The sequence below is a fragment of the Burkholderia sp. PR2 genome, from assembly GCF_052372875.1.
GTDB lineage: Bacteria > Pseudomonadota > Gammaproteobacteria > Burkholderiales > Burkholderiaceae > Burkholderia > Burkholderia diffusa.
The window spans coordinates 57672-173014 of record NZ_JBQRWH010000001.1 but is presented as its reverse complement, the minus strand read 5'-3'; the positions used below and the strand labels follow the sequence as shown (position 1 = coordinate 173014).

The window sequence follows — 115343 nt, the reverse complement described above, 5'->3', positions numbered from 1 at the left end:
TGTGACGTATGACCGGACGTGCCGGGTGGATCCCGTCTGTCGCGGACCGGGCGCGTCGCGCCCGGTGACGGCTTACGCCAGTCTGCATGCGGCTGACGCGCCGACGTTGCCGGTCGGGCCCGCGCCCGCACCCGTCCAGGCAATGCATCCGGCCGAGCGCGCGGCAGTCGACGCCGATCGGCTCGCCGCCGCCAATGTCGACACCGACGCCGATCGGTCGAGCAAGGCCGCTCAACCCGGCAATGCGGGCACGCCCCGACACGCGGCAGGACGCCCGATGACGACGCTCGCGCGGCACGCGCCGCCGGTTCACGGACCGGACACCGCGCGCGGCAGCGGCATTCGCGTCGCCGACTGGAAAGGCGGTGCCACCGCGACGCGACGCGGGCACGCGATACGCCGCGTGACCCTGCATACGCGTCATGGTCGGCGCGCGATGGCGAGCGGGGCCGAAACGGCGATGATCTATCGCGGGCATTGAGCGCGCGGCGCACGGCGACCGCAGCCACGCCCACAACGAAAAACGGGCGGCACCGTCTCCGGTGCCGCCCGCTTCATGCCCGTCGTTCGTGCGTCAGGCCGCCAGCAAGCCGTGCGGATCGATCACGAATTTGCGCGGCGCGCCGCCGTCGAACTTCTTGTAGCCTTCCGGCGCCTGGTCGAGCGAGATCACTTCGACGTTGACGATCTTCGCGATCGGCAGACGGTCGAACAGGATTGCCTGCATCAGGTTGCGGTTGTACTTGAGCACCGGCGTCTGGCCCGTGAAGAACGAGTGCGACTTCGCCCAGCCGAGGCCGAAGCGGATGCTCAGGCTGCCGTGCTGCGCGGCCTTGTCCTTCGCGCCCGGATCGTCCGTCACGTACAGGCCCGGGATGCCGATCGCGCCGGCCGGCCGCGTGATTTCCATCAGCGAGTTCAGCACCGTCGCGGGCGCTTCCTCGGAATGGCCCGACGAACCGTGGCCGTGCGCCTCGAAGCCGACGCAGTCGACCGCGCAATCGATCTCCGGCACGCCGAGGATCTGCTCGATCTGCTCGCCGAGCGACGCGTCCTTCGACAGGTCGACCGTCTCGAAGCCCATCGCCCGCGCGTGCGCGAGGCGTTCCGCGTTCATGTCGCCGACGATCGTCACCGCCGCGCCGAGCAGGCGCGCCGACGCGGCCGCCGCCATGCCGACCGGGCCCGCACCCGCAATGTAGACCGTCGAGCCCGGCTTCACGCCCGCGCTCACCGCGCCGTGATAGCCGGTCGGAAGAATGTCGGAGAGGCAGGTCAGATCGCGAATCTTCGCCATCGCCTGGTCGCGGTCGGGGAATTTCAGCAGGTTGAAGTCCGCGTACGGCACGAGCACGTACTCGGCCTGGCCGCCGATCCAGCCGCCCATGTCGACGTAGCCGTAAGCACCGCCGGCACGCGACGGGTTCACGTTCAGGCATACACCCGTATGCGTGTCCTTGCACATCGCGCAGCGGCCGCATGCGACGTTGAACGGCACCGACACGAGATCACCGATCTTCAGCGTCTCGACGTCCGGGCCCACCTCGACCACTTCGCCCGTGATCTCGTGACCGAGCACGAGGCCGACCGGAGCGGTCGTGCGGCCGCGCACCATGTGCTGGTCGGAGCCGCAGATGTTCGTGCTCACCACTTTCAGGATGACACCGTGGCCGATCGCGCGGCCGGTCGGATCGACCATTTTCGGATAATCGATCTTCTGCACTTCGACCTTGCCCGGCCCAAGATAGACGACACCTCGATTGCTGCTCATCGTATTGTCTCCATGTCTCGTTGATGGCGCTGCCGCGCGCCGACGGATGCGGCGCTACGCAACGTGCTGTTCGAGAGTAGTCCCGGAGGTGGGGGCCCCGATGTCTCAAACGCGACATGCGTTTGAACGGTGCCGACATCCATGGCGGAAACACGAAAGTCGGGTCAGGAAAGACGGCCGGAGAGCGCGATCGTGCAAGGCACGGAACGCGTGAGCGCGCGACCCGGCCGATCGGCGCGAGCGGCCCGCCCGTCGGTCGGGCGCGCGTTACCCGCCCTGATTCTCGCGAACGATCGCGGCGGCCGCCGCTTCCGCGTCGCTCGCCACCCCGTCGTGCACGCGCGTACTGACGGCCGGCGTCGGCGGCTCGCTGTCGAGCGCATGGCCGTCGCGGTTGCGCGTATCGACCGTCGCCCGCATCGACAGCCCGACCCGCAGCGGATGCGCGGCCAGATCGCGGGGATCGATCGCGATCACGACCGGCACGCGTTGCACGACCTTGATCCAGTTGCCGGCCGCGTTCTGCGAGGGCAGCATCGAGAACGCGCTGCCGGTGCCGGCCGAGAAGCCCTGCACGCGGCCGCGATAGGTCACGCGCGAGCCGTAGAGATCCGACACGATCTCGACCGGCTGCCCGATGCGCATGTGGCGGATCTGCCCTTCCTTGAAATTTGCCTCGATCCACAACTGACTGAGCTGCACGATCGACATCAGCGGCACGCCGGGCCCGACCTGCTGGCCGACCTGCACCGAACGTTGACCGATCGTGCCGTCGACCGGCGCGACGATCGTCGTGCGCTTCAGGTTCCGGTACGCGAGCTTGAACTGCGCGGCCGCCTGCACGACGGCCGGGCTTTCGTCGACGGGCAACCGGGTGCCGAGCGCGCGCGCCGCATCGAGCTGCGCCTGTGCGGCCGCGAGATTGGCCTGCGCACCGGCGACCGCCGCGCGCGCGCGCGCCAGCTCCTCCGGCGCGACGATCTCGACCGACGCGCCCGAGCGCGCGGCGAGCGCGCGCTGCGCGAGCGACAGGTCGGCCTGGCGCGCGGTCACGGCTTCGACGTACATCGTGTTCGAGATCTTCGCGTTCGCGACCTGCCGCACGGCCTGCACGAGTTGCGCCTTCGCCTGTGCGAACGCGACGGACGCCTCGGTGTCGTCGAGCCGCACCAGCGTCTGCCCGGCACGCACGGCCTGCGTATCGGCGACCAGCACGTCGGTCACGGTGCCCGGAATCTGCGCCGCGACCTGCACGATGCTGCCCGCGACGTACGCGTCGTCGGTGTCTTCGTAATAGCGGTCATGCAACAGCCAGAACGCGATCCAGACGAGCGCGGCCAGCAGCACGACCGCGAAGAACAGCGTGAAGCGCTTGCGGCGCGTCGCCCGGCGCGCGTCGAGTGCGGGATCGTTCAGGGCAGCCGGCTGCGCGGCGGTATGAAGGTTGTCGTGGTGCATCAGTCGCTTTGCGTAACGATCAGGCGGTCATGCTGGAACAAGGGGATCGGCGGCACGGCCGACGGGCCCGGCGCTGGATTCACTGCCGCCGTGCGCGCGGAAACGGGGGCGCCGCGAGGCGTCGCGCCGCCGGCCGGCGTGCGGGCTGCGTCGTCGCGTCGTGCAGCCGCCGCATTCGATGCTGCGACGACCTGCGGGACGGCCACGCTCCGCGCACGCGCATCGGCCGACGGACCCGCCACCGACTGGCTGGTGGTCGCGGTGGCGGTCGGTGCGGTCGTTGCGGTCGCAGCCGCCACGACGGGCGCTGCGGATGTGGCGATCGAAGCACCGCGCTTCGCCGCCCCGCCGCGCGCCCGATGCACGGTCGGCGCCTGCGCGACCGTCGCGCCCGCGTCGAACCCGCCGCCCAGCGCACCGATCAACCCGACACGCAGCGTCCGCTGCCGGCCGAGCAACGCGATCATCTGTGCGCGCTCGTCGATCAACGTGAGATCCGCGACATCGACGTCCTTCTGCATCAGCACGCCGCGCCGATGACGGTCAGTCGCAATCTCCACGATCTTTTGCGCGGCCGCGACCGCGTCCTGCTGCTGCGCGACGAGCGTCTGCGACGTACGCAGAGACGTGACGATCTGCGCGACCTGACCGAGCGCGTCGTCGACGGTCTTGTTGTACAGGCCGATCGCGACGTCGGCCTGCGCGACGTCCGCGCCGAGCTTCGCCTTCAGCCGGCCGCGATCGAACACCGGCAGCGAGATCGCCGGGCCGACGGAGCCGCCAAGCGCGTCGCGCGAGAACAGCGACGCGGGCGTCAGCGCAAACACGCCGCCGAGCGCGACGAGATTCACGTCCGGATAGAACTGCGCGCGTGTCGAATCGGCATTCGCGAACGCGGCCTCGACACGCAGCCGCGCGGCGACGATGTCGGGCCGTCGGCCCAGCAGATCGGCCGGCAGCCGCGCGGGCAGCGCGCCGCCGGCCAATGCGCCGACGCGCGGCCGCTGCAGCGCGAGCCCGCGCTCCGGGCCGCGGCCCGACAGCACACCGAGCTGCAGTTGCGCGAGCTTGATCTGCTCGTCGTTCAGCGCGATCTGCGCGAGCAACTTGCTGCGCTTGATCGATGCGTCGCTCGCGTCGTACGCGTTGTCGAGCCCGCGCGCAGTACGCTCGCGCAGCACGGTCGTCACGCGCTGACTGACCTTCAGCTTCTGCTGCAGCAGATCCTGCGTCGCGTACGCCTGGTCGAGCTGGCAGTACACGGTGACGATCGCGACCGCCAGCGTGAGCCGCACCTGCTCCGCCTCGACCCGCGCCGCTTCACGCAGCGACATCAGGCTCTTCGTCGCCGCGCGGTTCTTGCCCCACAGGTCGAGCTGGTAGTTGAGCCCGACGAACACCGACGACGGCGATACGTTCGGATCGCCAAATATCTCGACCGGCACGCGATAGCCGCCGACCGACACGTTGGCGACGTCGTCGCCCGGCTTCGGCATCCGCGCGCGGCTGACCGTTGCGCCGGCCGTGCCCGTCAGCCCCGTCAATGAATCGAACTGCTGAAGCTGCGCCTGCGCGATCCGCAATCGCGCCTGAGCAACCTGCAGGTCGGGATTGTTTTGCGATGCCTCGGCGACCAGCGCGTCGAGCTGCGGATCCTGAAGTTGCTTCACCCAGTCGGGTGCGGGCCACGCACCGTTCACGCCGGGGCCGGCCGTGTGCGCGAGCGCATCGTCGGCCGGCGCGCGCAACGACAGCGACGGCAGGAAGCCCGTCGGCACACATCCGCCCAATGCCATCGCCGCCGCCGCGGCTCCGATCAACGCACCGCCCTTCACGCCACGCGCCAGCGCTGCCGTATTTTCTTTCACACGCCGCATCGTTTCCCTCATCCCTGCTGGACGCGCTGCGCACGCGCGGCCAGACGCGGCCGCGTGCGTTCGAGCGGACCGAGCCGGCCGAACAGGCCGTCCGCGATACCGAACAGGATGCCGGCGAGCTTGTCGCGCTTGTCGCGCTCGACGAGCGCGATCTGCACGACCTGCCACACGGTCAGCAGGTTCGGCACGATCGCCACGGGAAAGCGCAGCCCGTACTGCATCCCGAGCTGCACCGCATTGCGTGCGCTGTAGTAGCGCCGTTGCCACGAGTGATTCATCGACGTCATTTCGAAAGGGCCGAACGCGTGACGCTGCTTCGCGCCGATCCGGTGCGGCAGCACCAGCGACGGCACGACGTACAGCGGCACGTTGCGCGCGAGCGCGCGGAAGCTGTATTCGGTATCGACGTGATCGATGAACAGCGTCTCGTCGAAGCGGCCGAGCACGTCGAACGCGGCGCGCGACACGACGCAGCCCGACGAGATCAGGAACGCACAGCGCTGCAATTGCGCATCGGGATCGACGCGCAGCCGGCGTAACGCGATCCCGTTGGTCGCCAGCTCGGGCAGGAAGCTGCGCGCGTTCTCGTCGAAGATGCGCGGGCCGGCAAGGAATGCGCGCCCCGCGAGCCCCGCGCAGGCGTCGCGCATCGTCGAAAAGTAACCGGCCGGCACCGACGAATCCTGGTCGAACAGCGCGACCGCATCGACGTTGTCGCGAAACAGCGCCGCGAGCCCCGCGTTGTACGCGCCCGCGACTCCGCCGCGATTGCCGTGATGCAGCAGCGCGATGCCGTCGCGCGCGCACAGTTCGCTTGCGCGCGGATCGGGCTGCGGCGTGTTGTCGACGACGAGCAGCGCGTCGCACGCGTGCCGCCACGTGCCGAGCGCCGCGAGCTGCGCGTCGGTCGGGTGATACAGGATCACGAGTGCGCCGAGTGTCGTCATGCCGCTCTCCTCAATGTCCGAACGAAGCTGCCGCGCCGCGCTTCGGCCGCGTGAGCCACATCATCGCGGCGAGCACGAGGCAGGTCATGCTCGCCATCCAGAACATGTCGCCCGTCGCCATCATGTACGCCTGCTGCATCACGACCTGGTGCAGCGTGGATAGCTCGCGCACGCCGTCCACGCCCATCGCGTTCAGCGTGTGCACGAAGCGCTGCGTGTTCGCCGACGCGTGCGTGACCGATTGCGACACGACGTCGTAGTGATAGGTCGCACGGTTGTCCCACAGCGTCACGCTCATTGCGGTGCCGAACGCGGCCGACAGCGTGCGCAGGAAGTTCGACAGGCTCGACGCCGCCGCGAGCCGGTCGTCCGGAATGCGCGACAACGTCGCGGCGGTCAGCGGAATGAAGAAACACGGCAGCCCGATCCCCTGGATCAGCCCGGGCGCGGCGATCTGCGCGAACGTCATCTTCAGCGTGAAGTGCGCATCCCATGCGAGCACGGCCGCGAACACGAGGAAGCCGAAGGTCGCGAGCACGCGCGCGTCGAAACGGTGCGCGTGCAGGCCGACGAGAATCGAGAACACGAGCGCGAGCACGCCGAGCGACGCGGTGGCGAGCCCCGCGTGGAATGCGTTGTAGCCCATCACCGCCTGCATCCACAGCGGGAACACGACACCCACCACCGAGAAGCTCATCATCCCGAGCGAGATGATCAGCACGCAGAACGAGAACGTGCGATCGCGAAACAGGCTCAGGTCCACGACCGGATGGGCCTCGCCCGCCTCCCAGATCAGCAGCGACACGATCGCGAGCCCCGCGACCACCGCGAGCGTGACGATCAGCGGCGAATCGAACCAGCCCTTGTCGTGGCCGAGATCGAGCATCGCCTGCAGCGAACCGACGCCGATCACGAGCAGCACGATGCCCGGCACGTCGATCGGGCCGGCCTCACCACGCTGCGCGTCGGGGCGCAGCATCGCGGTGCAGACCGCGAACGAGAACAGCCCGATCGGCAAATTGATCAGGAAAATCCACGGCCACGAGAAGCTGTCGACGATCCAGCCGCCGACCACCGGCCCGAAGATCGGCGCGAGCAGCACCGTCATCGCCCATAGCGCGAGCGCGACGGTGCGCCTGTCCGGCGGGAACGTGCGCAGCAGGATCGTCTGCGACAGCGGCACCATCGGCCCCGAGCACAGCCCCTGCAGCGCGCGGCAGACCACCAGCACATGCAGGTCGCGCGCGAGGCCGCACAGCAGCGACGTCAGCGTGAACAGCAGCACCGCGCCGACGAACAACCGCAGCTCGCCGACGCGCCGCGCGAGCCAGCCGGTCAGCGGCACCGCGATCGCGGCCGCGACCGAATACGAGCTGATCACCCACGTACCCTGGCTGTTCGAGACGCCGAGACTGCCCGAGATCGCGGGCACCGCGACGTTGGTGACGGTCGAGTCGAGCACTTCGATGAAGGTCGCAAGCGACAGCGCGAACGTCAGCAGCGCGAGCCGGGCGCCGCGCACCGGCGGCGCAACGGGTGCGGGTTCGCTCGCGTCGAAGGCGGCGGGCGTGTCCTGAAGCGGCGATGCCGTGCTCATGCGCCCGCCAACGCGACAACGGGCGGCGAGATCGCGCGTCCGCGGCTCGGCACGAAGCGCTCGATGTAATCGGCAGCCGTTTCGCAGCCGTCCGGCGCCGCGTTGATCAGCGCACGCGTGCGTTCCGCATGCAAGGACAATTCGGGTTCATCCAGCACGCGCGCGAGCGCCGCACCGAGACGCACGCCGTCGACCGCACCGTCGACGCGCAGGCCGGCGCCGCTTGCCGCGACGCGCTGCGCGTTGTCGAACTGGTCGTGCGCGAACGGTGTCACGACCTGCGGAATTCCGGCTTCGAACGCGAGCGCCGCCGTGCCGATCCCGCCGTGATGCACGAGCGCGCGGCAACGCGGCAGCAGCGTGCGCATCGGCACGAAGCGGCGCACGAGCAGCCGATCGCCGTCCGGCGCCGCATCGTGCGGGCTCAGCAGGATCCCGCGCGCGCCGGTCGCGCGCAGCGCATCCGCCACCGCGCGCGCATACGCCGCATGATCGACGCGTGTCGAACCGGCCGTGAACACGACCGGGGGTTCACCGGCCGCGAGATACGCATCGAGTGCCACATCTTCGTCGGGTGTCGCAATATCGTTGAACAACGGGAAACCGCTTTGCAGGTGATTCGACGGCCAGTCCGGCTGCGGCGGCGCGAACCAGCCGGGAAACAGGCACAGCACGCCGTCGGTCGAATGCAGCCAGCGGCCCAGCACGCGCCGCGCGGGCGCGAGCCCGAGCTCGCGGCGCACCGCGTTGAGCGCGGGGCCGCAGGTGCGATCGAGCACCTGGCGCTCGATCAGCGTCATCAGCGCCGCCTTCACCGGCAGCGGCCAGCGTGCGGGAATCGTCAGGCGCGGGTGCGTCGGCGGCGCATGGGCGGACAGCAGCGTCGACGGCGACACCTGCACCGATACGTACGGCGTGCCGTGCAGTTCCTGCATGAAGCGTGCGGAGAACGCCCACAGCGTGCCGACGAGTACCGTATCGCCATCAGCCAGTGCGCGCAGCGCGTCGTAGTGCGGGCGCAGCGTCGGCGCGATCACCTGCCACAGCGTGCGAAACGACGTGCGCGAATCCCACAGCGCGGGGTTCGCCATCGCGGCCTCGTATTCGGCCGCGGTGCCGATCGGCACGAACGCGAACCCGCAACGGCGCACGATCGTCTCGAACGGCGCGTGCGTGCAAAACACGACGTCGTGGCCGCGCAGCGCGAGCGCCCGCGCGACGCCGAGCAGCGGATGCACGTCGCCCGCCGACCCGATCGCGGTCACGATCACCTTCGCCATCGCGCGCCTCGCGGGGTCAATAGAAGCCGGGGATCAGCGCCGCGACCTCGCGGCGGTATTGCGCGTACGCCGGCCCGAAATACCCGGTCAGCCAGCTTTCCTCGACACGTACCTTGTACGCGAGCGACGCGAACACGAGCGCGACGCCAAGCGCGCCGCGCCACTCGCCGCCGATCAGCGCGGCGCCGACGAGCGCGATCAGGCAGCCCGTATAGATCGGGTGACGCACGAGCGCGTACGGCCCGGTGCGGACGAGTTCGTGGTCTTCCTTCAGCGTGACCGACACGCTCCAGTTCGTGCCGAGATGCAGCCGCGCCCATACGGAGAACAGCAGCCCCGCGACGAGCACCGCGAGCCCGCATTGCGCCTGCAGGCCGAAGCGCTGCCAGTCGGGCACGAGTGCCTGCCACGACGGATCGGGCAGGATGATCAGCGCGCCGCCGACGATCAGCGGAATCGACTGCAGCGTGCGCGAGCGCGACGCCTCCTTGCGCACGGTCGTCTTCACGGCCTGCGACGTCGCGATCCAGTAGGCGAGCCACGCGGCCCAGGGAACGACGATGGCGATGGTCTGAACGATATTCACGGCTGGCCTGCCTCGTGTGAAAGAAAATTCGGATGCGCCCGGTGTGCCCGGTGCGCGACGTGCTGCGTCATGACGACAGCGCCGGCATCGGCGCGGACACGCATGCGTGTGCGGCGCCGAGCGCGAGGCCCGCGGCGACGGGCGGCGTGTCGCAGAAGAAGTCGAGCAGCGCCGCGCGCGTGGTTTCGCGCTGCGCGCGGCCTTCGATGTCGAGGAAATGGCCGGCGTCGGGAATCGTCGCGAAGCGCGCGCGCGGCACGTGCGTGGCGAGCTGGCGGACATCGGCCGGCGTCGTGTATTCGTCGCGCTCGCCGTTCAGGAACAGCAACTCGCAGCCGATGTTGGAAAACTCGCTCAGGTAGCGCTCCGGCTGCAGCGACAGGATCTGGTCGACGTGGAACGCGACCTGGTCCTGCTCGTCGCGCGGCAAGCGCGTCAGATAGCGGTAGTTGTAGAGCTTCATGATGCGCGGCAGGTAGCGGCCGACCGTATCGTTCAGCAGCTGCGCGGCCTTCAGGTTCTCGCCGGCCGCGATGTGGTCGCGGGCGCGCGTCACGTAGTCGACCATCGCGTCGTTCAGGAACGGCGAGAACGAGCAGATCGCCGCGCGCCGCACGCTCGGGCAGCCGCGCGCGAGCGCGAACAGCGACGCGACACCGCCCCACGACACCGATACGAGGAACGCCGGCGCGAAGCGTTCGACCAGATGCTGGAGAATTGCGGCCTCGTCGTCCTTGGTCAGAATGAAGCAGCCGGGGTTGTGCTGGCGCGACTGCCCCGCATACGGCAGGTCGAAGCAGATCGTGTTCATCCGCTCGCCGAGATACTGGACGGTCTGCCCGAACGATGCGGTCGTCGCGAGCGCGCCGTTGACGAGCATCGCCGTGTCGAACGACGGATCGAACACGTTCCGTTCGACGTAGACCTTCAGACCATTCGGTAGCGGGACCACGTGTTTTTCGGTCGGCATCGTCGTTCTCCGGTGGATGCGGCGTCTCGGCGTCGCGGCATGCTGCAGGTGCGCAATGGCGGGCGCCGGCCCTGTCGCGGTCGTTGGCCGCGCCCATTGCCGACGCACCGCGGGAAAAACCCGCGGCGCCGATTCATTCCTTTTGGTTCGGCGCCATACTAATACGGGCAATATTACTTACTCAAGTCATTCCAACGATCCCCTCTACTCCGCCCGGAAATACGCCAGATTCAAATATATTTTGCATTTTTTATGGTAGACGGACACGGTCCCGAGTTGACCGCAATCGTTTGCTGTCGAGCCGACAAGCAATCGACAATCCAAACTATTTCCTTTAATTTCAATGCCATATGAAGTTTCAATCGATTGATTGAAACGAATTCCAGGAAACTACCAACGACGGAATCCGAGACTCGAATTTTCGAATTTCCGAAAATCTCACATAGCTCGACATTCTTTCGGCGTGTAATAAATCGATTCAATTAACTTTCGCAACCATTGCGTCGTCTTTTCGGAAATCGTTTTAAACAAACTTCAAGTTATTTAACCTTCTTTCAACGCGTTTTTCCGCACCTGCACAATCGCGGCGGCTGCGTCTGCTCGCCCAACCGATCGCTCGATTCACCGTCGGACCCTGTTTTTTTGTTGATTGAACGGTCAATAAAAAACCGATAAGCTGTCGACTTCCAGGAACGGCCCGTCCGGGCGAAGGGGATCGCAATGCCGAAGGTCGGAATGCGGGAGATTCGTCGCGCGCAGTTGATCGACGCGACGCTGCGCTCGATCGACGAGGCCGGCCTCCCCGGCACGACGCTCGCATCGGTCGCGCAGCGCGCGAACATCTCGACGGGTATCGTCAGCCATTACTTCGGCGACAAGGACGGCCTGCTCGAAGCCACGATGCGGCACGTGCTGCGCGATCTGTGGGCGGCCACCACGCGCCGCCGCGTCGCGGCACGCAAGGACCCGCGGTCCCGGCTGCGCGCGATCGTCGCCGCGAACTTCGACGACACGCAGGTCAGCGCACCCGTGATGAAGACCTGGCTCGCGTTCTGGTCGCAGAGCATGCACGACGCGATGCTCAAGCGCCTGCAGCACGTCAACACGCGGCGCCTCCATTCGAACCTGTGCGCGGAATTCGCCAAGGCGTTGCCGCGCGCGAAGGCACGGGAAGCCGCCAGCGGCCTCGCCGCGCTGATCGACGGCCTGTGGCTGCGCGGTGCGCTCGCCGGCGGCCCGATCGACACACGGGCTGCACTGAAGCTCGCCCACAATTACATCGACCTGCTCCTCGCGTCAGACTGACGCGTCACGCAGTCGCCCTCAAGGAGATCCTCATGTCCGTATACGGTTTGCAGCGCCTCTACATCGGCGGCGGTTACGTCGACGCCACCAGCGGCAAGACTTTCGACACCTTCGACCCCGCCACCGGCGAACTGCTCGCACAGGTGCAGCAGGCAAGCGCGGCCGACGTCGACCGCGCGGTCGCATCGGCACAGGAAGGCCAGCGCGAGTGGGCCGCGATGACCGCGATGCAGCGCTCGCGCATCCTGCGCCGCGCGGTCGACCTGCTGCGCGAACGCAACGACGAACTCGCGGCGATCGAGACGCGCGACACCGGCAAGCCGATCGGCGAGACGCTCGCGGTCGACATCGTCACGGGCGCGGACGTGATCGAATACTACGCGGGCCTCGCGACCGCGATCGAGGGGCTGCAGGTGCCGCTGCGCGCCGAGTCGTTCGTGTATACGCGCCGCGAACCGCTCGGCGTGTGCGCGGGCATCGGTGCATGGAACTACCCGATCCAGATCGCGTGCTGGAAGACGGCGCCCGCGCTCGCGGCCGGCAACGCGATGGTGTTCAAGCCGAGCGAAGTCACGCCGCTCACCGCGCTGAAGCTCGCGGAAATCTATACGGAAGCCGGCGTGCCGGCCGGCGTGTTCAACGTCGTGCAGGGTGACGGTTCGGTCGGTGCGCTGCTGACGGGCCATCCGGACATCGCGAAGGTGTCGTTCACCGGCGGCGTCGAGACCGGCAAGAAAGTGATGTCGCTCGCCGGCGCATCGTCGCTGAAGGAAGTGACGATGGAGCTCGGCGGCAAGTCGCCGCTGATCGTGTTCGAGGATGCCGACCTCGACCGCGCCGCCGACATCGCGGTCACCGCCAACTTCTTCAGCTCGGGCCAGGTCTGCACCAACGGCACGCGCGTGTTCGTGCACGGCTCGGTCAAGGACACGTTCACGCAGAAGGTGCTTGAACGCGTGAAGCGCATTCGCGTCGGCAAGCCGACCGATGCCGACACCAACTTCGGCCCGCTCGTGTCGGCCGCGCAGCTCGACAAGGTGCTCGGCTTCATCGAGAGCGGCAAGGCCGAAGGCGCGAAGCTGCTCGCGGGCGGCACGCGCCTGACCGACGGCCACTTCGGCAGCGGCCAGTACGTCGCGCCGACCGTGTTCGGCGACTGCCACGACGACATGAAGATCGTCCGCGAGGAAATCTTCGGGCCGGTGATGAGCATCCTCGATTTCGCATCGGAAGACGAAGTGATTGCCCGCGCGAACGACACGCACTACGGCCTCGCGGCCGGTGTCGTGACCGAGAACCTGTCGCGCGCGCATCGCACGATCCACCGCCTCGAAGCCGGCATCTGCTGGATCAACACGTGGGGCGAATCGCCGGCCGAGATGCCGGTTGGCGGATACAAGCAATCCGGTGTCGGACGCGAGAACGGCATCACGACGCTCGAGCACTACACTCGAATCAAGTCGGTGCAGGTCGAGCTCGGCCGCTACAACCCGGTGTTTTAAGGATCACGAAAGGAGACTGACCGTCATGACGACACGCGAATACGACTACATCATCTGCGGCGCCGGTTCCGCGGGCAACGTGCTCGCGACGCGCCTGACGGAAGATCCGAACGTCACGGTGCTGCTGCTCGAAGCGGGCGGCCCCGACTACCGCTTCGACTTCCGTACGCAGATGCCGGCGGCACTCGCCTATCCGCTGCAGGGCCGTCGCTACAACTGGGCCTACGAGACCGACCCCGAGCCGCACATGGACAACCGCCGGATGGAATGCGGCCGCGGCAAGGGGCTCGGCGGCTCGTCGCTGATCAACGGGATGTGCTACATCCGCGGCAACGCGCTCGACTACGACAACTGGTCGACGCACAAGGGGCTCGAGAACTGGACGTATCTCGACTGCCTGCCGTACTTCAAGAAGGCCGAGACACGCGACGTCGGCCCGAACGACTATCACGGCGGCGACGGCCCCGTGTCGGTCACGACCAGCAAGCCGGGCGTGAACCCGCTGTTCGAGGCGATGGTCGATGCGGGCGTGCAGGCCGGCTATCCGCGCACCGACGACCTGAACGGCTATCAGCAGGAAGGCTTCGGCCCGATGGACCGCACCGTCACGCCGAAGGGCCGCCGCGCGAGCACCGCGCGCGGCTATCTCGACCAGGCGAAGGTGCGGCCGAACCTCGAGATCGTCACGCACGCGCTCGCCGACCGCATCCTGTTCGACGGCAAGCGCGCATCGGGCGTCACGTACCTGCGCGGCAGCGAGCGCGCGACCGCGCATGCGCGCCGCGAAGTGCTCGTGTGCAGCGGCGCGATCGCGTCGCCGCAGCTGCTGCAGCGCTCGGGCGTCGGCCCCGGCGCGTGGCTGAAGGAACTCGACATCCCCGTCGTGCTCGATCTGCCCGGCGTCGGCCAGAACCTGCAGGATCACCTGGAGATGTACATCCAGTACGAGTGCAAGGAGCCGGTGTCGCTGTATCCGGCGCTCAAGTGGTGGAACCAGCCGAAGATCGGTCTCGAATGGATGCTGAACGGCACCGGCCTCGGCGCGACCAACCACTTCGAGGCGGGCGGCTTCATCCGCACGCGCGACGACGATCCGTGGCCGAACATCCAGTATCACTTCCTGCCCGTCGCGATCAACTACAACGGCTCGAACGCGATCGAGATGCACGGCTTCCAGGCGCACGTCGGCTCGATGCGTTCGCCGAGCCGCGGCCGCGTGAAACTGCGCTCGCGCGATCCGAACGATCATCCGAGCATCCTGTTCAACTACATGGCCGAATCGCTCGACTGGCGCGAGTTCCGCGATGCGATCCGCGCGACACGCGAGATCATGCGGCAGCCCGCGCTCGACCGCTATCGCGGCCGCGAGCTGAACCCGGGCGCCGACTGCAAGAGCGACAAGGAACTCGACGCGTTCGTGCGGGCCCGCGCGGAAACCGCGTTCCATCCGTCGTGCTCGTGCAAGATGGGTTACGACGACATGGCCGTGGTCGACGAGGAAGGCCGCGTGCACGGGCTCGAAGGGCTGCGTGTGGTCGATGCGTCGATCATGCCGATCATCACGACCGGCAACCTGAACGCGCCGACGATCATGATCGCGGAGAAGATCGCCGACAAGATCCGCGGCCGCACGCCGCTGGCACGCGTGGACGTGCCTTACTTCGTCGCGAACGGCGCGATGGCGCGCAATATCGCGAAGGCGGTGCGACAGCCGGAAACGGCGTAACCGCGCGAGCGCCCTCCCCGGGGCGCAGCAGCAACGCACACGGCTCGCCGCGTTCTCGCCGCGAGCCGTTTTTCATTTCATCGGGCGCTCTCGCCGCCCGTACTGAAGCGCTTGATCGCAGCCACCCTCGGCCGCACGCGTTTCGCGCGCACGATCGGATTCGATCGCGACGTCAGGCTCATCGCGCCGCTCAGACGCTCGAACGCGACATCCTCCTTCATCCCGAAGCGACCGACCGCCGGCCACGCGAGCACTTCATCGAGCCACGCCTGCCACGCGTCGCCATGAAAACGCCGCGCGAACTCGCGCACCATGCCCGGCGCCGCGATCACGATGCCCGCCAGCAGGTAATACGCCCAGAAACTGCCCGCACCGACGAGCCGGTCGAGTCGGCACACGAACACCGCCGCGAGCAGGCCGTCGACCGACGCGAGATCGGCACGTCGTTCGCGAATCGCGCGCGCGACGAGATTGTGCCGACCACCATACGCGGCAAAGGAAGCCCCTTTTCCGGCAGCCAGCTCCGCGCAGAACATCGCGAGCGCGGCCATCTCGTCGATGCGGGCGGCATCGTCGCGCGGCCCGCAGATGCGCAGCACGATCGCGTCGATGATCGCGCCGGGCCGCGCGGACGGGTCCACGCACGCGGCCACGACTGCCGCCCGTCGTTCTCTCAGGTTCTTCGCGGGCTGTGCTTCGCCGCTCGCGGGTTGTTTTCGGCCGTCATGCCCGTCGGCGCCGTCGACACCGCCAGGTTCGACGCCGCCGGCAATGCGCTCCAGCGCGGCCCAGCCGTCGGCGGGATCGTCGAAGGCCCACGCATCGACGACACCGTGCGCTGCTTCGAATACTGCGCGCGATCCCGGGCAGCATCGTTCCGCGTGCGCAAGTTGCCGCGTATTCGGCACGTGGATGCACGCGCCGAGCGGCTCGGTCGCGTCGCACGCGCAACCGCCGCCGTCCATTGCCGTCCACGGTGCGAGTTCGTGGAGGACGGCAAGCGCTTCGTGCGGCAGCGTCACGCCCGTGCGCACGCTGGCCGTACGCGACGACCGCGCGGTCGTTGCGCCAGCGTCGTCCGTCGCCACGCAAGCCGCTTCGTTCAGATATTCGATCAGGTACTGCAGCCACGCGGCCGTGCGCAGCCGGTCGGGCGTCGCAGCGCGGGCATCGCCATACTTCGCTGGGTCGGTGAGCATGGGTGGTCCGGAATGGTTCTGGCAAATCGAAATGATTGTTCTATGTCCGTCGACGCAGGCGGCACGGTGCGTCGCGCCGGCCCCCCGCGTGGCCGCCCGCAACGGATCGCGAAGCAGGCGGCCAGCCGGTCGTCACGCGGAACCACGCGACGACGCGAATGCATCGCGAAACCGGCACGCCCGCCGCGCATCGTTGCACGGCCCTCGTCCCTGGCGGGCGCCCGGTTCCGATCGCGCGACGCTTACTGCACGTGGAACTTCGGCGACGTGGCGACCGTGCCGCTGACCGTGCAGTCCGGTGTCAACACCGCGTTGTTGAACGTCAGTGACGAGTTCGGATCGCTCCACGTCGTCACGACCTTGCTCGGCCCGCAGGCGCCGAGCAGCGAAACGGTCACCTTCGCGTTGTTGATCGACAGCTGCGTCGTACTGTCGGCCTGGCCCGTCCACGGCGATGCGCTGGTCGCGCTGCCGCTGATCAGGCCGCACGTCGCGGCGCCCGTAAACGTCGTCGACGTTATGTTGACGATGCCCGTCGAGGAGATCGTGCCGTTGAACGTCGCGTTGCAGGTTGCGTTGATCGACCCCTTGGCCAGGACAGTGAGGCCCGTCGCGGAGAACGGCTCCCCGTTCGGGTTCATGGCCTGCCCGTCGGCGCGCGAGACGGTCACGGCGAAAGCAGGCGCGGCCGAAACCGCGGTGAATGCCACTGCAGCAACAAGCGATACGATTTTGCGAATGCTCATTTGAACTGCCCCCTCTCTCTTCACAAATGGCGGCATGCCGCCAGGAACGCGACGCCCCGGCCGGATCGGATCGGCCGCTCGGTCGCAGGAAACCGCCGGCGTACGCAATGCACGCCGGACGGCTCAGAACTTGTAGGAAATCCCGACGAAGGTGATCAGCGGATCGGCCTTCAGCCGCGTGCGCGTGGTCGCGAGCGTCGAACCGTCAGCGGCCTTGATCACAAGCGACGAGTAGGTCTTCAGCGGCATGTAGGTCAGCGTCGCCGTCAGCCCCCAGTGCTTGTCGATCGCATAGCTCGCGCCGACGTTGTAGACCGGCGTGAACGACGACGACGCCTTGCCCTCCACCGACGTCGGCCCCGGCTTGCCGGCACCGGCCGCGAGCACGCTGCCGAGGTTCTCGTTGATGTCCTTCGCGAAGTTGCCGTTCAGTTCGATGTTGCTGAACCAGCTGTAGGCCACGCCGATCCCGACGAACGGGCGGAACTTCGCTGTCGGTGCATTGAAGTAGTACTGCAGAATGATCGTCGGGCTCCATTGCCGCGCATTCTTCACGGCCGGCTGGTTCGACGGATTGTCCATGTTGACGCTGCCGAGCGACCCGGCCGGGCCCGGCGGCCGGATCACGCCGTGCCCGGTCAGCGTGAACTCGGGTGGCACACCGAGCACCGACGTCACCGCGATATGGTCGGTGAAGAAGTGCGTGAGCGTGAGGCCGACCGTGTCGGCGTTGTTGACCGTCAGGCTGGTGCCCGGCGACGTGAACGACCCGGGCAGCCGCAGCGGCCCGTTGATCGGCATGCTCGCGAGATTCGTCGTCAGTCCGTTGGTCGAATCCTGCGGCATGATGTGCAGCCACCCCAGCGTCGCGACATTGTCGCCCGCCTGTTGGGCCGATGCGAACGTCGACACGCCTGCGACGACACTCGCGACAATCAGCTTCTTCATGAAGTCTCCCCCTCATTCCATCCGGGCGCCGCGCAGCCATGTGCGACGCCGCCGTGTCTCCATCCGCGTGTGATCACTGCACGAACGCGCCGACCGTGAAGTACGGATTGCTCGTATCGGCCATGTCGAGGAACCCGAACACGCCGCCCGTGAACACGAACTTGCCGGTCGCCGGCCCGGACGCCGCGTCCGCGTGCACGGTCGTCACGACACCCGGCACCTTCTGCGTGTAGTCGAGGTTCAGCGCACGCGTGAGCGCGGCCTGGGACGCGTTGAACGGATCGAGCAGCGTCGCCTGCGCACCGACGAGCGCGGTCGCGCGGTAGTTGAACGCGCTGTCGACGCCCGTGTACTCGCCGTTCTCCGAGCCTTGGGTGATGGCCGTCTGCGGGCTCAGGAACGAGATGCCCGATTCGTCGTCCGCGCTCGGCGGCCCCTGCGTGAGGTCCGCGTTCGCGGCACCCGTGCGGATGAAGACCGGCACGAGCTGATTGCGCAGCTTGCCGACGATCAGGATTCCCTTGCCGCTCTTCGCCGGATCGAGTGCGGCGAGCGTCGGCGGAATCTGCGGCTGGTAGTTCAACGACTGGAGCGCCGGTGCGTCCGGGCGCAGCGTGAACGGCTGGTTCACGGTCGCGCTCGATGCGAGCGGCTGCCCGCCGTTCTTCTTGCCGAAGTTGTCGGTCTCGACGTAGCTGCCGTCCGCGTTGATCGTCACCTGCTGGTCGAGCGCCACCGGCTGGAAGTTCTGCGACGGCACCTGGTGGTAGCCGAGCTGGTTGTACGTGCCCGCGATCTTCGTCAGGTCGGTTTCGAGCGACGAGAAGCTGATGAACGGGTAGTACGGGAACGTCGTCTTCGGAATCTTGCCCACGCCGATCACACCGTCGAACTGGATCGTCGCGCCCGGAATCGCACCACCCAGCACGCCCTCACCGAGGAACAGGCGCGCCGGCCGGCTCGGGTCGAGGCTCGCGTTCTGCATCCGGAACGTGCACTGGTTCAGCTTCACGGTCGGCAGGCCCGTTTCGTCGGCCAGCGTGCCGTCGACAACGTTGGCCGGCGCCGTGTCGCGCGTCGGCTGCACCGTGCCGGTGGCCGTCGGCACCGGCGATGCGAGGTAGGTCATCCGGTACGTCATCTTCGTCGTGTCGAGCTGCACCTTCACGAGTTCGCCCGAGCCGGAGCCGCCGATGAACACAGTGTTGTAGTCGATCGTCTGCGGACACAGCCTGACCACCGGCGCGGGCGGCGGGTCGCCGTCGCCGCCGCAGGCGACCAGCACGGGCGCGAGCGACGCCGCGGCCATCCAATTCTTCACATTCATAGGAATCCTCTAGAATTTCGATTCGCCGGCGGCGACGCGTGCGCCGCCGGTGTTCCGTGTTCAGTCCGCCGTTACTGGACGAACGCGCCGACCGTGAAGAACGGGTTGACCTTGTTGTTGTTGACGATCATCGCGTAGATGTTCCCGGCCGTCACGAGCCAGCCGGTGTCGCCCTTGCTGAAGATCGCCACGTTGCCGTTCGCCCCCTTCGCGTTGAAGTCCTGCGACGCCGTGACCTTGATCTTGCCGGGCGTGGCCTGCGTGTAGTCGAGCGCGAACTGCGACGTGACCGACGACGTCTGCGGGTCGATGAACGCCGCGGTGGCGCCCTGGAACAGCGTCGACGTGTAGTTCGCGGCCATTGTCGATACGGCGGTACCGTCGTTGCAACTGCCGGCCTGCGCCAGGAAGAAGGTGCCGTCGAAGGTGCCGGGCAGATCCGGATGCGGGACGTTGTTGTTGAAGCTCGGCCCCGCCGTCGCGATCGCGAACGTCGCGGTGCTGGGTGCCACGACACCGCACGCGGATGCGCTCGTTGCGCCGATGAAACCGCCCTTCAACGAATTGGCGGAGACGGCCGTCGTCCGCGACAGCATCGAAATCCCCACCTCGGCATCGGCGACCGACGCCAGCAGGTTGCTCGCGTCGATATGCGTATAGCCCACGCGAATCACGACCGGCACCAGAACGCCGTTCAGCTTGCCGACGATCATGATGCCCTTCGCCTGACTCGGCGCGACGATGACGATTGCCGATCCCTGCCCCGCGAACGGATAGATGAGGGTGCCGCCCGCGTTCGCCACCGCATGGCTCACGAACACGTTGTCGGACGAGCCGTCTGCGTTCTTGCGCAGCGCCCACGGCGTTCCGGTGGTCTGGCACGAGTAATCGCTGCCTGCCGTGATGGTGCACGAGCCGTCGGCATTGAACGTCTGGTTCCAGTTGACGACGTCGGGTTGCCAGCCGACCGCCCCCGTGCTGCTCTGCGCGCTGCCGCCGACCGGCGACAGGTGGATGCCGAGTTCGTTGTAGTTGCCCGCGACCTTCGAGAAGTCGGTTTCGGTATCGGTGAAGCCGATGAACGGATAGAAATCGAAGGTGCGCGACGGCACGGTGCCGAGCACGATGCCCGGGAACGGCTCGAGACCGGCGAACGCGATCGTCGCGCCCGGAATCCCGCCGCCAACCACCCCGTTGCCGACGAACAGCATCGGCGGATCCGCGCGATTGATCGTCACCGCATACGCGCCGTCGCTCGTCGCGCCGCTGTCGAGCACGAACGCACAGCGGTTCTGCTCGGCGGTCGGCAGATTGGTCGGATGATGGAATGCACCGCTGATCGTCAGGCCCGCGCGCGTGTTGTTGACCTGCCCCGCCGAGGTCGGCACCGACGATTCGATGAACTGCATCTGGTAGGTGAGCTTCGTCGTGTCGAACTTCACCTTCACGTATTCGCCGCTGCCGGCGCCGCCCGTGTAGGTCGTCGTGTAGTCGAGCGAATCCGGACACAGCTTCGTCACGACGGGCGGCGTCGTTTCCGCGCCGCTCGGCCCGCATGCGCTGCCTGAGCACTGCGGCACGTTGATCGGGCCCGGATCGTCGCCGCCGCCGCAACCGGCAACGAACGGCAGCGCCAGCACGGCGCACGACAGGATCGCCTTACGCCAATCAGGAATGCAAAGCATCAACCCCTCCTTTTGAGGTACGACAGGTCTCGTCCGGACGGGCTGCGTGGCCCACCGGTTGGTATCGCGCCGACGCGACGATGCGCGGCACATGACGATGCGCACGATGTGCGCCGCGTTGCCGGTCACGCAAATGCGATCAGGATCGACGTGGCAGGCAAGCGCAATCCGGCGCCACCGTCATGCGGCAAGGCGCCATCGGGGAAATCGAAATGGAATGGGGTGCGTCGCTACCGCGGCAACGCGATGCGATGACGCAGGCAGCGCGCAATGCGCGGCGCGCCCGCATCCGGCGAAAAGCAGGGAAACGGCAGTGCGGCAAGGCCCTCGGATAGGCATGTCATGTATTGGTCTCCGTACGTACGCTTGATTCGTTATCGTGATGCGTCGTTTGTCGAGACTATGATCGGACGATCCGCACAAGTAAATGGATGCAGAGTTCCAAACGTGCCGAACCGCGCGATCCTCGGTGCGAGCAGGGTGTTTGACAGTTTTTCAAACAGCCTTCAATTTATTTGCTCAGACAAATACCCGGGCTGTATAACGCGCGTTTGAATGTCGGTGGTCGACCTCGCGCAAGGCCCGGCGTGCGGACCTCCGGCGGCCCGCGCGCATGCCGCGGCGCAACCTCACACGTCGATGATCGCGAGCGTGCCGTGACTGCCCGGCAGCACCGCGTGGCGCAAGCCGGCGGCAGCAAGGTACATCTGCCCGGCTTCGACGACGACCGTCTCCGCGTCGACCTCGAGCATCAGCCTGCCGTCGAGCACCAGCAGCCCTTCGTCGTAGTCGTGCACTTCCGCTTCGTACGGCTGTGCGTCCATGCGCAGCACCTTGATCCGTGCCGGCCCGACTTCGCCGACGATCGTGGATTTCCATGCAACGGCCTGCGCGGCCGCGACGGACTTGAAATCGATCAAGGACATGTGCTTCGCTCCGGGACGTGAGAGGAATGCATTATCGCGAGCGCGCCGCATACCGTCCCGGTACGGCCCGACGGCGTTCGAGCGGCACAGTCGGCCTGGTGCCCGCCCCGCTGCCGCGCGCAAGCGTGATCGCCATCCCGTTGCCCGAAAACCACGCGCATTGTTCGCCCGATTCGAATAAAGCGCCGCTTTATTGAATGACGCACACACATTTTCCGCAAATCCGACACCGGCATCGCATGACCTTTGCGTCGAAATGCATTTCCATCTTCCGATTGCTAATATGGCGGTCCTGCGATCCCGCACCACAACGCCGTTCGACATGACGCCCGTTCGCCATGCCGCACCCGACACCGGCCGCTTCGCAGCGGCGGCACCGGGCACGCGCGGCGCGCAGCGTCGGACCGACCGGCCGTGCCATCCGTGAGCATGCAACCGATCCTTTCCGTCTCCGACCTCTCCAAGACTTACGCGTCCGGCTTCCAGGCGCTGAAGCACGTGACCCTCGACATCCGCCCGGGCGAGATCTTCGCGCTGCTCGGACCGAACGGCGCAGGCAAGACCACGCTGATCGGCTCGATCTGCGGCATCGTCACGCCGACCGAAGGCCGCGTGACGGTCGGCGGGCACGACATCCGCGATCAATACCGCGCCGCCCGCGAAATGATCGGCCTCGTGCCGCAGGAGCTGACGACCGACGCGTTCGAAACCGTCTGGGCGACCGTGTCGTTCAGCCGCGGCCTGTTCGGCAAGGCCCCCGATCCCGCTTACATCGAGAAAACGCTGAAGGCGCTGTCGCTGTGGGACAAGCGCGACAACAAGCTGATGACGCTGTCGGGCGGCATGAAGCGCCGCGTGATGATCGCGAAGGCGCTGTCGCACGAGCCCCGCATCCTGTTCCTCGACGAGCCGACGGCCGGCGTCGACGTCGAGCTGCGCCGCGACATGTGGAAGCTGGTCGACTCGCTGCGCGAAAGCGGCGTGACGATCCTGCTGACCACGCACTACATCGAGGAAGCCGAGGAAATGGCCGACCGGATCGGCATCATCCTCGGCGGCGAGCTCGTGCTCGTCGAAGAGAAGCGCGAGCTGATGCGCAAGCTCGGCAAGAAACAGCTGACGGTGCAGCTCGAGCATCCGCTCGCGACCGTGCCGGGCGAACTCGCCGCGTTCGGGCTCGAACGCGCGGACGACGGCACCGCGCTCGTCTACACGTACGACTCGCAGCGCGACGACGCGAGCATCGCGAAGCTGATCAACGCCCTCGGCTCGGCCGGCATCGGCTTTCGCGACCTGCACACGACGCAGAGCTCGCTCGAGGACATTTTCGTCAGCCTGATCGACAACCGCCGCAACGGCACACAAGGGGCCTGACGCACATGGCGAACTGGAATCTTCACGGCATCCGCGCGATCTACCGCGCCGAAATGGCCCGCACGCGCCGCACGCTGATGCAAAGCATCATCGCGCCGGTGATCTCGACGTCGCTGTATTTCGTCGTGTTCGGCTCCGCGATCGGCTCGCGCATCAGCGACGTGAACGGGATCGGCTACGGGTCGTTCATCGTCCCGGGCCTCGTGATGCTGTCGCTGCTGTCGCAGAGCATCTCGAACGCATCGTTCGGCATCTATTTCCCGCGCTTCACGGGCACGATCTACGAGATATTGTCCGCGCCCGTATCGTATTGGGAGATCGTGATCGCGTATGTGGGTGCGGCCGCGTCGAAGTCGTTGCTGCTCGGGTTGATCATCCTCGCGACGGCAGGCCTGTTCGTGCCGCTGCACATCCTGCATCCGTTCTGGATGGTGCTGTTCCTCGTGCTGACGTCGATCACCTTCAGCCTGTTCGGCTTCGTGATCGGCATCTGGGCCGACAGCTTCGAGAAGCTGCAGCTCGTGCCGCTCCTGATCATCACGCCGCTCACGTTCCTCGGCGGCAGCTTCTATTCGGTCGACATGCTGCCGCCCGCGTGGCGCATCGTCACGCTGTTCAACCCGATCGTCTATCTGATCAGCGGCTTCCGCTGGTCGTTCTACGGGCTGGCCGACGTGCACGTGGGGATCAGCCTCGCGGCCACCTCGCTGTTCCTCGCGATCCTGCTCGCGATCGTCGCGTGGATGTTCCGCACCGGCTACAAGCTGAAGAACTGACGCGCCGCGGGTTGCCCCGGTTCGCGGATCCGGGGCGGCGCTGCTAGACTGGATCGGAAGATCGACTGCCGCCGTCTGCCGCACCGCAACCCGCGGTGCGCGGGCGGCGCGGCTCCCGCCCCCTTCCCTGCGCGAGGATCCCCGATGAGCGCCTCCCGAATCGACGCCGTCCGCGACGGCCTGTTTCGCGCCACGTCCTACGTCGACACGCTGAACCTGAGCTTCAGTCAGTTCTTCGTACGATCGTCGCACGGTGACGTGCTGTGCGTCGAAACGGGCACGCGTTCCAACTTCACGCAACTGAGTGCGGCGCTCGACACCGTCGGCATCGCGCCGTCGATGGTCAGCAACGTGATCGTCCCGCACTTCGAGGCCGACGAAATGGGCGCGCTGCCCGACTTCCTCGCGGCCAATCCGGCGCTCGTCGCGTACGGACATCCGATGTGTACATGGGGGCTTGCCGACGTGTTCGGCGTACGCGCGATTCCGTTGAAGGACGGCGAGCCGACGACGCTCTCGGGCATTGACGTCGTGCCGGTCTTCACGAAGCACGTGCATCAGTGGGACGCGCTCGTCGTGTATCTGCCGGCGTACAAGGCACTGCTGTCGTCGGACATCCTGATGCGCTTCGGCAGGGAGGAGACCGACGACCCGCTGCCGACAATCCTCGACGCGATCACGCGCTCGGACTACCTCCCGTCGCTCGCGCACCTGGCGAGCGCGCTGCGCCGCATCCAGGCGCTCGACCTCGACATCATCCTGCCGATGCACGGCCCGGCGATCACGCATGACATCGCGCGCGTGATCGCCGGTGTGATTGCATATTGCGAGGCGGCCGCGGCGTAACGCACGCGCTGCCGTGTGCGGCCGCCCGTCGTACGTCGCCGGTCAGGCGCCGGTCACGACGAATTCCGCAGCGGCCTTGCTCTGGATCGCGGCCATCACTGCGAGTTCGCGCTTGCTGCGCGGCTCGCCGGATACGACGCCCGTCGCATGCTTGGCCTTCGCGCCGAGCGGGAAGAATACGAACGACGCGCCGGCCGGCGCTTCCGGCTCGGCACGCAGGCGTTTGTTCAGAATCTTCAGGTACTTTTTCTTCGAGACTTCCTTCGTTGCCATGGCGCCCTCCACATGAACGTAATGCTGACCAGCATACCAGTTTTGACCGGGGGCTCCGGCGCGTCGCCGCACGATCGTCCCGTGCTGGAATCGACCGGGTTGCGCGACTCGCCACGCCGGGCCGCGGCCGGTGCCGGTGCCGTCCGCCTCCGGTTTCACGCGGGCGAATCCTCCACTCCGCGCGCCTCGTCCGTTACGCGATGCTGCCCACGGCTGCCACCTCCCCGTCACCGGTCATCAGAATTGTTTGCGCGCGATGTCGATTCGCGCGCATGTCATGCGTCGTAGTGTCGTAACCGATCGTTTTGCCGTCCGCACGGCAGGCCGATTGCGGATGTTCCCTTTCCCGTTCAAGGAGTAGCGACAATGCGCGTCATGGTGATCGTCAAGGCAACGGCCTTTTCCGAATCGGGCACCATGCCCGATACCGAACTGCTGGCCGCAATGGGCCAGTACAACGAGGCACTCGTGAAGGCCGGCGTGATGCTGGCCGGCGAAGGGCTGCACCCGAGTTCGCGCGGCAAGCGCGTGCACTTCTCCGGCAAGGACCGGACCGTCATCGACGGCCCGTTCGCCGAAACCAAGGAACTGATCGCCGGCTACTGGCTGTGGCAGGTGAATTCGATGGAAGAAGCCGTCGAATGGGTCAAGCGCTGCCCGAATCCGATGCCCACCGAATCGGACATCGAGATCCGCCAGGTCTTCTCGCCCGAGGATTTCGGTGAGGCGTTCACACCGGAGCTGCAGGAACAGGAAGCACGGCTGCGCGCGGAGATGGAAGGCAAGCGGGACGCATAAGGCTGCCCCGGCCGGGGCGCAGCAGCGCAATCGAAGCGGGTGCCCCGGCCGAATCCTCTGCATAAACGGATTGACGGCGCCTAGCCGTGTAACGTAGCATTTTGATACGTTACACGGCTAGGCCTTGTCGTCATGCATTCCCGTTTTGACCGTTTTCGCGCGACGCCACTCGGCGCGCAGCTCGAAGCCCTGATTACGCAGCCCGCGCGCTATCTCGAATTCGCGGCGCTGTCGCGCGTCGGCGTCGCGGCGATCGGCGCGATCCAGCACGAGATCGCGCACAAATTCCCCGAAATCGAAGCCGATACGACCGCCCGGCAGTTCTGCGGCGCGATGGTCGCCGACGTGATGCGCCGCCACGGGCACGACGTCGTGCAGGCGCGCGGCCGGATCGGCGGCGCGCTGTTCAGCTACGGCGCGGTATTCAGCGCGTTTCCGCTGGTGCTGCCGTTCGCCGACGTCGTCGCCGCGCTGGCCACGATGCCAGACCGGGTCGCCGCGTATGCCGCTCGCGTTCCCGCCGCGCTGGCCACGCGCCGCCCCGCCGGCACGGGCTTCTCGCTCGTCGAACATGCGTGCCACCTGCGCGACCTTGACGCGGTGTTCGCCGAACGCATCGATGTCGTGCGCACGCACGAACTGCCGGTGATCGCGTCCGTCGACGGGACCGCGCTCGCCGCGCAGCGCGACTACCTCGCACAGCCGCTCGACGGCGCGCTCGCCGCATTCCGCGCCGGCCGCGGCGCGCTGTGCGCGTCGGCCGCGGCGCTGCAACCGTCCGAACGCCAGCGCTGCGGGCTGCGCGACGGCATCCGCCGGATGTCGCTCGACGAACTCGTGCGCGAGCTGCTCGACCACGATCGCACGCACGCGCTCGAACTCGACGAACTGCTCGCCGAATTCGAATTGCCGCCCCTTCCGTTGCCGAACGCCCAATGAGCCAGCCCGCTCCGCCCGTCGTCTTCGTTCACGGTTTCATCGGCACATTCGACGTGCCCGGATGGCCAGGCCCGCATCTCGCCCCCGACCTGCTCGGTTACGGCATCCATCGCGACGCGCCGTCCGACGCGATCACGCTCGCCGCGCAAGTCGAGCATGTCCGGCAGGCAATCGACACGCACTTAGGCACGCAGCCGGTCGATATCGTCGGTCACTCCGTCGGCGGCGCGATCGCGATGCTGTTCGCCCACGCGCATCCAGCGCGCGTGCGCCGGATCGTCAACGTCGAAGGCAACTTCACGCTCGACGATGCGTTCTGGTCGGCGTCGGTCGGCCGCATGTCGGCCGCGCAAGCCGACGCGATGCTCGACGGCTTGCGCGGCGATCCGTTCGGCTGGCTGCGCGGCTCGATCGACGATCCGTCGCCACGCCAGCTCGACGACGCGCGCCGCTGGCTCGCGCATCAGCCGGCGTCGACGCTGCGCGCGACGGGACGCTCGGTCGTCGCGACGACGGGCGACCCCGATTATCTGCAGGCGCTCGCAGAAGTATTCGAGCGCCATCCGGTGTGGCTCGTCGCGGGCGAACGCTCGCGTGCGGGCTGGCGCGTGCCGGACTGGGCGCTCGTGCGCTGTGCAGGCTTCGAAACGATCGCCGGTTGCGGGCACCTGATGCCGGCCGAGCAGCCTGGCGCGTTCCTGGAGGCGCTCGCACGCTGCCTCGGCTGACGCGAACGGCCCCGGCCGCGCGCCCGCCACCTGACAATCCGTAGGTTTCGCCGAAATATGGCTGAAAGGGACGGTTGCTAGAGTCGCCGAACAGGGTTTTCCCGATGCGAGGGCTCCATGAATCTGGTACGCGCGTTCTGGCTACTACTGCTGCTCGCCGCCGCGGGCCCGGCCCTCGCCTATCAGGCGCGGGTCGTCGCGATTCCGAGTGCCGCGATGAACCAGACGCTGAAGGCGACCGTCGTGCTGCCCGACGACTACGCACGCCTGCGCCACGGCCCGGAACGCGGCGTCGAGCGCTTTCCGGTCGTCTACCTGTTGCACGGCTCCGGCGGCGACCACACCGACTGGACCGCGAACACGCACATCGCGGCACTGGCCGATCGCTACCGCGTGATCCTCGTGATGCCCGACGGCGGACACGAAAGCTGGTACATCGACAGTCCGTTCGACTCGGGCAGCCGCTACGAAACCTTCGTCGGCGACGAAGTCGTGTCGTATGTCGACATGCACTTCAGAACGATCGCAACCAAGGGCGCGCGCGCCATCACCGGGCTCAGCATGGGCGGCTTCGGCGCGCTGCGCATCGCGCTCGACCGGTCCGACACGTTCGGCGCGGTCGGCAGCATCAGCGGCGCGGTCGATCCGCGCTGCTGCGAGGACGAACCGGGCATCGACCACGTATTCGGCGACCCGGGCCGCCATCCGTCATTCTGGAACCGCAACGCGATCGTCGAAAACGCGCGCGCATTCGTCCGCGCACATCTGGACCTGACGATCGACTGCGGCCGCGACGACTCGTTCGTCGGCTCGAACCGCACGCTGCATCAACGACTCGTCGCGCTCGGCGTGCCGCACGACTATGCGGAGCGTCCGGGCGGACATACATGGGACTACTGGGCACACGCGATCCGCTACCAGATGCAGTTCTTCGCGACGTCGTTCCAGCACGGCGGCTACGCGTAGCATCCGGCAGGCGCGACACGGGCGTGTCGCATTTCGCACTCAGTCATACGCGGAAGTGAAGGTAGAAGCCGCGAATCGAGTTCAGTTGCCGTGCGCCGCGTCGGCCCCCACCACGCGATCGAAGAACTCCTGCGCACGCGCCAGTTCGTCGAGCGCGCGATCGAGGCGCGACATCGCACGTGCATATTCGGCCGACGAGACGTCGTCGTCGCTTTCGCCGCGCACCGCGCGAAACGCCTGATCGACGTTGCGCGTCGCTTCGACGAAGCGTTGCGCCGCTTGAGCTTCCCGCGAACAGATGTGGATCGACATCGACACGTCTCCCTCAGGATTGCAGTGTGAAGCAAGCCGACGCCCAGCGTGCGTGGTGCGCATGTCAGCGGCGTGAACGACGGCGAGCAGCCTGTCGGCGCACGAGCCACCGCGCAGCACGCTTCGTGGCGATTGTCTCGCGACGCTTGCCGATCTGCCACGGCGAATTTGCAACACATTCTTGCGCGCGCCGCGATGGCGGCCACACGCATGCGTGTCATTGCACGCGCATCAGCAGTCCTGCTTCACGTCACGCACCGCACCTGCGCTGCGCGAATGTCATGCGCGCCCGATGCGCGGATGCGCGAGACCGCCGAACGCGGCCGCTTCGCCGGGCGACAGATCGAACAGATCGCCGGTGAGCCCGCTCGGATGCTCGGCCGTGGGCCGGCTGCGCAGTCGCGCGACATGCGTGGGCGCGACGTAGGCGGCCGCCGTTTCGATCGGCGGCACGTCGAACAGGTCGCGCGTGACGCCACGCACGGCATCCGTCGGCGAACGGCCGCGCAAGCGCGCGACCAGTTCGACGAAGCGATCGAAATCGCCGGCGCGCGTCGCCTTGTTCACCTCGGCGAGATCGCGCGCCTTCAGCACGCACGGCTGCGCGAGTCGCACGAAATACGGTGCTTCGAGTTCGACCGACAGCGCAAGCGGATAGCTCTTGCCGGTTTGCTCCTTCGCGCGCCCGATGCAATCGACCACGGCCGCGCCCTGCGCGACGCCGAGCGGCTTGCCCGTGCTCACGCTGCGCAGGTGGTCGGGGAACACGCGCAGTTGCGTGCCGACCGTCAGTGCGGTGGACGATGCGCAGACGAGTGCGTAGTGCTGTTCGCGGCGCCGGCCCGACGGCAGCGTCGAGCGGCTCGCGATGAAGGTGTGCGCCGGCAGCGGCCGCACCTGGCCGCTTGCGTCGATCCATGCATTCCACAGCAGCGCGTCCTCGCGCCTGCGCTCGCCGGGCCGCGTGCGCGACGCGACCGGCGAAAACAGTGCGAGCAGCGAACCCGTGCGATGCGCGGCGACTTGCGCGCTGCTGCCAAGCGGCTGGTTGATCCCCCACAGAAAACGCCCGCCCCCGAGCCGGCGCTCCCATTCCTTGCGGAGCACGACGGTCGGCAGTTCCTCGCCGGACTCGGTACCGATCTTCGTCCAGCAGAACGTGGGAGGGAGGTGTTTCAGTGTCATCAACTTTCTCGGGATACAGCCTCGCTGGTGACAGCAAGCCCATTCAACAACCGTAACTGTATAGGTATAATGCATCGCATGGAAGCCCCGGACCATGATTTTCCTGTACAAGACCTGTTGCGCCGTCTGATGGCGGACACGCGCTCGTCCAGCGAAATTGCAAGGCTTTCCGGCGTCAGCCAGCCGACCGTGTCGCGCCTTCGGCTGTCGAACGGGCATCGGCTGCGACGCAGCGCGCCATTCAATAAGCTATGCAGTTTCTACGGCGTCGATACCGGCCCGGCGCGCCGCCGGTACAACGACCTGCTGCGCGACGCGATCGTCGACGCGTGGGACGGCTCCGACGAGCACGGGCGGGCGCTGCTGGTCGTGATTCAGGGGTTGAAGGATCTGCAGGCGAAGGCCGACGACGGCTGACCCTCACAGGCGTTCATGGATGGATGCAAGACTGAAAGCATCCGGCGAGCGGGCGATGGCGAACACGATTCGTCATCGCCCGTTTTGCATCGGACGACGCGGCGCGAAGCGGCGGCAGACGCGCCGCCAGCACACCACGCGCCCCGCATCGACGACGTCTCAAATATTTTTTACTCACAGTTAAAAAAGTTTGACACGCCGTTTTCACTGAGATAACTTTTGCGCAAGCTTCCGGAAAGCAAACGCGAACCGGCAAGCCATCACGATGCGTGGCGCGGCCGAAACCGCCAATCCGTTTCATTCCGTCGCCGCACGCGCATCGCGTCGTGTTTTTCCGCAGCGCAGCACCGCAGCTCGCAACATCCCCGTTTCATCGAATGATGTCGTTCCGCCTCACCTGGAAGGACGCGCGGCATGCGCACATTTACTTTGCAGTCCTGCATGACATGCAGGCCGAAGCCACGGCTTTCCGGCCGGCGCATGTCGCCTGCGATGTCCCGATGGTGCGGTTTCCTTTTCGTTGCATGCAGTAATCGGCCCGGCCCGCAGGGGGCGTATCGCGGAACGGTCGTATCCACACAATCAAAAGAACGAGGTCGGCAATGCAATTTCATTTCAGAGGGTCGCGCCGCGCATGGCTACCCGCGCTCGTTGCAGCCGCGACGCTCGCCGCGTGCGGCGGAGATGACGGCGGCAGCGTGGCGGGCGTGTCCGCGCTCGCACAAGGTCAAGGGCAAAACCAGGATCAGCAGGGTGACAATGCACAAGGGCGCGTGTCGCCGTCCGGCGTCCCGTACGCGAATCCGGCCAGCGGCGGGCGCTACAAGCCGGTGATCACCAACGGTCAGGTACAGCCGTCGCTATCCGGCGGCACGATCGAGGAAAACGCGTGGGTCGACACGCCCGTCGACTCCGACGGCGACGGCACGCGCGACCGCATTCACGTGCGCATCGTGCGTCCGTCGGAAACCGCCAGCGGCGCACGCACGCCGGTCATCGTGCTCGCAAGCCCGTACTATGCGGGGCTCGCCGACAGCCCGAACCACGACGTCGACGTCGAACTCGACGGCACCCCGCATCCGGCCGCCACGGCGGCCGCGGCAGCCACCGGCGCCTCGGCGCGCATCATGGCCGCGGTGCCGCAGACGCGCATGCTGCAGCAGCTCGAGGCGGCCGCGGCCGGCCGTTCGTGGATCGAGGGCTACTTCATTCCGCGCGGCTTCACGATCGTCTATGCGGATTCGCTCGGCACCGCCGGTTCCGACGGCTGCCCGACGATCCTCACGCGCGACGAATCCGTCGCGATGGCGTCGGTGATCCGCTGGCTCGGCCGCGATGCCGCCGCGAAGGATGCGAGCGGCAAGCCGATCGTCGCGAACTGGTCGACGGGCCACGTCGGCATGTACGGCGTGTCGTACGACGGCACGCTGCCGAAGATGGTCGCAAGCCTGCGCACGCGCGGGCTCGACGCGATCGTGCCGATCGCCGGCCTGTCGAACATGTACGGCTACTACCGCTCGGGCGGGCTCGTGCGCGCGCCGGAGGGCTATCAGGGCGAGGACGTCGACGTCTATATCAAGGCACTCCTGACGAACGCGCATCCGGAGCGCTGCACGCACCTGATCGACGAGGCGTTGCAGCAGGAAGACCGCAAGACGGGTGACTATTCGCCGTTCTGGGCCGCGCGCGACATTCCGACCGCGCACGCGGTCGCGCCGGCACTCGTCGCACAGGGGCTGACCGACGACAACGTTCGCGTCGACCAGTCGACGTCATGGTATCTGGCGATGCGGCGCCAGGGCGTGCCGACGCAACTGTGGCTGCATCGCCTGAAGCACACCGACCCGACCCGCGTGCCGGCGATGGCCGATGCGTGGACTGCCGAGGTGAACCGCTGGTTCACGCGCTACCTGATCGGCGTCGACAACGGCGTCGAACGCGATCCGCGCGCGGTGGTCGAGCAGGCCGACGGCACGCTGCTGAAGGAAGCCGACTGGGCCGCGCGGCACGCCACGCCGGTCGCGTACTTCGCGGGCGGTGACGGCACAGGCACCGGCACGCTGTTGCGGCTGCCGAGCGGCGGTCCGCTCGCGGGCTTCACCGACGATGCGTCGATCCCCGCGCTCACGCTGGCGAACGCCGCGACCGGCGAGCATCGCAGCCGCTTCGAGACGGCGCCGTTCGCGGCTGCGACGCGCCTGTCCGGCACCGCGACCGCACGCGTGCGGCTGACCTTCACCGGCGTCGCGAACGTGACGGCACTGCTGGTCGACCGCGCACCGGATGGGTCGGCCACGATCGTCACGCGGGCATGGACCGATCCGCGCAATCGCGTGTCGGACTGGTTCTCGCAGCCCGTACTCCCGGGGATGCCGTATGACCTGAAGCTGACGTTCATGCCGCGCGACTACATGCTCGCAGCGGGTCACAAGCTCGGCCTCGTCGTGCTGTCGAGCGACAACGAGGCGACACTGCGGCCGACGCCGGGCACGGGTCTCGCGCTCGATCCGGCAGGCACGTCCGTGACGGTGCCGCTGGTTTCGTCCTGAGCCGGCGCGGTCTGGCACGACTGACCGCCACGCGCATGCGATCGGGCGCGATCGCATGCGCATGACGCCGAGTGACACGCATCGAAGGCGCCGCGCGACGATGCTTCACCGTCGCACGGCGCCGTTCTTCGTCGGCCACGCGATCGCGTCAGCCATGCGACGCCCCGCACGACGAAAGGCTCGCTCGACGGCGAGGCCGGCGAGCACGCCGTAGCAGCCGTCGAGTGCGCCAGCGTTGGTCACGGTGTCGATGTGCGAGCCCATCATCAGCGGCCGCTCGCTGCCGTCGCCGGAGGCGGAACGCAACGTGCCCAAAATGTTGCCGATCCGATCGACCTGAACGTCGAGGTCAAGCTCACGCATCCATTCGACGACGAGCTCGCGCCCGGCCCGCTCGTCGTCCGTCAGCGCGATGCGCGTCCGGCCGATAGCCGGACTTGACGGAGTGAAATGCCATTTCAGCAGGATCGATGTTTCGACGCTGAATTCGCGGCCACGACGCAAGGTTCTCTCGTCCTGGCGGGCCGGTTCATCTTCGTGCCGGTGCGTCCTTCATCCCTTCCGCACGCGGCGGCGGCGCCGCTCACACCGGCGTCAGCACCGGCTCCCCCGCGAAATGCCGCGCGGCGTTGTCGAGAAACTGCTGGACCGAACGATCGAGCGCCTCCGGCGACCAGCCGCCCATGTGCGGCGTCAGCACGATATTGTCGAGCGCCGTGAGCGCGCGCGGCGGCTCCGGCTCGCCTTCGTACACGTCGAGCCCGGCGCCCGAGATGCGCCGTTCGCGCAGCGCATCTGCCAACGCAGCGGTATCGACAACGCTGCCGCGCGACACGTTGACGAGAAACCCGCCCGGGCCGAGCGCGTCGAGCACCGTGCGGTCGATCAGATGATGCGTGCCCGCGCCGCCCGGCGTCGCGACGATCAGGAAATCGGCCCATTGCGCGAGCGCCTCGACACGATCGAAATAGCGATACGGAACATCCTTCGCGGAACGATTGTGATACCCGATCTCGATGTCGAAGCCGGCCGCGCGCCGCGCACACTTCTCGCCGATCTTGCCGAGCCCGACGATACCGAGCTTCTTGCCCGACACGTTCGGCGGCATCGGCAGCGCGTCGCGCCATACGCCGGCGCGGGTGTTCGCGTCGAGTTGCACGACGTTGCGCACGGCCGCCAGCAGCAGCGCGAACGCATGATCGGCGACACAATCGTCGTTGGTGCCCGCGCCCGTCACCACGGTGATGCCGCGCGCCTTCGCATGCGCGACATCGATGTGCTCGTAGCCCGCGCCGAGCGCGCTGACGAACGTGAGCTGCGGCATACGATCGATTTCGGCGGCAGTCAGGCCCGTGCTGCCGTTGGTCAACACCGCGCGGATCGTGCTGCCGTGTTCGGCGATCGCGCGCTCGCGTTCATCGGCGAGCGGTGCATGATGGACGTCGTATGACGCGGAGATCTGGCGGTGCGCGTCGCCGCGCAGCGCGATAAGGACCAGCAGCTCAGGCTTCATGTCAGCAAATGTCCGCAGGCGGGGGAATGCGTTCCAGTTTAACAACGGCGCGTGACGCGCGCGGGTTATCCCCACGCGCGCTGTGGACGTGCCGCCGCACATGGTTTGCCAAAGCCGACTCAGTCAAGTAACTTTCGGCGTACGTCCCCGTTCTGGAGAATGGCCCCGATGAAGCTCGCCCTGCCCGCCCGAATCCTGGGCCTCGCGTTCGCCGCCGCTGTCGTGGCACCCGGCGCGCACGCCGACACGCCCGTCGTGGTGTCGTCGAAGATCGACACCGAAGGCAACCTGCTCGGCAACGTCATCGCACAGGTGCTGAAGTCCCATGGCATCCCCGTCACCGAAAAGATCGCGCTCGGCACGACGCCGATCGTGCGCAAGGCGCTCACGAGCGGCGAGATCGACATCTACCCCGAATACACGGGCAACGCGGCGTTCTTCTTCAACAAGGCCGACGATCCCCTCTGGAAGAACGCAAGCCAGGGCTACGACACCGCGAAGAAGCTCGACTATGCCGCCAACCATCTCGTCTGGCTCGCGCCGGCGCCCGCGAACAACACGTGGGGCGTCGCCGTGCTCGCGCCGGTCGCGCAAGCGCAGCACCTGAAGACTTTCTCGGATTTCGGCAAGTGGATCGCGGGCGGCGGCAAGCTGAAGCTCGCGGCGTCGGCCGAATTCGTGAACAGCGCGTCCGCGCTGCCGTCGTTCGAGAAGGCCTACGGCTTCAAGCTGAAACCGGATCAGCTCGTCGTGCTGTCGGGCGGCGACACGGCCGCGACGATCAAGGCCGCCGCGAACCAGACCGACGGCGTGAACGCGGCGATGGTGTACGGCACCGACGGCGGGATCGCATCGAGCGGCCTCGTCGTGCTCGACGACGACAAGCACGTGCAGCCCGTCTATGCGCCGACGCCGGTGATTCGCGAAGTCGTGCTCAAAGCACATCCGCAAATCGCCGAGTACCTGAAGCCGGTGTTCGAAAGCCTCGACCTGAAGACGCTGCAAATGCTGAACGCGCGCATCCAGATCAACGGCGAGCCGGCCGCCGGCGTGGCAAAGAGCTACCTGAAGTCGAAAGGCTTCGTCAAGTGACGGGTCGCGCGGTGGCGTCCGCGCGACGCATCGCGCTGGATAAAGTCGGCATCCTGATCGGTGTCCTGACGATCGTCGCGGTGTTCGGCATGCCGTTCATGGTGCTTCGGCCGAACCGGATCGCGGCCGGCACGGGGCTGTCGGCGTTCGCCGCGCTGCCCGCGATGCAGGGGGCCGCGCTCGCCGCGTTGTGGGTCGTCGGCGCGTTATGGGCGATGACGGCGAGCCGCCCCGCATGGCGGCTCGCGGCGGGCTGTACATGGCTCGCGACGCTCGCCTACGCGGTCGGCGCCGCGGCGACGCACGTCGTCGCACCCGACGACGTGCTCGCGCGCGTGTCGCCCGCGGCAGGCGTCTGGCTGTTGCTGTTCGCCTGGGCGGTGCTGGTCGCCGACGCACTCGCGCGGCTCGCATTCGGCCCGTGGCGCCGCCTCGTCGCACTCGTCGTCGCTATCGCGGCGATATCGGTACCGCTTGCGACCGGCTGGTGGGACGGCCTGTCCGTGATGCGCGAATACGCGGTGCGCAGCGACGACTTCTGGCGCGAAGCAATCCGGCACGTGTCGCTCGCGGGCGGATCGGTCGCGGCCGCGCTTGTCGCGGGCCTGCCGCTCGGCATCGCGTGTGCGCGGGTCGCACCGGTGCGCACCGTCGTGATGCCGGTGCTCAATATCGTGCAGACGATCCCGAGTATCGCGATGTACGGGCTGATGATGGCACCGCTCGGCCTGCTCGCCGCGCACGTGCCGCTCGCGGCCGCGCTCGGCATCCGCGGGATCGGCGTCGCGCCGGCCGTGCTCGCGCTGTTTCTCTACTCGCTGCTGCCGATCGCGTCGAGCGTCGTGGTCGGGCTCGAGCAGGTGCCGCCGCATGTGACCGAAGCGGCTCGCGCGATGGGCATGACGCGCGCGCAGCGGCTGCTGCGCGTCGATCTCGTGCTCGCATTGCCGGTGATTCTGAGCGGCGTGCGCATCGTGCTCGCGCAGAACATCGGGCTGACCGCGGTCGCCGCGCTGATCGGCGGCGGCGGTTTCGGTACCTTCATCTTCCAGGGGATCGGGCAATCGGCCGCCGATCTCGTACTGCTCGGCGCGATCCCGACGATCGCGCTCGCACTGGCGGCCGCCGTCGTGTTCGAAGCCGCGACCACGCTTGCGAAGGGACGTACCGCATGATCGAGATCGAACGCATCGGCAAACGCTTCGGCGACGTCGTCGCCGTCGACGACGTCTCGCTGACGATGAAGCAAGGCACGATCACCGCGCTCGTCGGCGCATCGGGCAGCGGCAAGTCGACGCTGCTGCGGATGATCAACCGGCTGATCGCGCCGACCGCCGGCACGATTCGCATCGACGGCGTCGACACCGCGAGCGTGCCGCCCGAGCAGTTGCGGCGGCGCATTGGCTACGTGATCCAGGGGCACGGCCTGTTTCCGCACTGGAGCGTCGCGCGCAACATCGCGACCGTGCCGCGCATGCTCGGCTGGCCGGCCGAGCGCATCGACGCGCGCGTGCGCGAACTGCTCGACCTGTTTCATCTTGCTCCGTCCGAGTTCGCGGACAAGCTGCCGCATGAACTGTCGGGCGGCCAGCAGCAGCGCGTCGGCGTCGCGCGTGCGCTCGCGGCCGAGCCCGCGATGCTGCTGATGGACGAGCCGTTCGGCGCGCTCGATCCGATCATCCGCAACAAGGCGCAGGACGACCTGTACGCGCTGCAGCGCCGCCTCGGCATCACGGTCGTGATCGTCACGCACGATATCGAGGAAGCGCTGAAGCTCGGCGACACGATCGCGGTGATGGACGGCGGACGGCTGCTGCAGGTTGCGCCGCCGGCCGAGATTCTCGGCAAGCCGGCCGCGGGTGTCGTCGAGCAGCTCGTCGCCGGCGTCGACCGGCCGCTGCGCCTGCTCGCGCTGACGCCGATCGACGCGGTGGCCGAACCCGGCCATGCCGACGGCGAACCGATCGCCGCGACGCGCACGCTGCGCGACGCGGTGTCCGAGCTGCTGTGGCGCGGAGCGGACGCATTGCCGGTCGACGACGGCAACGGGCACGCTGCGCGCCGCATCACCCTCGATGCGATCCGCGCGCATGCGAGGAAGCCCGCATGACGATGAAGCCCGCGCGTTCGACCCTGCCGCGGCGGTTTCCTGCGTATGTCGCGCGTGCGGCCGCCCTTGTGCTGCTGCTCGTGCTGCTGCTGCGCCCCGCATGGCTGCAGGGCGTGTTCGCGCCGTTCGCGGACAACGGCGCGCCGGTCATCTACGATCGTGCGAGCCTGCTCGATCTCACGCTCGCGCATCTCGGCACCGTCGCGCTGTCGAGCCTGATCGGCACGCTGGTCGCGGTCGCGGCCGGCATCGCGGTCACGCGTCCGGCCGGCGCGGATTTCCTGCCGGTCGCGCGCAGCGTCGTCGACATCGGCCAGACCTTTCCGCCGGTGGCAGTGCTTGCGCTCGCGGTGCCGGCCGTTGGCTTCGGGCTGAAACCCGTGCTGATCGCGCTCGTGTTGTACGGTCTCCTGCCGATTTTCGAGAGCACGATCGCGGGGCTCGAAGACGTGCCGCGCGACGTCGTCGACGCCGCGCGCGGGATGGGGATGAGCGGCTGGCAGCAATTGGTGTCGGTCGAGCTGCCGCTCGCGTTTCCGGTGATCGTGAACGGGATCCGGCTCGCGGTCGTGATCAATCTCGGCACCGCGACGATCGGGTCGACGGTCGCCGCGCGCGGGCTCGGCGATGTGATCATCGCAGGCCTGCAGACATCGAACACGGCGTTCGTGCTGCAGGGCGGCGTGATCGTCGGGCTGCTCGCGGTGCTGGTCAGTGATGCGATCGGCGCGCTTGCACGGGCGGCAAGCGCGCGGCGGGCGTAGCACGCATCCGCGATCGCGATACGCATATGAAATGGGGGACGCGAGAGAAAATCCGGCCGTTCTTCATCCGGACTCCGATACGTATTCGTGCAACGATCGCGTCTGTGCGAGGCACCCGCCGACAAAAGCCTACATCGCGCTTTCATTCGAGCCCGCGCTCGCACACGCCAGATGATTGGCCGATATACTATGCGCCTCCCATTTCCCCGCACTTCACCATGCGACGACGGTTTCTCTGGCTGATCGTGTTTTCGCTCGGCATCGCGCACCAGGCCTCGGCGCAGCAGGCGCCCGCATTGCCCGCCTCCGCGCCCGAAGCCGCCGCATCCGCGCCGACCGAGGCCTCCGTCCCGCTCGCGAACGATCAGCCCAACGAAGCAAACCGTCGCATCACGTCCTACCTGACGAAGAAATTCGGCGTCGCGAGAGAGCGCGCCGCGAAACTCGCCGATATCGTGAACATGACTGCGACGAAATATTCGCTGCCTCCGGCACTCGTTTACGCCATTATCTCGATCGAATCGCGCTTCCAGGAAAAGGCGCGCGGCCAGCGTGGCGCGACCGGACTGATGCAGGTCGTGCCTTCCGCGCACCGCGGCATGCTGCGCAACGTGAAAGACCTGACCGAGCCGAATGCGAACGTCGAAGCCGGCTCGAAGATTCTGTCGGGCTATGTGCGGGCGGCCGGCGGCAACGTGCAGGCCGGGTTGAAAAGCTACGGCGGATCGAATGCGTATGCGGCGAAGGTGATGCAGCGGGTCGACACGTTCCGCTTCGTGCTCGAACCCGAAGACGGCGCGAAAGGCGCGAACGATACGAACGCGCGCATGATGCCGGTCAGCGATCTGTCGACCGCGGCGCCCGCCGCGAACCGCAACGCGAAGTAAGCGCACCTCACGCTACGCACCGCGCGTACCTGCGTATCCGCCAGCGGCGGGACGCACGACGGCACGTACCGCCGCTCACTCGCGTGCGAAATGCGCGCGCAGAAATTCGATGAAATGCTGCGTTTTCGCGGGCAGCAAACGCGTTTCGGTCATCGCATAGATGGGCACCGGGGTGCCCTCCCATTCCGGTAGCACGCGGCGCAGCCGGCCGGCGACCACGTCGTCGGCCACCACTTCCTCCGGCAACTGGATGATCCCCGCGTCGTGCACGGCCAGTTGCCGGTTCATGCCGACGCTGTTGACGACGAACCGCCCGCCCACCGGCACGTCGACCGTGCGCTCGCCGCGACGCAGCGTCCACGCGGTGACGCGTTGCACGCTCAGACACTGATGGCGTGTCAGGTCGCCTGGTTCGAGCGGCTCGCCCGAACGTTCGAGATAGCGTGGCGACGCATACAGGTTGCCGCGCAACGTCGCGAGCCGCCGCGCGACGAGCTGCGAATCCGCGGATTCGCCGATGCGGATCGCGACGTCGAACGGCTCGCTCACCAGGTCGACGCGCCGCGACGTCAGCTCGAAATCGAACGTCAGCTTCGGATACCGTTCCGCGAATTCGACGACCAGCGGCGTCAGGTAGATCACCGCGAAATCGACCGGAAACGACGCGCGCAGCACCCCGGACGGTTCGGCCAGCAGCCCGCCGAGCTGCTCGTGCGCGAGCCGCGCCTCGTCGACGATGCGCTTGCAGCGCTCGAAGTACAGCTGCCCGGCCTCCGTGAGCTCGATCCGGCGCGTCGTGCGATGCAGCAATCGCAGGCCGATCGCCTTTTCCAGCGCGCCGATCCGCCGCGACAACGTCGAATTCGGCATCCCCAGCGTCTGGGCGGCACTACGAAAGCCGTGCGCCTTCACGACCTCCACGAACAGCGCCATGTCGTTCAGCAGTTCCATGCCGACTGCTCCATCAATGGATCAATGATCTCCACGATACCCGGTTTATCTCGAAAAGGAAGCAATGGATGATGCTGACGTGGAGGCGAGGCCGGCGCAACGCGCGCGGCCGCCGCCCGATGCGGCATCGCCCCGGTGGCGCATCCCGAACTTCGATGAGGAAAACACGATGAAACAACTGTTCGTTCCGGCCCCGACCGATCAGGACACGCCGCAACTGTTCACCCCGGTGCGCGTCGGCCGGTACACGCTCGACAACCGCCTCGTGATGGCGCCGATGACGCGCAGCCGCGCCGCGTTCGACGGTACGCCCGGCGCGTGGGCCGCCGAGTACTACGCGCAGCGCGCGGGCCTCGGGCTGATCGTCACCGAGGGCACGCAACCGTCGGCCGACGGCCAGGGCTACCTGACGACGCCGGGTATTTATACCGACGCACACGTCGCCGGCTGGAAGAGGATCAGCGACGACGTGCATGCGCGCGGCGGCCGCCTGTTCATCCAGCTGATGCACGTGGGCCGCATGTCGCATCCCGACAACACGCCGCACCACCGGCAAGGCGTTGCGCCGTCGGCGATCGCGCCGGGCGTGCCGATGTTCACGGCGACGGGCATGCAGGAGATTCCGGCGCCGCGCGCACTGACGACGGCCGAGGTGCGCGACACCGTGAGCGACTTCCGCTTCGCCGCGCGACGCGCGATAGAGGCCGGCGCCGACGGCGTCGAGATTCACGGTGCGAACGGGTATCTGGTCCAGCAGTTCTTCGCGCCGAACGCCAACATGCGCACCGACGAATACGGCGGGTCGATCGAGAATCGCGCGCGCTTCGCGATCGAAATCGCTGCCGCGATCGCCGACGAGATCGGCGCGGATCGCACGGCGATCCGCCTGTCGCCCGGCACCACGCTGTGGGGGATCGACGAAGGTCCGGAAAGCGCCGAGCTTTACCGCTACCTGGCGACGCAGCTCGACGCGCTCGGCCTCGCCTATTTGCACGTGATGCATCAGGGCGATGAATCGCTGCTCGCGGACCTGCGTGCGCGCTGGCGCGGCACGCTGATCCTGAACCGCCCGGGGCGCACGCGCGACGCGATCGGTGCCGATGTGGCATCGGGTCTCGCCGATCTCGAAGCGTATGGCCAGATGGTGCTCGCCAATCCGGATTTCGTGACGCGCGTGAAGACGGGCGCGCCGATGAACGACGCGCAGCGCGAGACGTTCTTCGGCGGCGATGCACGCGGGTATGTCGACTATCCGGCGCTGAGCGGCGCGGCATAAGCGCTGCAAAGAGAAACGGCGCGTCGTGACTTCGTCATGACGCGCCGCCTCGGAACGATACGGGCTGCTCAGCCCGTTACAGCTGCCCCGCAGCCCCCGTCCACCGCAGGTAATCCCCACGCGTCCAGTCGAGCGACACGCCGACGCGCTTCGTCCCCGGCCGGATCTTCGGCTTGTACATCGACAGCGTCAGCGACTCCAGCGCGGGCCATTCGCGGAACGACATCACCGCGAGATCGGCGACGAGCGTTTCGAGCAGCCGCGTATGCGGCTTGTGCGACAGGAACGACGCGACACGGGCGCAGTAACCATCGTAGTCGATCCACTCGCCCTGCTCGCTCGGCTCGCAGCGATACCCGAGCCGCGCATCGATCACGATCGGCTGCGGCGCCTCGTGCTCGTGCGCGTGGATGCCGATCCGCGCGGGCACCTTCAGTTCGTCGACGAACACGCTCCAGCCGCGCCCGCGCAGGCGCGGCGCGTCGATCGCCACGAACGGTTCGTCGAACGGCTTCATGACGCGAGCGGCGCCGCGGCGTCGAGCATGATGCGCACGAAATAGTCGGCGAAGCTGCGACGCAGGACGATCTCGAACGTATCGTCGCCGGTCGGGATCAGCGTGATCGGCGACTTGAAGTAGTGCGACTGCGCGCACTGGCCCGGCTTGAGCACGCGCGGATGCAGATCGAGCGGGCAGCCGCGCGCGATCACGTCGCGCACGCGTTCGCCGCTGACTTCGACGACCGTGTAGCCGCTGCCGACGTCGACCGCCGCCGCATACGAACCCTGCACGGCCTCCGCGAGTTGCGCCTCGAGCACGCCCGCCTGCACGGGCCCGTTCGAGCGCACGAGCCACTCGTCGGGACCGAGCCACAACACGTCGTACTCGGCGCCGCGCGCCACCGTGTTCGGTGCCGACGGCGGCCGGCAACCGACCACGCGCTCGAACGCGCTGACGAATGCCGGGTCGCTCAGCTCGCCGCGCACGTTCACGAGATCGAGGAAGGCCCGCTCGCGCAGCATGAACTTCTTCGATGCGCGCGCCTGATGCGCCTTCAGCACATCGGCCGCGCCGACGAACGGCGATTCAAGCCTCACGCCCGCGCCCGCCACTTGCGACTGGTTTCTCGTTTCATTCCACATGCTGGCGCACCCCTTCGGTATCGTAGAAAACCGGGCTCGAGATCTTCGCGGTGACGCGCTTGCCGTTGGCCAGCGGAATCACGACGCTCTCGCCCATCTTGTTCAGGCCGCCCTTCACCACCGCCAGCGCGATCGAGCGCTTCAGGATCGGGCTGTAATAACTCGACGTCACGTGGCCGATCATCGGCGTCGGATCGACCGCCGACACCTGCGTGTCCTTCGCGATGATCTGCGCGCCTTCGGGCAGCACGAACTGTTCGTCCTCGGTCAGCAGGCCGACGAACTGCTTGCGGCCTTCCTTCGACGTATCGGAGCGCGACAGCGAACGCTTGCCGAGGAAGTCCTTCGACTTCGCGACGAGCCCGCCCATCCCGAGGTCATACGGCGTGACCGAGCCGTCGGTATCCTGGCCGACGATGATGTAGCCCTTCTCCGCGCGCAGCACGTGCATCGTCTCGGTGCCGTACGGCGTGATGTCGAACTCGGCACCGGCCGCCATCAGCGCTTCCCACACCGCGCGGCCCGCATTGGCCGGCACGTTCACTTCATACGCGAGTTCGCCGGAGAAGCTGATCCGCATCACGCGCGCCTTCACGCCCGCGACGGTGCCGTTCCGGTAGCTCATGAACGGGAACGCGTCGTTGCCGAAGTCGATGTCCTGGCACACCTTCTGCACAACCTTGCGGCTCTTCGGGCCGACCACCGCGAACGTCGCCCAGTGATCGGTGACGGACGCGAGCCGCACCTTCATGTCGGGCCATTCGGTCTGCAGCCAGCGCTCCAGCCACGTGAGCACGCGCGCCGCGCCGCCGGTGGTCGTCGTCATCATGAAATGCTGGTCGGCGAGGCGCACCGTCACGCCGTCGTCGAACACCATCCCGTTTTCGTCGAGCATCAGCCCGTAACGGCACTTGCCGATCTCGAGCTTGTTCCACGGGTTCGTGTACATCCAGTTCAGCAGCTTCACTGCATCCGGACCCTGGATGTCGATCTTGCCGAGCGTCGACGCGTCGAGGATGCCGACGCTGTTGCGCACCGCCAGGCATTCGCGCTTCACGGCCGCATGCAGGTCCTCGCCGTTCTTCGGGAAATACCACGGCCGCTTCCAGTTGCCGACGTCTTCGAACATCGCACCGTGCTCGACGTGCCATTCGTGCACGGCCGTCTTGCGGATCGGGTCGAGGAAGTCGCCGGTCTCGCGGCCCGCGAACGTACCGAACGACACGGGCGTGTAGTTCGGGCGGAACGTCGTCGTGCCCGTTTCCGGAATCGTCTTGCCCAGCGCCTGCGCGAGGATCGCCATCCCGTTGATGTTGCCGAGCTTGCCCTGGTCGGTGCCGAAGCCCATCGCGGTGTAGCGCTTCACGTGCTCGACCGACTCGAAACCTTCGCGCGCGGCCAGCAGGATGTCGGCGGCCGCCACGTCGTTCTGGAAGTCGACGAACTGCTTCGGCCCGCGTGCGGCGGCCTCGCGGCTGCCGACGAGCCACAACGGCTGCAGCGCGCCTTCGACGGCTTCCGCGACCTGCGGCGCGACGGGGCGCTGCGCGGCCGTGAAGCCCGATGCCTTCGCCGCTTCGGCGCCCGCGTCGACCGCGAGCCGCAGCGCACGGGCGAGACCGAACTCGCCAGCGGCCGCACCGATGCTCGCTTCCGCCTGCACGGGCTTGCCCGGCAGGAAGCAGGCCTTCTCGTCGTTCCAGCACGCCTTGCCGCCCGACTGCGCGAACAGGTGCAGCACCGGGCTGAAGCCGCCCGACATCGCGACGAGGTCGCACGGCAGCGACTGCAGCTTGCCGCCGGTCTGGCCGTTCGTGTAGGACGCGACGTCGACCGACGATACGCGCCACTTACCCGAAGCAGCCGTCACGACTGCACCGCTCATCACCGTCACGCCCTGCCGCTTCGCGGCCGCGGGCAGCGCGCCGTTCGACGACGCACGCGAATCGACGACCGTCACCTTCGCGCCGCACGCCTTCAGGTCGAGCGCGGTCTGGTACGCACGGTCGTTGTTCGTGAACACGACCACGTTGCGGCCCGGCAGCACGCCGTAGCGATGCACGTAGGTGGACACCGCGCCGGCGAGCATCACGCCCGGCAGGTCGTTGTTGCCGAACACGATCGGACGCTCGTGCGCGCCGGTCGCGAGGATCACGCGCTTCGCGCGGACCTTCCACAGCAGCTCGCGCGTGCCCTTGCGCATCGACACCGGCTGGTGATCGGTCAGGCGCTGCGTGACCGTCACGAGGTTGTGGTCCTGATAACCGAACGCGGTGCTGCGCGACAGGATCGTCACGTCGGGCAGCTTGCGCAGTTCGGCCTCGATCTTCTCGACCCACTGCAGCGCCGGCTTCGCGTCGATTTCCGCGCGGCACGACAGCAGGCTGCCGCCGAGCTCGCGCTGGTCGTCGACGAGGATCACGCGCGCGCCGGCCGTCGCGGCCGCATGCGCGGCGGCGAGGCCCGACGGGCCACCGCCGACCACGAGCACGTCGCAGTGCGCGTAGCATTTGTCGTAGCGATCGGCGTCGAGCACCTCGGGCGCCTTGCCGAGGCCGGCGGCCTCGCGGATCTTCTCCTCGTACTTCGGCCACATGTTGCGCGGCCACATGAAGGTCTTGTAGTAGAACCCGGCCGGCATGAAACGCGAGAACTTCTGGTTGATCGCGTACTTGTCGTTCTCGAGCGACGGCTCGGCGTTCACGCTCGTCGCGACGAGGCCCTGGTACAGCTCGATCTCGGTCGCGCGCGCGTTCGGCACCGTGTACGGGCCGGTCTCGAGCTGCACGACGGCATTCGGTTCCGCGACGTCCGCCGTCACGATCCCGCGCGGACGGTGGTACTTGAAGCTGCGCGCGACGAAGTGCACGCCGTTCGCGAGCAGCGCGGACGCGAGCGTGTCGCCCTGGAAGCCCTGATACGTGCGGCCGTTGAACGTGAACGTCAGCGGAATCGCGCGATTGATGCGGCCACCGGTGCCGAGGCGGTCTTTCTGGCTCATTTGCTGGTGCCCTCTTCGTGTGCGTTGCCGGCGGCTGCGCCGCCGAACTTTTCGTAGCCCTTGATATCGTAGGTCACCGTGTCGCGCGTGACCTTGAACCAGCGGCGGCAGCCCTGCGTGTGCAGCCACTGCTCGCGGTGGATACCGCGCTTGTTCTCGCGCATGAACACGTATTCGCCCCATTCGCGGTCGGTCATGTTCTCGTTCGCAACCGGGCGCACGATGTCGGCTTCACCGCCGCACGTGAACTCGGATTCGGCGCGCGGCCCGCACCACGGACATTCGATCAGCAACATGTTTCTTTCTCCTCGTTCAGTGCGGGGGTCAGTGCGCGACGGCGGCAGCGCCGTGCTCGTCGATCAGGTGGCCCGTGTAGAAGCGGTCGAGCGCGAACGGCGCGTTCAGCGGATGCGGTTCGTCGCGGGCGATCGTGTGCGCGAACACCCAGCCCGAGCCCGGCGTCGCCTTGAAGCCGCCGGTGCCCCAGCCGCAGTTGAAGTAGAGCCCCTTCACGTCGGTCTTGGTGATGATCGGACACGCGTCCGGCGACACGTCGACGATGCCGCCCCACTGGCGGTTCATCCGCACGCGCGAGAACACCGGGAACATCTCGACGATCGCCTGCAGCGTGCTTTCGATGATGTGGAAGCTGCCGCGCTGGCCGAAGCCCGTGTACTGGTCGATACCCGCGCCGATCACGAGGTCGCCCTTGTCGGACTGGCTGATGTACGCGTGCACCGCGTTCGACATGATCACCGAGTTGACCACCGGCTTGATCGGCTCGGACACCAGCGCCTGCAGCGGGTGGCTCTCGATCGGCAGGCGCACGCCGGCCATGTCGGCGAGCGTCGTCGTGTTGCCGGCTGCGACCACCGCGACCTTCTTCGCCTTGATGAAACCCTTCACCGTATCGACGCCGACCACCGCGCCGCCTTCGCGACGAATGCCCGTCACCTGGCAGTTCTGGATGATGTCGACGCCGGCGCGGTCGGCGCCGCGGGCGAAGCCCCAGGCCACCGCGTCGTGACGCGCGACGCCCGCACGGCGCTGGATCGATGCGCCGAGCACCGGGTAGCGGCTGTTCAGGTTGATCGTCGGCTCGATTTCCTTGATCTGCGCGGGCGTCAGGAATTCGGCGTCGACGCCGTTCAGGCGGTTCGCGTTCACGCGACGCTCGGTGTCACGCACGTCCTGCAGCGTGTGCGCGAGGTTCATCACGCCGCGCTGGCTGAACATCACGTTGTAGTTCAGGTCCTGCGACAGCCCTTCCCACAGCTTCATCGCCTTCTCGTACAGCGCGGCCGATTCGTCCCACAGGTAGTTCGAGCGCACGATCGTCGTGTTGCGCGCGGTGTTGCCGCCGCCGATCCAGCCCTTCTCGAGGATCGCGACGTTCGTGATGCCGTGCTCCTTCGCGAGGTAGTAGGCGGTCGCGAGGCCGTGGCCGCCGCCGCCGACGATCACGACGTCGTATTCCTTCTTCGGTTCCGGGCTCTTCCACTGCTTTTCCCAGTTCTCGTGATACGAGAGGCCGTTGCGGAACAGGCTGAATATCGAGTAGCGGCTCATGTTAGTGATCCTTCGTTAGCATTCGATGACGTTCACGGCAAGACCGCCGCGCGACGTTTCCTTGTATTTCGTCTTCATGTCGGCACCCGTCTCGCGCATCGTCTTGATCACCGAATCGAGCGATACGTAGTGCTGGCCGTTACCCTTGAGCGCCATCCGCGATGCGTTCAGCGCCTTGATCGCGCCCATCGCGTTGCGTTCGATGCACGGAATCTGCACGAGCCCGCCGACCGGATCGCAGGTCATGCCGAGGTTGTGCTCCATCCCGATCTCGGCCGCGTTCTCGACCTGGTCGGGCGTGCCGCCCATCACCGCGGCGAGCGCGGCCGCGGCCATCGAGCACGCGACGCCCACTTCGCCCTGGCAGCCGACTTCCGCGCCCGAGATCGACGCCGTTTCCTTGTAGATGATCCCGATCGCCGCGGCCGTCAACAGGAATTCGACGATGCCGGCTTCGTTCGAGCCCGGCACGAACTTCACGTAGTAGTGCAGCACCGCGGGGATCACGCCGGCCGCGCCGTTCGTGGGCGCGGTGACGACCCGGCCGCCCGCCGCGTTCTCCTCGTTGACGGCCATCGCATACAGGTTGACCCAGTCGAGCATCGACAGCGGATCGCGCAGCGACTCCTCCGAACGCGCCCGCAGGCGCCCGTTCAGTTCGGCCGCGCGGCGCTTCACGCGCATCGGGCCCGGCAGTTCGCCCTCGACCTTGCAGCCGCGCTCGACGCATGCGGCCATCGTGCGCCAGATCGCGAGCAGCCCGGCGCGCACTTCGTCTTCCGGACGCAGCGTGGATTCGTTGCGCAGCATCAGCTCGGCGATCGACAGCCCGTGTTCGCGGCACTGGCGCATCAGGTCGTCGCCCGTGCGGAACGGGTACGGCACTTCGGCCGCAGCACGTACGCCGTTCACGCGATCGCCGTCGCGGTTCACGACGAAGCCGCCGCCGATCGAGTAATACTCCTTCTCGACGAGCAGCTGGCCGTGCTCGTCGAACGCCTGGAAGCGCATCCCGTTCGGATGCACGATGCTGGTGCCGCTCATCAGCTTGCGATAGAAGCCGATGTTCTCCTTCTCGTCGAAGCGAATCGTCTGCTTGCCGAGCAGCGCCAGCGACTTCTCCGCGCGGATCGCCGCGAGCCGCGGCTCGATCAGGTCCGGATCGATCGTGTCGGGCAGATGGCCCTCGAGGCCGAGCAGCACCGCCTTGTCCGTGCCGTGGCCCTTGCCCGTTGCACCGAGCGAGCCGTATAGTTCGACCCGCACGCGGCGCACGAAGCCGAGCAGGTTCGCGTCCTCGATGTGCGACGCGAAGCGGCACGCGGCGATCATCGGGCCAACCGTATGCGAGCTGGACGGGCCGATACCGATCTTGAACAGGTCGAACGCGCTGACGTTCATCTGACTTCCTCTGGGTGGGCGTACGTGAAATGTCGTTGGCATCAGTACATCAAAGCGTAAAATTGGCCGATAGAACAAAAACGGCATCGGCGTGGGATAGCGCCGCCAAGCCCCGCGCAGGACGGCCGGAAAGTGCGTTTTGACGATGGTTGGCGACGAAAAACCACAAGTCGGCCGGGGTCCGCGCCAGCCGGCAACCGTGCCCGCGAACAGATTGCAACGAGTGAGACCCGCCTTCCCGGCGTGACGAGATTGACCGCGATGACACCCGACGTACCCGCTTCCCCCCTCGCCGAACCCGCGCCGCAGCGCATCCGTTTCGGCATCGTGCTGCTGCCGAACTTCACGCTCACGGCCTTCTCGGGTTTCGTCGACATGCTGCGGCTGTCGGCCGACGACGGCGACTACAGCAAGCCGGTGCGCTGCGCGTGGAGCGTGATCGGCGAAACGCTGGCGCCGGTGCGCGCGAGTTGCGGGATCCAGATCACGCCGTGGGAAACCTTCGAGAGCGCCGAGCCGTTCGACTACGTCGTCGTGGTCGGCGGCCTGCTGCATTCGGGGCCGCAAGCCGGCCCCGAAACGCTCGACTTCATCCGCCGCGCGGCGACGGGCGGCGCGACGCTCGTCGGGATCTGCACGGGCGTGTTCACGCTGATGCGCGCGAACGTGCTCGACGGCTACCGCACCTGCGTGAGCTGGTTCCACTACTGGGATTTCATCGAGCGCTTCCCGCACGCCGATCCCGACATGCTGATCGCCGATCGCCTGTTCGTGATCGACCGGCGACGGATCACCTGCTCGGGCGGGCGTGCGTCGATCGACGTCGCCGCCGCGGTCCTGCTGCGCCATTTCGATCATGCGACCGTGCAGAAGGCACTGCGCATCCTGCTCGTCGGCGAGATGCAGAAGGGCAATGCGCCGCAGCCGCATCCGCCGGGCCTCGAGCCGGCCACGCACCCGAAGGTCAAGCGCGCGATTCTCCTGATGGAACAGCATGTCGGCCGCGCGCTGCCGCTCGAGGAACTCGCGTGCAAGCTCGACATGTCGACGCGCCAGCTCGAGCGGCTGTTCAAGGCCGAAACGGGCAAGAGCCCGCAGGCGTTCGCGAAGCAGGTGCGATTGCGCACGGCCGCCTGGCTGCTGACCAGTTCCGACCGCACCGTCGCCGATATCGCGTCGAGTTGCGGGTTCGCCGACGCGTCGCACCTCGGCCGGGAGTTCCGCAAGCAGTTCGGCGTGCCGCCGGCGACCTATCGCGAACGCGGCGGGGACAGCACGGAGGCCGGCGCACCGATGGCGGCTGATCCCGATCCCGTCGAAGACATCGCCGACTGACGGTCGCGCGCGCCGCCGGCGCGCGTCCCCTTTCCTTCCCCTGCCCACGCCTCGACGCCACACACGATCGCGGCAATTTCAGGCGAATTGGAACCGGTTCCAGTCAATTTCGCCGACGTTACAGCCCATTGACCGAGGGTTATCCCGGATGCTGACGCACCTTCAAATTTGTATGATGACCACATCACCTTACAAACCTGAGCGCCATGTTCGAGAAAATTCCCGCCCGTGCGATGAGCGACCACGTCGCGCAGCAGCTGCTGAAGCAGATCGAAGTCGGCAGTTTCTCGGCCACCGGCAAGCTGCCGACGGAAGCCGTTCTCGCGCAGGAATTCGGCGTGAGCCGCACCGTGATCCGCGAAGCGATCTCGCGGCTGAAGAACGAAGGCGTGGTCGAGCCGCGCCAGGGCAGCGGCGTGTACGTGAACCAGCACGGCGCAATCCGGCCGCTGCGGATCGACTACGCGGAAGCCGTCGAGGCCAGCTCGCTGCCGCACCTTCTCGCGGTGCGCCGCGCGATCGAGGCTGAAGTCGCGGCCGAAGCCGCGCTGCACCACACGGCCGACGACATGGCCGACATCGACGACGCGCTGCGCAAGATCGACGATGCGGTGGCCGAAGGGCGCGACGGCGTCGCGGAAGACGTCGCGTTCCACCGCACGATCGCGGCCGTCACCGGCAATCCGTATTTCCTGAAGACACTGCAGTTCCTGAACCAGTACCTCGAGGCCGGCGTGAAGGTCACGCGGCGCAACGAGGCGACGCGCGAGGATTTCTCGCGGCAGGTGCGCGAGGAACACGCGGCGATCGCCGACGCGATCCGCGCGCGCGACCCGATGGCGGCACGCAACGCGGCGCGCACGCACATGTACAACGCCGCCCGCCGTCTCGCGGAAGCCGGCATCTGCTGATGAACGATTGCTGAATGCGGCGGCCCGGGCCAATCCGGTGCCGTCGTTGTCCCGAACCTCTTCCCGAATCGATCAAGGTTGACCATGTCACGAAATGTTGGAGTCATCGGCCTCGGCGCGATGGGCCTCGGCGTCGCCCGCTCGCTGCTGCGCGCGGGGTTCCGCGTGCATGCATGCGACGTGCGCGACACCGTGCTGCAGGCGTTCGCGGCCGAAGGCGGCGTGCCCTGCGCGAGCCCGGCCGAACTCGGCGCGCGGTGCGATGTCGTCGTCACACTCGTCGTCAATGCCGCGCAGACCGAAACGGTGCTGTTCGGCGAGCACGGCGCGGTCGCGGCGATGAAGCCCGGCGGCGTCGTAATCGCGAGCGCGACCGTCGCACCCGACTTCGCGGTCGCGCTCGGCGCGCGCATCGAGGCCGCGGGCCTGCAAATGCTCGACGCGCCGGTGTCCGGCGGCGCGGCGCGCGCGGCCTCCGGCGAGATGACGATGATGACGTCGGGCCCCGCCGCCGCGTATGCGGCCTGCGACGACGTGCTCGACGCGATCGCCGGCAAGGTGTATCGCCTCGGCGACGCGCACGGCATCGGCTCGAAGGTGAAGATCATCAATCAACTGCTGGCCGGCGTGCACATCGCGGCGGCCGCCGAGGCGATGGCGCTCGGCCTGCGCGAAGGCGTCGATGCCGACGCGCTCTACGACGTGATCACGCACAGCGCCGGCAACTCGTGGATGTTCGAGAACCGCGTGCCGCACATCCTGAACGGCGACTACACGCCGCTGTCCGCCGTCGACATCTTCGTGAAGGATCTCGGCCTCGTGCTCGATACCGCGCGGCGCAGCAAGTTCCCGCTGCCGCTGTCGGCCACCGCGCACCAGATGTTCATGAGCGCGTCGAGCGCCGGCCACGGCGGCGAGGACGATTCCGCCGTGATCAAGACTTTCCCCGGCATCACGCTGCCGCCCGCCCGCTGATTCGAACGACGTTCCTGCCATGACCGCTTCCGCTTCCCGTCCCCTGCTCGGCTGCATCGCCGACGATTTCACCGGCGCGACCGATCTCGCGAACATGCTCGTCAAGAGCGGCATGCGTACCGTGCAGACGATCGGCGTACCCGCCGGCGACGCCGCAATCGACGCCGACGCGATCGTCGTCGCGCTGAAGTCGCGCACGATTCCCGCCGCCGACGCCGTCGCGCAATCGCTCGCCGCCCATGAATGGCTGCGCGCACAGGGTTGCCGGCAATTCTTCTTCAAGTACTGCTCAACGTTCGACTCGACCGACGCGGGCAACATCGGGCCCGTCGCCGATGCACTGCTCGATGCGGCCGGCGGCGGCTTCGCGATCGCGTGTCCGGCGTTCCCGGAGAACGGGCGCACGATCTTCCGCGGCCATCTGTTCGTCGGCGACGTGCTGCTGAACGAATCAGGCATGGAGAACCACCCGCTCACGCCGATGAAGGACGCGAACCTCGTGCGCGTGCTGCAGCGGCAAACGAAGTCGCATGTCGGCCTGATCCGCTACGACACGATCGCCCTGGGCGCCGCCGCCGTGCGCGCGCGGATCGAGCAGCTGCGCGCGGAAGGCGCGCGCTTCGCGATCGCCGACGCGTTGTCGGATCGCGACCTCTACGTGCTCGGCGAAGCGTGCACGGACCTGCCGCTCGTCACCGGCGGCTCGGGCGTCGCCCTCGGCCTGCCCGCGAATTTCCGCCGCGCGGATCAACTGCCCGAGCGCGACAACGCAGCCTCGCTGCCGCGCATCGACGGGTTGTCCGCCGTGCTCGCCGGCAGCGCTTCGAAGGCGACCAACGCCCAGGTCGCCGCGTGGCGCGAAAGCCGCCCGAGCTTCCGGATCGACCCGATCGCGGCCTCGCGCGGCGAACCCGTCGTCGACGCGGCACTGGCATTCGCGCGCTCGCACCTGCCCCAACCCGTGCTGATCTACGCGACCGCGACGCCCGACGAAGTGAAGGCCGTCCAGCAGGCGCTCGGCGTCGAGGCGGCCGGCCAACTCGTCGAGAGCACGCTCGCGGCGATCGCGAGGGGCTTGCGCGACCTCGGCGTGCGCAAGCTCGTCGTTGCCGGCGGCGAGACGTCCGGCGCGGTCGTGCAGGCGCTCGACGTGAAGTCGCTGCAGATCGGTGCGCAAATCGATCCGGGCGTGCCGGCGACGGCCACCATCGACGCGCAGCCGCTCGGCCTCGCGCTGAAATCCGGCAACTTCGGCACGGTGGACTTTTTCGACAAGGCGCTGCGCGCGCTCGACGGAGCCGCATGATGAGCCACGAAGCGAAACTGCGCGAAGAGATCTGCGTCGTCGGCGCGAGCCTGTATGCGCGCGGCCACGCCGTCGGCAGCGCCGGTAACATCAGCGCGCGTCTGGATGACGGCTGGCTGATCACGCCGACCGACGCCTGCCTCGGCCGGCTCGACCCGAACGACATCGCGAAGGTCGGCCTGGACGGCCAGCCCGTATCGGGCGGCAAGCCGTCGAAGACGCTCGCGCTGCATCGCGGCATCTACGCGCGCAACGCGGAAGCAAACGGCATCGTCCACACGCATTCGACGCACCTGGTTGCGCTGACGCTCGCGGGCGTGTGGCGCGACACCGACGTGCTGCCGCCGATCACGCCGTACTACGTGATGAAGGTCGGCCACATTCCGCTGATCCGCTATCGCCGCCCCGGCGACCCGGCGGTCGCGGCCGAAGTCGCGGCGCTCGCCGACCAGGTGCGCGGCGTGCTGCTCGACCGCCTCGGCCCGGTGATGTGGGGGCAGTCGGTGTCGCACGCGTCGTACGCGCTCGAGGAGCTCGAGGAAACCGCGCGGCTCTGGCTGATGACGAACCCGAAGCCCGAGCCGTTGTCCGACACGGCGCTCGACGAGCTGCGCCAGACCTTCGGCGCACGCTGGTGACGCAACGCATCGCGTCCTGATCACGCAGGACTACGAACCGAGTACCATGCCCGCCGTGTGCGCGGGCCCCTCCATCAGCACACACGACACAATCCGGCGGCGTGCGCGCCGCCGGCACATGACATCCCAGGAGACGACAATGACTGCTCTCGACGCGGCCGCAGGCCGCTCGCCCGCCGCGCCCGCCCAATCGGCCGAACTCGACCGCACCTACAAGAAAGTGTTCTGGCGCATCGTGCCGTTCCTGATGCTCTGCTACGTGGTCGCGTATCTCGACCGCGTCAACGTCGGCTTCGCGAAGCTGCAGATGTCGCAGGACCTCGCGTTCAGCGAAACCGTGTTCGGCCTCGGCGCCGGCATCTTCTTCCTCGGCTACTTCCTGTTCGAGCTGCCGAGCAACATGCTGATGCACCGCATCGGCGCGCGCATCTGGATCGCGCGGATCATGATCACGTGGGGCCTGCTGTCCGCGCTGTTCGCGTTCGTGAAGACGCCAACGCAGTTCTACGTGCTGCGCTTCCTGCTCGGTCTCGCCGAAGCCGGCTTCTATCCGGGCGTGATCCTGTACCTCACGTACTGGTTCCCGTCGCATCGCCGCGCGAAGATCATCGCGGTGTTCATGTCGGCGATCCCGGTGTCGGGCATCTTCGGCAACCCGCTGTCGGGCTGGATCATGGAGCGCTTTCACGGCGGCTCGGGCTTCCACGGCTGGCAATGGATGTTCATGATCGAGGCCGTGCCGGCCGTGCTCGTCGGCATCGCGACGATCCTGTATCTCGACAACAGCATCCGCAGCGCGAAATGGCTCGACGAGCGCGAGAAGCAGATCCTCGAGGATGAAATCGCCGCGCAGCCGCAGGAACAACAGAAACACGGCCATTCGCTGAAGGCCGTGTTCTCCGACCCGCGCATGTGGTGGATGTCGCTGATCTACTTCGCGTTCGTCACCGGCCAGTACGGCCTCACGTTCTGGATGCCGACGCTCGTCAAGTCGACCGGCATCACCGATACGTTGCAGATCGGCCTGCTGTCGGCGATTCCGTTCGTCGTCGCGATCGTCGTGATGAACCTGTTCGGCCACAGCGCGGACAAGCGCCGCGAACGCCGCTGGCACCTGATCGTGCCGGCGCTGATGGGCGCGGTCGGGTTTGCGGTCGCCGCGTCGTACTCGCACAATACGGCGGTGTCGATCGTGTTCCTGTCGCTCGCGGCGGGCGGCGTGCTGACCTGCGCACCGCTGTTCTGGTCGCTGCCGACCGCGTTTCTCGCCGGCTCCGCCGCGGCCGCCGGGATCGCGATCATCAACTCGGTCGGCAACCTCGCCGGGTTCGCGAGCCCGTACGTGATCGGCTACCTGAAGGACGCCACGCACAGCACGGCGTCCGGCATGTACGTGCTGGCCGCCATGCTGGTGATCGGCGCGATCGCCGTGTGGCTCACGCCCGCGAAACTCGTGAACCGCTGATCCGTCATTCGACGCGGGGCGCCGTGCGCCCTGCCCCATTCATTCACAGGAACCGCTGCCATGCCCCGCTTCGCCGCCAACCTCTCGATGATGTACACCGAGCACGCGTTCCTCGAACGCTTCGCCGCTGCCTCGTACGACGGCTTCAAGGCCGTCGAGTACCTGTTCCCGTACGACTTCGCCGCCGAGGACATCCGCGCACGCCTCGACGCGCACAACCTCGAGCAGGCGCTGTTCAACGCGCCGCCCGGCGACTGGGCCGCCGGCGAACGCGGGATCGCGTCGTTGCCGGGCCGCGAGGACGAGTTCCGGCGCGGCATCGACCAGGCGCTCGACTATGCGCGCGTGCTCGGCAACAAGAAGCTGCACGTGATGGCCGGGATGGTCGCGCCGGGCGCCGACCGCGCGCGCCATCGCGATACCTACGTGGCAAACCTGCGGCATGCGGCGCAGGCGGCGGACGCGCATGGCATGACGATTCTGATCGAGCCGATCAACCAGCGCGACATGCCCGGCTATTTCCTGAGCCGCCAGGACGATGCGCATGACATCCGCGCGGAAGTCGGCGCGCCGAACCTGAAGGTGCAGTTCGACTGCTATCACTGCCAGATCGTCGAGGGCGACCTTGCGATGAAGCTCAAGCGCGATTTCGCGGGCATCGGCCACATCCAGATCGCCGGCGTGCCCGAGCGTCACGAGCCGGACATCGGCGAACTCAACTACCCGTATCTGTTCGCGCTGATCGACGCGCTCGGCTACGACGGCTGGATCGGCTGCGAGTATCGCCCGAAGGCCGGCACGTCCGAAGGGCTTGGCTGGCTCAAGCCTTATCTGTAATCCAGGCATTCCGAAGAGGGCTCACAACATGAAAGTACTGATCACCGGCGGCGCCGGCTTTCTCGGCCAGCGTCTCGCGCGCAAGCTGCTCGAGCGCGGCGAACTGACCGGCCCCGACGGCCGGACCGGCAAGATCGACGAGCTGGTGCTGCTCGACGTCGTCAAGGGCAGCGATTTCGGCGACGCCCGCGTGACGTCGATCGTCGGCGACATCGCCGATCGCACGGTGCTCGAAAGCGCGATCGACGCGCAGACGGGCGCGATCTTCCATCTCGCGGCAATCGTCAGCGGGCAGGCCGAAGCCGATTTCGATCTCGGCATGCGGATCAACCTCGACGCGTCGCGCACGCTGCTTGAAGTGTGCCGCGCGCGCGGCCATCGTCCGCGCGTCGTGTTCACGAGCTCGGTGGCCGTCTACGGCGGCGTGTTGCCCGACGTCGTGCAGGACGACACCGCGCTGAATCCGCAATCGTCGTACGGCGCGGAGAAGGCGATCGCCGAACTGCTGCTGTGCGACTACGCACGGCGCGGCTTCGTCGACGGCCGCGTGCTGCGGCTGCCGACCATCAGCGTGCGGCCGGGTCGCCCGAACGCGGCCGCGTCGTCGTTCGCGAGCGGTATCATCCGCGAACCGCTGAACGGCGAGGAAAGCGTATGCCCGGTGCCCGGTTCGACGCGGCTGTGGCTGCTGTCGCCGCGCGGCGCGATCGACGCGCTCGTCGCGGGTTGCGAAATCGACAGCGGGAAGCTCGGCAACAAGCGCGTGATCAACCTGCCCGGCCTGTCGGTGTCGGTCGACGAAATGATTGCGGCGCTGCGCGAAGTCGCGGGCGACGACGTCGTGAAGCTGATTCGCCATGCGCCGGACGAACGCATCGAGAAGATCGTCGGCAGCTGGCCGGGCCGCTGGGACACGGCGCGCGCCGAAGCGCTCGGACTGAAGGGCGACACGTCGTTCGCGGACGTGATCCGCAGCTACATCGCCGACGAGCGGCGTTGATGGCCGCGCCGCCCGGCGGGGCACGCGGCCGCGTCGGCGAGCCGCTTCCCGCCCGGCTGGCAGGCAACGTCGGGCCGCATCAGCGCGGCCCGGCGGACTCCCCGACGGGCATCGATGCGCGCTTCGCCTCGTACGGCGAGCGCGCCGCGCCGGCCGCATGCTGCCATGCCAGCAAGCCCGGCAGATAGAACAGCAAGTCGCGCACGCGCCGCGCGCCGGCGAGCGCCAGGCAAGTCGTCGCGTCGAACCCGAGCAGCCCGCCGATCAGCACGAACCCGCCCTCCTGCACGCCCAACCCGCCGGGCATCAGGAACGCGATGCTGCTCAGGAGCTGGATCAGCGCTTCGATCGCGAGCGCCTGCGCGAATGTAGGATCGGCGCCGAGGAAACGCAGCGCGAGCCAGATTTCCAGCGCATAGCCGACAAATTGCAGCGTCTGCCAGATCGCCAGATAGCGGACGACGATACCCGTCTTTCTCCAGATCATCCGGATCGACTGATCGGTGCGTGCCGATTCGCCGACCAGCGCCACCACCTTGCCGCTCGTGACACGGTTGACCACGCGCATCGCGCGCTCGAACGGCCGCGCGTGCTGAACCAGCGCGAACAGCAGCAGCACCGGCACGAGCGCCGCCATGCCGATGGCGAGGCGCGCGGCCACCTGCGCGGCGTCGGACGACACGTGTTCGAGCACGTAGCCGATCGCGACCAGCGCGAACACCAGCTGGCTGATCAGCGTCAGCTGCATGTCCGCGACGAGGCTCGCCACGGCGGTCGCCGGGCGCACGCCCGCCTGCCGCAGCAGGCTGAACGACACGATCTCGCCGCCGATCCGCGCGACCGGCAACAGCCCGTTGATCGATTCGCGGATCCACACGAGCTTGAGCATCGTCGCGAACGACGGCCGGCGCGGGCCACGGATCAGCAGCCGCCAGTCCCACGCATTCGCGAGCATCGGCAGGATGTGGGCCAGCGCGGCGATCAGCAACCCGGCGCCGGCGATCCGCAACCGGTGCAGGATCTCCAGCGGATGTTCGCGCCCGATCAGCCACACCGCAAGCACCAGCCCGGCCAGCGCCGCCGCGCGCCCCGCATGCCGCAGCCGTGCGTCGCGACGCGCGGACCGCCGGTCCGCGCCTTCGACATCGAAATGCGTGTCGTGCATCATGATTTCCCTGCCGGCGACAGCAAGCCCTCGCGATCGACGCGAAAGCGCGTGCCGCGCCAGACGACGTGCGACGAGAAGAAGCTCGACACGAACACCAGGAACTGCAGCAGATCGACGAACGGCAGCCAGAGGGCGCCGCGCAGCCCGGCACCGGTCGCACGGCTCGTTTTCAGCATCAGCAGCGCCCGCGCGGCGAGCGCCGCGACCGTCAGCCAGCAGGCGGCGCGCGTGCCGCCGGAGAACAGCACGGCCAGCAGCGCGAGCGGCACCGGGTGCATCAGCACCGACCCGGCGTGACCGAGCCGGTCCGCCGCGCGAATCGTGCAGCTCCAGCGCAATTCGTGCGCGTACAGGCTGGCGAAGGTCTCTTCGACACAGGCATGTCCGACGACGAACGACGGGACGACGACCTGCGCGCCGACCTGCCGCACCGCTTCGCCGAGCGCATGATCCTCGGCCAGGTGATGCGCGAAACGCGCGAGCCCGCCGATGCGTTCGAGCGTTGCGCGCGTGATCGCAATCGTCTGGCCAAAGCACGGACGGGCGCGCCCGATGAAAAGCCCGGTAATGACGCCCGGCAGGAAATGGTAGTTCGTCATTGCGACGGCGACACCGGGCCAGAAGCCCGGCGACGCGATGCCGCGATACACGCTCGTCACGATGCCGACTTCCGGCTGCTGTAGCGCGCCGACGACGGCACGCAGATAATCGCGCTCGACCAGCACATCGCTGTCGGCGAGACACAGCACCGAATGCTCCGCATGTTCGAGCATGTTGACGAGATTCGCGATCTTGCGGTTCGGCCCGTACAACCGCGCATCGGCGACGACCTTGATGTTCGCGTCCGGATAGCGAGCGCGCAGCGTCTCGACGGCCGCGAGCGCCGCGTCGCCCGCATCGTGCACCCCGAACAGATGCTGTACCGGCCCCGGATAATCCTGGACGAAGAAGCTTTCAAGATGCTGTACGAGATTCCATTCGTCGCCGTGCAGCGGTTTCGCGACGGTGACGCCCGGATAATCGCGCGGCATCGCCCGCGTGCGTGAAAAGAACCGGCCGACGAGCACGCTGGCCGTGACAGTGTAGGCAATGCCGAGCAACACGCCCAACCCGCAGGCAATCGACATCGCGCCGGCCAGCGCGTACAGCACATGCAGCAATACCATGCTTCTCCCCAGTGGTGGCCCAGTGACCGCGACGCCCGGGGCCGGAACGCGCGAACGCGCGCTCACCCTTACACGCCGCCGTATCGATTCCCGTTGAGCCGGATATGCAGGACGATCAACCAACGGTACGCGCAATCAGATGACACGACTACCGTGCGGCGATCGATTCCGGACACGCGCACATGGCCGCACACGTCAGCGGCCCTGAACGCCGCGTCGGCCACCTTACGGGCTGACAGGATCGCGGTCGCGACCGCGACGACGGTCCAGATGCGGAATGTCATCGTCGTGAAAAACGCTTCGGGTACGCGCAGCGCAAACAACGAAACCAGCACGAAACACTGAATGAACATACCGGCGAGCGCGGCGATCAACAGGTAGGCGCGCCATCGCTCGATCGTCGAGGGTGCCATCAGGAATGAACCTCCCGTGCAGACGGCCCGCATCGATCGTGCGTCGATCGACATGGTCGCGGGTGGACGGGCAAGCGCGTGCCGGACGCGCCGAACCCGGTTCGGGATCAGGGGAAACGGAGATCGTCCCGAGAAATGTTGTGGGCGATGGTAGCGGGAATGCCGGCGCCGAACCTTAAGCGTTCTTCAGAATCGGGCGATATTTGAGGGAACGCAATTACAATCCGTTGCACGGCGCGCACAGTCGGGCTCGTACAATTGCACGTATCTGCACACGAATCGACCATGCGACTCCTCCTTGTCGAAGACGACGACCTGATCGGCAGCGGCCTCGAAATCAGCCTGAGTCAGGCCGGTTACCAGGTCGACTGGCTGCGCGACGGTCATGCCACCGCCGCCGCGCTCGCGACGACGCGCTTCGCGCTCGTCGTCCTCGATCTCGGCTTGCCCGGCAAATCGGGAACGGAACTGCTGCGTGCGATGCGGGACGCGGGCGATACCACGCCGGTGCTCGTCCTGACCGCGCGCGGCACCGTGGCCGATCGGGTCCGCGGCCTCGACGATGGCGCCGACGACTATCTCGCCAAACCGTTCGAGCTATCCGAGGTGCTCGCCCGCTGTCGCGCGCTCGTGCGGCGCTCGCAGGGCCGCGCCGGCGACGAGATCGTGTGGCGCGACATCACGATCGACCTGACCACCCAGACGGTGACACGCGATGCCGCGCGCATCGCGCTGACTTCACGCGAATGGACCATCCTCGTTCAGCTTGTCAGTCGTGCGGGCATGCCCCAATCGCGGGCGCGTCTCGAGGACGGCCTGTATGGATGGCAGGAAGGCATCGAAAGCAATGCGATCGAGGTTCACATCTCGAACCTGCGCAAGAAGCTCGGCGCGGAACTGATCCGGACGGTGCGGGGCATCGGCTACGTCGTCGACAAACCATGACCTCGCGCTCGATACGACGCCGCGTTTCGTCGATGGCGCTCGGCTGCGTGACCGTCGTGTGGATCGTCGCCGTGTTCGGCAGCTTCCGGCACGCGACACGCGAGATCGGCGAATGGGAAGACGCCCGTCTCGTCGAATATGCGTCGCTGCTCGTCGATCTTGCACCGGCCGACCTCGAGCGCCTCGCCCGCTTCCCGCCCGACGCGCGCATCGAACTGGCGCACGGCACGTCGGCCGCGACCCGAGACAACGACGGCGATCGTCTGCCGCGCGACGTGCTGTTCGAAGTCCGGGACGCTCGGGGCAACGTCGTTGCGTCGAGCCTTCCGGTCGACGCCCCCGGCCAGCCCGATGCAGCGGGCCGAAGCGACACCCCCGCAACGATCGTCGTACGCGGCACGCAATGGCGCACGCACACGCTGCGCAACGACGTGTCGGGGCGATGGATACGGGTGATGGAGCCGGCCAACACGCGCAGCGATCTCGCGACGGGCATCGCGCGCGGCATCGTCTGGCCGCTGATCCTCGCGCTCCCGGTGCTGGCGTTGCTGCTCTGGTACCTGATCGGGCGCAGTCTCGCACCGCTGAAAACGCTGTCGACGCAGATCGGCGCGCGCGATGCGCGCTCGCTCGAACCGCTCGCCATCACGACCGTCCCGGAAGAAGTCCGCACGCTGGTCGACGCGATCGACCGCCTGCTCGCCAGACTGCGGCAATCCATCGTGCGCGAGCGGGCATTCACGTCAGACGCGGCGCACGAACTCAAGACGCCGCTGGCTGCGATCAAGGTTCAGGCCCAGGTGGCGCTCGCGACAGACGATCCGGTGCGCAAGCAGCTCGCCATGCAGCGCGTGGTGCAAGGCGTCGATCGCAGCGCGCGTCTCGCCGAACAGTTGCTGCTGCTCGCGCGACTCGACGAATACGAACGCATTCCGGTGCGCGCCGTCGTCGTCCGCGAACTGGTCGACGCGGCCATCGAGCGACATCTCGCGAAGGCGTCGGATCACTTCATCGACATCGTCGCCACCGGCACGCCCGGGCGAGCGATCCTGGCCGATCCGATCCTGCTCGGCATCCTGCTCGACAATCTGCTCGACAACGCGGTCAAGTACGGCCGGCAAGGTGGCCGCATCGAAATCGACGTACACGACGACGGCACCGCGCAGCGCATCGTCGTGCGCGACGACGGGCCCGGCGTCGCCCCGGGCGAGCACGAGCGGCTCGGTGATCGTTTCTATCGCGGCGTCGGCACGCAGTTGCCCGGCAGCGGACTCGGGCTGTCGATCGTCCAGCGCATCGCGCAATACTTCGGCGGAACCGTGCAGTTCGGGCCGGGCATCGGCGGCCGCGGCCTCGGCGTCACGATCGCGTTGCCGTCGGCTGAATCCTCTCGGATCGATGGCACGCAGGCGTTATCGGGCGAAGTCGCTGCGCGGCCGCACGCTTAACGTCTCGTTAAGGATTCGGCCGTAAAATCCGCCGGAAGATACGGTCCTCATCCGCTTGCCAGGAGCTTTTATGTCTACAACCGCCCGATACGACGCAGTCGCACGCCTTCTTCACTGGCTGATCGTGGCGTTGGTCGTCGCGCAGTATGCAATCGGCTGGACGATGCCCGACGTGCATCGCGATACTCAACCGGTCGGCCTGATCGCCGCGCACCTGATCGTGGGCACCGCGCTGCTTGCCGCAATGGCTTGCCGCGTGCTATGGCGCGTGACGCATCGCCCACCCGCCGACGAACTGTCGCCCGCGATGCGCGCGGTGTCCGGCGTGACGCACTTCGGGCTCTATGCACTGCTGATCGCGGTGCCGTTGCTCGGCTGGATCAATGCGTCGTCGCGCGCATGGGCCGTGACGCTGTTCGGCGTCGTCCCGTTGCCGGCGCTGTCGGCGGCCGGCTCGGGATTCGGGCACGCGATGGGCGATGTGCACGGCATCCTCGCGTGGGCACTGTTCGGCGGCATCTGCCTTCACGTCTCGGCCGCGGTCGCGCATCGTTTCGTCCTGCGCGACAGGGTCATGCAACGGATGATGCTCTGGTAATCTCGCCACCTGCCCCCTTGCGCACCGTCACGGGCAGATACCCCGCAATGGCCGATCGCGCGCTCGCCTGCATCGCGGCTCATCCTGCGATCCACCTGCGCGCCCATCGGAATCGGGCAACGAGCTGATCGCGGCGCCGCGCGAAGCGGCGCGCGATCGACGGCCTCGCCGTCCGTGCAATTCGGCCAGGCCGCGTGCCGCGAACGGCATGCGTATCGCCGTACCGCGAACACGTCGGCCTGAAGACACACACGTACATGTCGACACCTAGTTGACGGTCTGCACCGGCATGACGGAAGCCGGCGCCGGCGCGGCGGGCAACGCCGCCATCCTCGCCCGATCCTGCTCGGCGAGCTTCGCCAGCGCGGCCTGAATGTCCGCGGGATATTCGCCGTCGTCCCCCTTCGACGGATCGTAGCCCGCCGCTTCCAGACGAATCAGTTCCTCGCGAACCTGGGCGCGTGTGAGCGGCGCATTCGATTGCGCGAATGCAACTTGACCGGATATCACGCCGATCATCATCAGTAGTGCGATACATGTTTTCATCATCAACTCCTTCAATCTTGCGCGGCGATCAACCTTCGTGGATTTCGGGCCGGCCGCGGCAGTCCGCTACGTCAGCTTCCGAAATACGGCGTGCAGAAGCTCTCGGGGCCCACGCACGCGGCCGAACGCGGACGCGACGGCAGTACCGTCGGCCTTCCCGCATCCGAAGTCGCGGCCGGATCGCTGCCGACCGCCGTTTCGGCCTGATGCCGAGGCATCTGTTCGGCTTGCTGCTGGAACAGCGGGCTCACGTCCGGATACGACGTATCGGTCACGAAGCGCAGCCCGTTGTTTTCGGCGTCGATCAGTTGCTGCCTGACCTGTGCGCGCGTCAGTGCCTGTGCCGACGCTTGCGGCGCGATACCCGCGAGAGAAATCGCCGCCACGGCGGCGGCCACCAGCCAATGCGTGTTCATGTTCCACTCCTTGAGAAGTCAACGAGACGACGTGCTACACCCGTATGACGACGCTGGGTGTCCGTTTATTCCCGGAATGGCGAACCGCTTGTGCCGGACGTTCATCGAGCTGTCATTCTTTCGTCAGCCGGCGTAACCTGACGTAACGCAAGCCCCACCGCGCGTGGGGCAGACTGACGACACCTTGTGGATCGCGCCTCGATCATGTCCGTCGCTTACGACTATGCAGCCGGCCTGCTTCGCGCACTGTTCGACCGTCATATCGACAGCGGTGCCGTGCTCGATTCGGCCATGTTCCCCGACGCCGAGCGATTCGTCCGCGCGTGGCCGGCCATTCGCGCGGAAGCGCTCGCCGTCGCGCGCGACCTGCCGCGCATCCCGCGTTTCCACGAGATCATGCGCGAACAGCACGACATCTCGGCCAACGATGCGCGCGACTGGCGGATGTTCATCATGCAGGCTTACGGCCAGCCGTTCCCGCGCAACCTGTCGCGCTGCCCGACCGTCGCGTCGATCGTCGCGGCGTCGCCGGACGTGTTGTCCGCGTCGCTGTCGTTCCTCGCGCCCGGCAAACACATCCCGCCGCATCGCGGACCGTTTCGCGGCATCCTGCGCGGCTATCTCGTGCTGTCGATGCCGAAGCGCGCCGACGGCACGCCGGCCGCGGTGCTGAAGGTCGACGGTCATGAATATCGGCTCGAGGAAGGCCGTTTCCTGCTGTGGGACGACACGTTCGTGCACGAGGTATGGAACGACAGCGACGAAGTACGGATCGTGCTGCTGCTCGATATCCGACGGCGCGGGATGCCGCGCTTGCTCACGTGGGTGTCGAATACGGTGATCGGCGTCGTGCGGCTCGGGATCAGGATTCGCGGGCGGTCGATTCCGGTTTAGCCAACTGCACGACGCGCGCCCTTCGCGGTCAATCCTCGCGCGCGAGACGCGTCAGAACCTCCGCGAGCGCTTGAATCGCGGGTTGCGCGGCGCGCTGCGCCGGGTAGATGAGGTAGTAACCCAGACCGTTGCGCACCACCTCCGGAAACGGCGCGACCAGCGCGCCGGCCGCCAGCCGATCCGCCGCCATGCGCGGATCGCCGATCGCGACGCCGTGTGCGTGAGCCGCTGCCGTCAACGTCAGTTCGAGCGTATCGAATACGAGCCCGGTGCCCGGGTCGATCTGCGTTGCGCCGACGGCGTCGAGCCAGCATCGCCATTCGTCTCGATTGCGCGCGGGATGCAGCAGCGTCGCATGCGCGAGATCGGCGAACGACTTCAACGACGTGCCTGCGTCGCGCGTGCACATCGGCGTAAGGCACTCGTCGAATAAAGGCACGACCACCATTCCTGGCCAGTTTCCGGTACCGCGCACGACGATGGCATCGAAATCGGCGTCGGTGAAATCCGGTGTGTCGTCCGCCGACGTGTGAATATGCAATTCGGTTCGCGGCAACGCGTGATTGAGGGCCGAGAGCCGCGGCAGCAGCCACCGGATCGCGAACGTGGAAGGCAAGCGCAACGTCAGGGTCGACGCGGAATGCGCATGGGCATGCGCGTGTTGCGCCAGTTGCGCGAGCACGTTGACGGCCACCGTCAGCAACGCGCTGCCTTCCCCGGTCAGCGTCAATCCCGACGGATGACGGACGAACAACGCACATCGGTAGTGCGCTTCCAGTTGCTGCACCTGACGGCTCACCGCACCCTGGGTCCGGCACAGATGCTCGGCGGCCCGGTTGAAACTGCCGAGTTCGGCGGCGGCGACGAACGCCTGGAACGCCGTCAGCGGCGGCAGCGCACGCGTCAGATCCGCCAGCGGATATGCGCGGGCGACATACCCGGGTTGCGGATTATTCGTTTGTTCGGTCATCGCGGCATCGCTATCGTGGTTGAACCGGTTCGCGGCGGCTGTCGCGGCAGGCTCGTCAACCATCAGCGGAGAAATACCATGGTCTCGTCGTCCGACGCACTATACACGCGGCAGGTCGATACCTACCTGAAAGCACTCGAACGCGGCGACATCGCCGAGATCTGCGCGCTGTTCGCGCCGGATGCACGGATATTCTCGCCGTTTCTCGGCTGGATGGCGCCACAGCCCTTTTTCGAAAAAGTCGCGGCGGCATCCGGACAAAGCCGGATCACGCCGCTCGACATCTGCGTCAGCACGACGGGCGCACGTCGGGCCACCGGCTATTTCGTCTACGACTGGGGACTGAAGGACGGCTCCGAGGTGCGGTTCGAGTGCGTCGACGTCTTCGAATTCGACGACGACGCGCGCATCGAGCGCATGGTCATCATCTACGACACGCATCCGGTGCGAAGTACCGTCGGCGACAAATATGCCTAGCCGGATCATTGCGCGACGCAGCAACGTCGTCGCGCCGCCGGCCGCACGGCAAATGTCGCTGCTGGCCCGATCGATCGCCTACACTACAGACCGTCTCCCCGCGCGGCTCCTGCCAGCCACTGCCATGGCCCACCTCTTCTTCGCGGCGTCGATCCAGCGCCATATCGACACGCCCGAGCGCGACGTCGACGCACGGACGCTCGGCGAAGCGCTTGAAACCGTCTTCGGCGAGCAGCCCCGGCTGCGCGGCTATATCGTCGACGACCAGGGTGCGCTGCGAAAGCACCTGTCGGTGTTCATCGACGGCCAGCCGGTACGCGACCGGCAACACCTGTCCGATGCGCTCGGCGATGCCAGCCGCGTCTATGTCGTGCAGGCGTTGTCCGGCGGATAAAGGGACGCATCTCCATCGAAACAAGCGCCCGGTCGGACTTACTGGAGACACCCGACATGAACGATCGACTGCTCGTCGCGACCCGCAAGGGCCTGTTCGTGCTACACGCCGATGGCAACGGCGGCTGGTCGCTCGGCGAGCCGCACTTCATCGGCGAACCCGTCAGCATGACGCTGGCCGACCCGCGCGACGGTACGCTGTATGCGGCGCTCAATCTCGGCCATTTCGGCGTCAAGCTGCATCGCCGGCGCGCCGGTGCCGCCGCCTGGGAAGAATGTGCGGTCCCCGTCTATCCACCGCAGCCGGCCGACGCGCCTCGGGCTAACGCCGACACACACACAGGCGCCGGCGATTCGGATGACGAAGCGCCTGCCCCGCCGCGCCCACCCTGGACGCTTCAGCAGATCTGGTCGCTCGAATCAGGCGGCGCCGACGAGCCGGGCGTATTGTGGGCAGGCACGATACCGGGCGGACTGTTCCGCTCCGACGACGGCGGCGATTCGTGGGTGCTCAACCACGCGCTATGGAGCCGCCCGGAGCGCGCCGAGTGGTTCGGCGGTGGCTACGATGCAGCCGGCATCCATTCGGTGATGGTCGATCCGCGCGACAGCCGGCACGTGACGATCGGGATTTCGTGCGGCGGCGTCTGGCAGACCTTCGACGGCGGCGCGACCTGGCGCGTCAGCGCCGACGGCATGGAGGCCGACTACATGCCGCCCGAGCGGCGCGGCGAACCCAACGTGCAGGATCCGCACCGTGTCGTCCAGTGCGCGGCCGCTCCCGATGTGCTGTGGACTCAGCATCACTGCGCGATCTTCCGCTCGACCGACGGCGCAGCGCACTGGCAGCGGATCGAAGCGCAGCCGTCGAGCTTCGGCTTCGCGGTCGCCGTGCATCCGGCAGATCCCGACACCGCATGGTTCGTACCGGCGGTGAAGGATGCGTGCCGGATTCCGGTGAACGGCCGGTTCGTCGTCACGCGCACGCGCGACGGCGGCCGCAGCTTCGAGAGCCTGTCGAACGGGCTGCCGCCCGCGCCGGCCTACGACCTCGTGTATCGGCACGGGCTTGCGGTGGACGACTCCGGCACGCGTCTCGCGATGGCGTCGACGACGGGAGGGTTATGGACGTCCGGCGACGGCGGTGAAAACTGGCGGCAGGTCTCCGCGCATTTGCCGCCGGTGTATTGCGTGCGTTTCGGGTAACGAAGGACCCGAACGCCTCACAGCGGAATGCAGGCGCCGGACCGTTGCTTCACATTCGCGGCGCGATTCGGGCCACCGCCCCACGCGTGCGCGCGATTTCCGCTTCGAGCCACTCGAGAAACCGCCTGACCTGCGGCTCGCGCTCCCGCCCGGGTCGGCATAGCGCGACGAAGCGTGCGCCGGCGAGCCGCACCGACGGCTCGATCGGCATCAACGCGCCACGCTCGACGTGCTCGGCGACCAGCACGGAACTGAGCAGCCCGACACCCTGCCCGTGCAATACCGCCTGCAACGCGTAATGCTCGTCGTCGTAGTGACGGAACACCGCGCGTTCGAGCCACACGTCCCGGCCCGCCGCACGACACCACGAGGTCCAATCGATCGACACCGGCAGCGGCGTATCCCACACGGTCTCGATCAAATCGAGGCGCTCATCCGAACGATGGGCATCGAACCCGGTAGCCGCATACGCACCAAAATACTCGTCGATCAGCGCAATCTCGTGCAGTGCCGGAAACGTGCGCGACGTCGCGCGAATCGCGAGATCGATTCGCGCGTCGCGTTCGAGATCGGCGAGCGTGTTGCCGGTCTCGACCTTGATGTTCAATTGCGGATCGACCTGCCGAAACCGGCCGAGGCGCGGAATCAGCCACATCGCTGCAAACGCCGGCGTAGTCGTCAGCACGAGCGTGCGCTCATCGGCCGCTTCGGGCCGCACCGCGTCGAGCCCGCGGCTCAGTGCAAGCAGTGCATCGTGACTCGTGCGAAACAGGCGCTCGCCCTCCTCCGTGAGCCGCACGCCGCTCGCGCCACGTTCGAACAGCAGCACGCCGATCCGGCTTTCGAGCGACTTGATCTGATGCGACACGGCCGCGGGCGTCACGGACAACTCGTCCGCCGCAGCCTTGAACGAGCCGAGCCGTGCCGACGACTCGAATACACGCAATGCGGTCAGGGGAATTTTCGAGAACACGGGGCCTCGCGGGCCGGGTCCGGCCGGGTTGAATTCGATTCAATCGGGGTGAGATTAGGTGAATTGAAGCGCTCGCGCAACGCACGTAGCCTTGCGGGACGTCGTGGCACCGTGCCGCGCAAGCAACCGTCGAGTCACCGTCGAACCGGAGAAACAACGTGCAAGGCCTACCGCGCAGGATCACGCAGGCAGTGCTCTACGAAGCGATCGCCATTTCCTGCATCTCGCCTGCGATCGCGGCGATCTTCAAGCAGGGCCTCGTCTATTCTGGCGCGCTGTCCACAACGATGTCCGCGATCGCGCTGCTGTGGAACATGATCTTCAACGCGCTGTTCGAGCGCTGGGAAGCGTCGCGCCGGCAGCCGAGGCGCACGCTCGCGCGGCGAATCCTGCATGCGACCGGATTCGAGGGCGGGCTGATCTTCATTCTCGTGCCGGTCGTGTCGTGGTGGCTCGACATCTCGTGGTTCGACGCGTTCGTCGTCGACATCGGGCTGTTCGCGTTCTTCTTCTGCTACGCGTTCGTGTTCCAGTGGGCATTCGATCGCGTGTTCGACGTGCCGGCGGCGACGAAGGAATCGTGACGTTCGTTCGCGGCCGGGCGCTTCGCCGATCGGCTCCAGGCCCGAAAACAACGCGGCCCGCCCGCGCGATACGGGAGGGCCGCGTTTCATCGCGCCGGCGCGCCGCCTTCAGCGAGCGCGCGGTTCGTCTCGTCGCTCAATGCACGCCGAGATACGCCTTCACCGCCGGCAGACCCGGCTTGCCGTCGATCGTCGTCACGCCCGCGAGCCACTTGTCGAGCGCCTGCGGATTCGCCTTCAGGTACTCGGCCGCCGCCTTGTTCGGATCCTCCTTGTTCATGATCGGCACCATCACGTGATTCTCGATCGTCGTCGTGAACTGCAGGTTCGACACGAACTTCGCGACGTTCGGGCAGCGCTGCGCGTAGTCGGGCGGCGTGGCCGTCAGCACCTTCGCTTCGCCGTAGTTCGGGCCGAACACGTCGTCGCCGCCGCTCAGGTAGTCGATCTTCATCTGCACGTTCATCGGATGCGGTTCCCAGCCCAGGAACACGATCCACTGCTTGTCGCGGATCGCGCGATTCACCTCGACCAGCATCCCGGCCTCGCTCGACTCGACCATCTTGAACTTGCCGAGGCCGAACTGGTTGCCGTCGATCATCTTCTTGATCAGCAGATTGCCGTCGTTGCCCGGTTCGATCCCGTAGATCTTGCCGTTGAGCTTGTCCGCGAACTTCTGGATGTCGGCGAACGACTTCAGGCCGCCCTGGTACACGTAGTCGGGCACCGCGAGCGTGTATTTCGCGCCGGTCAGGTTGGGCGTTGCGAGCACCTTGATCGTGCCGGCCTTCGTGAACGGCTGGATGATCGGATCCATCGTCGGCGACCAGTAGCCGAGGAACACGTCAATCTGCTTGCTCTTGATGCCCGCGAACGTGATCGGCACCGACGCGATCGTCTTGGTCGGCGTGTAGCCGAGCCCCTGCAGCATCGTCGATGCGAGACCAGTGGTGGCCGCGATGTCGGACCAGCCGACGTCCGCGAAGCGCACGTTCTTGCATACGGGCGGGTCGGCCGCATAAACCGCCGACATCGGCGCTGCAATCCCGATCCCGCATGCCGCTGCGATCAATAGGCGCTTCATCTGTCTTCTCCTCAAAGTGACGTCGTTTTTCATGAGTGCGGGATCGAGTGTTGAAACCGCGTGCCGAGATCCCGGCGGCGTCGCGGACCGAATGGCTCGCGCGGGTCGCGTCAGCGCCCCGGCAACCGTCGCTCGTAGCTCGGCGCGTGACCGAATTGCGCGCGATACGCCTTGCTGAAATGACACGGCGAATGGAATCCGCACGTCGTCGTCACGCGCGCGATCGATGCGTCGGTCGTGCGCAGCAGGTCGCGCGCGCGCTTCAGACGCAGCGTCAGGTAATAGTGGGTGGGCGACACATTCAGGTAAACCTTGAACATGCGCTGCAGGTGCCGCTGCGAAAGCCGCACGAGCCGTGCGAGTTCCTCGAGCGAAAGCGGCTCCTCGATGTTCGCCTCCATCAGCCGCACGACCTCGATCAGCTCCGCGCGCGAGAAACCGACGCGCGCATCGACGGGAATCGGCTGCGTGTCGGTCGAACTGCGGATGCGCTCCAGGATGAACTGCTCGGACACCTGCGCGGCGAGCTGCTGGCCGAAGCGCATGCCGACGAGGTTCAGCATCAGGTCGAGCGGCGCGGTACCGCCGGTGCAGGTGAGCCGGTCGCGATCGACGACGAACAACTCGTCGGCGAACCCCACCCGCGGAAACTCCGCATGCAGCGCGGACAGGTTCTCCCAGTGCACGGTGCAGCGATAGCCGTCGAGCAGACCGCCCGACATCAGCGCATACGCACCTGTGCAGATGCCGCCCAGCGGCAGCCCGCGCTCAGCGAGCGCGACGAGCGTGTCGCGCGCGCCGTCGTCGACCACGTCGCGGATGCGGATCCCGCCGCACACGATCATCACGTCAGGCAGGTTCGTGTAGTCGAGCGCCTGGGTCGGCCGCACCGCGATGCCGTTGCTGGCATGCACGGGCGCACCGTCGAGCGAATAGATCGACCACTGGTAGTGGTCGGATCGCCCGACGTAGTTCGCCATCCGAAGCACTTCGACAGCGCTCGAGAACGCGATCATCGAGAAATTCGGCAGCGTCAGGAAGCCGAAATGGGCAAGGGACGAAACCGGTGAAACGCAAGCGGCGGGCACGGCGGCAGCGGCGGCGGACGTCACATCGGGCTCCTGGCGAATTGAGCAGGTTGCACGCGGCCAGCCCCATGGCAAACGCCACGGAAGCCGGTATCGAATCAGGGGAGGCGGCCGGAGGGCGAACCGGCCGCCGGTTGCTTACGCTTGCGCGGGCGTGGCCTTCGCGCGGAACAGTTGCTTCAGGCCCGAGAACAGCGGTGCTTTCACGGTGCCCGGCGCGCGGCCGAAGCTCTCGGTGATACGGTCGAGAATGATCGCGAGCAGCACGACCGACAGACCGCTTTCGAAGCCGAGGCCGATGTCGAGGCGCTGGATACTTGCAAGGACGTCGTTGCCGAGGCCGCCCGCGCCGACCATCGATGCGATGATCACCATCGACAGCGCCATCATGATCGTCTGGTTCACGCCCTGCATGATCGACGGCAGCGCGTTCGGGAACTGGACCTTGTACAGCAGCTGCCACGGCGTGCAACCGAATGCCTGGCCTGCTTCGACGATCTCGCGGTTCACGTGACGGATGCCGAGGCTCGTCAGGCGCACGGCCGGCGGCATCGCGAAAATCACCGTCGACAGGATCCCCGGCACGCGGCCGAGACCGAACAGCATCGCGGCCGGAATCAGATACACGAACGCCGGCATCGTCTGCATCAGGTCGAGAATCGGACGCACGATCGCGGCGACCCACTTGCTCTTCGCCGCCCAGATGCCGAGCGGAATGCCGAGCACGAGGCTGACGATCGTCGACGACAGCGTGAGGCCGAGCGTGATGACCGTCTGGTCCCAGAAGCCCGTCGCGAAGATCAGCAGCAGCGACGCGGTGGTGAACAGCGCGAAGCGCCAGCCCACGCGCCACAGACCGACACCGATGAAGATCGCCATCATCAGCCACATCGGGATCGCCTGCAGGCTGTGCTCGACGAATGCGGCGAGGCCCTCGATCGCGCGGCCGATCGTATCGAACGTCGCCGCGTCATGGTCGAGCAAGTAGTGAACGGACTGGTCGACCCAGCTACCGAGCGGAATCATTTCAGACATGGGAGCCTCGCGAGCGCGTGATGGCCTTCAGGATAAGTGCGCGGTCGACCGAGCCGCAGTAGCAGCCGTCGTCATCGACGACGGGCAGTGCATTCGGGCTCGCGACGACGCGCGCGACGACATGTTCGAGCGACGCATCGCGCCGGATGCTTTCGATCGGCCGCACGGACGGCGTGTCCTGACCGATCGCCTCGCGCGTGACGAAGCCGCGGATCTTGCGGGCGGCGTCCAGCACGAACGCGTATTCGGCACTGCCGTTCAGCGTCGCCGCGACGTTCGCGGCATCGCACTTCGACATGGTCGGCACGGCGCCCGTCTGCATCAGGTCGCCCGCCGTCAGATAGCGGCTCGTGTCGATGCCGTCGAAGAACGCGCGCACGTAGTCGTCGGCCGGGTTCGCGATGATGTCCTGCGGCGTGCCGACCTGCACGAGCCTGCCGCCTTCCATGATCGCGATGCGGTTGCCGATGCGCAGCGCCTCTTCCAGATCGTGCGACACGAACATGATCGTGCGGCGCTGTTCCTTCTGCAGTTGCAGCAGCACGTCCTGCATTTCGCGGCGCTTGAGCGGATCGAGTGCGGAGAACGCCTCGTCCATGATCATCAACGACGGATTCACGGCCAGCGCGCGGGCCAGGCCGACGCGCTGCTGCATGCCGCCCGACAGCTCCGACGGCAGCTTGTGCGAGAACGGTGCGAGACCGACCTGCTCGAGCACCTCCATCGCACGGCGTTCGCGTTCCTTCTTGCCGATGCCTGCGACCTCGAGGCCGAACGCGGCATTCGATACCACGGTGCGATGCGGCATCAGCGCGAACGACTGAAACACCATGCTCATGTCCTTGCGGCGCAGCGCCGTCAGCGCGGAGCGGCGTGCCGACGCGACGTCGAGCCCGTCGATCAGCACCTTGCCGGCGCTCGGATCGACCAGCCGGTTCACGAGGCGGATCAGCGTGGATTTGCCGGAGCCGGACAGGCCCATCAGCACGAATATTTCGCCTTCCTGCACGTCAAACGATACGTTGTGCACACCGACGACCTGACCGGTACGCTTGAGCACATCATCTTTCGTCGCGCCGGCAGCGAGCATGTCGAGTGCCTGCTGCGGGTTGCTTCCAAATACCTTGCACAGACCTTCGACCACGACCTTGGGGGCATCCATCGAAACCTTCTCCTCGTGTAGCGGGGACTCACGCATCGCATAGCGTGCCTACATAGTTGCCAGAAAAAACCCCGACCTGCCGACGAATTACGACAAACGCTTGCGCAAATACGACACACCCGGCGGCCACGCCGCGCGTGGCACGGCGCTCGGCGGCACTCGATTGCGGCGATGCAATACGCGCAAGGCCAATAGTGGCGGGCATCTCGAGCATGACTTGTGCGCAGCAGCGCGACGCGCAAGCGGTGTCGTTTTGCATCAACCCGCGGAGGCCGCGCGTCGCTTTGCGACAATTCCACGTCCGATCGGACGACCTCGTCTGCCCCGTTCGTGCGAAAAGAATGGTCGTACGAAACCCCGCATCGCGAACGTGCGACAGCCACGATTCGCAGCCCGCCCGCAACCCAGAAAATCCCCCATGGCCATTGTGATACATTGCCGGCAAACACGCTGATCGCGACGTCGCCGCGCGCCTTGGGCGTGGCGCTGCGCCGACGGCGTGCGCATGCCGGTTCGCCTGCCGGCCATACTGAAACAGCCTCGATCGAGCCGTGCGCCGATCGAAGGACGATAACGAAATGAGAGAGGGAGCAAGGCGATGAATTGGGCTTTTGCCGCAATCGGTTTCATCGTGGGCGGTATCGCCGCATTGTTCGGGGATTTCTCCGCCGCCAACGGCACGCTGCTCGGCGCGGCGGTGGGGTTCTGCATCGGTCACGCGCTGCAGCAACGCAAGCGCAAGAGCGGCGGCACGATACCCGACGCATTCGCGATTTACACCAATCCCGCGACACCGCAACCCGCCCCCGTGCCGCTCGCTGATCGCGTCGCGCGCCTCGAAGCGACGGTCGACACGCTCACGCGCGAGCTCGATGTGCTGCGCGGTCAACTCGCGGGCGCGAAGGCCGGTGCCGCCACGACCGGCAGCGCCGCGCAAATGCCACCGGCGATGCCCGCCACCGTCACGCCTTCACCCGCCGCAATGCCGCCGCGGCCGTCCGTGCAGCCGGCCGTCGCGCGCGCCGGCGTGACGCCGTCGACGTCCATCCCGGCTCCCGCACCGGCAGTCGCCACACCGACGAGCGACGCGACCGCCGCTGCCGGCGCGCCGACGAATCCGCCCGCGACGACTTCGCCATCTGCCCCTCCCGCCCCGCCGAAACCCCGCGAACCCGGCATCGCCGAACGCGCGTTCCGCGCCGCGCGCGACTGGCTGCTCGGCGGCAATACGGTCGTGCGCGTCGGCATCATCGTGCTGTTCTTCGGCGTCGCTTTCCTGCTCAAGTACGCGGCCGACAACAACATGCTGCCGATCGAATTCCGCCTGGCCGGCACGGCACTCGCCGCGGCGGCGCTCCTGGCGATCGGCTGGCGCGTGCGTGCGCGCCGCGCGGCATACGGCCTCGTGCTGCAGGGCGGCGGCATCGGCATCCTGTACCTGACGATCTTCGCCGCGACCAAGCTCTACGCACTGCTGCCGGTCGGCGCGGCGTTCCCGCTGATGGTCGCGGTGTGCGCGCTGAGCGCGTTCCTCGCGGTGAAGCAGAACGCGCTGCCGCTTGCATTCATGGGCAGTGCGGGCGGCTTTCTCGCGCCGGTGCTGCTGTCGACCGGCCACGGCAGCCATGTCGCACTGTTCAGCTACTACGCATTGCTGAACGCCGGCATCTTCGCGATCGCATGGTTCAAGGCCTGGCGTCCGCTGAACCTGCTCGGTTTCGTGTTCACGTTCACGATCGGCTCGGCGTGGGGCGTGACGGCGTACCGCCCCGCGCTGTTCGCGACCACCGAACCGTTCCTGATCCTGTTCTTCCTGATGTATGTCGGCATCGCGCTGCTGTATGCGGTGAAACGCGAACTGGCGCTGCGCCACTACGTGGACGGCACGCTCGTGTTCGGCACCCCGATCGTCGCGACGGCGCTGCAGGCGGCGCTCGTGAAGGACATGCCGTTCGGGCTCGCGTGGAGTTCGGTCGCGCTGTCGGCGTTCTACGTCGCGGTCGCCGCATGGCTCGCGCGGCGCCGCGACCGTCTCGCGTTGCTGTTCGAAGCGATGCTCGCGCTGGCGGTGATCTTCGCGACGCTCGCGGTGCCGCTCGCATTTTCGGGCCCGACGACGAGTGCCGCGTGGGCGATCGAAGGCGCGGCGATCGTATGGGTCGGCGTGCGCGAGAAACGCCTTGCGCCGTTCGGCTTCGGCCTGCTGATGCAGATCGCCGCGGCCGGCGCATTCTTCACGAGCCTGCTCGGGCCGGCCGACACGAGCGCGCTGCCGGTGCTCAACAGCCCGTATATCGCGATGCTGCTGATCGCGCTCGCCGGGCTGTTCACAGGCTGGTGGCTGCACGGGCGCGACGAAGCGCGCGCGTGGCACGCATGGATGCCGGACGTCGGCGCGGCGGCCGCGGCCTGGGGGCTGCTGTGGTGGCTAAGCGGCGGGCTGCACGAGATCCTCGTCTATGCGAGCCGCCACGTCGATCTGCATGCGGACCGCTTCGTCGTCGACGCGACCGCGCTGTTCGCAGCCGGCACCGCATGGCTTGCACACGTCGGGCGCCGCAAGCTCGCGTGGCCGATCGCCGAATGGCCCGCACTCGCGCTGGCGCCGGTGCTCGCGCTGCTCGCATTGCGCGCGTTCGATGCGCACGAGGCACCACTGTCGGGCATGGGCGCGTTCGCGTGGCCGATCGCCGTCATCGCATGCTATGCGCTGCTGCTGCGTCAGTCGCGCGGCACGGCGGCGGCTGGCCCGGTCGCGGGCGCGACGGGCACGTCGGCCGTGGCGGCCCTCCCCGCCCCGGTGATCGCGCCGCTGCACACGCTGATGTTCTGGACGTTGTGCGGACTATTCTCGCTCGAAGGCTTCTGGCGCCTGCGCGCGTTCGTGCCCGAAGGCGCGTGGAGCTGGAGCGCGTGGGCCTACGGCTTCGGCGCGCTGCTTCTGCTGGTTTCGGGCCCCGGCTCCCGCCTGCGCTGGCCCGTCGCCGCGTTCCCGCGTGCGTATCAGGTGTGGGGGGCCGCGCCGCTCGCCGCGCTGCTGTGGCTGTGGAGCATCGCCAGCGTGACGAGCGACGGCGATGCGTCGCCGCTGTTCTGGCTGCCGCTGCTCAATCCGCTCGACGTCGCGCAACTGCTGATCTTCGTCGCATTCGCGACCTGGCTGCGCCGCCTGAAGACACTCGGTGTCGTCTGGCATCCACTCGCGGCCGACCTGGCGGCGCTCGCGACCGTGTTCCTGTGGTTCAACGCGCTGCTGCTGCGCACGCTGCATCACCGTTTCCACCTCGCCTACGACATCGACGCCGTGCTGTCGTCGTTCGGCATTCAGCAGGTGTTCATGGTCGGCTGGAGTCTGTTCGCGTTCGCCGGCATGTGGCTGACGCGCCGCGACGGCATCGCGCGCGTGTGTGCGCTCGCGTCGTTGCCGCTGATCGTCGTGATGTGGGGCTGGACCTTCTACGCGAACTTCACGCAGGACGGCGGCAGCTGGGCGCGCGTCCCGCTGCTCAATCCGCTCGACCTCGTGCTCGTGGTGGTCTATGCGCTCGCCGCGTCGTGGTTCGTGCGCGCGCGCAAGCTCGGCTGGTCGTTCGGCAACTACCGCGTCGAGTTGCTCGGCGCGGCCGGCGCGACGGCCTTCCTGTGGCTGAACGCAATCCTGTTGCGCACGCTGCATCACTGGACCGGCGTGCCGTACGCGTTCGATGCAATGGCAGAATCGACGCTCGTGCAGGCGTCGGTTTCCGTGTACTGGACACTCTGCGCGCTCGCGACGATGATCTGGGCCACGCGCCGCGGGTTGCGTCCGCTGTGGTTCGTCGGCGCCGCGCTGCTCGCGCTCACGGTGATCAAGCTGTTCCTGTTCGACCTGTCGCACGTCACCGGCATCGAACGTATCGTGTCGTTCATCGGTATCGGCATCCTGCTGCTGTTGATCGGCTATTTCTCGCCGCTGCCGCCGAAGGCAGCGGCCCAACGGGATGATCACCAACCATGAAGCGACTCGCAGCCCTGCTCGGCCTGAGCCTGCTGACGTCGTTCGCGGCGGCCGACGGCACGCCCGGTGCCGAACGCGTTGCCCAACGCTTCTCGCTGGATCTCGACGGCACCGCCGCGTATTACCAGCTGACCGTGCCGCAGACCGTCTATGCGGCCAGCCGGCGTGACGATCTCGGCGACGTGCGCATCTTCAACGGCAGCGGCGAGCCCGTGCCTTACTCGCTCGATGCGCCAGCGGCGGCGGCCGTGCCGCCGTCGCGCACGCCGGTACAGTGGTTCCCGCTGCCTCCGGCGCGCGCCGACGACGGGCACGCACCGCTCGGCGTGTCGGTTGCGCCGGACGGCTCGCTGCACGCAGCCGTCACCGCGCCGGCGCGCGCGAAGCATGCGGCCGATCTCGTCGACCTGTCGCACGCGGACGGCGAGGTCGACGCACTGCTCGTGCACATCAGCGACGACAGCTACCAGGGGCGTGTCGCAGTCGCGGCGAGCGACGATCTGCGCAGCTGGCGCTCGCTCGGCAGCACGCAATTGCTGAAGGTCGGGCGCGGCGGCGACATGCTGATGCAGGAACGCATCGCGCTCGAAGGCACAGGGCCGCGCTACCTGCGGCTCGACTGGCTCGACGGCGCGCCCTCGATCGGGTCGATCGAGACCGAAACGCGACCGCACGATGCACGCACGGCGGACAGCGCGGCCGTGCCGCGCCAATGGCGCGAAGCCGCGCACGTGTGGGCCGGCAGTGCGCCCGGCGAGTATCTGTTCGACACCGACGGCGCTTATCCGGTCGACCGCGTGCGCATCGACCTTCCACAGCCGAATACGGTTGCGCGCGCAACGCTGCAGAGCCGCCCCGACGCGCAAACGCCGTGGCGCGACGTCGCCGGCGGGGTGCTGTTCCGGCTGCAGGGCAAAGGTGGCGAACAGCGCAACCCGCCGCTGGCGTTCGCGTCGAATCCGGATCGCGCGTGGCGAATCGTCGTCGACATGCGCAACGGCGGGCTCGGCGGCGGCCAGCCGTCCGTCGTGGTCGGCTGGCATCCGGCCGCCCTGACGTTCGTCGCGCGCGGCACGCCGCCGTTCACGCTCGGCGTCGGCAATGCGTCGCTGCCTTCGTCGGCCGTGGGCCGCGATGCGCTGCTGGTCGGGATGGCGCCGGAAGTGCGGCCCGCGCGCGTCGGCGCGGCCCTGCCGGTCTCGGCGGCCCCGTCGGAGCCGGCCGCCGATAAGGACGCGATCCGCCGTTACGTGCTGTGGGGGGCGCTGGTCGTTGCGGTCGGCGTGCTCGGCACGATCGCATGGCGCCTCGCGCGCGGCAGCGACGCGCACACACGTGACGATTGATACCACGCCGGCACGACGAATCAGGCCGCAGTCGCGCGCCGCGAGGCGTCGCAAGAAGTGGAACGATGGCGCGACGGTGTGCATGCGCATGCGTTCGGCGCCATCGAACACGTGGCGGCACTCACCGATCGTTGCGCCCGCAAGCAGTCCATGACGCGCACGTCGGCGTCGACGCAGGTCGGCACGCGCGAAACCTTCGCCCGCGATGCACGAAGCGGGCGCGAGCGCGGCCGGCTCCTCGTTGACACGCCCGGTGACGCGATCCAGACTCGCTGATCCTCAACAGCACCGCGAGCGCCCATGGTCACCTGCTTCCTTCGCTACGTCATCGATCCGTACAAACTCGAGCAGTTCGAAACCTACGGCAAGATGTGGATTCCGCTCGTCGAGCAATTCGGCGGCACGCATCACGGCTACTTCCTGCCTTCCGAAGGTGCCAGCAACATCGCGCTCGCGATGTTCTCGTTCCCGAGCCTCGCCGAATACGAACGCTACCGTGAGCGCTCGAAAACCGATCCCGCCTGCCAGGCCGCGTTCCGGTATGCAGAGGAAACGCGCTGCATCGTCAGCTACGAGCGCAGCTTCTTCCGGCCGGTGTTCGCGTAACGTCGCATAACGCCCGCGCATCGCACCCCCTTTCCGGCGCCGGACGAAAAAAAGCCCCGCCTGCATCCGCGCGGCGGGGCCAACCCATGTCAGTAGAGACATCATGGAGGAGACGGGCCCATCTTATCGAACGCGGCACGCCGTCCCAACCAAGCATTTCTGCTATCCATCTGCGTCGCCGCGCGCACGTTCGCCCCGCGTGCATGGCATATCGATAGAACGAAAAGTCGTTTTCAGAGTGACGGCGGGGTCGTTACCATCTGGTTTTAAGCCTGTGCTTAGCCGGGCAAGCCATCCCCTAGGAGCGCCCCTTGACTGCATTCGATCAACACCGCCGCCCGTTCGTGGTCGGCATCGGCGGGACCACCCGAGCCGCGTCGTCGACCGAGCGCGCGCTGTCGTTCGCGCTGCGCGGCGCGCAGGCCGCCGGCGCACGCACGCGACTGTTCGACGGCCCGTTCCTGCATACGCTGCCGCACTACGCCCCCGAACACAAGACGCTGACCGACGCGCAGCGAGAGCTGATCGACACCGTACGCGAAGCCGACGCGATCATCATCGCGACGCCCGGCTATCACGGCGGCGTGTCCGGCCTCGTGAAGAACGCGCTCGACACGCTCGAGGAACTGCGCGCCGACGAGCGCCCGTACCTCGACGGCCGCGCCGTCGGCCTGATCGTCACGGCCTACGGCTGGCAGGCCGCCGGCACCGTGCTGACGTCGCTGCGTTCGATCGTCCACGCGCTGCGAGGCTGGCCGACCCCGTTCGGCGCCACCGTGAACACGCTCGAAACGCGCTTCGACAGCGCCGACAGTTGCTCGGATCCGAAGGTCGTCGCGCAGCTCGAAACCGTCGGCTCGCAAGCAGCCGAATTCGCGCTCGCGTTCGCGTCGCATCGCGCGGCCGCGCATGCCGCATCGGTCGACGCGCTCGCCCCCGTGCTGAAGATCGCCAACCAGTAACCCTAGCCTCCCCGCCGCCCGCGCCCGGCCGACGACGTTCGCCGCGCGCGGGCGCGCGTGTCCGGCCGTCCGGCGCGCATCGCGACGTCGTCCCCCATGCTTCATGCCGGCTCGCCGCGCCGATAACGATCCGGCCCGCCACGTGATTTGCATTGGCCGAAAGATTGGTTCACGCGTGCCGCGCGTTTTCGTACGCTGAAAGCCCGAACCTTCCATGCGCACGCCATGAACCGCACGATCCGCTACAAGGGCTACGAAGTCGCCCCCGCTGCCGCCCGGCTGCCGAACGGGCTGTTCGCCGCGAACCTGACGATCGAGAAGGCAAGCGGCGGTCCGTCGCCGCGCGCCGTGTCGTTCGACGCGATCGATTTCTTCTTCGAAGAGGAGCACGCGCTGGCGTACGCGTCCCGCTGGGGACGCCTCTGGGTCGACACGCAGGCCTGAGCGCAGCGCGGGGCGGCTCGAAAATACGTGATTACGAAAGCTATGCAAAAATCTTTCGACTCGTAATCGCATAACAACAGCCATGTCCGACACGCTGCTGAAAGACCATGCAGCGGCAGATCACACCATGCGCAACTGGACCTTCAAGCACCAGGGTCCGGTCAGGATCGGTTCCGATGCGCACAGGCAGATGTTCTGCCGCATGCTGCTCGATACGCACAACCCGTACAAACCGGCCGTCATCGACTGGCCACCGCTCAAGCCCGACGAACTCAAGCGGCTCACGTCGCTGCCGATCTGGGACATCGCCGTGCAGACCGAAGGCCGCGCGTCGATCCGCGTTGCCACCTTCGCGGCGACCGTCGGCGATCCGCTGTTGCGCCAGGCGCTCGAGATGGACGGCGCCGAGGAGGCACGGCACAAGGTCGTGCTGTCGAAGCTGGTGCAGGCATACGGCATCGCGCTCGCCCCCGAGCCGCCCTATCCGGCACCGAACGACCCCGAGTGGTCGTGGATGGTGACCGGCTTCAGCGAGTGCATCGACAGCTTCTTCGCGTTCGGCCTGTTCCGCTCGGCGCAGCGCTCCGGCTTTTTCCCGCCCGAACTCGTCGACACCTTCGAACCCGTGATCCAGGAGGAAGGCCGGCACATCCTGTTCTTCGTGAACTGGTATGCGTGGTACTGGCGGGGTTTGCCGTGGTGGCGCCGGCCGTGGTTCTTCGCACGGGTTGCGGCCGTGTGGGCGTTCCTGATCCGGGAACGCATCGGCATCGCGCGCGGGATCGATGCGGACGGCGTCGCGCACGACGCGAACTTCCCGGCGACGAGCACCGCCGACATCGGCGATGCGCTCAACCCGCGCGAACTGATCGAACTGTGCCTCAGCGAGAACGACCGGCGGATGGCCGGGTACGACAAACGGCTGCTGCGCCCGATGTTCGTGCCGCGCATGGCGCGCCTCGCGCTGCGATTCCTGAGGAAATAAGGCTGCGGCGGCAGGTTTCCGGCGTCGCCTTGTCCGGGGCGATTTACTGCATCGCCCGGACCGGGTAGCACAACCGCGACGTGCGGCCGCGACCGCCATCGGCACGGCGGCACACACTGTCGGACGAGGACGAGCAACCCACCGGCTCGCATCCCGCGTTGGCTGGCGCGACGTCACGCCAGCCAACGCGCGGCTATCCGCCCGACAGTACTGATCCGACGCGCTTGCACGTCGTCTTTCCTCCCGCAGCATGTCCGCCCTCGCCAGCAAGTCCGAGTCACCGTGGCTCAAATCTGACGTTTCCTGCTCGCTGCTCCCGTTGCCCTCAACCCGCGGTCTCCGACCGTCGTCGTGGACGATCCGGCACGTCGTCCAATTCGCCTCCGAACCCATCACACGAAATACGTCAATAGGGCAGATTCCACTCGGGAATCCCAATGGCTGAGTCAATGCCTCTGTAGCATTTTTTTACAACTTCGTGGAGCCGGCCGCCGGGGAAGGCCCGCCCCACGGGCGAATGCGTCCGGCGAAATGCGCAAACCAGCATAGCCAGACAATCCTTTCTTCATGTTTTTTTGATTTTCTAGAAAACTCCGTAAATGCAATTAAAAACCCGACGCAAATCTCAAATTAACAAATTAACAAGACTGTCGGATCCATTCGAGCTAGCACCCCATCAATTATTACAACTCCGAAAGGCAAACGTTTGCCGCAAACGTTTGTCGTTTAATTCGTCTTACCTTTTGTGTCTTGCGATGTGTAACATGACACACACAAGTCATTTATCTATTTGATTTATATGGTTTTTTTACACAAACCACCGAACCAGGCGGCACCCTTCACTCAACATTCAACGTATTTTCAACTTTCTTACAATGGAATGTATCAAAACGCGATGCATTAACCATTTTTTAACTTTCAAAGCGCTTCATTTTTCACTGTTTGTCAATCTCAAAATACCTCCTCAAATAAACTCCGCCCATCAATTTTGAGATTCGCGCGAGCGCACGGCAAATTCATCTAACGAAAGAGACCGGTGTGTGGCGTGCTTATTTGGAGGTAGTAGGACATGAACCGCACATACCGCTCGATCTGGAACGAAGCTCTTGGCGCCTGGGTCGCAGCATCCGAACACGATTCGGCACGGGGCAAGCCGAACAAGTCCGCCGTCGTAAAGGTCGTGGCAACCGTCGCGCTCGTCGCGGGAGCGGCCGCCGGCAACGTTGCGCACGCGCAGTATTTCGCCGGCGGCGGCACGTCGACGGGCGCCCAGGCAATTGCCATCGGCGGTAACGGGGGCAGCCAGACAACGGCCAGCGGCGCGACCTCGATTGCGATCGGTGCGAATGCGACGGCGTCCGGCAGCTATTCGCAGGCATTCGGCCAGGCCACGACAGCGTCCGGCTCAAGCGCGATCGGCATCGGCTCCGGCGCGAAGGCGCTCAACACGGGCGCGACCGCCGTCGGCAACGACTCGACCGCATCGGGCTCGAGCTCGATCGCGATCGGTGGCGGCAACAGCACGGGCACGGGCGGTGCGGTGGCGGCAGGCACCAACTCGATCGCGCTGGGCCGGTTTTCGAACGTCAACTCGGCGACGACGTCAGGCATCGCAATCGGTTCGAATGCGACCGTCACGTCAGTCGGTACCAACGGCACCGCGCTCGGTTCGGGTGCCACCGCAGCCGGCTCCGGCGCATCCGCCATCGGCAACGGCGCAACGGCAACGGGCACCAACGCGATCGCGCTCGGCGGCACGGCCAACTACGCATCCAGCGTCGCGATCGGTGCAGGCAGCGTGACCGGCGCGGCAGCGCCGACGGGAACGGGCTATCTGACGGGCAGCGCCGCGCCAACGTCGGAAGTGTCGGTCGGCAGCTCGACGGCCCTGCGTCGCATCACGAACGTCGCCGACGGCTCGGCACCGCAGGACGCGGTCACCGTGGCCCAACTCAGCACCGGGATGAGCACGACGACGAGCGCGATCAGCAGCTTGTCGACGTCGGCGTCGACCGGACTCTCGTCGGCTAATAGCTCGATCAGCTCGCTGTCCACGTCGACTTCGACCGGCATCAACTCGCTGTCCACGGGCCTCAGCTCGACCAACAGCTCGGTTACGTCGCTGTCGACCTCCACGTCGACGGGTCTCTCGTCCGCTAATAGCTCGATCAGCTCGCTGTCCACCTCGACCTCGACGGGCATCAACTCGTTGTCCACGGGCCTCAGCTCGACCAAGAGCTCGGTCGCGTCGCTGTCGACCTCCACGTCGACCGGCCTCTCGTCGGCAACCAGCTCGATCAGCTCGCTGTCCACCTCGACTTCGACCGGCATCAACTCGCTGTCCACGGGCCTCAGCTCGACCAACAGCTCGGTCACGTCGCTGTCGTCGTCCACGTCGACGGGTCTCTCGTCGGCTAATAGCTCGATCAGCTCGCTCTCCACGTCGACTTCGACCGGCATCAACTCGTTGTCCACGGGCCTCAGCTCGACCAACAGCTCGGTCACGTCGCTGTCGACCTCCACGTCGACCGGCCTCTCGTCGGCAACCAGCTCGATCAGCTCGCTCTCCACGTCGACCTCGACGGGTATCAACTCGTTGTCCACGGGCCTCAGCTCGACCAACAGCTCGGTCACGTCGCTGTCGACCTCCACGTCGACGGGTCTCTCGTCGGCTAATAGCTCGATCAGCTCGCTGTCCACGTCGACTTCGACCGGCATCAACTCGCTGTCCACGGGCCTCAGCTCGACCAACAGCTCGGTTACGTCGCTGTCGTCGTCCACGTCGACCGGTCTCTCGTCGGCTAATAGCTCGATCAGCTCGCTCTCCACGTCGACCTCGACCGGTATCAGCTCGTTGTCCACGGGCCTCAGCTCGACCAACAGCTCGGTGGCGTCGCTGTCGACCTCCACGTCGACTGGCCTCTCGTCGGCAACAAGCTCGATCAGCTCGCTCTCCACGTCGACTTCGACCGGTATCAACTCGCTGTCCACGGGCCTGAGCTCGACCAACAGCTCGGTTACGTCGCTGTCGACCTCCACATCGACGGGTCTCTCGTCCGCTAATAGCTCGATCAGCTCGCTGTCCACGTCGACTTCGACCGGCATCAACTCGCTGTCCACGGGCCTGAGCTCGACCAACAGCTCGGTTACGTCGCTGTCGACCTCCACGTCGACGGGTCTCTCGTCCGCCAATAGCTCGATCAGCTCGCTCTCCACGTCGACCTCGACCGGCATCAACTCGTTGTCCACGGGCCTGAGCTCGACCAACAGCTCGGTTACGTCGCTGTCGTCGTCCACGTCGACGGGTCTCTCGTCGGCTAATAGCTCGATCAGCTCGCTGTCCACGTCGACCTCGACCGGCATCAACTCGTTGTCCACGGGCCTCAGCACTGTCACGACCAAGACCGACAATCTGGGCAGCAGCACCGCCGCAGCCCTCGGCGGCGGCGCGAGCTACAACCCGGCAACCGGCACGGTTTCCGCTCCGTCGTACACGACGTACAACGCGAACGGCACGACGTCGACCGCCAACAGCGTCGGCTCGGCGATCGACAGCATCAACAACCAGGGCATCAAGTACTTCCACGCAAATTCGACAGCAGCCGACAGCCAGGCGCTCGGCACCGATTCGGTCGCGATCGGCCCGAATGCCATCGCCAACAACACCGGCGACGTCGCACTCGGCAGCGGGTCCGTCACTGAAGCGCCCAACGCGACGCCGACGGGTACCGTCGGCGGCGTGACCACCACGTTCGCGGGCGGCAATCCGAGCAGCGTGGTGAGCGTCGGCAATGCGAGCACGGGCACCACACGCCAAATCACCAATGTCGCGGCAGGCCAAATCACGGCGACCAGCACGGACGCGATCAACGGTTCCCAACTCTTCGCGACCAATTCCATCGTGGATTCGCTGTCGACGACGGTGTCGTCGTCCAGCAGCGCGATCTCGTCGCTGTCGACCGGCATCACTTCGTTGTCGACGGGGCTCAGCTCGACCGATAGCTCGGTGGCATCGCTCTCGACCTCCACATCGACCGGTCTCTCGTCGGCAACCAGCTCCATCAGCTCGCTGTCCACCTCGACTTCGACCGGCATCAGCTCGTTGTCCACGGGCCTCAGCTCGACCGATAGTTCGGTGGCTTCGCTCTCGACCTCCACGTCGACCGGCCTCTCGTCAGCAACCAGCTCGATCAGCTCGCTGTCCACGTCGACCTCGACCGGTATCAGCTCGTTGTCCACGGGCCTCAGCTCGACCGATAGCTCGGTGGCTTCGCTGTCGACCTCCACGTCGACGGGCCTCTCGTCGGCAACTAGCTCGATCTCGTCGCTCTCGACGTCGACCTCGACCGGCCTGTCGTCGGCAACCAGCTCGATCTCGTCGCTGTCCACGTCGACTTCGACCGGCATCAGCTCGTTGTCCACGGGTCTGAGCTCGACCGACAGCTCGGTGGCTTCGCTCTCGACCTCCACGTCGACCGGCCTCTCGTCGGCAACCAGCTCGATCTCGTCGCTGTCCACGTCGACCTCGACCGGCATCAACTCGCTGTCCACGGGCCTCAGCTCGACCGACAGCTCGGTGGCTTCGCTCTCGACCTCCACGTCGACGGGCCTCTCGTCGGCAACTAGCTCGATCTCGTCGCTCTCGACGTCGACCTCGACCGGCCTGTCGTCGGCAACCAGCTCGATCAGCTCGCTCTCGACGTCGACCTCGACCGGCATTAACTCGTTGTCCACGGGTCTGAGCTCGACCGACAGCTCGGTGGCTTCGCTCTCGACCTCCACGTCGACCGGCCTCTCGTCGGCAACCAGCTCGATTTCGTCGCTGTCCACGTCGACCTCGACCGGCATCAACTCGCTGTCCACGGGTCTCAGCTCGACCGACAGCTCGGTGGCTTCGCTGTCGACCTCCACGTCGACCGGCCTGTCGTCGGCAACCAGCTCGATTTCGTCGCTGTCCACGTCGACCTCGACCGGCCTGTCGTCGGCAACCAGCTCGATCTCGTCGCTGTCCACGTCGACTTCGACCGGCATTAACTCGTTGTCCACGGGTCTGAGCTCGACCGACAGCTCGGTGGCGTCGCTGTCGACCTCCACGTCGACCGGCCTCTCGTCGGCAACCAGCTCGATCAGCTCGCTCTCCACCTCGACCTCGACGGGCATCAACTCGCTGTCCACGGGCCTGAGCTCGACCGATAGTTCGGTGGCATCGCTGTCGACCTCCACGTCGACGGGTCTCTCGTCGGCAACCAGCTCAATCTCGTCGCTGTCCACGTCGACCTCGACCGGCATCAGCTCGTTGTCCACGGGCCTCAGCTCGACCGATAGCTCGGTGGCATCGCTGTCGACCTCCACGTCGACCGGTCTCTCGTCGGCAACCAGCTCGATCAGCTCGCTCTCGACGTCGACCTCGACCGGCATTAACTCGTTGTCCACGGGTCTGAGCTCGACCGACAGCTCGGTGGCGTCGCTGTCGACCTCCACGTCGACCGGCCTCTCGTCGGCAACCAGCTCGATTTCGTCGCTGTCCACGTCGACCTCGACCGGCATCAACTCGCTGTCCACGGGTCTCAGCTCGACCGACAGCTCGGTGGCATCGCTGTCGACCTCCACGTCGACCGGCCTCTCGTCAGCAACCAGCTCGATCAGCTCGCTGTCCACGTCGACCTCGACCGGTATCAGCTCGTTGTCCACGGGCCTCAGCTCGACCGATAGCTCGGTGGCTTCGCTCTCGACCTCCACGTCGACCGGCCTCTCGTCGGCAACTAGCTCGATCTCGTCGCTCTCGACGTCGACCTCGACCGGCCTGTCGTCGGCAACCAGCTCGATCTCGTCGCTGTCCACGTCGACTTCGACCGGCATTAACTCGTTGTCCACGGGTCTGAGCTCGACCGACAGCTCGGTGGCGTCGCTGTCGACCTCCACGTCGACCGGCCTCTCGTCGGCAACCAGCTCGATTTCGTCGCTGTCCACGTCGACCTCGACGGGCATCAACTCGCTGTCCACGGGCCTCAGCTCGACCGACAGCTCGGTGGCTTCGCTGTCGACCTCCACGTCGACCGGCCTGTCGTCGGCAACCAGCTCGATCAGCTCGCTGTCCACGTCGACTTCGACCGGTATCAGCTCGCTGTCCACGGGCCTCAGCTCGACCGACAGCTCGGTGGCATCGCTGTCGACCTCCACGTCGACCGGCCTCTCGTCGGCAACCAGCTCGATCAGCTCGCTCTCGACGTCGACTTCGACCGGCATCAGCTCGCTGTCCACAGGCCTCAGCTCGACCGACAGCTCGGTGGCTTCGCTGTCGACCTCCACGTCGACCGGCCTCTCGTCGGCAACCAGCTCGATTTCGTCGCTGTCCACGTCGACCTCGACCGGCATCAGCTCGTTGTCCACGGGCCTCAGCTCGACCGACAGCTCGGTGGCATCGCTGTCGACCTCCACGTCGACCGGCCTGTCGTCGGCAACCAGCTCGATTTCGTCGCTGTCCACGTCGACCTCGACCGGCATCAGCTCGTTGTCCACGGGTCTCAGCTCGACCGACAGCTCGGTGGCTTCGCTCTCGACCTCCACGTCGACCGGCCTGTCGTCGGCAACCAGCTCGATCAGCTCGCTGTCCACGTCGACTTCGACCGGCATCAGCTCGTTGTCCACGGGGCTCAGCTCGACCGACAGCTCGGTGGCTTCGCTGTCGACCTCCACGTCGACCGGCCTCTCGTCGGCAACTAGCTCGATCAGCTCGCTGTCCACGTCGACCTCGACCGGTATCAGCTCGCTGTCCACGGGCCTCAGCTCGACCGATAGCTCGGTGGCTTCGCTGTCGACTTCCACGTCGACCGGCCTCTCGTCGGCAACCAGCTCGATTTCGTCGCTGTCCACGTCGACCTCGACCGGCATCAGCTCGTTGTCCACGGGTCTGAGCTCGACCGACAGCTCGGTGGCTTCGCTGTCGACCTCCACGTCGACCGGCCTGTCGTCGGCAACCAGCTCGATCTCGTCGCTGTCCACGTCGACCTCGACCGGCATCAGCTCGTTGTCCACGGGGCTCAGCTCGACCGACAGCTCGGTGGCTTCGCTGTCGACCTCCACGTCGACGGGTCTCTCGTCGGCAACCAGCTCGATTTCGTCGCTGTCCACGTCGACCTCGACCGGCATCAGCTCGTTGTCCACGGGCCTCAGCTCGACCGACAGCTCGGTGGCTTCGCTGTCGACTTCCACGTCGACGGGCCTCTCGTCGGCAACCAGCTCCATCAGCTCGCTGTCCACGTCGACCTCGACGGGCATCAGCTCGCTGTCCACGGGCCTCAGCTCGACCGACAGCTCGGTGGCGTCGCTGTCGACCTCCACGTCGACCGGCCTCTCGTCGGCAACCAGCTCGATCAGCTCGCTGTCCACGTCGACCTCGACCGGCCTGTCGTCCGCGACCAGCTCGATCGGCTCGCTGTCCACCAGCCTCAGCTCGACCAACAGCTCGCTCACGTCGCTGTCCACGTCGACAGCAAGCAGCGTCACGTCGCTGTCCACGGGCCTGAGCTCGACCGACAGCTCGGTGGCGTCGCTCTCGACTTCGACGTCCACCGGCCTCTCGTCGGCGACGAGCTCGATCAGCTCGCTGTCGACTTCGACCTCGACCGGCCTGTCGTCGGCAACCAGCTCGATCAGTTCGCTGTCGACTTCCACGTCGACCGGTCTTTCGACGGCCACCAGCACGATCCTGTCGCTGTCCACGTCGACCTCGACGGGCCTGTCGTCGGCAACCAGCTCGATCACGTCGCTGTCCACCTCGACGTCGACCGCGATCGAAGCCGCGAAGACGCACTACTACAGCGTCAACGACAACGGCACGCAGCAAGGCAACTACGCCAACAACGGCGCGACGGGCGTCAACTCGCTCGCAGCCGGCGTGAATGCCAGCGCAGCAGGCGCCAGCAGCGTCGCGGTCGGCGACGGCTCGAACGCGGCATCGACCGGCGCGGTCGCCATCGGCCAGAACGCATCGGCCACCGGCGGCAAGGCGGTGTCGATCGGCTCCGGCAACACGGCGAGCGGCGACGGCGCAGTCGCGATCGGCGACCCGAGCATCGCAACGGGCACCGGCGCGGTGGCGATGGGCGCGAACGACACGGCGACCGGCACCGGCGCAGTGGCGCTCGGCAACGCGAACACGGCCACCGGCAACAGCGCGCTCGCACTCGGCAACTCGAACCAGGCCACCGCGGACAATACGATCGCGCTGGGCAACAAGGCTGTCGCAAGCGCCACCGGCGCCCAGGCCTACGGTTCGGGTGCGTCGGCCACCGCCGCGGATGCGCTCGCCTTCGGCACGAACGCCACGGCGAACGTCGCGAACTCGATCGCCCTCGGCGCGAACTCGGTCACGGGTACCGCGGTGGGCACGTCGAGCGCCACGATCGGCGGCGTCACGTACTTCTTCGCGGGCACCTCGCCAGTAGGCGTGGTCAGCGTCGGCGACGCAGCCACGGGCGCCACCCGTCAGATCACGAACGTCGCGGCAGGCCAGGTATCGGCCACCAGCACGGACGCGATCAACGGCAGCCAGCTCAACGCGACGAACCAGGCGGTCAACAGCCTGTCCACGTCGACCGCGTCGAACATCTCGTCGCTGTCGACCGGCATCGGTTCGCTGTCCACGGGCCTGAGCTCGACCAACAGCTCGCTGACGTCGCTGTCCACGTCGACCTCGACGGCGATCAACTCGCTGTCGACGGGCCTCAGTTCGACGAACAGCAACCTCACGTCGCTGTCCACGTCGACGTCGACCGGCATCGGCTCGCTGTCGACCGGCCTGAGCACGACGAACAGCACGGTGGCCTCGCTGTCGACCGGCGTGACGAATCTCGGCGATCAGGTGAGCCAGTTGTCGACCACGATCAACAACAACACGACGCGATCGGTGAACAACACCGCCGTCGCGGCCGACATGAACGGCACCGGCTCCGACCGGCCGACGGTCACCGCCGGCTCGAACTCGGTGGCGATCGGCGCGAATTCGAACGACGGCGGCCGTTCGAACGTGGTGTCGGTCGGCAGCGACACGCAGCAGCGCCAGATCACGAACGTCGCGCCGGGTACGCAAGGCACGGACGCGGTGAACGTGAACCAGCTGACGCAGGTGCAGACGACGCTGTCGACGGCACTGTCGGGCCAGCAGGCGCAGATCAACTCGCTGGGTTCGCAACTGCAGCAGACCGACCAGATGGCGAAGCAGGGTATCGCGGCCGTCGGCGCGATGGCGTCGATCCCGCAGCTCGATCGCGACGCCAACTTCGGGATGGGTGTCGGCACCGCGTCGTTCCTGGGTCAGAAGGCGATGGCGGTCAACATGCAGGCGCGCATCACGGAGAACCTGAAGGCATCGATCAATGGCGGCTTCAGCGGCGGTCAGAAGGTGATCGGCGCCGGCATGCTGTACCAGTGGAAGTAACCCGTCGCGCCGCCACGCCGCCGGCTCACGAGCCGGACGGCACCGGGCGGCCCCGACGGCAGGACGAGCCCGCTGCGCAACGCGTGGCGGGCTTCAGTCAACCCAGGCATTGAGGACGTAATCGTGAACAAACTTGCTCTTGCGCTCGCGCTTTCCGCGACGGCCCTCGCCGCATGCTCGACCGCATCCGGCCCGACCTTCAGCGCATCCGAACTGCAGCCGCGCGACGGCGTGCGCACCTTCCAGGTGGACTGCCACGGCCTGCTGTCCGGCCCGCAGACTTGCATGAAGGCTGCTCGCAAGATCTGCGGCGACCAGCCGGTGCGCACCGTCGACTCGGCCCGTGCGCTGCGCGACGGCTCGGATCCCGCGACGCTCGTATTCCAGTGCGGTGCCGCGCCGGCCGCAGCGGCGTCGGCCGTCGAGCCGGCGCCCGCGCCCGCCGCGGTCGAACATGTGAACCTCGCGGGCGACGCGCTGTTCGCGACGGGCCTGGCCACGCTCACGCCGGCCGCGCGCGCGTCGCTCGACAAGCTGTTGAGCGAGCGCGAAGACCGCACGTACACGCAGGTGACGGTCACCGGCCATACGGATTCGGTCGGCAGCGACGCCGCCAATCTCGCGCTGTCGAAACGCCGCGCGGAAACCGTCGCAAGCTACCTGAAGGCGCACGGGCTGAAAGCGCAGTCCGTATCGGTCACGGGCCGCGGCAGCGCCGACCCGGTCGCGTCCAACGCGACGGCCGAAGGCCGCGCGAGCAACCGCCGCGTCGAGATCTCGCTGCACCGCTGAGCAGCCGGCCGTCGCGGGCTCGTGCGCCCCCCGCGCCTGCTCGCGACGGCCCTCACCGGCAAGGCGCAGTTGCCCCGCCGGCACCCTGCTGCCCCCGTCGACCCCGCTTCGCCGGAGCCCCGGCTACCGCGCCGGCGGCTATGTCAAAGTTCGTCAGCCCCCTCCACAAAACGGCACCTTCCGTGCCACAATCGCCGCACACAGCTGCCGTGGCGTTCCGCCCGCGTCGCGTGCGGTGCCAGACGCGCCCGACGACATTCCGGAATCCGGCGGCCGCATCGCGATCCACGTCGCTCGACGCGCATTCCAGTGCGCGCCGGCGCGAACGCGACCACGACAATCCACGGCGCGCCGTTTCGCGGCCACGGCCGGACACACGACGCCGCAGAGGAAACCAACCGGTGACGGACATCAATCAAGCCGCCTCGAGCGGCACCCGCAAGCAACGGCCGGCCGTCGGCATCTCGCTGTTTGCGCGGGACGGCCAGGCGATCTGGGAAAACGGCATTCACCAGAACATCGCGTTCCTCGCGATGATGCTCAAGCGCTCCGATCGCGTCGGCCCCGTCTATTTCCTGAATGGCGGCGACGCCAACGCACTGCCGACCGGCCTCGACCTCGACGGTCTCGACGTGCCGCTCGTGAAGCCTGCCGACGTCACGCACGAACTCGACGTCGTGATCGAGATGGGCGCGCAACTGCCGGTCGAATGGCTCCGTCACATGAAGGCACTCGGCAAGAAGATCGCTGCATTCTTCTGCGGCCACGTGTATGCCGGCGTATGCGAAACGCCGATCTTCGGCAAGCCGTCGGGACACGTTTTCAACGGTGCGCCGTTCGACGAGGTATGGCTGCTGCCGCAGTACGCGAAGACCGGTGCGCCGATGCTGCAAACCCTGTTGCGCGCGCCAGTGCACCTGATGCCGCACATCTGGTCGCCGTACTTCCTCGATCGCCGCATCGCCGCGCTGGCGAGCGAAGGCCTGACGTTCGGCTATCGGCCCGGCCGTCGTCCATGGAATCTCGCCACGCTCGAGCCGAACATCTCGGTCGTGAAGTCGTGCCACTACCCGATGCTCGCGTGCGACGAGTTCTACCGCGCACAACCGGACGCGGTGCAGCATCTGTTCGTCGTCAACTCGATACAGATGAAGGCACATCCGACGTTCGTGCACTTCGCGAACAGCCTCGACCTCGTGCGCCAGCACAAGGCGACGTTCGAGCCGCGCATCGACCTGCCGGGCTTCATGGCGCGCCACGCGGACGCCGTCGTGTCCCACCACTGGGAAAACGCGCAGAACTATCTGTACTACGACGTGCTGTACGGCGGCTATCCGCTGATCCACAACTCGACGCTGCTCGGCGACGCCGGCTACTACTACCCGGATTTCGATTCCGCCGGCGGTGGCCAGGCGCTGCGCGATGCATGGCTGCATCACGACGAGCGGCTCGACGACTATCGTGCGAAAGCCGACCGGCTGCTGCAGTCGGTCTCGATCGATAACCCCGCGAACCTGGACGCGTTCGTCGCGCGCCTGGTCGCCTGAACCGGAGCATACGCATGTCGGACTCCAAAGCCCGTCGAGCGCCCGGTGAGGGCAAGCGTCTCGTCGTCGGCGTATCGCTGTTCGTGCGCGGCGCCGGCCAGTCCCTATGGGAAAACGGCATCTTCCAGAACTGCCTGCTGCTGATCCTGCTGCTACGCCAGTCGCCGCTCGTCGCGGAAGCCGTGATGGTGAACGGCGGCGAACAGCTCGCCGATCCGCAGATGATGCTCGGCGAATGGGACGTGCCGCTCCTGTCGATGGACGAAGCGCTGGAGCGCTGCGACGTGCTGATCGAAATGAGCGCGCAGTTCGGCGCAGACTACCTGCGCGCGTTCAGCGACCGCGGCGGCAAGGTCGTCACGATGCGGGTCGGCAACGACTACGTGATCGACATCGAGCGGGCGATGTTCGACAAGCCGTCGGGCTTCCTGTTCTCGGGCGCGCCGTACGACGCGGTATGGACGATTCCGGAATTCGAGCGCTCATGCCTGCACTATTACCAGACGGGCCTGCGCGCGCCGGTGACGATCGTCCCGCACATCTGGCATCCGATGCTGTTCGACAAGGCACGCGCGACGCTCGGCGCCGGTTTGTCGTTCGGCTACCAACCCGGCAAGCCGCGCTGGCGCGTGACGATGTTCGAGCCGAACATCTGCATGGTGAAGACGAGCATCATCCCGATGCTGGTGACCGAGGAGGCGTATCGCGCGAAGCCCGGATTCCTCGAGTTCGTGCGCGTGTGCAACACGCTGCACCTGAAGGAACACGCGACGTTCGTCCACTTCGCGAAGAGCCTCGACATCGTCAACCACGGGATCACGACGTTCGAAAGCCGCTATGCCGTGTACGAGTTCATGGCCGCCTACGGCGACGCGGTGGTATCGCACACGTGGGAAAACGCGCAGAACTACCTGTACTACGAACTGCTGTACGGCGACTATCCGCTGATCCACAACTCGCCGTTCCTCGGCAAGGCCGGGTATTTCTATCCGGACTTCGATTGCCAGGCCGGCGGCCGCGCGCTGCTGCAGGCGTTCGCCGAGCACGATGCGAACCTCGACGCATACCGCGAGCAATCGAAGCACGTGCTCGACTCGGTCAGCATCTACAACCCCGACAACGTCGCCGCATATTCCGACGCGATCGCCTCGCTCTATCGCGACGCATGACGCGCCGCCTCCTCCGGACTCCGACATGAACGCATACCCGCCCCTCTCCCGTACGAAATGGCTGATCGGCTGCGCCATCGCGTCGATTGCGATCGGTGCGCACGCGCAATCCGGCGGCGAATCGGCCGACGCGTTGCTGCGCGATGCCGATGCGGTCTTCAAACAGCTCGATGCCGGCCAGTACGGCGCGGTGTGGAACGACTCCGCCGCGTTCGTGAAGGCGCACATCAAGCAGGAGCAGTTCGCCCTGGACATGCAGCGCGCGCGCCAGTCGGTCGGCATGGTCAGCCATCGCGGCTGGGCACAGATCACGCGGATTCGCTACTCGAATTCATCGACGACTCCCGACGGGCTTTATGCGAATGTCGACTATGCGACGACGCTCACGACCGGGACGACCGTGTACGAAAAGCTGAGCTTTCGTCTCGACGACGACGGCCGCTGGCACCTGACCGGCTACGTGCCGCGCCAATCGCAGAACTACACGCCTTGAACCGCGCACCGTCCGCCCGGAGCTGCCGATGAAAATCAATGTCGCGATTACGATGAACGTTCAGCGCGACGCGACGCAGTCGATCTGGTACAACGGCGCGAACCAGCATTGCGTGTACCTGTACATGCTGCTGAAACGCTCGCCGCTGATCGGCGAAGTGTGGCTCGCGCACGACGACGGCATCACCGACTACCCGCAGGCGCTGATGATGGACGCATTCGGCGACGCGCTGCGGCCGCTGTCGTCTATCGTCCATCAGACCGACCTGCTGATCGAGATGAACGCGTTCATCGATCCGTCGCACACGGACGCGGTGCGCCAGCGCGGCGGCAAGTGCGTGTCGTACCGCTTCGGCAATGACTACGTAATCGCGGTCGAGACGATCAACTTCGAGAAGAACAACTGGCGGCCGAACCCGAACCGCGTGCAATTCGACGAGATCTGGACCAACCCGCAGCACATGCACACGTGCGCGGCCTACTTCCAGGCCGTGTATCGCGCACCGGTGATCGAACTGCCGCACATCTGGTCGCCGTACTTCATCGAACGCAGCCTCGACGCCGATCCCGAACTGAAGGCGCGCTTCGGCTACCGCGATCACGGCCCGGCCAAGCGCATCGCGTTCTTCGAACCGAACCTGAACGTCGTGAAGAGTTCGATCGTGCCGATGCTGGCCGCGAACGCGTGCTACGTCGAGCACCCGGAGCTCGTCGAGCACGTGTACATGACCAACACGTTCGACAAGAAGGAAAACGTCGCCTTCAAGCATCTCGCGCTCGGGCTCGAGATGGTGCGAGACGGCAAGGCGACGGCCGACGTGCGCGCGCCGTTCGTCGCGTGGGCCGCGCATCACACCGACATCGTCGTGTCGCACCACTGGGAAAACGGCCTGAACTACCTGCTGTACGACGCGCTATACGGCAACTACCCGCTCGTGCACAACTCGCCGTTCCTGCGCGACGTCGGCTATTACTACCCGGACTTCGAGATCTTCGACGCGGCGCGCGCGATCGCGACCGCCGCGCAAACACACGACGCACGGCTCGACGATTACGCCGCAGCGGCCCGCCGCTGTCTGCAGCAGGTCGACACGCTCGCCGACCACAACGTCCGCGCGTATTCCGAGCAGATCCAGCGCCTGTTCGCCGGGCGCGCGCTCGGCTGAGCGCATCCGTCCGCCATCGGCTCATGAAGCAAACCGTCCGCAACTTCGTCGTGATCGATTCGGTCCACGGCCCGTTCGTCATCGACCGGCGCAACACACGGCAAGCCGACGCGCTGATCAAGACCGGCCGGCCGCACAACCAGGCCGAGCTCGACGCGATCATGCAGGTGATCGACCAGTTGCCCGACGGCGCGATCGCGGTGGACGGTGGGGCGAATGCGGGACTTGTCTGCGTGCCGATCGCGCAGCGCTTGCGCGAACGCGGCGGCCACGTTCATGCGTTCGAGCCGCGGCGCACGCTGTTCCACGCGCTCGGCGGCACCGTCGCGCTCAACCAGATCCAGAACCTTCATCTGCTGAACATGGGGCTCGCGAGCCGCAACGGCACGATGACGGTGCCCGACGTCGACGACGAACGGCCCGCCGACGCCGAACCGGCCGCACATGTCGACGCGCCCGCGGCCGACGGCACGCCGGCCCCGACGGTCAGGCTCGATTCGCTCGGCCTGCCGCGCCTCGATTTCCTGAAGCTCGACATCGATGGAATGGAGATCGACGCGCTGCACGGTGCACGCCAGTCGATCGAAACGCATCTGCCGTGGTGCTGGATCGCATACCGGGACGCGGATGACGCACGCGTCATCGATACGTTCGCCGGCCTCGATTACACGTTCTACCGGCTCGCCGGACCGAATCTGCTGTGCGTGCCGAACCCGCGCTGGGACCGGCAGCGCCTGTTCATCTCGGGCGAGCCGATCGGCGGTGCATCCGCTCGTGCACATGACGACGCGAATGCCGTCGCGGCCGCCGAGACCGACCCGCCCGAAACGCACTGGAACCGCGCGCTCGAACACGAGGCACGCTGCGAATGGGGCCATGCGATCGGCCACTGGCTGCGCGCGCGCGGCCGGGGCCTCGACGACGATGCGATCGCGTTCCAGCTCGCGTCGTGCTACGGCTTCGCCGGCGCGCCCGACGCCGGGCTCGCGGCACTCGAACGCATCGGCGACCCGGCCGCGCTGCCCGACGCGCTGCGCGGGCGTGTCGAACTCGCGCGCTCGGCGCTGCTGCTGCGTGCCGGCCGGCGCGACGAAGCGGCGCGCGCGACCATCGCCAGCGAGAACGTGCTGACCGCCGCGCAGTTCGGGCTACCGATCGAACGGCTTTACGACGGCCAGCCGCTGCACGGCAAGCGGCTGCTCGTGATCAGCTACGGCGGTGTCGGCGACCAGCTCCAGTACGCACGTTACCTGCATACGCTCGACGCGCTCGGCTGCGCGGCGGTGACGGTCATCGTCCCCGCCGCGCTGGCCAGTCTGATGCGCCATACGTTCCCGCGCATCGAATTCGTCGGCGCGCACGGCGCGTGGGTCGACACGTCGCAGCTTGCGCACGACTACTGGTGTTCGTTCCTGGTGCTGGCCGCGCAGTTCGGCTATGCGCCTGCACCGGCCGGCGCGCCGGCCGCGTACCTGTCGTGTCCGCCCGAACGCGCGACCGCCTGGCGCGAACGCGTCGCGCGCGACGGCAACGCACCGGGCACGCGCCGCATCGGCCTCAACTGGCGCGGCCGCGACGAAAGCGATGCGCGCTTCCTGCGCGCGGCCAGCCTGCGCGATCTCGCGCCACTGGCGCGACTGCATGGCCATGCCGCGTACTGCATCAACCGCGACATCGCCGCGCACGCCGAGCTGTCGGATTTGCCGGTCACGTTCCCGCATCACGCGATCGGCGATTTCAGCGATCTGGCCGCGCTGATGCTCGCGATGGATGCCGTGGTCACCACCTGTACCGCGCACATCCACCTGGCCGGCGCGCTGGGTGTGCCCGCGGTCCTGCTGCTGAGCCCGAAAGCCGATGCGCGCTGGGAAACCGGCTCGCGTACCGCGCTGTATCCGGGCATCCGGATCGTGCGCGCCGCGCATCCGGGCCAATGGGACGATGCTGTCGATCGCGCGCTGGCGCTCGTGCTCGGGGAATTCGGAAAAGACTGACGGGGTGCCTGGCGGGCGCCGCACGCCCGTGATCGGCCGGTCAGGCGCGGCGCGCGAGCGGACGCCAGGGCGGCCCACCGTCGCCGCCGTGCGTGGCAAACAGGCGGCCATGCCGGCGTCCGATTCGCGCGAGCCCAGCGAAACAGCGGAGCGCGGCACGGCTGGCCTGGCCGACGTGCCGAGCGAGGCTGCCGGATACACCGCGCGCAATTGCCGAATCGTCGCCGCAGGCGCCCGCAAACACGCCGGCATAGTAATGCCGCGCCGCGATTTCGCAGCCGTCGGCGTCGAGCGGCTTCATCCGGTGAATATGATGCGCAACGGCCTTCAGGCCATCGAGATACGGTGCGACGTCGAACCGTGCATCGGTCGATTCGGCGCCGAGCTGCCACAGCATGTCTGCCAGTTCGGCGATCGCGACGAGTTCGCACGCATCGGCCGCCCGTGTGCCCGTTCCGTGCCCGGCTTTCGTCGTCGCCATACCCACGCCCCTTTCCGATCCTTCGTTGCCCTGTGTCGGCACGCCGCGCCCGCGCCACGGTGTCATGCGGCGGCCGGTGACCGCCATGTAAAGCGGATGCCCTGTGCCCAGGCGACACCGGAATCCAGGATGATCTGCCGGTCGATCTCGTTCTCCACGCCTTCGACGACGACGTGCCGCGCGCTTTCGTGCGCGAACGCGATCAGCCGGCGAAACTGGTAGCGCCCGATCGCGTTGCGCTTGATCAGCGACAGGACCGACCTGTCGAGCTTCACGATATCGGGGTTGCCGACCACCAGGTTGTTCAGAGCGCTGAAGCCGACGCCGAAGTCGTCGATCGCGACACGGCACCCAGTCTGGCGAAACCGGTTCACGAACGACCGGCCCGCGACGGGGTTCAGCGGCCCCGTCTCGGTAATCTCGACGACCAGCCGCGCAGCGACCGACGGCTCGCGCTCGAGCCGCCTGAAAATGGCCAGCCACGCGTCGTCCACCACCGCGCTCATCGCCGCGACGTTGCAGCCGTACACGGCCTTCGGATCGGCACGCAGTGCGTCGATCGTCCGGCCCACCACGAGCCGGTCGAACCAGCGCATCAGCCCGAGCGATTCGAGGCGCGGCAGGAACGCGAGCGGCGGCAACGCCTCGCGCGATCCCCAGCGCAGCCGCGCGAGGCATTCGTGATACAGCACGCCGCCCGACAGGTCGGCGCGGCAGACCGGCTCGCGCGCGAATCCGAGCCGGCTTTCGACGAAACTGCGTACCGACGCAAGGTCGGGGTGATCGTCATGCGCGCCGAACACGAGATCGATCTCGTCCCGATTCGCTACGCTATTCGCCTCAAGGCGAGGTTCGACCGCATTCATCCGGCGCTCCGGCAAATGTCGGACCGCCGACGACGGCCCGCGCTCTCGATTCATATGGCGCGTGCCGACCACGACACGCACCACCGCCTACCCGGCCCATCCTCTTGTTTCGATCTTTTCCGGGAGCGTACTTTTTATTTCGGTGCGCCGTCAAACCCGATATTGTCAACGATATTCAAACACGGAAAATACACCACGCGCACACGTCGGCAACAGTGCGGCAGACTACACAAAATCGCCTGCAAAGCACCAATCGATACCGTTTATTTCCCCACCCAAACATCGTCCGGCGATTCAGATTATCGCAAGACTCGTTTCAAAAATCGGATGTTTGGAGTTTTGTATGATAAATATCCGTCAGCGAAACCATGTCCGGACCCACCGCCCGGATTCGCCCCAACCGTCCGCACGTTGTGCCGCCATGGCTCGGCACGGCGCATTCGGTCTCCGCAGAATTCAATTTGATCGTTTGAAACGATATTGATAATACTCGAATATTAATCAGACCAGTCAGATACGATAATATCGAGTCGAATTACGCGACGACCACCGATTGAAAGATGTTTAACAATCTTTCTTACTTGTTAACCTCTAAAATAATTTCTGACGGACTTCCCTCGGAGCCGTCAAATTCGTGCCTTAAAAACCGTCGAATCTCCCCGGTTCGACGGTTTCTTTTTTAATGGCATCATTTCTTCAGACATTGCCCGCGGTCAATCCGGATGACGGCATGCGGCAACGCGCAACCTTATGCCGCCGTCGCGCCGATCAGGTTCGCGAGCAGCGCATCGTATTCGGCGACGAGCGCGGGGTTCGCCGACGTATAGCGGCCGAGGATCTCGCGCTGGCGCCGCGTGTAGCCTTGCCAGTCGTCGTCGTGCGTGTGCAGCGCGTGCAACAGCGCTTCCGTGCCCTTCTGCACGTCGTTGTCCGGGTAGTAGTAGCCGAGATCAGGTGCGAGGCTCGCGTTGTGCACAAGCGGATAGCCCTGCCAGCACACGTCGAAATAGAAGTAGTTGAGCGGGTTCGACCATTGATGCGACACCACGATGTCGGTCAGGTCGGCCAGGAACAGCGGCGTGTCGAAACGCCCGACGAAGCTCGCCTTGCCGGCGCGCACGATGTCCAGGTAGTTCATCAGCATCACGAACTCTGGGCTGTCATGCGCGAGCCGGTCGGCGTTAGTCACGTGCGTGAAGCAGATCGCATCGGGATCGCGGCGATACGCTTCGTCGATGATCAGCATCGGGTACACGCAGAACTTCACGACGTTGTGGTTCGGCTCCATCACCGTAAGCCGCTTGCCCGGCTCGCTGCGCGGGCGGTACTCGCCGTGCTCGGGCAGCGATGCCGCTCGCGCGTCGAGGAACATCGGATCCCACACGAACGGCACGACGCGCCCCGGGCAGCGGCGCAGCGACTGCAGGAACGGCAGCGACGACGGCGCGATCTGCGGAATCGCCCACACCTCGTCGTAGCCGCGGTTGATGAACAGCGAATCCCACAACCGGCGGCCGAACAGCATCGATTCCATCGCGTTGATGTACTCGACGCCGCAGCAGTAGCTGACGATCTTCGCGCCGCGCGCCTTCAGGTAGGCTGTCTGCGCGGCGTCGATCTGGCCGCCGAGTTCGATCACCACGTCGAGCGCATCCTTCATGTCCGCGAACGCGCGCGTGTCGTACACGGTGCGATCCCACGGCAGCGCGTCGGTCAGCGGCACGTCGGTCGTGTTGACCAGCGTCACGTGGTAGCCATGCGGCGACGCCATCAGCAGCTTCGCGAGAAACAGCGCGTTCTGCTTGATACCGTTGATCCACAGGCTTTCGTCGGGGGTGCGCAGTCCGATCGTGATACCGATGCGCAGGCCGTTCAGGACAGGAGACGTCATCGTCGGCGGGGTGGGAAGTTGAATGGACGCAGTGTAGCGCGGGGCAAGCGGCCGCGCGAGCAATCCACCAGTCTAGCCGAACGCCGGCCGCCAGACTGTCATGCATGGTCATACGCGGTGCCAACGGCCCGGGTTGGCCACCGGGCGCACCGCACGGGACGCCATGCGCGCCGCCATGCGCCAGATGCGACAAGGCCGGCGTCGCACCGCGAGGCGCCACGCCGGCCCGTGTGCGACGCACGCCCCGGTCAGCCTTCAGCCATCATCAGCAGCTGCGCGCCATCCGCGACCTGGTCGCCGACGCCGTACAGCACTTCGGCGACGACGCCCGCGCCCGGCGCGCCGATCGTGTGCTCCATCTTCATCGCCTCCATCACGATCAGCGGCGTGCCGGCCTCGACCTTCTGGCCCGGCTCGACCAGCACCGCGATCACCTTGCCGGGCATCGGCGCAGTGAGGCGGCCGCCGCCATGCTCGGCATCGCCCGCGTGCGCAAGCACGTTCCGCCATTCGAAGGTCTCGGCGACACCCTGCGTGAACACGTGGAAACTGTCGCCGTCGGCGTACACGCGGCCGCTGCTGCGCACGCCGTCGAGCGTCACGTCGAAGTCGAGCGGCGTTGCGCCGCGTGCCCATGCGAACGGCTGCGCGGCCGCGTCGCCGGTGGCGAGGCGCGTGCTGCCGCCGTCGTCCTCGTAGGTGACCGTCACGTCCGCTTCGCGTTCGGGCGCATGCCACTCGAGCGTGCGGCGATAGCCGCCGTTCAGCCGCCAGTCCGGCAGCGCACGCCACGGCGACGCGCCTTCCCGTGCGGCCGCGTCGCGTTCGCGCGCGAGCAGCGCCGCGCAGGCCAGCGCGAGCGTCGCGCGCGGCGGCCGTTGCGGCGCGAACAGCGCATCGTGATTGCGCTCGATCAGGCCCGTGTCGAGATCGGCGATCGCGAACGGCTCGCAGGTGACGATCCGCTGCAGGAACGCGGCGTTCGTGTGCAGGCCGACCACCTCGCACGCACGCAGCGCGCGCAGCATCCGGCCGAGCGCTTCCGCGCGGTCCGCGCCGTGCACGATCAGCTTCGCGATCATCGGATCGTAGAACGGCGTGATCGCGTCGCCCTCGCGCACGCCGCTGTCGATGCGCACTGACGCGCCGATCGCGAACTCGACGCCTTCCGGCAGCCGCAGGTGCTTCAGCGTGCCGGTGGACGGCAGGAAGCCGCGCGCCGGATTCTCCGCATAGAGACGCGCCTCGATCGCATGCCCGTGCACGCGCAGTTCGTCCTGCTGCAGCGGCAGCGGCTCGCCCGACGCAACGCGCAGTTGCCACTCGACGAGATCGAGCCCCGTGACCATCTCGGTGACCGGATGCTCGACCTGCAGGCGCGTGTTCATTTCCATGAAGTAGAACGCTTCGCCCGTCATGATGAATTCGACGGTGCCCGCGCCGACGTAATTCACCGCACGCGCGGCCGCGACAGCCGCCTCGCCCATCGCCTGGCGCACGTCTTCATGCAGCCCCGGCGCCGGCGCTTCCTCGAGCACCTTCTGGTGACGGCGCTGCACCGAGCAGTCGCGGTCGAACAGGTAGACGGTGTTGCCGTGCGTGTCGCCGAACACCTGCACCTCGACGTGACGCGGGCGCGTCAGGTATTTCTCGATCAGCACGCGATCGTTGCCGAAGCTGCTCGCGGCCTCGCGCTGGCACGACGCGAGCGCCGCCGGAAAGTCCTCGGAGCGCTCGACCACGCGCATGCCCTTGCCGCCGCCGCCCGCGCTCGCCTTGAGCAGCACCGGGTAGCCGATTGCGTCGGCTTCGCGATGCAGGTGGGCTGCATCCTGGTCGTCGCCGTGATAGCCGGGCACGAGCGGCACCGCGGCCGCGTGCATCAGCGCCTTCGCGGCGGCCTTCGAGCCCATCGCCGCGATCGCGTCGACCGGCGGCCCGATGAACGCAATGCCGGCCGCTTCGCACGCGTGCGCGAAATCCTCGTTCTCCGACAGGAAACCGTAGCCCGGGTGGATGGCCTGCGCGCCGGTCGCGCGCGCGGCCTCGATGATGCGCTCGATGCGCAGGTAGCTGTCCGCGGCCGCCGAGCCGCCGATGTGCACGGCTTCGTCGCACGCTGCGACGTGCTTCGCGTTCGCGTCCGCGTCGGAATAGACGGCGACGCTCGCGATCCCGAGACGTTTGCACGTCGCGGCGACGCGGCAGGCGATTTCGCCGCGGTTGGCGATCAGAATCTTGTCGAACATGGCTTCGGTGTCGTCCGGAAAGTTAGGGGCACGCCGTCATTCACGCCACGAAGGCGTGCGTTTCTCGAGGAAGGACGCGATCCCTTCGCGCGCTTCAGCGCCGGCGCGGGTCCGCGCGATCCAGTCGGCGGTCTGCTCGATCAGCGTCGCGTCGAGCGGCCGGCCGGCCACGTCGGCGACGAGCCGCTTGCACGCACGCACCGCATCGGGGCCGTTCGCGACGAGCGTCGCGGCCAGCTTCGCGACCGTTTCGTCGAGCGCCTCGGCCGGCACGGCATCGTGAATGAAGCCGAGCGACGCGGCGCGCGCGCTGTCGAACACTTCGGCCGTCGTGAAGTAGCGACGTGCCGCGCGCTCGCCCATCGCGCGCACGACGTACGGCGCGATCGTTGCCGGAATCAGCCCGAGCCGCGCTTCGGAGAGGCAGAACTTCGCACCTTCGGCGGCGATCGCGATGTCGGCCGCCGCGACGAGGCCCACGCCGCCCGCATACGCGTCGCCGTGCACGCGCGCGATCACCGGCTTCCCGCAGCGATGGATCGCCTCGAGCATCCGCGCGAGCTTGCGCGCATCGGCGCGATTCTCGTCGTCCGAGTAACCGGCCATCTTCTTCATCCAGTTCAGGTCCGCGCCTGCGCAGAACGCCGCGCCTTCCGCCGCGAGCACGACCGCGCGCACGCCGGCGTGCGCATCGAGCCACTCGAACGCGGTGGTGAGCTCGGCGATCGTCGTCTCGTTGAACGCGTTGCGCACGTCGGGCCGCGCGAGCGTGACGGTCGCCACGCGATTTGCTTCGTTGACCTTGATGGTTTCGTATCGCATCGTCCGCCCCTCGCTCGTTACATCCGGAACACGCCGAAGCGCGTATCGTCGATCGGCGCGTTCATCGACGCGGCAAGGCCGAGGCCCAGCACGTCGCGCGTCTGCGCGGGGTCGATCACACCGTCGTCCCACAGCCGCGCGCTCGCATAATACGGATGGCCCTGGCGCTCGTACTGGTCGCGGATCGGCTGCTTGAACGCCTCTTCTTCGTCGCTCGACCACGAACCGCCCTTCGCCTCGATGCCGTCGCGGCGCACGGTCGCGAGCACCGACGCGGCCTGCTCGCCGCCCATCACCGAGATCCGTGCGTTCGGCCACATCCACAGGAAACGCGGGCCGAATGCGCGGCCGCACATCCCGTAGTTGCCCGCGCCGAACGAGCCGCCGATGATCACCGTGAACTTCGGCACCTTCGCGTTCGACACGGCCGTCACCATCTTCGCGCCATGCCGCGCGATGCCTTCGTTCTCGTACTTGCGGCCGACCATGAAACCCGTGATGTTCTGCAGGAACACGAGCGGAATCTTGCGCTGGCAGCACAGCTCGATGAAATGCGCGCCCTTCACGGCCGATTCGGAAAACAGGATGCCGTTGTTCGCGACGATCCCGACCGGATGGCCCCAGATGTGCGCGAAGCCCGTGACGAGCGTCGTGCCGAAGCGCGCCTTGAATTCGTCGAACTCCGAATCGTCGACGATGCGCGCGATCACCTCGCGCACGTCGAACGGCTTGCGCGTGTCGACCGGAATCACGCCGTACAGGCTCTTCGCGTCGTAGCGCGGCGGCTTCGGTTCGCGCACCGCCACCGGCGATGCGATCTTCGGCGCGAGATGATCGACGATGTTGCGCGCGATCGACAGCGCATGCGCGTCGTTCTGCGCGAGATGGTCGGCCACGCCCGACAGGCGCGTGTGCACGTCGCCGCCGCCGAGATCCTCCGCGCTCACTTCCTCGCCGGTCGCGGCCTTCACGAGCGGCGGGCCGCCGAGAAAAATCGTGCCCTGGTTCTTCACGATGATCGACTCGTCGCTCATCGCCGGCACGTACGCGCCGCCCGCCGTGCACGAGCCCATCACGACAGCGATTTGCGCGATTCCCGCGGCGGACATCGTTGCCTGGTTGAAGAAGATGCGGCCGAAGTGGTCGCGATCGGGAAACACGTCGTCCTGGTTCGGCAGGTTCGCGCCGCCCGAATCGACGAGGTACACGCACGGCAGCCGGTTTTCCGCGGCGATTTCCTGCGCGCGCACGTGCTTCTTGACCGTCATCGGGTAGTAGGTGCCGCCCTTGACCGTCGCGTCGTTGCATACGATCACGCACTCGCGGCCCGCGATCCGGCCGATCCCGGTGATCACGCCCGCGCCTGGCGCGTCGTCGTTGTACATGCCGTTCGCCGCGAGCTGCGACAGCTCGAGGAACGGCGCACCCGGATCGAGCAGCTGCGCGATGCGCTCGCGCGGCAGCAGCTTGCCGCGCGACAGATGCTTGTCGCGCGCGGCCTGGCCGCCGCCTTGCGCGAGCTGTTCGATCTTCGCGCGCAGGTCGGCGACGACCGCCTCCAGCGCCGCGGCGTTCGCGCGGAATTCTTCCGAACGCGGGTTCAGTTTCGATTCGATGATCGGCATCGACGGGGCTCCGTTCGCGTATCGTGGGGCGTTACATCGTTTCCGCGAACAGCTCGCGGCCGATCAGCATGCGGCGGATCTCGCTCGTGCCGGCACCGATCTCGTACAGCTTCGCATCGCGCCACAGACGGCCGACCGGGTATTCGTTGATGTAACCGTTGCCGCCAAGGATCTGGATCGCCTCGCCGGCCATCCACGTGGCCTTCTCGGCCGTGTAGAGGATCACGCCCGCGCAGTCCTTGCGCACCTGGCGAATGTGGTCGCTGCCCGCCGAGTCGAGATGGCGGCCGACCGCATACAGGTACGCGCGGCACGCCTGGAACGTGGTGTACATGTCGGCGACCTTGCCCTGGATCAGCTGGAATTCGCCGATCGACTGGCCGAACTGCTTGCGGTCGTGGATATACGGCACCACCGCGTCGAGACACGCGGCCATGATGCCCGTCGGGCCGCCCGACAGCACCGCGCGTTCGTAGTCGAGGCCGCTCATCAGCACCTTCACGCCGCCGTTGAGCTGACCGAGGATATTCTCCTCCGGCACCTCGACGTCCTGGAACACGAGTTCGCCCGTGTGCGATCCGCGCATGCCGAGCTTGTCGAGCTTCTGCGCGACCGAGAAGCCCTTCATCCCCTTCTCGACGATGAACGCGGTGATGCCGCGCGGGCCGGCGTCGATGTCCGTCTTCGCGTAGACGACGAGCGTGTCGCAGTCGGGGCCGTTGGTGATCCACATCTTCGTGCCGTTGAGCACGTAGCGGTCGCCGCGCTTGTCCGCGCGCAGCTTCATGCTGACGACGTCGGAACCCGCGTTCGGCTCGCTCATCGCGAGCGCGCCGATGTGTTCGCCCGACACGAGCTTCGGCAGATATTTCTGCTTCTGCGCCTCGGTGCCGTTGCGGTGGATCTGGTTCACGCACAGGTTCGAGTGCGCGCCGTACGACAGGCCGATCGACGCCGAGGCGCGCGAGATCTCTTCCATCGCGACCATGTGCGCGGTGTAGCCCATGTTCGCGCCGCCGTATTCCTCGGCGACCGTCATGCCGAGCACGCCGAGATCGCCGAACTTCTTCCACAGATCCATCGGAAACTGGTCGGTGCGGTCGACTTCCGCCGCGCGCGGCGTGATTTCCTTGGCCGCGAACGTCGCGACGGCGTCGCGCAGCATCTCGATGTCTTCACCGAGCATGAATTGCACACCGGGCAGGTTGATCATGTCTCCTCCGTCTCCAGAAAGTGGGTCGCACGCGCCGATTTCTGAGTGTCGCTCAAATCGGATCAATGCGTCGATTCATTAAGCCAATACAGCGTAAATTTTGCACAGTTTCGCGCCTCGTCCGGCTTGGCGTCAATAGTTTTTTGAGTGACACTCAGATATCATTGCAGCATGACAGCCGCTACCGCCGACACCATGACCGCCACCGCCAAAGCCGACCACCCCGAGCCGTCGCGCGCACCTGCCGGGCGCAAGTCCCAGCAGCGCGTGCAGGACATCCTGCGCGCCGGTCGTGAAGTGTTCGCCGAAAAGGGTTACGAGCATGCGACGGCCGCCGAGATCGCGCAGCGCGTCGGCGTATCTGAGGCGACGGTGTTCAGCTACTTCCGCGGCAAGCGCGAGCTGTGCGCGCGCGTGATTGCCGACTGGTATGACGAAATCATTGCCGCGTTCGAACTCGGGATGCCGCAGGAAGCGTCGGTGCAGCAGCAGTTCGCGTTCATCGTGCGCACGCACCTGCGGCTGATGCTGGTGAACGGCACCGGGCTGTGCGCGCTGGTGCTGTCGGAAGGGCGGGCGAAGCAGCATGCGTTGAGCGACGAGCTCACCGCGCTGCAGCGCCGCTACACGGCGCCGCTGATGGACGTACTGGCGCGCGGCCAGGCGGCCGGGCAGGTACGCAGCGACATGCCGCTGAGCCTGCTGCGCTCGATGGTGTTCGGGCCAATCGAGCACGTGCTTTGGGATGCGATCCTCGGGCACCGCAAGCTCGATACGGAAACGACGGCCACCCAGCTCGTCGACATGCTTTGGGCCGCCGTGCAGCCGCCCGCGCCGGAACAAGCGGCGCTCGTGCGCTTCAGGAACGAAGTCGCGGAAGCGGTGCGGCGGCTGGAAGGGGAAGCGTCACGCCCATAATGCAGGCAGGCGGCGCGAAGCTGCTGCCGCCTTGCCGCATCTGCTCTTCCATCGCGCGGAAATCAGCCGCTACGACTCCTCGCCGACCCGCAGCGGCGCACGGCTCTGCTCGTTGTTCAAATGAACGAACTTGCGCAACAGGCGCATCAGTTCCCGCGAATCGTCCTCCCCCATGCCGTCGAACAGGCCGGCGCGCAGTTCCTGCACCGACGGAATCAGGTGCGTGAGCAGCTCGACACCCGCCGGCGTCAGCAGCAAGCGCCGCTGACGCCGCGGCAACACTTCGCGAACGATCAATCCTTTCGCTTCGAGCCGGACCGCGAGGTCCGCGGTCGTCGACGTGTCGAGCGCCACTCGCTGCGCGAGCGTCACCTGATCGAGCCCCGGGCACTCGTAGAGCATCCGCAGGACCGCGTACTGCACGGGCGTCACGTCCCGGCCAAGCTTCTCGTAGAACATCGCAACCGCGATCTGGTGCGCACGCCGGATCAGGTGCCCGGGTTCGTCGTACAGGTCGAGCGGGAAAGCGGGCGCGTCGGCGGGATTCGTTTTTTCCATGAATGAGTCGATGACATAGGCGGCGCACGCTGTTGCGTGCGCCGACGGCATGGCGCTGCGTCGCGCCATTTCCCGGGAAAACCAGTATACCGCTCGCCTTGCCCTGACCAACATCAATAAGTACACTGAATCTCATTCAGTACACGGAATGAAGAATTGCCGCGCACCGGCGGCACCGCCCTGAAGGAGACGAAGAACGTGTTTCTCAAGAACGCTTGGTATGTCGCGTGCACGCCCGATGAAATCGACGGCAAGCCGCTGGGCCGCAAGATCTGCAATGAGTCGATGGTGTTCTACCGCGCGGCCGACGGCCGGGTCGCCGCGCTCGAAGACTTCTGCCCGCACCGCGGCGCACCGCTGTCGCTGGGATTCGTGCGCGACGGCGTGCTCGTGTGCGGCTATCACGGGCTGGAAATGGGCTGCAACGGCAAGACGGCCGGCATGCCGGGCCAGCGCGTCGGCGGCTTTCCGCCGATCCGCAGCTTTCCTGTAGTCGAGCGGTATGGATTCGTCTGGGTGTGGCCCGGCGATGCGTCCGCGGCCGATCCCGACAAGCTGCCCGCGCTCCAGTGGGCCGAAGATCCTGCCTGGGCATACGGCGGCGGCCTGTATCACATCCGTTGCGACTACCGGCTGATGATCGACAACCTGATGGACCTCACGCACGAGACCTACGTGCATGCGACGAGCATCGGCCAGAAGGAAATCGACGAAGCGCCGCCGAAGACGACCGCCAACGGCGACGAAGTCGTCACGAGCCGCTTCATGGAGAACGTGATGCCGCCGCCGTTCTGGCGGATGGCACTGCGCGGCAACGGGCTGGCCGATGACGTGGCGGTCGACCGCTGGCAGATCTGCCGCTTCACGCCACCGAGCCACGTGATGATCGAAGTGGGCGTCGCGCATGCAGGCCACGGAGGCTACGACGCGCCGGCCGAGCTGAAGGCGTCGTCGATCGTGGTCGACTTCATCACGCCGGAGACGGACACGTCGATCTGGTATTTCTGGGGGATGGCGCGCAACTTCCGGCCCGACGATCACGCGTTGACCGCCGAGATCCGCGACGGTCAGGGCAAGATCTTCGCCGAGGATCTCGAGATGCTCGAGCGCCAGCAGCTCAACCTCGAGCAGTGGCCGGACCGCAAGCTGCTCAAGCTCAACATCGACGCCGGCGGCGTGCTGTCGCGCAAGGTGATCGAGCGGCTGCTCGCCGACGAAAGCGCATCGAGTCCGCAGCGGCCCGTGATTCCGGTCGCGCAGATCAAGGAGGTGTCATGAGCGCCGCGACGCTGACGGTCCGGGTAGCCCGCAAGTGGCAGGAAGCGCGCGACATCTGCGGTTTCGAATTCGTCAGCGATGACGGGTCACCCTTGCCGCGCTTCGACGCCGGCGCGCATATCGACGTGTATTTGCCGGGCGGGCTCGTGCGCCAGTACTCGCTGTGCAACCACCCCGAACCCGGCGATCGCTACCAGATCGCGGTGCTGCGCGATGCCGAGGGCCGCGGCGGGTCGCGCGCGATTCACGATGAAGTCCGGCAAGGCGATACCGTACGGATCGGCATGCCGCGCAATCAATTTCCGCTCGCGCCCGACGCGCCGCACCACCTGTTGCTCGCGGGCGGGATCGGCGTCACGCCGATTCTCTGCATGGCGGAACGGCTGTTCTCGTCCGGCACGCCCTTCGACATGCACTACTGCGCGCGTTCGACCGATCGCATGGCCTTTGTCGAGCGGATCAAAGCAGCCGGGTTCCGCGACCGCGCCCGCTTCCACGTCGACGACGGCGACCCCGCGCAACGCCTCGACCTGCCCGCCGTACTCGCCGCAGCGCCTGACGGCACGCACCTGTACGTATGCGGCCCGCGCGGCTTCATGGACGCGGTGCTGAACGCCGCGCGCGAGCGCAACTGGGCCGACGAGCGGCTGCATTACGAGTTCTTCGGCGGCGCGGTTGCGTCGTCCGGCGCGGATCGCGCGTTCCAGGTCCGCATCGCGAGCAGCGGCAAGGTGATCGACGTGCCGGCCGAATGCACGGTCATCGCCGCGCTGGCAGCCAACGGCGTCGATGTGCTCACGTCGTGCGAGCAAGGCGTCTGCGGCACCTGCGTGACGCGTGTGCTCGAAGGCGAGCCCGATCATCGCGATTCGTATCTGACGGAAGCGGAACAAGCGGCCGGCGACCAGTTCATGCCGTGCTGCTCGCGATCGCGAAGCGATCTGCTGGTACTCGACCTGTAGACGGACCGCCCGACACGCGGCGGCCAATCACAATACTGGAGACGATCAATGGAGCAGCCTGCCCGGCCACCCATCAACACAACGCGATTCCCGGTCGACCGATGGTGGGTCGCCGCGCTGTCGTCCGAACTGACGGACAAACCCGTCGCCCGCACGCTGCTCGGCCGCCCGGTCGTGCTGTTCCGGTTGCCGTCCGGGGAAATCGGTGCGCTGGAAGATCGCTGCTGCCACAAGTCGCTGCCGCTGTCGTGCGGCTCGCTCGAAGCGCGCGGCCTGCGCTGCGGCTATCACGGCCTGCTGTTCGACCGCGACGGCGCCTGCGTGGAGATTCCCGGGCAGGACCGGATTCCGGCAAAGGCGTGTGTGCCGTCGTATACGGTGCGGGAACAGGACGCGATCGTATGGATCTGGATCGGCGCCGATGCGCACGCCCAACCAACCTGCGCGCCGCCGCGCTATGCGTTCCACACGGATCCGCAATACCTGTTCGGCGGCGGCAACTACCATTACGACGCACCGTATCAGCTGATTCACGACAACCTGATGGATCTGAGCCACCTCGGCTATGTCCACCTGAAAACGATCGGCGGCAACGCGCCGCTGCATATGGGCGCGGAAACCCGCGTCAGCAGCGACGGCGATACGGTGACGCTGGTCCGCCGGATGCCGGACTCCGACCCGCCGCCGACCTACACGGCCGCATGGCCGTTCGCGGGCCGGGTCGATCGCTGGCAGGAAATCGAATTCCACGTGTCGCATATCCGGATCTGGACCGGCGCGATGGACGCCGGCACCGGCGACCTGCTCGATCCCGCGCGCGGCGGCTTTCACATGCGCGGCTTCCACGGCATCACGCCAGAGACGGACACCACGACGCACTATTTCTGGACCGTCGCGACCAATCCGCAATACGACGTTGAACGCGTCGCGCAAACGGTCATCGAGCAATCCGCGGCGACGTTCGATGAAGACAAGACCGTGATCGAAGCGCAATACCGGAATCAGCTTCGATTTCCGGACTGCCGCCAGATCGACATTCACGTCGACGCGGGCCCCAATCGCGCGCGGCGCGTGATCCAGCGGCTGCTGCAACAACCCGAACTCGCGTAACCGTCGCGCCGGCGCGACGGTTACGCGAACGACGCCTGACGGTCGCGGCAGGCATTCACCGCGGTTGGCAGACAGCACACGCATTCGCGTTCGCATTCGCCCCGCTCGCCAAAACCGGCTTCGATTTTTTCCAATTCGATTAGTCATACTATTTTTTATGAAGGGTCTTTGACGTGAGTGCAAATATCCGCAATACGATCGACGCATCACCGATGAGCACGTTCCAGACGATGGCGGTCACGGCCTGCGTCGTGCTGAACATGCTCGATGGCTTCGACGTGCTGGCCATCGCGTTTGCCGCGCCGCACCTGGCCGCCGAGTGGAAACTGAGCGGCAAGGAAATCGGCCTGCTGCTGAGCGCGGGGCTCGCCGGCATGGGGATCGGCTCGGTGCTGATCGCGCCGCTCGCCGATCGCATCGGCCGCCGCCGCATCATCCTGTTCTGCCTCGCCGTCATCTCGACCGGGATGCTCGCCTGCGCGGCCACGCACAGCACGCTGCAACTCGCGATCGCACGTGCGTACACGGGGCTCGGCATCGGCGGCATGCTGGCGAGCCTGACCGTCATCAGCGGCGAATACGCATCGAACAAATGGCGCAGCGCCGCGATCGGCATGCAGTCGACCGGTTACGCGATCGGCGCCACCGCCGGCGGGGTCATCGCCGGCTACCTGCTGTCGACGTGGGGATGGCGCAGCGTGTTCGCGTTCGGCGGCATCCTGACCTTGACGGCGATCCCGATGGTGCTCGCACTGCTGCCGGAATCGCTCGACTTCCTGCTGGCACGGCGTCCGGACGACGCGCTGCAGAAAATCAACCGCATCCTCGCGAGAATGAAGCGCGCGCCGATCGACGCGCTGCCGGCCGTGACCGCGTCCATCGACACGACGAACCCCGCGTCGAGCTGGACGGCCGTGCTGCGCGCGCCGCTCACGCGCCGCACGATCGCGCTGTGGATCGCGTTCTTTCTCGTGATGGGCAGCTTTTATTTCGTCGTCAGCTGGACGCCGAAGCTGCTGGTCCAGGCCGGGCTGTCGGCATCGCAGGGCGTGACCGGTGGCGTGCTGCTCAACCTCGGCGGCATCGCGGGCGCGTCGCTCTTCAGTTTGCTGTCCACCCGGTTCGGCCTGCGCAACCTGCTGGGCGCGACGCTGTTGCTGGGCGGCGCGCTGATGGTCGTGTTCGGCATGAACACCGGCTCGCTCGGCATCGGGATGACCGTCGGGGTGTTCCTCGGCGCCGTGATCAATGCGTGCGTGGCCGGCATGTATGCGTTGTCGCCGACGCCCTATCCCGCCGAGATCCGTACGACCGGCATCGGTCTCGCGGTCGGCATCGGTCGACTCGGCGCGATCCTGTCGCCGATGACGGTCGGCGCGCTGCTGGACGACGGCTGGTCCGTGTCCCATCTCTATCTCGCGTTCCTCGTGCCGATGGCCGGCGCGGCGATCGCCGTCGCCGTGGCGGGCGGGCGCGCCGCGGCGCCGCACCGGCAGCGCGACCCGGCGATCTCGTAACGCGCGACACCCGCAGTCCTGCCGATACCCGTCGGCATTCCGGACATGTCCCGGGCCTGAAACATTGATAAGTACATCTACATACTGTTTGGAGACAACCATGAAAACGAAACTGGGCGTCGTATTCGCGACGGCGATGACGCTGGCCGGACCGGCCTGTGCGCAAAGCAGCGTCACGCTGTACGGGATCATCGATACCGGCGTGTCCTACTACAACAATGCGGCACACGGCGGGACGTTCACCGGGATGCCGACGCTGACCGGCGAAGTGCCGTCACGCTGGGGCCTGCGAGGCACTGAGGATCTCGGCGGCGGCTACCAGGCGTTCTTCGTACTCGAAAACGGCTTCCAGCCCGGCACCGGTGCGCTGAACTACGGCGGGCGTCTGTTCGGGCGGCAGGCGAACGTGGGCGTGAACAGTCCCTTCGGCGCGCTGACCCTCGGCCGCCAGATGAACATGTCGATGATCGTGCTGACCAATGCCGACGTGATCGGCCCGTCGATTCATTCGATGGCGGATTTCGACTCGTATTTGCCGAATGCCCGCAGCGACAATGCGATCGGCTACAAGGGCACGTTCCACGGCGTGACGCTCGGCGCGACCTACAGCTTCGGCCGCGACGCGGCCGGGCCGGCGGGACCGTCCGCGACGGGCTGCGGGGGACAGGTGCCCGGCGACATCGTAGCCTGCCGCCAATACACGGCGATGCTCGCCTATGACGCGAGCAATTTCGGGGTCGCCGCATCGCACGACGTGATGCGCGGCGGCGGCGGCGCGCTCGCGCCGCTGAACAATCCGGCGTACACCGACACGCGCGACATCGTCGCCGGCTACGTGAAGATCGGCCCCGCGAAACTCGGCGCCGGCTGGATCCGCCGCAACCTCGCGGCGGCCGCACACCTGCAGGCCGACATCGTGTTCGCCGGCGGCACGTACTACGCGACACCCTACCTCGCGCTCGACCTGCAAGGCGTGCGCTACCTGCAACGCCGCGAAAACGGCGAAGGCGGCACGAACGCCACGCTCTTCGTCGGCCGGGCGAACTATTTCCTGTCGAAGCGGACGACCGTCTATACGTCGGTGGGCTATATGTTCAACAGCACGCTGGCCGCGAACGCGGTCGCCGCCGGCGGGACGGTCGGCACCGGGATGAATCAGCT

99 protein-coding genes and 2 pseudogenes (2 of these 101 cut by a window edge) are annotated in these 115343 nt (G+C 67.0%); 55 read left to right on the top strand and 46 right to left on the bottom strand.

Going from position 1 to position 115343, the window contains the following annotated elements; all coding sequences use genetic code 11:
- On the top strand, positions 1 to 481 hold the 3' portion of the coding sequence (locus ACT2FV_RS00730) for an ATP-dependent serine protease (protein WP_444502976.1). Its footprint begins 359 nt before the window's first position; 481 of the gene's 840 nt are visible here — the last part of the coding sequence; its start codon lies off the left edge, out of view; its stop codon occupies positions 479 to 481.
- A gap of 93 nt (positions 482 to 574) precedes the next feature.
- On the opposite strand, the gene fdhA is transcribed toward ACT2FV_RS00730, so the two are convergent.
- From fdhA to ACT2FV_RS00690, 8 genes are all read right to left on the bottom strand, one after another.
- Positions 575 to 1771 (bottom strand): formaldehyde dehydrogenase, glutathione-independent, encoded by a 1197-nt coding sequence (fdhA, locus tag ACT2FV_RS00725; RefSeq protein WP_059600256.1) that lies wholly within the window; start codon positions 1769 to 1771, stop codon positions 575 to 577.
- Between the two features lie 267 nt (positions 1772 to 2038).
- On the bottom strand, positions 2039 to 3229 hold the full coding sequence (locus ACT2FV_RS00720) for an HlyD family secretion protein (RefSeq protein ID WP_124901108.1): 1191 nt from the start codon (positions 3227 to 3229) through the stop codon (positions 2039 to 2041).
- Positions 3229 to 5025 (bottom strand): efflux transporter outer membrane subunit, encoded by a 1797-nt coding sequence (locus ACT2FV_RS00715; RefSeq protein ID WP_444503885.1) that lies wholly within the window; start codon positions 5023 to 5025, stop codon positions 3229 to 3231. The genes ACT2FV_RS00720 and ACT2FV_RS00715 overlap by 1 nt, the downstream gene beginning before the upstream one ends.
- Before the next feature lie 89 nt (positions 5026 to 5114).
- Positions 5115 to 6053: a glycosyltransferase family 2 protein gene (locus tag ACT2FV_RS00710; RefSeq protein WP_059600259.1), complete on the bottom strand. Its 939-nt coding sequence runs from the start codon at positions 6051 to 6053 to the stop codon at positions 5115 to 5117.
- Positions 6054 to 6063: 10 nt separating this feature from the next.
- Complete coding sequence (locus ACT2FV_RS00705; RefSeq protein WP_444502975.1) at positions 6064 to 7650, bottom strand: DHA2 family efflux MFS transporter permease subunit; 1587 nt, start codon at positions 7648 to 7650, stop codon at positions 6064 to 6066.
- Entirely contained in the window at positions 7647 to 8930 is a 1284-nt protein-coding gene (locus tag ACT2FV_RS00700; RefSeq protein ID WP_444502974.1) for a glycosyltransferase, read from the bottom strand. The genes ACT2FV_RS00705 and ACT2FV_RS00700 overlap by 4 nt, the downstream gene beginning before the upstream one ends.
- 16 nt (positions 8931 to 8946) lie before the next feature.
- Positions 8947 to 9516: a methyltransferase family protein gene (locus tag ACT2FV_RS00695; protein WP_059685557.1), complete on the bottom strand. Its 570-nt coding sequence runs from the start codon at positions 9514 to 9516 to the stop codon at positions 8947 to 8949.
- Between the two features lie 67 nt (positions 9517 to 9583).
- A complete protein-coding gene (locus tag ACT2FV_RS00690) occupies positions 9584 to 10486 on the bottom strand; it encodes an alpha/beta fold hydrolase (RefSeq protein ID WP_175816077.1) in 903 nt (300 codons plus the stop codon).
- A gap of 720 nt (positions 10487 to 11206) precedes the next feature.
- Between ACT2FV_RS00690 and betI the strand changes: the two genes are divergently transcribed.
- From betI to betA, 3 genes are read left to right on the top strand one after another with little or no spacing between them, the layout of a single operon-like run.
- Positions 11207 to 11791: a transcriptional regulator BetI gene (betI, locus tag ACT2FV_RS00685; protein ID WP_059534154.1), complete on the top strand. Its 585-nt coding sequence runs from the start codon at positions 11207 to 11209 to the stop codon at positions 11789 to 11791.
- A 32-nt stretch (positions 11792 to 11823) separates the two neighbouring features.
- The gene (gene betB / locus ACT2FV_RS00680; protein WP_444502973.1) at positions 11824 to 13293 is read left to right on the top strand and encodes a betaine-aldehyde dehydrogenase; all 1470 of its coding nucleotides are present in this window, start codon (positions 11824 to 11826) and stop codon (positions 13291 to 13293) included.
- Between the two features lie 25 nt (positions 13294 to 13318).
- The gene (gene betA, locus ACT2FV_RS00675) at positions 13319 to 15019 is read left to right on the top strand and encodes a choline dehydrogenase (RefSeq protein WP_059600265.1); all 1701 of its coding nucleotides are present in this window, start codon (positions 13319 to 13321) and stop codon (positions 15017 to 15019) included.
- A gap of 77 nt (positions 15020 to 15096) precedes the next feature.
- On the opposite strand, the gene ACT2FV_RS00670 is transcribed toward betA, so the two are convergent.
- The 6 genes from ACT2FV_RS00670 to ACT2FV_RS00645 form a co-directional block, all read right to left on the bottom strand.
- On the bottom strand, positions 15097 to 16218 hold the full coding sequence (locus ACT2FV_RS00670; protein ID WP_444502972.1) for a hypothetical protein: 1122 nt from the start codon (positions 16216 to 16218) through the stop codon (positions 15097 to 15099).
- Between the two features lie 242 nt (positions 16219 to 16460).
- Complete coding sequence (locus ACT2FV_RS00665; protein ID WP_059534146.1) at positions 16461 to 16964, bottom strand: hypothetical protein; 504 nt, start codon at positions 16962 to 16964, stop codon at positions 16461 to 16463.
- A 123-nt stretch (positions 16965 to 17087) separates the two neighbouring features.
- Positions 17088 to 17912, bottom strand: a complete 825-nt coding sequence (locus tag ACT2FV_RS00660; protein WP_151048190.1) for an OmpW/AlkL family protein — start codon at positions 17910 to 17912, stop codon at positions 17088 to 17090.
- Between the two features lie 73 nt (positions 17913 to 17985).
- Positions 17986 to 19239: a DUF2957 domain-containing protein gene (locus tag ACT2FV_RS00655; protein ID WP_444502971.1), complete on the bottom strand. Its 1254-nt coding sequence runs from the start codon at positions 19237 to 19239 to the stop codon at positions 17986 to 17988.
- A 71-nt stretch (positions 19240 to 19310) separates the two neighbouring features.
- The gene (locus ACT2FV_RS00650; protein ID WP_444502970.1) at positions 19311 to 20924 is read right to left on the bottom strand and encodes a DUF2957 domain-containing protein; all 1614 of its coding nucleotides are present in this window, start codon (positions 20922 to 20924) and stop codon (positions 19311 to 19313) included.
- 629 nt (positions 20925 to 21553) lie between these two features.
- Positions 21554 to 21850, bottom strand: a complete 297-nt coding sequence (locus ACT2FV_RS00645) for a cupin domain-containing protein (RefSeq protein ID WP_059600270.1) — start codon at positions 21848 to 21850, stop codon at positions 21554 to 21556.
- 429 nt (positions 21851 to 22279) lie between these two features.
- Between ACT2FV_RS00645 and ACT2FV_RS00640 the strand changes: the two genes are divergently transcribed.
- The 3 genes from ACT2FV_RS00640 to ACT2FV_RS00630 all read left to right on the top strand — a co-directional run bounded on the left by ACT2FV_RS00640 (position 22280) and on the right by ACT2FV_RS00630 (position 24846).
- Positions 22280 to 23224, top strand: a complete 945-nt coding sequence (locus ACT2FV_RS00640; RefSeq protein ID WP_059600271.1) for an ABC transporter ATP-binding protein — start codon at positions 22280 to 22282, stop codon at positions 23222 to 23224.
- A 5-nt stretch (positions 23225 to 23229) separates the two neighbouring features.
- Entirely contained in the window at positions 23230 to 24000 is a 771-nt protein-coding gene (locus ACT2FV_RS00635; protein WP_121856849.1) for an ABC transporter permease, read from the top strand.
- 144 nt (positions 24001 to 24144) lie between these two features.
- Positions 24145 to 24846 (top strand): MBL fold metallo-hydrolase, encoded by a 702-nt coding sequence (locus ACT2FV_RS00630; RefSeq protein WP_151048188.1) that lies wholly within the window; start codon positions 24145 to 24147, stop codon positions 24844 to 24846.
- A gap of 42 nt (positions 24847 to 24888) precedes the next feature.
- On the opposite strand, the gene ACT2FV_RS00625 is transcribed toward ACT2FV_RS00630, so the two are convergent.
- Positions 24889 to 25119 carry a hypothetical protein gene (locus ACT2FV_RS00625; RefSeq protein ID WP_059600273.1) on the bottom strand — a complete coding sequence of 77 codons (231 nt, stop codon included), beginning with the start codon at positions 25117 to 25119 and terminating at the stop codon, positions 24889 to 24891.
- A gap of 366 nt (positions 25120 to 25485) precedes the next feature.
- Between ACT2FV_RS00625 and ACT2FV_RS00620 the strand changes: the two genes are divergently transcribed.
- The 4 genes from ACT2FV_RS00620 (at position 25486) to ACT2FV_RS00605 (ending at position 28550) form a co-directional block, all read left to right on the top strand.
- A complete protein-coding gene (locus ACT2FV_RS00620; RefSeq protein WP_059600274.1) occupies positions 25486 to 25917 on the top strand; it encodes a YciI family protein in 432 nt (143 codons plus the stop codon).
- A gap of 132 nt (positions 25918 to 26049) precedes the next feature.
- Positions 26050 to 26856, top strand: a complete 807-nt coding sequence (locus ACT2FV_RS00615) for a DinB family protein (protein WP_444502969.1) — start codon at positions 26050 to 26052, stop codon at positions 26854 to 26856.
- Positions 26853 to 27584, top strand: coding sequence for an alpha/beta fold hydrolase (locus tag ACT2FV_RS00610; RefSeq protein ID WP_444502968.1), 732 nt, complete (start codon positions 26853 to 26855; stop codon positions 27582 to 27584). The genes ACT2FV_RS00615 and ACT2FV_RS00610 overlap by 4 nt, the downstream gene beginning before the upstream one ends.
- A gap of 117 nt (positions 27585 to 27701) precedes the next feature.
- Complete coding sequence (locus ACT2FV_RS00605) at positions 27702 to 28550, top strand: alpha/beta hydrolase (RefSeq protein ID WP_124622175.1); 849 nt, start codon at positions 27702 to 27704, stop codon at positions 28548 to 28550.
- Positions 28551 to 28631: 81 nt separating this feature from the next.
- On the opposite strand, the gene ACT2FV_RS00600 is transcribed toward ACT2FV_RS00605, so the two are convergent.
- Together ACT2FV_RS00600 and ACT2FV_RS00595 are read right to left on the bottom strand one after the other, a co-directional pair.
- Positions 28632 to 28862 (bottom strand): hypothetical protein, encoded by a 231-nt coding sequence (locus ACT2FV_RS00600; protein WP_059600278.1) that lies wholly within the window; start codon positions 28860 to 28862, stop codon positions 28632 to 28634.
- A gap of 279 nt (positions 28863 to 29141) precedes the next feature.
- Positions 29142 to 30047, bottom strand: a complete 906-nt coding sequence (locus ACT2FV_RS00595) for a hypothetical protein (protein ID WP_444502967.1) — start codon at positions 30045 to 30047, stop codon at positions 29142 to 29144.
- 78 nt (positions 30048 to 30125) lie between these two features.
- Between ACT2FV_RS00595 and ACT2FV_RS00590 the strand changes: the two genes are divergently transcribed.
- Both ACT2FV_RS00590 and ACT2FV_RS00585 read left to right on the top strand, forming a co-directional pair.
- Entirely contained in the window at positions 30126 to 30464 is a 339-nt protein-coding gene (locus ACT2FV_RS00590) for a helix-turn-helix domain-containing protein (RefSeq protein ID WP_044844401.1), read from the top strand.
- A gap of 602 nt (positions 30465 to 31066) precedes the next feature.
- Positions 31067 to 33013 carry a Xaa-Pro dipeptidyl-peptidase gene (locus ACT2FV_RS00585; RefSeq protein WP_444502966.1) on the top strand — a complete coding sequence of 649 codons (1947 nt, stop codon included), beginning with the start codon at positions 31067 to 31069 and terminating at the stop codon, positions 33011 to 33013.
- Between the two features lie 156 nt (positions 33014 to 33169).
- Here the strand turns inward: ACT2FV_RS00585 and ACT2FV_RS00580 are convergent.
- A pseudogene (locus ACT2FV_RS00580) lies at positions 33170 to 33439 on the bottom strand (M28 family peptidase); the annotation flags it as partial.
- A gap of 157 nt (positions 33440 to 33596) precedes the next feature.
- Positions 33597 to 34526, bottom strand: a complete 930-nt coding sequence (locus ACT2FV_RS00575) for a 2-hydroxyacid dehydrogenase (protein ID WP_444502965.1) — start codon at positions 34524 to 34526, stop codon at positions 33597 to 33599.
- 168 nt (positions 34527 to 34694) lie between these two features.
- Here ACT2FV_RS00575 and osmF point away from each other — a divergent pair, with 168 nt between their 5' ends.
- The 5 genes from osmF to ACT2FV_RS00550 all read left to right on the top strand — a co-directional run bounded on the left by osmF (position 34695) and on the right by ACT2FV_RS00550 (position 39379).
- Positions 34695 to 35618, top strand: a complete 924-nt coding sequence (gene osmF, locus ACT2FV_RS00570) for a glycine betaine ABC transporter substrate-binding protein OsmF (RefSeq protein WP_124622181.1) — start codon at positions 34695 to 34697, stop codon at positions 35616 to 35618.
- Positions 35615 to 36793, top strand: coding sequence for an ABC transporter permease (locus ACT2FV_RS00565; RefSeq protein WP_444502964.1), 1179 nt, complete (start codon positions 35615 to 35617; stop codon positions 36791 to 36793). The genes osmF and ACT2FV_RS00565 overlap by 4 nt, the downstream gene beginning before the upstream one ends.
- The gene (locus ACT2FV_RS00560; protein WP_444502963.1) at positions 36790 to 37728 is read left to right on the top strand and encodes an ABC transporter ATP-binding protein; all 939 of its coding nucleotides are present in this window, start codon (positions 36790 to 36792) and stop codon (positions 37726 to 37728) included. Before ACT2FV_RS00565 ends, ACT2FV_RS00560 begins: the two co-directional genes overlap by 4 nt.
- Positions 37725 to 38492 (top strand): ABC transporter permease, encoded by a 768-nt coding sequence (locus tag ACT2FV_RS00555; protein ID WP_444502962.1) that lies wholly within the window; start codon positions 37725 to 37727, stop codon positions 38490 to 38492. The genes ACT2FV_RS00560 and ACT2FV_RS00555 overlap by 4 nt, the downstream gene beginning before the upstream one ends.
- Before the next feature lie 218 nt (positions 38493 to 38710).
- On the top strand, positions 38711 to 39379 hold the full coding sequence (locus ACT2FV_RS00550) for a lytic transglycosylase domain-containing protein (RefSeq protein WP_124901088.1): 669 nt from the start codon (positions 38711 to 38713) through the stop codon (positions 39377 to 39379).
- Between the two features lie 75 nt (positions 39380 to 39454).
- Here the strand turns inward: ACT2FV_RS00550 and ACT2FV_RS00545 are convergent, their stop codons facing one another.
- Positions 39455 to 40330 carry a LysR family transcriptional regulator gene (locus tag ACT2FV_RS00545; protein WP_151048179.1) on the bottom strand — a complete coding sequence of 292 codons (876 nt, stop codon included), beginning with the start codon at positions 40328 to 40330 and terminating at the stop codon, positions 39455 to 39457.
- A 169-nt stretch (positions 40331 to 40499) separates the two neighbouring features.
- Between ACT2FV_RS00545 and ACT2FV_RS00540 the strand changes: the two genes are divergently transcribed.
- Positions 40500 to 41606 carry an alkene reductase gene (locus ACT2FV_RS00540; protein WP_151048178.1) on the top strand — a complete coding sequence of 369 codons (1107 nt, stop codon included), beginning with the start codon at positions 40500 to 40502 and terminating at the stop codon, positions 41604 to 41606.
- A 76-nt stretch (positions 41607 to 41682) separates the two neighbouring features.
- Here ACT2FV_RS00540 and ACT2FV_RS00535 read toward each other — a convergent pair whose 3' ends face one another.
- Genes ACT2FV_RS00535 through ACT2FV_RS00510 form a run of 6 tightly spaced genes read right to left on the bottom strand, consistent with a single transcriptional unit; the run spans position 41683 to position 48720 of the window.
- Positions 41683 to 42123: a dihydroneopterin aldolase gene (locus ACT2FV_RS00535; protein WP_059452158.1), complete on the bottom strand. Its 441-nt coding sequence runs from the start codon at positions 42121 to 42123 to the stop codon at positions 41683 to 41685.
- Positions 42120 to 42749, bottom strand: coding sequence for a sarcosine oxidase subunit gamma (locus ACT2FV_RS00530; protein ID WP_124901085.1), 630 nt, complete (start codon positions 42747 to 42749; stop codon positions 42120 to 42122). Before ACT2FV_RS00530 ends, ACT2FV_RS00535 begins: the two co-directional genes overlap by 4 nt.
- Positions 42739 to 45750 carry a sarcosine oxidase subunit alpha family protein gene (locus tag ACT2FV_RS00525; protein ID WP_151048177.1) on the bottom strand — a complete coding sequence of 1004 codons (3012 nt, stop codon included), beginning with the start codon at positions 45748 to 45750 and terminating at the stop codon, positions 42739 to 42741. Before ACT2FV_RS00525 ends, ACT2FV_RS00530 begins: the two co-directional genes overlap by 11 nt.
- Complete coding sequence (locus ACT2FV_RS00520) at positions 45747 to 46046, bottom strand: sarcosine oxidase subunit delta (RefSeq protein ID WP_059534095.1); 300 nt, start codon at positions 46044 to 46046, stop codon at positions 45747 to 45749. Before ACT2FV_RS00520 ends, ACT2FV_RS00525 begins: the two co-directional genes overlap by 4 nt.
- A 28-nt stretch (positions 46047 to 46074) precedes the next feature.
- The gene (locus ACT2FV_RS00515) at positions 46075 to 47319 is read right to left on the bottom strand and encodes a sarcosine oxidase subunit beta family protein (RefSeq protein WP_006480591.1); all 1245 of its coding nucleotides are present in this window, start codon (positions 47317 to 47319) and stop codon (positions 46075 to 46077) included.
- Between the two features lie 15 nt (positions 47320 to 47334).
- Positions 47335 to 48720, bottom strand: a complete 1386-nt coding sequence (locus tag ACT2FV_RS00510) for an L-serine ammonia-lyase (RefSeq protein WP_059600290.1) — start codon at positions 48718 to 48720, stop codon at positions 47335 to 47337.
- 261 nt (positions 48721 to 48981) lie between these two features.
- Between ACT2FV_RS00510 and ACT2FV_RS00505 the strand changes: the two genes are divergently transcribed.
- From ACT2FV_RS00505 to denD, 8 genes are all read left to right on the top strand, one after another.
- Entirely contained in the window at positions 48982 to 50055 is a 1074-nt protein-coding gene (locus tag ACT2FV_RS00505; RefSeq protein WP_059600291.1) for a GlxA family transcriptional regulator, read from the top strand.
- A 206-nt stretch (positions 50056 to 50261) separates the two neighbouring features.
- Positions 50262 to 50966 (top strand): FadR/GntR family transcriptional regulator, encoded by a 705-nt coding sequence (locus tag ACT2FV_RS00500; protein WP_059452152.1) that lies wholly within the window; start codon positions 50262 to 50264, stop codon positions 50964 to 50966.
- Between the two features lie 84 nt (positions 50967 to 51050).
- Positions 51051 to 51941: an L-threonate dehydrogenase gene (gene ltnD / locus ACT2FV_RS00495; protein ID WP_059600292.1), complete on the top strand. Its 891-nt coding sequence runs from the start codon at positions 51051 to 51053 to the stop codon at positions 51939 to 51941.
- Between the two features lie 19 nt (positions 51942 to 51960).
- Positions 51961 to 53247 carry a 3-oxo-tetronate kinase gene (otnK, locus tag ACT2FV_RS00490; RefSeq protein ID WP_151048176.1) on the top strand — a complete coding sequence of 429 codons (1287 nt, stop codon included), beginning with the start codon at positions 51961 to 51963 and terminating at the stop codon, positions 53245 to 53247.
- Entirely contained in the window at positions 53247 to 53885 is a 639-nt protein-coding gene (gene otnC / locus ACT2FV_RS00485; protein WP_124622269.1) for a 3-oxo-tetronate 4-phosphate decarboxylase, read from the top strand. The genes otnK and otnC overlap by 1 nt, the downstream gene beginning before the upstream one ends.
- Before the next feature lie 139 nt (positions 53886 to 54024).
- Positions 54025 to 55350, top strand: coding sequence for an MFS transporter (locus tag ACT2FV_RS00480; RefSeq protein ID WP_170296397.1), 1326 nt, complete (start codon positions 54025 to 54027; stop codon positions 55348 to 55350).
- Positions 55351 to 55410: 60 nt separating this feature from the next.
- A complete protein-coding gene (gene otnI, locus ACT2FV_RS00475) occupies positions 55411 to 56187 on the top strand; it encodes a 2-oxo-tetronate isomerase (protein WP_059600295.1) in 777 nt (258 codons plus the stop codon).
- Between the two features lie 28 nt (positions 56188 to 56215).
- A complete protein-coding gene (gene denD, locus ACT2FV_RS00470) occupies positions 56216 to 57187 on the top strand; it encodes a D-erythronate dehydrogenase (RefSeq protein WP_444502961.1) in 972 nt (323 codons plus the stop codon).
- Between the two features lie 79 nt (positions 57188 to 57266).
- On the opposite strand, the gene ACT2FV_RS00465 is transcribed toward denD, so the two are convergent.
- The 3 genes from ACT2FV_RS00465 to ACT2FV_RS00455 form a co-directional block, all read right to left on the bottom strand.
- On the bottom strand, positions 57267 to 58355 hold the full coding sequence (locus tag ACT2FV_RS00465) for a lysylphosphatidylglycerol synthase domain-containing protein (protein WP_174906577.1): 1089 nt from the start codon (positions 58353 to 58355) through the stop codon (positions 57267 to 57269).
- Entirely contained in the window at positions 58352 to 59521 is a 1170-nt protein-coding gene (gene hpnI, locus ACT2FV_RS00460; protein WP_444502960.1) for a bacteriohopanetetrol glucosamine biosynthesis glycosyltransferase HpnI, read from the bottom strand. The genes ACT2FV_RS00465 and hpnI overlap by 4 nt, the downstream gene beginning before the upstream one ends.
- A gap of 68 nt (positions 59522 to 59589) precedes the next feature.
- Complete coding sequence (locus tag ACT2FV_RS00455; protein ID WP_444502959.1) at positions 59590 to 59988, bottom strand: hypothetical protein; 399 nt, start codon at positions 59986 to 59988, stop codon at positions 59590 to 59592.
- Positions 59989 to 60219: 231 nt separating this feature from the next.
- Here ACT2FV_RS00455 and ACT2FV_RS00450 point away from each other — a divergent pair, with 231 nt between their 5' ends.
- The 3 genes from ACT2FV_RS00450 (at position 60220) to ACT2FV_RS00440 (ending at position 62925) form a co-directional block, all read left to right on the top strand.
- Entirely contained in the window at positions 60220 to 60879 is a 660-nt protein-coding gene (locus tag ACT2FV_RS00450; RefSeq protein WP_444502958.1) for a response regulator, read from the top strand.
- Entirely contained in the window at positions 60876 to 62327 is a 1452-nt protein-coding gene (locus ACT2FV_RS00445; RefSeq protein WP_151048174.1) for an ATP-binding protein, read from the top strand. The genes ACT2FV_RS00450 and ACT2FV_RS00445 overlap by 4 nt, the downstream gene beginning before the upstream one ends.
- 70 nt (positions 62328 to 62397) lie before the next feature.
- The gene (locus ACT2FV_RS00440; protein ID WP_151048173.1) at positions 62398 to 62925 is read left to right on the top strand and encodes a cytochrome b; all 528 of its coding nucleotides are present in this window, start codon (positions 62398 to 62400) and stop codon (positions 62923 to 62925) included.
- Between the two features lie 267 nt (positions 62926 to 63192).
- Here ACT2FV_RS00440 and ACT2FV_RS00435 read toward each other — a convergent pair whose 3' ends face one another.
- Complete coding sequence (locus ACT2FV_RS00435) at positions 63193 to 63471, bottom strand: DUF4148 domain-containing protein (protein WP_151048172.1); 279 nt, start codon at positions 63469 to 63471, stop codon at positions 63193 to 63195.
- Between the two features lie 71 nt (positions 63472 to 63542).
- Positions 63543 to 63887 carry a DUF4148 domain-containing protein gene (locus tag ACT2FV_RS00430; protein WP_059600302.1) on the bottom strand — a complete coding sequence of 115 codons (345 nt, stop codon included), beginning with the start codon at positions 63885 to 63887 and terminating at the stop codon, positions 63543 to 63545.
- A 204-nt stretch (positions 63888 to 64091) separates the two neighbouring features.
- Between ACT2FV_RS00430 and ACT2FV_RS00425 the strand changes: the two genes are divergently transcribed.
- Entirely contained in the window at positions 64092 to 64781 is a 690-nt protein-coding gene (locus ACT2FV_RS00425) for an aspartyl/asparaginyl beta-hydroxylase domain-containing protein (protein WP_151048171.1), read from the top strand.
- A 28-nt stretch (positions 64782 to 64809) separates the two neighbouring features.
- Here ACT2FV_RS00425 and ACT2FV_RS00420 read toward each other — a convergent pair whose 3' ends face one another.
- Positions 64810 to 65751, bottom strand: a complete 942-nt coding sequence (locus ACT2FV_RS00420) for a LysR substrate-binding domain-containing protein (protein ID WP_444502957.1) — start codon at positions 65749 to 65751, stop codon at positions 64810 to 64812.
- Positions 65752 to 65829: 78 nt separating this feature from the next.
- Between ACT2FV_RS00420 and ACT2FV_RS00415 the strand changes: the two genes are divergently transcribed.
- The 3 genes from ACT2FV_RS00415 (at position 65830) to ACT2FV_RS00405 (ending at position 67827) form a co-directional block, all read left to right on the top strand.
- Positions 65830 to 66228, top strand: a complete 399-nt coding sequence (locus ACT2FV_RS00415) for a nuclear transport factor 2 family protein (RefSeq protein ID WP_444502956.1) — start codon at positions 65830 to 65832, stop codon at positions 66226 to 66228.
- Between the two features lie 124 nt (positions 66229 to 66352).
- Positions 66353 to 66622, top strand: a complete 270-nt coding sequence (locus tag ACT2FV_RS00410) for a MoaD/ThiS family protein (protein WP_011659529.1) — start codon at positions 66353 to 66355, stop codon at positions 66620 to 66622.
- Positions 66623 to 66678: 56 nt separating this feature from the next.
- Positions 66679 to 67827, top strand: a complete 1149-nt coding sequence (locus ACT2FV_RS00405) for a WD40/YVTN/BNR-like repeat-containing protein (protein ID WP_444502955.1) — start codon at positions 66679 to 66681, stop codon at positions 67825 to 67827.
- 49 nt (positions 67828 to 67876) lie between these two features.
- Here the strand turns inward: ACT2FV_RS00405 and ACT2FV_RS00400 are convergent, their stop codons facing one another.
- Positions 67877 to 68800 (bottom strand): LysR substrate-binding domain-containing protein, encoded by a 924-nt coding sequence (locus tag ACT2FV_RS00400; protein WP_124629776.1) that lies wholly within the window; start codon positions 68798 to 68800, stop codon positions 67877 to 67879.
- A gap of 158 nt (positions 68801 to 68958) precedes the next feature.
- Between ACT2FV_RS00400 and ACT2FV_RS00395 the strand changes: the two genes are divergently transcribed.
- Positions 68959 to 69384: a PACE efflux transporter gene (locus tag ACT2FV_RS00395; protein ID WP_124906306.1), complete on the top strand. Its 426-nt coding sequence runs from the start codon at positions 68959 to 68961 to the stop codon at positions 69382 to 69384.
- A 136-nt stretch (positions 69385 to 69520) separates the two neighbouring features.
- Here ACT2FV_RS00395 and ACT2FV_RS00390 read toward each other — a convergent pair whose 3' ends face one another.
- The 4 genes and pseudogenes from ACT2FV_RS00390 to ACT2FV_RS00375 all read right to left on the bottom strand — a co-directional run.
- Positions 69521 to 70468, bottom strand: a complete 948-nt coding sequence (locus ACT2FV_RS00390) for a choline ABC transporter substrate-binding protein (RefSeq protein WP_059534053.1) — start codon at positions 70466 to 70468, stop codon at positions 69521 to 69523.
- A 110-nt stretch (positions 70469 to 70578) separates the two neighbouring features.
- Complete coding sequence (locus tag ACT2FV_RS00385) at positions 70579 to 71580, bottom strand: GlxA family transcriptional regulator (RefSeq protein WP_124629774.1); 1002 nt, start codon at positions 71578 to 71580, stop codon at positions 70579 to 70581.
- Positions 71581 to 71694: 114 nt separating this feature from the next.
- Entirely contained in the window at positions 71695 to 72591 is an 897-nt protein-coding gene (gene choW / locus ACT2FV_RS00380; protein WP_059819594.1) for a choline ABC transporter permease subunit, read from the bottom strand.
- A pseudogene (locus ACT2FV_RS00375) lies at positions 72584 to 73875 on the bottom strand (quaternary amine ABC transporter ATP-binding protein); the annotation flags it as partial. The pseudogene ACT2FV_RS00375 and the gene choW, both read right to left, overlap by 8 nt.
- Before the next feature lie 476 nt (positions 73876 to 74351).
- Here ACT2FV_RS00375 and ACT2FV_RS00370 point away from each other — a divergent pair.
- The 8 genes from ACT2FV_RS00370 (at position 74352) to ACT2FV_RS00335 (ending at position 91532) form a co-directional block, all read left to right on the top strand.
- Positions 74352 to 77750, top strand: coding sequence for a DUF2339 domain-containing protein (locus ACT2FV_RS00370; RefSeq protein ID WP_444502954.1), 3399 nt, complete (start codon positions 74352 to 74354; stop codon positions 77748 to 77750).
- The gene (locus ACT2FV_RS00365; RefSeq protein WP_444502953.1) at positions 77747 to 79096 is read left to right on the top strand and encodes a DUF3999 domain-containing protein; all 1350 of its coding nucleotides are present in this window, start codon (positions 77747 to 77749) and stop codon (positions 79094 to 79096) included. Before ACT2FV_RS00370 ends, ACT2FV_RS00365 begins: the two co-directional genes overlap by 4 nt.
- Before the next feature lie 78 nt (positions 79097 to 79174).
- Positions 79175 to 79372: a hypothetical protein gene (locus tag ACT2FV_RS00360; RefSeq protein WP_151050912.1), complete on the top strand. Its 198-nt coding sequence runs from the start codon at positions 79175 to 79177 to the stop codon at positions 79370 to 79372.
- A 24-nt stretch (positions 79373 to 79396) separates the two neighbouring features.
- Positions 79397 to 79702 carry an NIPSNAP family protein gene (locus ACT2FV_RS00355; RefSeq protein ID WP_059598866.1) on the top strand — a complete coding sequence of 102 codons (306 nt, stop codon included), beginning with the start codon at positions 79397 to 79399 and terminating at the stop codon, positions 79700 to 79702.
- A gap of 311 nt (positions 79703 to 80013) precedes the next feature.
- Positions 80014 to 80664: an NADPH-dependent FMN reductase gene (locus ACT2FV_RS00350; protein WP_124629771.1), complete on the top strand. Its 651-nt coding sequence runs from the start codon at positions 80014 to 80016 to the stop codon at positions 80662 to 80664.
- Between the two features lie 225 nt (positions 80665 to 80889).
- Positions 80890 to 81108 (top strand): hypothetical protein, encoded by a 219-nt coding sequence (locus ACT2FV_RS00345; protein ID WP_006749916.1) that lies wholly within the window; start codon positions 80890 to 80892, stop codon positions 81106 to 81108.
- A gap of 82 nt (positions 81109 to 81190) precedes the next feature.
- Entirely contained in the window at positions 81191 to 82093 is a 903-nt protein-coding gene (locus tag ACT2FV_RS00340; protein ID WP_444502952.1) for a ferritin-like domain-containing protein, read from the top strand.
- Positions 82094 to 83162: 1069 nt separating this feature from the next.
- The gene (locus tag ACT2FV_RS00335) at positions 83163 to 91532 is read left to right on the top strand and encodes a YadA-like family protein (protein WP_444503884.1); all 8370 of its coding nucleotides are present in this window, start codon (positions 83163 to 83165) and stop codon (positions 91530 to 91532) included.
- Here ACT2FV_RS00335 and ACT2FV_RS00330 read toward each other — a convergent pair.
- Positions 91490 to 91642: a hypothetical protein gene (locus ACT2FV_RS00330; protein ID WP_170296461.1), complete on the bottom strand. Its 153-nt coding sequence runs from the start codon at positions 91640 to 91642 to the stop codon at positions 91490 to 91492. The genes ACT2FV_RS00335 and ACT2FV_RS00330 overlap by 43 nt on opposite strands.
- A gap of 13 nt (positions 91643 to 91655) precedes the next feature.
- Here ACT2FV_RS00330 and ACT2FV_RS00325 point away from each other — a divergent pair, with 13 nt between their 5' ends.
- The 6 genes from ACT2FV_RS00325 to ACT2FV_RS00300 all read left to right on the top strand — a co-directional run bounded on the left by ACT2FV_RS00325 (position 91656) and on the right by ACT2FV_RS00300 (position 98692).
- A complete protein-coding gene (locus ACT2FV_RS00325; protein WP_444502951.1) occupies positions 91656 to 92324 on the top strand; it encodes an OmpA family protein in 669 nt (222 codons plus the stop codon).
- Between the two features lie 401 nt (positions 92325 to 92725).
- Positions 92726 to 93871 carry a DUF2827 domain-containing protein gene (locus tag ACT2FV_RS00320; protein WP_174913350.1) on the top strand — a complete coding sequence of 382 codons (1146 nt, stop codon included), beginning with the start codon at positions 92726 to 92728 and terminating at the stop codon, positions 93869 to 93871.
- A gap of 14 nt (positions 93872 to 93885) precedes the next feature.
- Positions 93886 to 95040, top strand: a complete 1155-nt coding sequence (locus ACT2FV_RS00315) for a DUF2827 domain-containing protein (protein WP_059599729.1) — start codon at positions 93886 to 93888, stop codon at positions 95038 to 95040.
- A 25-nt stretch (positions 95041 to 95065) separates the two neighbouring features.
- Complete coding sequence (locus ACT2FV_RS00310) at positions 95066 to 95533, top strand: DUF4019 domain-containing protein (RefSeq protein ID WP_059599728.1); 468 nt, start codon at positions 95066 to 95068, stop codon at positions 95531 to 95533.
- Between the two features lie 28 nt (positions 95534 to 95561).
- Entirely contained in the window at positions 95562 to 96698 is a 1137-nt protein-coding gene (locus ACT2FV_RS00305; protein WP_444502950.1) for a DUF2827 family protein, read from the top strand.
- Between the two features lie 23 nt (positions 96699 to 96721).
- On the top strand, positions 96722 to 98692 hold the full coding sequence (locus ACT2FV_RS00300; RefSeq protein WP_444502949.1) for an FkbM family methyltransferase: 1971 nt from the start codon (positions 96722 to 96724) through the stop codon (positions 98690 to 98692).
- A gap of 40 nt (positions 98693 to 98732) precedes the next feature.
- On the opposite strand, the gene ACT2FV_RS00295 is transcribed toward ACT2FV_RS00300, so the two are convergent.
- From ACT2FV_RS00295 to ACT2FV_RS00265, 7 genes are all read right to left on the bottom strand, one after another.
- On the bottom strand, positions 98733 to 99173 hold the full coding sequence (locus tag ACT2FV_RS00295) for a hypothetical protein (RefSeq protein ID WP_444502948.1): 441 nt from the start codon (positions 99171 to 99173) through the stop codon (positions 98733 to 98735).
- A gap of 62 nt (positions 99174 to 99235) precedes the next feature.
- Positions 99236 to 100039 (bottom strand): EAL domain-containing protein, encoded by an 804-nt coding sequence (locus ACT2FV_RS00290; RefSeq protein ID WP_124629759.1) that lies wholly within the window; start codon positions 100037 to 100039, stop codon positions 99236 to 99238.
- A 748-nt stretch (positions 100040 to 100787) separates the two neighbouring features.
- Complete coding sequence (locus tag ACT2FV_RS00285; RefSeq protein WP_059599724.1) at positions 100788 to 101930, bottom strand: DUF2827 domain-containing protein; 1143 nt, start codon at positions 101928 to 101930, stop codon at positions 100788 to 100790.
- 248 nt (positions 101931 to 102178) lie between these two features.
- Positions 102179 to 104179, bottom strand: coding sequence for an acetyl-CoA carboxylase biotin carboxylase subunit (locus ACT2FV_RS00280; protein WP_444502947.1), 2001 nt, complete (start codon positions 104177 to 104179; stop codon positions 102179 to 102181).
- A 36-nt stretch (positions 104180 to 104215) separates the two neighbouring features.
- Positions 104216 to 105001, bottom strand: coding sequence for an enoyl-CoA hydratase/isomerase family protein (locus tag ACT2FV_RS00275; RefSeq protein ID WP_124629762.1), 786 nt, complete (start codon positions 104999 to 105001; stop codon positions 104216 to 104218).
- 17 nt (positions 105002 to 105018) lie between these two features.
- Positions 105019 to 106626: a carboxyl transferase domain-containing protein gene (locus tag ACT2FV_RS00270; RefSeq protein WP_151050990.1), complete on the bottom strand. Its 1608-nt coding sequence runs from the start codon at positions 106624 to 106626 to the stop codon at positions 105019 to 105021.
- Between the two features lie 31 nt (positions 106627 to 106657).
- Complete coding sequence (locus ACT2FV_RS00265) at positions 106658 to 107839, bottom strand: isovaleryl-CoA dehydrogenase (RefSeq protein WP_059599720.1); 1182 nt, start codon at positions 107837 to 107839, stop codon at positions 106658 to 106660.
- 171 nt (positions 107840 to 108010) lie between these two features.
- On the opposite strand from ACT2FV_RS00265, the gene ACT2FV_RS00260 reads away from it, so the two are divergent.
- Positions 108011 to 108757: a TetR/AcrR family transcriptional regulator gene (locus ACT2FV_RS00260; RefSeq protein WP_059599719.1), complete on the top strand. Its 747-nt coding sequence runs from the start codon at positions 108011 to 108013 to the stop codon at positions 108755 to 108757.
- A gap of 69 nt (positions 108758 to 108826) precedes the next feature.
- Here the strand turns inward: ACT2FV_RS00260 and ACT2FV_RS00255 are convergent, their stop codons facing one another.
- Positions 108827 to 109315 (bottom strand): MarR family winged helix-turn-helix transcriptional regulator, encoded by a 489-nt coding sequence (locus ACT2FV_RS00255; RefSeq protein WP_059532660.1) that lies wholly within the window; start codon positions 109313 to 109315, stop codon positions 108827 to 108829.
- 198 nt (positions 109316 to 109513) lie between these two features.
- On the opposite strand from ACT2FV_RS00255, the gene ACT2FV_RS00250 reads away from it, so the two are divergent.
- The 5 genes from ACT2FV_RS00250 to ACT2FV_RS00230 all read left to right on the top strand — a co-directional run.
- Positions 109514 to 110593 carry an aromatic ring-hydroxylating dioxygenase subunit alpha gene (locus ACT2FV_RS00250; RefSeq protein ID WP_444502946.1) on the top strand — a complete coding sequence of 360 codons (1080 nt, stop codon included), beginning with the start codon at positions 109514 to 109516 and terminating at the stop codon, positions 110591 to 110593.
- A complete protein-coding gene (locus tag ACT2FV_RS00245; RefSeq protein WP_444502945.1) occupies positions 110590 to 111555 on the top strand; it encodes a PDR/VanB family oxidoreductase in 966 nt (321 codons plus the stop codon). The genes ACT2FV_RS00250 and ACT2FV_RS00245 overlap by 4 nt, the downstream gene beginning before the upstream one ends.
- Positions 111556 to 111603: 48 nt before the next feature.
- On the top strand, positions 111604 to 112665 hold the full coding sequence (locus tag ACT2FV_RS00240; RefSeq protein ID WP_444502944.1) for a Rieske 2Fe-2S domain-containing protein: 1062 nt from the start codon (positions 111604 to 111606) through the stop codon (positions 112663 to 112665).
- A gap of 173 nt (positions 112666 to 112838) precedes the next feature.
- Positions 112839 to 114182, top strand: coding sequence for an MFS transporter (locus ACT2FV_RS00235; RefSeq protein ID WP_151050981.1), 1344 nt, complete (start codon positions 112839 to 112841; stop codon positions 114180 to 114182).
- A 100-nt stretch (positions 114183 to 114282) separates the two neighbouring features.
- Positions 114283 to 115343 carry the 5' portion of a porin gene (locus ACT2FV_RS00230; protein WP_444502943.1) on the top strand. It continues 34 nt past the right edge of the window, so only the first 1061 of its 1095 coding nucleotides appear in the window; the start codon lies at positions 114283 to 114285; the stop codon falls past the right edge of the window.

Bases quoted from the DNA above. Each gene is read 5' to 3' on its own strand.
- ACT2FV_RS00415 (WP_444502956.1), top strand. From the start codon at position 65,830: ATGGTCTCGTCGTCCGACGCACTATACACGCGGCAGGTCGATACCTAC.
- ACT2FV_RS00590 (WP_044844401.1), top strand. From the start codon at position 30,126: ATGGAAGCCCCGGACCATGATTTTCCTGTACAAGACCTGTTGCGCCGT.
- ACT2FV_RS00645 (WP_059600270.1), bottom strand. From the start codon at position 21,850: ATGTCCTTGATCGATTTCAAGTCCGTCGCGGCCGCGCAGGCCGTTGCA.
- ACT2FV_RS00285 (WP_059599724.1), bottom strand. From the start codon at position 101,930: ATGACGTCTCCTGTCCTGAACGGCCTGCGCATCGGTATCACGATCGGA.
- otnI (WP_059600295.1), top strand. From the start codon at position 55,411: ATGCCCCGCTTCGCCGCCAACCTCTCGATGATGTACACCGAGCACGCG.
- ACT2FV_RS00315 (WP_059599729.1), top strand. From the start codon at position 93,886: ATGTCGGACTCCAAAGCCCGTCGAGCGCCCGGTGAGGGCAAGCGTCTC.
- osmF (WP_124622181.1), top strand. From the start codon at position 34,695: ATGAAGCTCGCCCTGCCCGCCCGAATCCTGGGCCTCGCGTTCGCCGCC.
- ACT2FV_RS00465 (WP_174906577.1), bottom strand. From the start codon at position 58,355: ATGATGCACGACACGCATTTCGATGTCGAAGGCGCGGACCGGCGGTCC.
- ACT2FV_RS00660 (WP_151048190.1), bottom strand. From the start codon at position 17,912: ATGAAGAAGCTGATTGTCGCGAGTGTCGTCGCAGGCGTGTCGACGTTC.
- ACT2FV_RS00595 (WP_444502967.1), bottom strand. From the start codon at position 30,047: ATGACACTGAAACACCTCCCTCCCACGTTCTGCTGGACGAAGATCGGT.
- ACT2FV_RS00575 (WP_444502965.1), bottom strand. From the start codon at position 34,526: ATGAAGCCTGAGCTGCTGGTCCTTATCGCGCTGCGCGGCGACGCGCAC.
- ACT2FV_RS00670 (WP_444502972.1), bottom strand. From the start codon at position 16,218: ATGCTCACCGACCCAGCGAAGTATGGCGATGCCCGCGCTGCGACGCCC.
- ACT2FV_RS00365 (WP_444502953.1), top strand. From the start codon at position 77,747: ATGAAGCGACTCGCAGCCCTGCTCGGCCTGAGCCTGCTGACGTCGTTC.
- ACT2FV_RS00700 (WP_444502974.1), bottom strand. From the start codon at position 8,930: ATGGCGAAGGTGATCGTGACCGCGATCGGGTCGGCGGGCGACGTGCAT.
- ACT2FV_RS00500 (WP_059452152.1), top strand. From the start codon at position 50,262: ATGTTCGAGAAAATTCCCGCCCGTGCGATGAGCGACCACGTCGCGCAG.
- ACT2FV_RS00510 (WP_059600290.1), bottom strand. From the start codon at position 48,720: ATGAACGTCAGCGCGTTCGACCTGTTCAAGATCGGTATCGGCCCGTCC.
- ACT2FV_RS00715 (WP_444503885.1), bottom strand. From the start codon at position 5,025: ATGGCATTGGGCGGATGTGTGCCGACGGGCTTCCTGCCGTCGCTGTCG.
- ACT2FV_RS00605 (WP_124622175.1), top strand. From the start codon at position 27,702: ATGAATCTGGTACGCGCGTTCTGGCTACTACTGCTGCTCGCCGCCGCG.
- ACT2FV_RS00425 (WP_151048171.1), top strand. From the start codon at position 64,092: ATGTCCGTCGCTTACGACTATGCAGCCGGCCTGCTTCGCGCACTGTTC.
- ACT2FV_RS00690 (WP_175816077.1), bottom strand. From the start codon at position 10,486: ATGCCGACCGAAAAACACGTGGTCCCGCTACCGAATGGTCTGAAGGTC.
- ACT2FV_RS00340 (WP_444502952.1), top strand. From the start codon at position 81,191: ATGTCCGACACGCTGCTGAAAGACCATGCAGCGGCAGATCACACCATG.
- ACT2FV_RS00600 (WP_059600278.1), bottom strand. From the start codon at position 28,862: ATGTCGATCCACATCTGTTCGCGGGAAGCTCAAGCGGCGCAACGCTTC.
- ACT2FV_RS00290 (WP_124629759.1), bottom strand. From the start codon at position 100,039: ATGAATGCGGTCGAACCTCGCCTTGAGGCGAATAGCGTAGCGAATCGG.
- ACT2FV_RS00610 (WP_444502968.1), top strand. From the start codon at position 26,853: ATGAGCCAGCCCGCTCCGCCCGTCGTCTTCGTTCACGGTTTCATCGGC.
- ACT2FV_RS00280 (WP_444502947.1), bottom strand. From the start codon at position 104,179: ATGTTCGACAAGATTCTGATCGCCAACCGCGGCGAAATCGCCTGCCGC.
- denD (WP_444502961.1), top strand. From the start codon at position 56,216: ATGAAAGTACTGATCACCGGCGGCGCCGGCTTTCTCGGCCAGCGTCTC.
- ACT2FV_RS00305 (WP_444502950.1), top strand. From the start codon at position 95,562: ATGAAAATCAATGTCGCGATTACGATGAACGTTCAGCGCGACGCGACG.
- ACT2FV_RS00535 (WP_059452158.1), bottom strand. From the start codon at position 42,123: ATGAAGCCGTTCGACGAACCGTTCGTGGCGATCGACGCGCCGCGCCTG.
- ACT2FV_RS00245 (WP_444502945.1), top strand. From the start codon at position 110,590: ATGAGCGCCGCGACGCTGACGGTCCGGGTAGCCCGCAAGTGGCAGGAA.
- ACT2FV_RS00550 (WP_124901088.1), top strand. From the start codon at position 38,711: ATGCGACGACGGTTTCTCTGGCTGATCGTGTTTTCGCTCGGCATCGCG.
- ACT2FV_RS00300 (WP_444502949.1), top strand. From the start codon at position 96,722: ATGAAGCAAACCGTCCGCAACTTCGTCGTGATCGATTCGGTCCACGGC.
- ACT2FV_RS00265 (WP_059599720.1), bottom strand. From the start codon at position 107,839: ATGATCAACCTGCCCGGTGTGCAATTCATGCTCGGTGAAGACATCGAG.
- ACT2FV_RS00625 (WP_059600273.1), bottom strand. From the start codon at position 25,119: ATGGCAACGAAGGAAGTCTCGAAGAAAAAGTACCTGAAGATTCTGAAC.
- ACT2FV_RS00520 (WP_059534095.1), bottom strand. From the start codon at position 46,046: ATGTTGCTGATCGAATGTCCGTGGTGCGGGCCGCGCGCCGAATCCGAG.
- ACT2FV_RS00270 (WP_151050990.1), bottom strand. From the start codon at position 106,626: ATGCCGATCATCGAATCGAAACTGAACCCGCGTTCGGAAGAATTCCGC.
- ACT2FV_RS00530 (WP_124901085.1), bottom strand. From the start codon at position 42,749: ATGTGGAATGAAACGAGAAACCAGTCGCAAGTGGCGGGCGCGGGCGTG.
- ACT2FV_RS00455 (WP_444502959.1), bottom strand. From the start codon at position 59,988: ATGTCGATCGACGCACGATCGATGCGGGCCGTCTGCACGGGAGGTTCA.
- ACT2FV_RS00585 (WP_444502966.1), top strand. From the start codon at position 31,067: ATGCAATTTCATTTCAGAGGGTCGCGCCGCGCATGGCTACCCGCGCTC.
- ACT2FV_RS00435 (WP_151048172.1), bottom strand. From the start codon at position 63,471: ATGAAAACATGTATCGCACTACTGATGATGATCGGCGTGATATCCGGT.
- ACT2FV_RS00430 (WP_059600302.1), bottom strand. From the start codon at position 63,887: ATGAACACGCATTGGCTGGTGGCCGCCGCCGTGGCGGCGATTTCTCTC.
- fdhA (WP_059600256.1), bottom strand. From the start codon at position 1,771: ATGAGCAGCAATCGAGGTGTCGTCTATCTTGGGCCGGGCAAGGTCGAA.
- ACT2FV_RS00370 (WP_444502954.1), top strand. From the start codon at position 74,352: ATGAATTGGGCTTTTGCCGCAATCGGTTTCATCGTGGGCGGTATCGCC.
- ACT2FV_RS00720 (WP_124901108.1), bottom strand. From the start codon at position 3,229: ATGCACCACGACAACCTTCATACCGCCGCGCAGCCGGCTGCCCTGAAC.
- ACT2FV_RS00615 (WP_444502969.1), top strand. From the start codon at position 26,050: ATGCATTCCCGTTTTGACCGTTTTCGCGCGACGCCACTCGGCGCGCAG.
- ACT2FV_RS00445 (WP_151048174.1), top strand. From the start codon at position 60,876: ATGACCTCGCGCTCGATACGACGCCGCGTTTCGTCGATGGCGCTCGGC.
- ACT2FV_RS00355 (WP_059598866.1), top strand. From the start codon at position 79,397: ATGGTCACCTGCTTCCTTCGCTACGTCATCGATCCGTACAAACTCGAG.
- ACT2FV_RS00420 (WP_444502957.1), bottom strand. From the start codon at position 65,751: ATGACCGAACAAACGAATAATCCGCAACCCGGGTATGTCGCCCGCGCA.
- ACT2FV_RS00635 (WP_121856849.1), top strand. From the start codon at position 23,230: ATGGCGAACTGGAATCTTCACGGCATCCGCGCGATCTACCGCGCCGAA.
- ACT2FV_RS00545 (WP_151048179.1), bottom strand. From the start codon at position 40,330: ATGGAACTGCTGAACGACATGGCGCTGTTCGTGGAGGTCGTGAAGGCG.
- ACT2FV_RS00240 (WP_444502944.1), top strand. From the start codon at position 111,604: ATGGAGCAGCCTGCCCGGCCACCCATCAACACAACGCGATTCCCGGTC.
- ACT2FV_RS00560 (WP_444502963.1), top strand. From the start codon at position 36,790: ATGATCGAGATCGAACGCATCGGCAAACGCTTCGGCGACGTCGTCGCC.
- ACT2FV_RS00480 (WP_170296397.1), top strand. From the start codon at position 54,025: ATGACTGCTCTCGACGCGGCCGCAGGCCGCTCGCCCGCCGCGCCCGCC.
- ACT2FV_RS00410 (WP_011659529.1), top strand. From the start codon at position 66,353: ATGGCCCACCTCTTCTTCGCGGCGTCGATCCAGCGCCATATCGACACG.
- ACT2FV_RS00655 (WP_444502971.1), bottom strand. From the start codon at position 19,239: ATGAATGTGAAGAATTGGATGGCCGCGGCGTCGCTCGCGCCCGTGCTG.
- ACT2FV_RS00275 (WP_124629762.1), bottom strand. From the start codon at position 105,001: ATGCGATACGAAACCATCAAGGTCAACGAAGCAAATCGCGTGGCGACC.
- ACT2FV_RS00345 (WP_006749916.1), top strand. From the start codon at position 80,890: ATGAACCGCACGATCCGCTACAAGGGCTACGAAGTCGCCCCCGCTGCC.
- ACT2FV_RS00665 (WP_059534146.1), bottom strand. From the start codon at position 16,964: ATGAGCATTCGCAAAATCGTATCGCTTGTTGCTGCAGTGGCATTCACC.
- ACT2FV_RS00335 (WP_444503884.1), top strand. From the start codon at position 83,163: ATGAACCGCACATACCGCTCGATCTGGAACGAAGCTCTTGGCGCCTGG.
- ACT2FV_RS00705 (WP_444502975.1), bottom strand. From the start codon at position 7,650: ATGAGCACGGCATCGCCGCTTCAGGACACGCCCGCCGCCTTCGACGCG.
- ACT2FV_RS00640 (WP_059600271.1), top strand. From the start codon at position 22,280: ATGCAACCGATCCTTTCCGTCTCCGACCTCTCCAAGACTTACGCGTCC.
- ACT2FV_RS00515 (WP_006480591.1), bottom strand. From the start codon at position 47,319: ATGAGCCGCTACTCGATATTCAGCCTGTTCCGCAACGGCCTCTCGTAT.
- ACT2FV_RS00310 (WP_059599728.1), top strand. From the start codon at position 95,066: ATGAACGCATACCCGCCCCTCTCCCGTACGAAATGGCTGATCGGCTGC.
- otnK (WP_151048176.1), top strand. From the start codon at position 51,961: ATGACCGCTTCCGCTTCCCGTCCCCTGCTCGGCTGCATCGCCGACGAT.
- ACT2FV_RS00390 (WP_059534053.1), bottom strand. From the start codon at position 70,468: ATGAAGCGCCTATTGATCGCAGCGGCATGCGGGATCGGGATTGCAGCG.
- ACT2FV_RS00330 (WP_170296461.1), bottom strand. From the start codon at position 91,642: ATGCCTGGGTTGACTGAAGCCCGCCACGCGTTGCGCAGCGGGCTCGTC.
- ACT2FV_RS00505 (WP_059600291.1), top strand. From the start codon at position 48,982: ATGACACCCGACGTACCCGCTTCCCCCCTCGCCGAACCCGCGCCGCAG.
- ACT2FV_RS00295 (WP_444502948.1), bottom strand. From the start codon at position 99,173: ATGGCGACGACGAAAGCCGGGCACGGAACGGGCACACGGGCGGCCGAT.
- hpnI (WP_444502960.1), bottom strand. From the start codon at position 59,521: ATGGTATTGCTGCATGTGCTGTACGCGCTGGCCGGCGCGATGTCGATT.
- ACT2FV_RS00710 (WP_059600259.1), bottom strand. From the start codon at position 6,053: ATGACGACACTCGGCGCACTCGTGATCCTGTATCACCCGACCGACGCG.
- choW (WP_059819594.1), bottom strand. From the start codon at position 72,591: ATGTCTGAAATGATTCCGCTCGGTAGCTGGGTCGACCAGTCCGTTCAC.
- ACT2FV_RS00650 (WP_444502970.1), bottom strand. From the start codon at position 20,924: ATGCTTTGCATTCCTGATTGGCGTAAGGCGATCCTGTCGTGCGCCGTG.
- betI (WP_059534154.1), top strand. From the start codon at position 11,207: ATGCCGAAGGTCGGAATGCGGGAGATTCGTCGCGCGCAGTTGATCGAC.
- betA (WP_059600265.1), top strand. From the start codon at position 13,319: ATGACGACACGCGAATACGACTACATCATCTGCGGCGCCGGTTCCGCG.
- ACT2FV_RS00525 (WP_151048177.1), bottom strand. From the start codon at position 45,750: ATGAGCCAGAAAGACCGCCTCGGCACCGGTGGCCGCATCAATCGCGCG.
- ACT2FV_RS00555 (WP_444502962.1), top strand. From the start codon at position 37,725: ATGACGATGAAGCCCGCGCGTTCGACCCTGCCGCGGCGGTTTCCTGCG.
- betB (WP_444502973.1), top strand. From the start codon at position 11,824: ATGTCCGTATACGGTTTGCAGCGCCTCTACATCGGCGGCGGTTACGTC.
- ACT2FV_RS00440 (WP_151048173.1), top strand. From the start codon at position 62,398: ATGTCTACAACCGCCCGATACGACGCAGTCGCACGCCTTCTTCACTGG.
- ACT2FV_RS00620 (WP_059600274.1), top strand. From the start codon at position 25,486: ATGCGCGTCATGGTGATCGTCAAGGCAACGGCCTTTTCCGAATCGGGC.
- ACT2FV_RS00260 (WP_059599719.1), top strand. From the start codon at position 108,011: ATGACAGCCGCTACCGCCGACACCATGACCGCCACCGCCAAAGCCGAC.
- otnC (WP_124622269.1), top strand. From the start codon at position 53,247: ATGAGCCACGAAGCGAAACTGCGCGAAGAGATCTGCGTCGTCGGCGCG.
- ltnD (WP_059600292.1), top strand. From the start codon at position 51,051: ATGTCACGAAATGTTGGAGTCATCGGCCTCGGCGCGATGGGCCTCGGC.
- ACT2FV_RS00450 (WP_444502958.1), top strand. From the start codon at position 60,220: ATGCGACTCCTCCTTGTCGAAGACGACGACCTGATCGGCAGCGGCCTC.
- ACT2FV_RS00540 (WP_151048178.1), top strand. From the start codon at position 40,500: ATGAAACAACTGTTCGTTCCGGCCCCGACCGATCAGGACACGCCGCAA.
- ACT2FV_RS00255 (WP_059532660.1), bottom strand. From the start codon at position 109,315: ATGGAAAAAACGAATCCCGCCGACGCGCCCGCTTTCCCGCTCGACCTG.
- ACT2FV_RS00405 (WP_444502955.1), top strand. From the start codon at position 66,679: ATGAACGATCGACTGCTCGTCGCGACCCGCAAGGGCCTGTTCGTGCTA.
- ACT2FV_RS00630 (WP_151048188.1), top strand. From the start codon at position 24,145: ATGAGCGCCTCCCGAATCGACGCCGTCCGCGACGGCCTGTTTCGCGCC.